The sequence below is a fragment of the Winogradskyella sp. genome, from assembly GCF_965228925.1.
GTDB lineage: Bacteria > Bacteroidota > Bacteroidia > Flavobacteriales > Flavobacteriaceae > Winogradskyella.
On record NZ_OZ245845.1, the window covers coordinates 403,701 to 519,043 of the forward strand.

78 protein-coding genes and 1 tRNA gene (2 of these 79 cut by a window edge) are annotated in these 115,343 nt (G+C 41.0%); 41 read left to right on the forward strand and 38 right to left on the reverse strand.

Annotation, left to right across the window (positions count from 1 at the left end; all coding sequences use genetic code 11):
* Nucleotides 1–3, forward strand: the 3' portion of a protein-coding gene (locus tag ACO052_RS01540) for a lipocalin family protein (protein WP_422106252.1). It extends 429 nt beyond the left edge of the window; 3 of the gene's 432 nt are visible here — the last part of the coding sequence; its start codon lies off the left edge, out of view; its stop codon occupies nt 1–3.
* Nucleotides 4–165: 162 nt separating this feature from the next.
* Here ACO052_RS01540 and ACO052_RS01545 read toward each other — a convergent pair whose 3' ends face one another.
* The 17 genes from ACO052_RS01545 to ACO052_RS01625 all read right to left on the reverse strand — a co-directional run bounded on the left by ACO052_RS01545 (nt 166) and on the right by ACO052_RS01625 (nt 44,277).
* Nucleotides 166–1,548 carry a hypothetical protein gene (locus ACO052_RS01545; protein WP_422106253.1) on the reverse strand — a complete coding sequence of 461 codons (1,383 nt, stop codon included), beginning with the start codon at nt 1,546–1,548 and terminating at the stop codon, nt 166–168.
* A gap of 155 nt (nt 1,549–1,703) precedes the next feature.
* A complete protein-coding gene (locus ACO052_RS01550; RefSeq protein ID WP_422106254.1) occupies nt 1,704–2,807 on the reverse strand; it encodes a retropepsin-like aspartic protease in 1,104 nt (367 codons plus the stop codon).
* 1,145 nt (nt 2,808–3,952) lie between these two features.
* The gene (locus ACO052_RS01555) at nt 3,953–4,396 is read right to left on the reverse strand and encodes a nuclear transport factor 2 family protein (RefSeq protein ID WP_422106255.1); all 444 of its coding nucleotides are present in this window, start codon (nt 4,394–4,396) and stop codon (nt 3,953–3,955) included.
* Between the two features lie 148 nt (nt 4,397–4,544).
* The gene (locus ACO052_RS01560; protein ID WP_422106256.1) at nt 4,545–4,709 is read right to left on the reverse strand and encodes a hypothetical protein; all 165 of its coding nucleotides are present in this window, start codon (nt 4,707–4,709) and stop codon (nt 4,545–4,547) included.
* Nucleotides 4,710–4,736: 27 nt separating this feature from the next.
* On the reverse strand, nt 4,737–7,412 hold the full coding sequence (locus ACO052_RS01565; protein WP_422106257.1) for a lamin tail domain-containing protein: 2,676 nt from the start codon (nt 7,410–7,412) through the stop codon (nt 4,737–4,739).
* A gap of 60 nt (nt 7,413–7,472) precedes the next feature.
* The gene (locus ACO052_RS01570; RefSeq protein ID WP_422106258.1) at nt 7,473–24,164 is read right to left on the reverse strand and encodes a BspA family leucine-rich repeat surface protein; all 16,692 of its coding nucleotides are present in this window, start codon (nt 24,162–24,164) and stop codon (nt 7,473–7,475) included.
* A gap of 45 nt (nt 24,165–24,209) precedes the next feature.
* Nucleotides 24,210–24,368: a hypothetical protein gene (locus ACO052_RS01575; RefSeq protein WP_422106259.1), complete on the reverse strand. Its 159-nt coding sequence runs from the start codon at nt 24,366–24,368 to the stop codon at nt 24,210–24,212.
* Between the two features lie 60 nt (nt 24,369–24,428).
* Nucleotides 24,429–30,806, reverse strand: coding sequence for a BspA family leucine-rich repeat surface protein (locus tag ACO052_RS01580; protein WP_422106260.1), 6,378 nt, complete (start codon nt 30,804–30,806; stop codon nt 24,429–24,431).
* Nucleotides 30,807–30,852: 46 nt separating this feature from the next.
* Nucleotides 30,853–31,011: a hypothetical protein gene (locus ACO052_RS01585; RefSeq protein WP_422106261.1), complete on the reverse strand. Its 159-nt coding sequence runs from the start codon at nt 31,009–31,011 to the stop codon at nt 30,853–30,855.
* 60 nt (nt 31,012–31,071) lie between these two features.
* Nucleotides 31,072–35,529 carry a BspA family leucine-rich repeat surface protein gene (locus tag ACO052_RS01590; protein WP_422106262.1) on the reverse strand — a complete coding sequence of 1,486 codons (4,458 nt, stop codon included), beginning with the start codon at nt 35,527–35,529 and terminating at the stop codon, nt 31,072–31,074.
* Between the two features lie 13 nt (nt 35,530–35,542).
* Nucleotides 35,543–37,123 (reverse strand): BspA family leucine-rich repeat surface protein, encoded by a 1,581-nt coding sequence (locus ACO052_RS01595; RefSeq protein WP_422106263.1) that lies wholly within the window; start codon nt 37,121–37,123, stop codon nt 35,543–35,545.
* A 167-nt stretch (nt 37,124–37,290) separates the two neighbouring features.
* Nucleotides 37,291–39,195: a hypothetical protein gene (locus ACO052_RS01600; RefSeq protein ID WP_422106264.1), complete on the reverse strand. Its 1,905-nt coding sequence runs from the start codon at nt 39,193–39,195 to the stop codon at nt 37,291–37,293.
* A 614-nt stretch (nt 39,196–39,809) separates the two neighbouring features.
* Complete coding sequence (locus ACO052_RS01605; RefSeq protein ID WP_422106265.1) at nt 39,810–41,105, reverse strand: TRAP transporter large permease; 1,296 nt, start codon at nt 41,103–41,105, stop codon at nt 39,810–39,812.
* A 4-nt stretch (nt 41,106–41,109) separates the two neighbouring features.
* Nucleotides 41,110–41,574 (reverse strand): TRAP transporter small permease, encoded by a 465-nt coding sequence (locus ACO052_RS01610; protein WP_422106266.1) that lies wholly within the window; start codon nt 41,572–41,574, stop codon nt 41,110–41,112.
* Nucleotides 41,574–42,470, reverse strand: a complete 897-nt coding sequence (locus ACO052_RS01615) for a TRAP transporter substrate-binding protein (protein ID WP_422106267.1) — start codon at nt 42,468–42,470, stop codon at nt 41,574–41,576. The genes ACO052_RS01610 and ACO052_RS01615 overlap by 1 nt, the downstream gene beginning before the upstream one ends.
* An 85-nt stretch (nt 42,471–42,555) precedes the next feature.
* Complete coding sequence (locus tag ACO052_RS01620; RefSeq protein WP_422106268.1) at nt 42,556–43,221, reverse strand: bifunctional 4-hydroxy-2-oxoglutarate aldolase/2-dehydro-3-deoxy-phosphogluconate aldolase; 666 nt, start codon at nt 43,219–43,221, stop codon at nt 42,556–42,558.
* 9 nt (nt 43,222–43,230) lie between these two features.
* Nucleotides 43,231–44,277, reverse strand: coding sequence for a PfkB family carbohydrate kinase (locus ACO052_RS01625; protein WP_422106269.1), 1,047 nt, complete (start codon nt 44,275–44,277; stop codon nt 43,231–43,233).
* A gap of 206 nt (nt 44,278–44,483) precedes the next feature.
* Between ACO052_RS01625 and ACO052_RS01630 the strand changes: the two genes are divergently transcribed.
* The 10 genes from ACO052_RS01630 to ACO052_RS01675 all read left to right on the forward strand — a co-directional run bounded on the left by ACO052_RS01630 (nt 44,484) and on the right by ACO052_RS01675 (nt 55,595).
* Nucleotides 44,484–46,085: a UxaA family hydrolase gene (locus tag ACO052_RS01630; protein ID WP_422106270.1), complete on the forward strand. Its 1,602-nt coding sequence runs from the start codon at nt 44,484–44,486 to the stop codon at nt 46,083–46,085.
* A 4-nt stretch (nt 46,086–46,089) separates the two neighbouring features.
* Nucleotides 46,090–46,905 carry an SDR family oxidoreductase gene (locus ACO052_RS01635; RefSeq protein WP_422106271.1) on the forward strand — a complete coding sequence of 272 codons (816 nt, stop codon included), beginning with the start codon at nt 46,090–46,092 and terminating at the stop codon, nt 46,903–46,905.
* Nucleotides 46,906–46,992: 87 nt separating this feature from the next.
* Nucleotides 46,993–48,159 (forward strand): mannonate dehydratase, encoded by a 1,167-nt coding sequence (gene uxuA / locus ACO052_RS01640; protein ID WP_422106272.1) that lies wholly within the window; start codon nt 46,993–46,995, stop codon nt 48,157–48,159.
* Nucleotides 48,159–48,725: an SUMF1/EgtB/PvdO family nonheme iron enzyme gene (locus ACO052_RS01645; RefSeq protein WP_422106273.1), complete on the forward strand. Its 567-nt coding sequence runs from the start codon at nt 48,159–48,161 to the stop codon at nt 48,723–48,725. The genes uxuA and ACO052_RS01645 overlap by 1 nt, the downstream gene beginning before the upstream one ends.
* The gene (locus tag ACO052_RS01650) at nt 48,725–50,575 is read left to right on the forward strand and encodes a sulfatase (RefSeq protein ID WP_422106275.1); all 1,851 of its coding nucleotides are present in this window, start codon (nt 48,725–48,727) and stop codon (nt 50,573–50,575) included. Before ACO052_RS01645 ends, ACO052_RS01650 begins: the two co-directional genes overlap by 1 nt.
* A gap of 50 nt (nt 50,576–50,625) precedes the next feature.
* Nucleotides 50,626–51,258 carry a fumarylacetoacetate hydrolase family protein gene (locus ACO052_RS01655; protein ID WP_422106276.1) on the forward strand — a complete coding sequence of 211 codons (633 nt, stop codon included), beginning with the start codon at nt 50,626–50,628 and terminating at the stop codon, nt 51,256–51,258.
* A 2-nt stretch (nt 51,259–51,260) separates the two neighbouring features.
* Nucleotides 51,261–52,487, forward strand: a complete 1,227-nt coding sequence (locus ACO052_RS01660) for a mandelate racemase/muconate lactonizing enzyme family protein (protein ID WP_422106277.1) — start codon at nt 51,261–51,263, stop codon at nt 52,485–52,487.
* Nucleotide 52,488: 1 nt separating this feature from the next.
* The gene (locus ACO052_RS01665) at nt 52,489–53,574 is read left to right on the forward strand and encodes a hypothetical protein (RefSeq protein ID WP_422106278.1); all 1,086 of its coding nucleotides are present in this window, start codon (nt 52,489–52,491) and stop codon (nt 53,572–53,574) included.
* A gap of 178 nt (nt 53,575–53,752) precedes the next feature.
* The gene (locus ACO052_RS01670) at nt 53,753–54,859 is read left to right on the forward strand and encodes a WD40 repeat domain-containing protein (RefSeq protein WP_422106279.1); all 1,107 of its coding nucleotides are present in this window, start codon (nt 53,753–53,755) and stop codon (nt 54,857–54,859) included.
* 4 nt (nt 54,860–54,863) lie between these two features.
* On the forward strand, nt 54,864–55,595 hold the full coding sequence (locus ACO052_RS01675; RefSeq protein WP_422106280.1) for a hypothetical protein: 732 nt from the start codon (nt 54,864–54,866) through the stop codon (nt 55,593–55,595).
* Nucleotides 55,596–55,814: 219 nt separating this feature from the next.
* On the opposite strand, the gene ACO052_RS01680 is transcribed toward ACO052_RS01675, so the two are convergent.
* The 10 genes from ACO052_RS01680 to ACO052_RS01725 all read right to left on the reverse strand — a co-directional run bounded on the left by ACO052_RS01680 (nt 55,815) and on the right by ACO052_RS01725 (nt 71,743).
* Nucleotides 55,815–57,419: an arylsulfatase gene (locus tag ACO052_RS01680; RefSeq protein WP_422106281.1), complete on the reverse strand. Its 1,605-nt coding sequence runs from the start codon at nt 57,417–57,419 to the stop codon at nt 55,815–55,817.
* Nucleotides 57,416–58,558, reverse strand: coding sequence for a glycerate kinase (locus ACO052_RS01685; RefSeq protein ID WP_422106282.1), 1,143 nt, complete (start codon nt 58,556–58,558; stop codon nt 57,416–57,418). Before ACO052_RS01685 ends, ACO052_RS01680 begins: the two co-directional genes overlap by 4 nt.
* Nucleotides 58,555–59,883 (reverse strand): GntP family permease, encoded by a 1,329-nt coding sequence (locus tag ACO052_RS01690; protein ID WP_422106283.1) that lies wholly within the window; start codon nt 59,881–59,883, stop codon nt 58,555–58,557. The genes ACO052_RS01685 and ACO052_RS01690 overlap by 4 nt, the downstream gene beginning before the upstream one ends.
* A gap of 110 nt (nt 59,884–59,993) precedes the next feature.
* Nucleotides 59,994–61,892, reverse strand: coding sequence for a glycoside hydrolase family 2 protein (locus tag ACO052_RS01695; protein WP_422106284.1), 1,899 nt, complete (start codon nt 61,890–61,892; stop codon nt 59,994–59,996).
* A gap of 1 nt (nt 61,893) precedes the next feature.
* Complete coding sequence (locus ACO052_RS01700; protein WP_422106285.1) at nt 61,894–63,189, reverse strand: enolase C-terminal domain-like protein; 1,296 nt, start codon at nt 63,187–63,189, stop codon at nt 61,894–61,896.
* Nucleotides 63,190–63,194: 5 nt separating this feature from the next.
* Nucleotides 63,195–64,607, reverse strand: a complete 1,413-nt coding sequence (locus ACO052_RS01705) for a glycoside hydrolase family 28 protein (protein WP_422106286.1) — start codon at nt 64,605–64,607, stop codon at nt 63,195–63,197.
* A 2-nt stretch (nt 64,608–64,609) separates the two neighbouring features.
* Nucleotides 64,610–65,905, reverse strand: coding sequence for a hypothetical protein (locus ACO052_RS01710; protein ID WP_422106287.1), 1,296 nt, complete (start codon nt 65,903–65,905; stop codon nt 64,610–64,612).
* A gap of 16 nt (nt 65,906–65,921) precedes the next feature.
* Entirely contained in the window at nt 65,922–67,235 is a 1,314-nt protein-coding gene (locus ACO052_RS01715; RefSeq protein ID WP_422106288.1) for a glycoside hydrolase family 28 protein, read from the reverse strand.
* Nucleotides 67,236–67,397: 162 nt separating this feature from the next.
* Nucleotides 67,398–68,918: a hypothetical protein gene (locus ACO052_RS01720; protein ID WP_422106289.1), complete on the reverse strand. Its 1,521-nt coding sequence runs from the start codon at nt 68,916–68,918 to the stop codon at nt 67,398–67,400.
* Between the two features lie 5 nt (nt 68,919–68,923).
* The gene (locus tag ACO052_RS01725) at nt 68,924–71,743 is read right to left on the reverse strand and encodes a TonB-dependent receptor (RefSeq protein WP_422106290.1); all 2,820 of its coding nucleotides are present in this window, start codon (nt 71,741–71,743) and stop codon (nt 68,924–68,926) included.
* A 243-nt stretch (nt 71,744–71,986) separates the two neighbouring features.
* Between ACO052_RS01725 and ACO052_RS01730 the strand changes: the two genes are divergently transcribed.
* From ACO052_RS01730 to ACO052_RS01745, 4 genes are all read left to right on the forward strand, one after another.
* Complete coding sequence (locus tag ACO052_RS01730) at nt 71,987–73,012, forward strand: LacI family DNA-binding transcriptional regulator (RefSeq protein WP_422106291.1); 1,026 nt, start codon at nt 71,987–71,989, stop codon at nt 73,010–73,012.
* A 7-nt stretch (nt 73,013–73,019) separates the two neighbouring features.
* On the forward strand, nt 73,020–74,429 hold the full coding sequence (uxaC, locus tag ACO052_RS01735) for a glucuronate isomerase (RefSeq protein ID WP_422106292.1): 1,410 nt from the start codon (nt 73,020–73,022) through the stop codon (nt 74,427–74,429).
* Between the two features lie 9 nt (nt 74,430–74,438).
* Nucleotides 74,439–75,833 (forward strand): tagaturonate reductase, encoded by a 1,395-nt coding sequence (locus tag ACO052_RS01740; RefSeq protein WP_422106293.1) that lies wholly within the window; start codon nt 74,439–74,441, stop codon nt 75,831–75,833.
* Nucleotides 75,834–75,969: 136 nt separating this feature from the next.
* A complete protein-coding gene (locus ACO052_RS01745) occupies nt 75,970–77,436 on the forward strand; it encodes an SLC13 family permease (RefSeq protein ID WP_422106294.1) in 1,467 nt (488 codons plus the stop codon).
* A gap of 121 nt (nt 77,437–77,557) precedes the next feature.
* Here ACO052_RS01745 and ACO052_RS01750 read toward each other — a convergent pair.
* Both ACO052_RS01750 and ACO052_RS01755 read right to left on the reverse strand, forming a co-directional pair.
* Nucleotides 77,558–77,639: transfer RNA gene (locus ACO052_RS01750), tRNA-Leu, on the reverse strand.
* A gap of 2 nt (nt 77,640–77,641) precedes the next feature.
* Nucleotides 77,642–77,899, reverse strand: a complete 258-nt coding sequence (locus ACO052_RS01755; protein ID WP_422106295.1) for a GIY-YIG nuclease family protein — start codon at nt 77,897–77,899, stop codon at nt 77,642–77,644.
* Between the two features lie 226 nt (nt 77,900–78,125).
* On the opposite strand from ACO052_RS01755, the gene ACO052_RS01760 reads away from it, so the two are divergent.
* From ACO052_RS01760 to pth, 3 genes are all read left to right on the forward strand, one after another.
* Complete coding sequence (locus ACO052_RS01760) at nt 78,126–79,067, forward strand: ribose-phosphate pyrophosphokinase (protein ID WP_422106296.1); 942 nt, start codon at nt 78,126–78,128, stop codon at nt 79,065–79,067.
* Nucleotides 79,068–79,241: 174 nt separating this feature from the next.
* Nucleotides 79,242–79,883, forward strand: a complete 642-nt coding sequence (locus ACO052_RS01765) for a 50S ribosomal protein L25/general stress protein Ctc (protein ID WP_422106297.1) — start codon at nt 79,242–79,244, stop codon at nt 79,881–79,883.
* 140 nt (nt 79,884–80,023) lie between these two features.
* The gene (pth, locus tag ACO052_RS01770) at nt 80,024–80,590 is read left to right on the forward strand and encodes an aminoacyl-tRNA hydrolase (RefSeq protein ID WP_422106298.1); all 567 of its coding nucleotides are present in this window, start codon (nt 80,024–80,026) and stop codon (nt 80,588–80,590) included.
* 48 nt (nt 80,591–80,638) lie between these two features.
* Here the strand turns inward: pth and ACO052_RS01775 are convergent, their stop codons facing one another.
* Nucleotides 80,639–83,962: a reprolysin-like metallopeptidase gene (locus ACO052_RS01775; protein WP_422106299.1), complete on the reverse strand. Its 3,324-nt coding sequence runs from the start codon at nt 83,960–83,962 to the stop codon at nt 80,639–80,641.
* A 102-nt stretch (nt 83,963–84,064) separates the two neighbouring features.
* On the opposite strand from ACO052_RS01775, the gene ACO052_RS01780 reads away from it, so the two are divergent.
* From ACO052_RS01780 to ACO052_RS01850, 15 genes are all read left to right on the forward strand, one after another.
* The gene (locus tag ACO052_RS01780) at nt 84,065–84,964 is read left to right on the forward strand and encodes a bifunctional riboflavin kinase/FAD synthetase (RefSeq protein ID WP_422106300.1); all 900 of its coding nucleotides are present in this window, start codon (nt 84,065–84,067) and stop codon (nt 84,962–84,964) included.
* A complete protein-coding gene (locus tag ACO052_RS01785) occupies nt 84,965–86,272 on the forward strand; it encodes an HTTM domain-containing protein (protein WP_422106301.1) in 1,308 nt (435 codons plus the stop codon).
* A 78-nt stretch (nt 86,273–86,350) separates the two neighbouring features.
* On the forward strand, nt 86,351–87,622 hold the full coding sequence (gene serS / locus ACO052_RS01790) for a serine--tRNA ligase (RefSeq protein WP_422106302.1): 1,272 nt from the start codon (nt 86,351–86,353) through the stop codon (nt 87,620–87,622).
* Nucleotides 87,623–88,007: 385 nt separating this feature from the next.
* Nucleotides 88,008–89,795, forward strand: coding sequence for a hypothetical protein (locus ACO052_RS01795; RefSeq protein ID WP_422106303.1), 1,788 nt, complete (start codon nt 88,008–88,010; stop codon nt 89,793–89,795).
* 89 nt (nt 89,796–89,884) lie between these two features.
* Entirely contained in the window at nt 89,885–90,214 is a 330-nt protein-coding gene (locus ACO052_RS01800; RefSeq protein WP_422106304.1) for a DUF4286 family protein, read from the forward strand.
* Nucleotides 90,215–90,265: 51 nt separating this feature from the next.
* A complete protein-coding gene (gene rsmA / locus ACO052_RS01805; RefSeq protein ID WP_422106305.1) occupies nt 90,266–91,048 on the forward strand; it encodes a 16S rRNA (adenine(1518)-N(6)/adenine(1519)-N(6))-dimethyltransferase RsmA in 783 nt (260 codons plus the stop codon).
* Nucleotides 91,049–91,134: 86 nt separating this feature from the next.
* Entirely contained in the window at nt 91,135–92,526 is a 1,392-nt protein-coding gene (mgtE, locus tag ACO052_RS01810; RefSeq protein WP_422106306.1) for a magnesium transporter, read from the forward strand.
* A gap of 26 nt (nt 92,527–92,552) precedes the next feature.
* Nucleotides 92,553–92,951: a cupin domain-containing protein gene (locus ACO052_RS01815; protein ID WP_422106307.1), complete on the forward strand. Its 399-nt coding sequence runs from the start codon at nt 92,553–92,555 to the stop codon at nt 92,949–92,951.
* A 106-nt stretch (nt 92,952–93,057) separates the two neighbouring features.
* Complete coding sequence (locus ACO052_RS01820) at nt 93,058–94,035, forward strand: 2-hydroxyacid dehydrogenase (protein WP_422106308.1); 978 nt, start codon at nt 93,058–93,060, stop codon at nt 94,033–94,035.
* A 9-nt stretch (nt 94,036–94,044) separates the two neighbouring features.
* On the forward strand, nt 94,045–94,455 hold the full coding sequence (locus ACO052_RS01825) for a response regulator transcription factor (protein ID WP_422106309.1): 411 nt from the start codon (nt 94,045–94,047) through the stop codon (nt 94,453–94,455).
* A 103-nt stretch (nt 94,456–94,558) separates the two neighbouring features.
* Nucleotides 94,559–95,065 carry a DUF4199 domain-containing protein gene (locus ACO052_RS01830; protein ID WP_422106310.1) on the forward strand — a complete coding sequence of 169 codons (507 nt, stop codon included), beginning with the start codon at nt 94,559–94,561 and terminating at the stop codon, nt 95,063–95,065.
* Nucleotides 95,066–95,085: 20 nt separating this feature from the next.
* Entirely contained in the window at nt 95,086–95,541 is a 456-nt protein-coding gene (locus ACO052_RS01835) for a DUF1801 domain-containing protein (RefSeq protein WP_422106311.1), read from the forward strand.
* A gap of 123 nt (nt 95,542–95,664) precedes the next feature.
* A complete protein-coding gene (locus ACO052_RS01840; protein WP_422106312.1) occupies nt 95,665–96,051 on the forward strand; it encodes a VOC family protein in 387 nt (128 codons plus the stop codon).
* A 51-nt stretch (nt 96,052–96,102) separates the two neighbouring features.
* Nucleotides 96,103–96,645, forward strand: a complete 543-nt coding sequence (locus ACO052_RS01845; RefSeq protein WP_422106313.1) for a hypothetical protein — start codon at nt 96,103–96,105, stop codon at nt 96,643–96,645.
* Between the two features lie 45 nt (nt 96,646–96,690).
* Nucleotides 96,691–97,176 (forward strand): hypothetical protein, encoded by a 486-nt coding sequence (locus ACO052_RS01850; RefSeq protein ID WP_422106315.1) that lies wholly within the window; start codon nt 96,691–96,693, stop codon nt 97,174–97,176.
* A 47-nt stretch (nt 97,177–97,223) separates the two neighbouring features.
* On the opposite strand, the gene ACO052_RS01855 is transcribed toward ACO052_RS01850, so the two are convergent.
* Genes ACO052_RS01855 through ACO052_RS01870 form a run of 4 tightly spaced genes read right to left on the reverse strand, consistent with a single transcriptional unit; the run spans nt 97,224 to nt 101,791 of the window.
* The gene (locus ACO052_RS01855) at nt 97,224–98,225 is read right to left on the reverse strand and encodes a carboxypeptidase-like regulatory domain-containing protein (protein WP_422106316.1); all 1,002 of its coding nucleotides are present in this window, start codon (nt 98,223–98,225) and stop codon (nt 97,224–97,226) included.
* Complete coding sequence (locus ACO052_RS01860) at nt 98,215–100,044, reverse strand: GNAT family N-acyltransferase (protein WP_422106318.1); 1,830 nt, start codon at nt 100,042–100,044, stop codon at nt 98,215–98,217. The genes ACO052_RS01855 and ACO052_RS01860 overlap by 11 nt, the downstream gene beginning before the upstream one ends.
* 20 nt (nt 100,045–100,064) lie before the next feature.
* The gene (locus ACO052_RS01865) at nt 100,065–101,315 is read right to left on the reverse strand and encodes an aspartate kinase (RefSeq protein ID WP_422106319.1); all 1,251 of its coding nucleotides are present in this window, start codon (nt 101,313–101,315) and stop codon (nt 100,065–100,067) included.
* The gene (locus tag ACO052_RS01870; RefSeq protein ID WP_422106320.1) at nt 101,315–101,791 is read right to left on the reverse strand and encodes a GNAT family N-acetyltransferase; all 477 of its coding nucleotides are present in this window, start codon (nt 101,789–101,791) and stop codon (nt 101,315–101,317) included. Before ACO052_RS01870 ends, ACO052_RS01865 begins: the two co-directional genes overlap by 1 nt.
* Nucleotides 101,792–102,053: 262 nt before the next feature.
* Between ACO052_RS01870 and fbp the strand changes: the two genes are divergently transcribed.
* Complete coding sequence (gene fbp, locus ACO052_RS01875) at nt 102,054–103,061, forward strand: class 1 fructose-bisphosphatase (RefSeq protein ID WP_422106321.1); 1,008 nt, start codon at nt 102,054–102,056, stop codon at nt 103,059–103,061.
* 46 nt (nt 103,062–103,107) lie between these two features.
* Here the strand turns inward: fbp and ACO052_RS01880 are convergent, their stop codons facing one another.
* Both ACO052_RS01880 and ACO052_RS01885 read right to left on the reverse strand, forming a co-directional pair.
* Nucleotides 103,108–103,539, reverse strand: a complete 432-nt coding sequence (locus ACO052_RS01880; protein ID WP_422106322.1) for a TerB family tellurite resistance protein — start codon at nt 103,537–103,539, stop codon at nt 103,108–103,110.
* Nucleotides 103,540–103,595: 56 nt separating this feature from the next.
* A complete protein-coding gene (locus tag ACO052_RS01885) occupies nt 103,596–104,036 on the reverse strand; it encodes a lipocalin family protein (protein ID WP_422106323.1) in 441 nt (146 codons plus the stop codon).
* Nucleotides 104,037–104,149: 113 nt separating this feature from the next.
* On the opposite strand from ACO052_RS01885, the gene ACO052_RS01890 reads away from it, so the two are divergent.
* The 7 genes from ACO052_RS01890 (at nt 104,150) to ACO052_RS01920 (ending at nt 112,078) form a co-directional block, all read left to right on the forward strand.
* Nucleotides 104,150–105,058: a helix-turn-helix domain-containing protein gene (locus ACO052_RS01890; RefSeq protein ID WP_422106324.1), complete on the forward strand. Its 909-nt coding sequence runs from the start codon at nt 104,150–104,152 to the stop codon at nt 105,056–105,058.
* A 226-nt stretch (nt 105,059–105,284) separates the two neighbouring features.
* Nucleotides 105,285–105,737, forward strand: coding sequence for a nuclear transport factor 2 family protein (locus tag ACO052_RS01895; RefSeq protein WP_422106325.1), 453 nt, complete (start codon nt 105,285–105,287; stop codon nt 105,735–105,737).
* Nucleotide 105,738: 1 nt separating this feature from the next.
* Nucleotides 105,739–106,281 (forward strand): nuclear transport factor 2 family protein, encoded by a 543-nt coding sequence (locus ACO052_RS01900; RefSeq protein ID WP_422106326.1) that lies wholly within the window; start codon nt 105,739–105,741, stop codon nt 106,279–106,281.
* A gap of 1 nt (nt 106,282) precedes the next feature.
* The gene (locus tag ACO052_RS01905; protein WP_422106327.1) at nt 106,283–107,332 is read left to right on the forward strand and encodes an alpha/beta hydrolase; all 1,050 of its coding nucleotides are present in this window, start codon (nt 106,283–106,285) and stop codon (nt 107,330–107,332) included.
* Nucleotide 107,333: 1 nt separating this feature from the next.
* Nucleotides 107,334–108,041: an SDR family oxidoreductase gene (locus tag ACO052_RS01910; protein WP_422106328.1), complete on the forward strand. Its 708-nt coding sequence runs from the start codon at nt 107,334–107,336 to the stop codon at nt 108,039–108,041.
* A 37-nt stretch (nt 108,042–108,078) separates the two neighbouring features.
* Nucleotides 108,079–109,146 carry an L-dopachrome tautomerase-related protein gene (locus ACO052_RS01915; protein ID WP_422106329.1) on the forward strand — a complete coding sequence of 356 codons (1,068 nt, stop codon included), beginning with the start codon at nt 108,079–108,081 and terminating at the stop codon, nt 109,144–109,146.
* A gap of 217 nt (nt 109,147–109,363) precedes the next feature.
* Nucleotides 109,364–112,078, forward strand: a complete 2,715-nt coding sequence (locus ACO052_RS01920) for a phosphoenolpyruvate carboxylase (protein ID WP_422106330.1) — start codon at nt 109,364–109,366, stop codon at nt 112,076–112,078.
* Between the two features lie 68 nt (nt 112,079–112,146).
* Here ACO052_RS01920 and ACO052_RS01925 read toward each other — a convergent pair whose 3' ends face one another.
* Both ACO052_RS01925 and ACO052_RS01930 read right to left on the reverse strand, forming a co-directional pair.
* The gene (locus ACO052_RS01925) at nt 112,147–114,342 is read right to left on the reverse strand and encodes an amino acid permease (protein WP_422106331.1); all 2,196 of its coding nucleotides are present in this window, start codon (nt 114,340–114,342) and stop codon (nt 112,147–112,149) included.
* Nucleotides 114,343–114,457: 115 nt separating this feature from the next.
* Nucleotides 114,458–115,343: the 3' portion of a helix-turn-helix domain-containing protein gene (locus ACO052_RS01930; protein WP_422106332.1), read on the reverse strand. The gene runs 44 nt beyond the window's last position; 886 of the gene's 930 nt are visible here — the last part of the coding sequence; its start codon lies beyond the right edge, outside the window — the gene reads right to left on this strand; the stop codon is at nt 114,458–114,460.

Consider the following 115,343-nt stretch of genomic DNA (forward strand, 5'->3'; position numbering starts at 1 on the left):
TAAACAACTATGTTTCCAATAGTTATCCTTGTTTGTAACTCGGATTCTTTTAAACTAAAGTTCGTTTTTATGTATTGCTCTATGGCTTAAAAAATTTACAAGTTTTTCTGATCTACTAATAAAAACTAATAAAATAGATTCTCAAAGTGAGGGCTATGGTCTCAATCAAGGTTTAGGCACAACAACCGATCTATTAATCCAGCACTTAATCTGTATGGTTTTTCCCCCTAAACCTTTGAGAAACACCTCTTCTTTAGTCGGAGCTTTTGCTATATAACTAGCGACATATTGATTAACTAGTTTTTGTAGTGTAGGGTCAATACGCGATGCTTTTTTTACCTCCTCAGCCGCTAACCAATAAACCGCTCTTTGATAAAAATTATCCTTGCCACAGTTTTTATTCTTTGCGCTCTCAGCGTACATATGCGCAATTACTGAATGTGGTTTTCCATTAGACGGATTGAGCTTTAAAGCGTCTACCAAATAATTCCGAGCCTTTACATACTGATTTTTATTCATTAGTATAACTCCAATCCGATACGCTATCTTCGATTTTTTATAAGGTCTGGTTTCTAACCGAAAAGCCTCTTCTAAATATTGATTCGCTTCTTCATCTTTTCCTTTTTTGAGCAAGACCGTAGCGACATACAGTTTAGTATCCGCTGATGGAGCTACCTTATCATATTGCTTTACCAATTTTTCATAAAGCTCATCATCAGTACATTGCTTATGATACATTCTGCTTACGGAACGTTTTAACCAAATGGAATCATTTTGATGGTTTTCAAAATCTCTTAAATACAAGGGTATTAAATTCTCACATTTCGCTTTTTTATCCACTATGGCATCAATATTATCTTTAATTAAAGCATAATTTTTAAGATAGCTCTCATAAGCTTTTCTTGTCCTTATTTCTTTGCTAGTAAGTGTTGTCCTGTTCTCGAGTTTTGCTATCAATGCGTTTAATTTCTCGGAATAATTCTGTATTTCGACTTCTATTTTTTCATTGACATCATCATAAATATTGAATAACTCTGCCGCGGACTTTTTCTCATCATCAAACAACTCCACCATTGAGAAAAAATAAGTGTATAGGCTCTTGGGGTGTGTAAACGTTGTCCTATCTGCCTTAAAAGCCCGATCAAAACAATCAAAGAGTTCATTATTGTTTTTTCCTAACTCCTCTTTATGGTCATATTGCAACTGACAAGATTTAGCGGCAAATTCTCCTTTAGGTGTTCTACTTTCAAAATACTGCTTTCGATCGTTCCATAACGCAATCAAATCGGCAATAAAACCTTTCTTTTCGACACCTTCTGTATGTTTAATCTTATGCTCCAGAATTTTTTCACCATCCGAATAGATGGCTAAACTCAAGCTTGGACAATTTGATTTCACATACAACCAGTCATCATAGGCCTCATCGTATTTTTTCACTTTTACTTTTTCGTGAAAATAGGAAAGCTTGGTTTGGCATTCTATCTCTTTTTGAGCATGCGCAATACCAAAGCATAAAAGGGCGCAAAAGACAATTGATATTCTGACCATAATGTATTTGATTTGTAGTTAGTTATACATTAAAAGCCACAAAAAACATACCAAAGCCTTTGAAGTAGAAACGCGAGCATTAGGCTTTGCCAATAGCCATTCATATATAGAAAAGTGCGAGTATTGCTTAGAGCTATACCCTGTACCATTTAATATCAATTATCGGAGACAGCGCTACGTTCAGATTCTAAAGTACTTTTTTGAGCAATGGTTACTGTTTCACCACTTTTTAATTGAATTGTGAATGGTTCTCCTGATGCAATCAGTTGGCGTTGGTATTGGTCTAGCGTACAAAAATCAGAGAACTGTTTTTCGTTATAACGAAGGACTTCGTCCCCCTGCCTAACCCCAAGATTCCAGACCTCACTTCCTTTTACAATACTCATAATGCGCATCGCCCCATTGTAATAAGACACGTAACAAGGATGGTAGTTATAATCTTGTTTGATTTGGGAAGACGACACATAAAGCTTATCCTTTTGTAAACTTAAGAAGAGTGACAGGTCCGCCCATAAATAATTGCCAATTTTTGTGGACTTTAAATTATTGTAATAAATGACTGGAGCTAACGTCACGTTTTTTGATGTACTCTCAGGAAACTGAAACACCTTTGGAGTAGTCGTCGTAAATACACCATTGACATCAAAATTACCTGAATTTACTTCTATTTGCGGAAACTCATCAATGTTGGTCAACTTATAATCTTGCTGTGATATGTTGGACGATTTGCCTGCACCCGTATCTAACAAAAACCTAAAGCGACTGTTTTTACGCTGTAGATACACATAAGGATGGTTATCTGTAAATTCAAAGCTCAATTGGTGCATCGTATTAACCTCACTAGGCACATAATTTGAAGGATACATAATAAGGAGCTTACGCTTAAAATCGATATGCCAATTGAGTTCCTTAATAATATCCACACCCAGAATGCCATCTACCTGATGGCAAGAAAAAATAGCATTCTTAGCCGTGTTTAAAATGCGATGCCCCGTAATTTTCCGGCTTCCTAGGGTAATATCACCGCTCTTGTAGAAACGCATTTTGCTTCGCAAACCACTAGAAGATACTACGGTAAGGGATTTTTTGGTGCTTTTGAGTTCATCTTTTGCCCAATCATAAGCCACTGAATATTCCGCGCCCGTATCAAAAGCAAATTGTTTCTCAACACCATTAAATGACACTGGAATAATGATTAAACCCAAATCATTTCGAAAGGGAATCGTATCCTGAAACTTTTGAGCAAACAGGCCCTGCATGCATAACAGGATTATAAAAAACAAAAATCGGGCTCTCATTGTTGTAATCGATTGTGTGCACAATATACTAAACTAGAGGATTCTGAGGATAGGTTTATGTTTTAAACGGAAGAAAATTTATAACATAACATTAGCTTATGCTCTTACCAAGCACTTAAATTGACAGAAAATCTAATCATACGTAAAAGCGTAGTTTAGAATCTAAGGAAAACAGTGATCGTTGATGATACTAAAAAAACGAAGGTATTTATACCTTGATAATCGGCTTCCATGTTCCAAAAAAAACCTCCTTAATTGCTTAAGGAGGTTATCGCTCGATACCATAGACTAGAACCTTACCCCTTATTTCTAACTATTGGTCTCGTGCGTTTGCTATTAATCTATCTCACATTATGAGGGGGTTGCATTACCTTTAAAAAACCTCCTTAATTGCTTAAGGAGGTTATCACACGATTCCATAGACTAGAACCTTACCCCTTTTTTCTAGCTATTGGTCTCGTGCGTTTGCTATTAATCTATCTCATATTATGAGGGGGTTGCATTACCTTTAAAAAACCTCCCTAATTGCTTAAGGAGGTTATCACACGATTCCATAGACTAGAACCTTACCCCTTTTTTCTAGCTATTGGTCTCGTGTGTTTGCTATTAATCTATCTCATATTATGAGGAGGTTGCATTACCTCTAAAAAACCTCCCTAATTGCTTAAGGAGGTTATCACACGATTCCATAGACTAGAACCTTACCCCTTTTTTCTAACTATTAGTCTCGTGCGTTTGCTATTAATCTATCTCATATTATGAGAAGGTTGCATTACCTTTAAAAAACCCCCTTAATTGCTTAAGGAGGTTATCACACGATTCCATAGACTAGAACCTTACCCCTTTTTTCTAACTATTAGTCTCGTGTGTTTGCTATTAATCTAACGATCTTAGGAGTTTTGTATTGGTCAGTCTAAAGGCATGATAGGGGATTATTTGCTATTAATCTATCTCACATTATGAGGAGGTTACCATGCCTTTTTAGACCAACCAGTGTTTTAGTTCGGTGGTGATGTCTATTGTGCTTCAATAAACACGTCAATATTATTTAAAACATCACCCTACTAAGACAACTCAAATACGTTTTTATTTTTTCATAAGCGTTTTTAATTTTGATTTTTCACAGATTGCCAAGCTACCAAAAGCCAGACGCCTTCTACTTCGCGTTGCACCTCTAAAAACCTAAGTGTGAACGCCATTTTTTTCTCATTATACACCAGTTTAACATCTACAAGACCTGTTAAAACCGCTATGTTTTCGTACATACGAACATCAATGTCTTTTGGAACCAACGATACATACTCAACTCTTTTAGAGCTAATCGTCTCAAGGTATTCTGATTTTGATTCCTTTAAGCCTGTAGCATGCGAATAGCTAAGTTCGTCAGCCAGCAAACTTTTAAGTTGCTCAACATTGGCTTCTGTTATTGCAGAAAACCTCGCAGATTGTGCATTAAGGACTTGTTTTACAACATCCATAGTTTCATTCTGTGCCATTGTAATTTGACAAGACATGAAGACTAACAATCCAAATAATTTCAATAATTTCATAATTAATATTAAACGTATTTAATGCTTTGCTGTAGCTTTTAACTTAGGTTGTCCAACCTAATGTAATTTTTTATCTATTAAAAGTTATAGGCTCAGTACCATCCAATGTTATAGCATCCTCTTACGACATCGTACTTTTTCAAATAGGTTAATCCAAAGGGTTACTACCAGGATCCGGTGGTGAAGATGCCTGTGCCTCTAGCGGGCTTAATATTAAAAAGGTACCCAACGCCGTTAGTGCCGTATATTTACTCAGTTTAGTCAATGCCTCTTTTCTAGTGATTTGATTATTCTTTGCTTCTTTTGTTTTCATAAATCGCTCTGGGGTTTTTAATTCAAACTAATTGATTATAATTTTAAATGATTCTTGTTCCTTAGTATTTCCGATTTTCAATACATACACTCCGCTTCCTAAACCGTAAGTCGACAGGGTATTTCTATAACTACTTGTATCTAAATCTGCCTGCAGGACCATTCTTCCATTGATGTCGTATAAACTTGCTTGTGTCTTATCTGTTAATTGGCCATTGATGGCTATGACATGATCTCTTTTCAGAACATAAACACCTAGCTTGTTCAATTCAGATGCTGTTGCTGATAATGTGGAATTTGTAAAGCCTATAAAAAAACGTCCTATTCCATTGAGGTCTTCTGCACTTGTAAATACATAATCGCCGGTGTTTAACTGTGTCGATGTATTTTCTAAAGTATCTACTAGAAATATATCTACGCCATCAGGAAGACTTGAGCTGCTAAGGCTAAGTGTCAACTGTTCGCCCTGATTCGCATTGAGTCCCAACGGAATGATGTTATCTGGCACAAAAAAATCTGTAGGCAATGATTGGATCGCAAAGTCAGTACCGTCAATATGGTTGTCTACCAAATGAGAATATACAGCAAAGGCGCCTGCAACACCCCCAAATACTGCAGCATCATATCCAAGATCTAAGCCATGTGTTGAATTAGCATTGAAATAAAAATCCGTGTTATAGGTCTGACTGCTATTGCTAAGTTCTAAGCTAAAATGATAATTATCACTGCTGGAGTCACGTCCCGCTATAAAATCATCGGTATTACCATGGCTTCTCATTGCAGGCGTAAAGGTCATAGAACCATTAGTACTTACGGCCACAAAAAAGCCTTGTCCAGGGGCAATACCTGTGCTGGCGTCTGTTGTATTAAGGTTATAAATGGTCCATCCGTCCGAAGCATCGCCATCGTAGCCGTAAATGGCTATATTGGTTGCATCCATCAAACTGGTGTTATTGGTATTGTTGAGGAAGTCCTGAACGTTTAGGTAAGAAGGATAAGGATTGCCTATGAGGTTCCACTCACTATAGAACGGTCCTGAATTGGAAACTGCCGTATTGACTGTTCCTTGATTTATGGTCCCTTCAAAACTCAGCACACTGTTATCCGTGGTCGCAGCACGATAGCCAACTCCAGCATCTAAAGTTGCACTTTCTGTTGAAGCATATATGGCATAATCACCCGTGGTTTTATCAAAATGTCCGAAAAGAAATAATGAACTGTCCGCATTGGAAACTATATTATTATTCTTTGAAATAAAATCGGTAAATGTTTGGCCAGACACGGGTGGTGTGATTAAATCATTTCCTCCAGTGGTGGCTGTTTGATTAACATGGCGTTGGTATTCAACAGTCCCTGTTATAGTACCATCAGCTATTAAACTCGAAAATTGAGTGGATGAGGATTCCATAACAAGAGTCGGAACAGTCAATGTTACCCCAGAATTAAGCGTTACATCGGCATCTGTTTCAATAACTAAACTATTTAAATCAATATCTGCATCAACGGTTAAGGCCTGTGCTGTCTTTATCAGAGCATTTTTAGCACCTGTATCGACGGATGGGGCTTCATTCCATGTGCCGTCATAGACCAACCAGTTTACAATTTGATCTGTACCATTAGTCCCTGGAGAACCTAGACCTGATGTTATACCTTCTGCCTGCGTTGCAACTTGCCATAAACTACCGTCGTTATTATCCTCAATATTGCTCCCCGTGTAAATCATGGCTGCCCCATTTGGATTGGGCCAGTTGGTTCCTCCATCATATGCCACACGGTCGATTTCAGTTGACGAGCCATCAGTTAAGATTATAGCGTCAGCACCATCGGACAAATCAATCCCTACGTACACATAATCCAAACTAACCTCCCCATTGGTCGGCGAGTATCCATTATTTCCTAAAACCATAAAGCTCTCCGCCTCTATAATAAGGTTGGTAGAAATTGTGTGTGTGTCTGACCCACCATCCGAAATCGTCCAACCGTTAAGATTAACAGGCTCAGTCTCATTGTTATACAGCTCAAAATACTCCCCTTGATTGTCGGCTACAACAGGATTTTGCATCACTTCTGTTATGGTTAAGTTTCCTGTAGCTGCTGTCGTGGCACAACCAAAGTCCCCATAGCTAATATTTGCAAACTGAACCCCAGGGTAATTAGCACAGTCGGCTGTTGTTCCACCACCACAAGCCGAGTAGATCTCGGTCTGGGCGGCACCCTCTGCAGATAAGCAGATCTCGGGGGCTTCATTAAAATCTAAGTAACGTATCTTAATATGTCCTAAGACTTTTGGTGTAGCAGTCACCTGTAGTATGTCTGGTTCTGTCTCAAAGCCTTCCAAGGCAATGTTCTGTCGAAAAAGTAAAATTACTCTAGAGCTGGTATTGTCTATAACACCAAAACCTATATAGGCTGGTGCGAACAAACCAAAACTATGACCCAATATAGAACCATCAGGCTGACTAAACTCAATATTACTATTATTAGCCACATTCTCTCCAAAGGCTGCTGTGTTGTAATTAAAATAGATGATCCCATTACCAACATATGCGTCAGTAGCGGCTGTGACCGTAACATCAGCCTCGTAATAATCATCAACCCCGTCGTTGGTGTTCTGCACATTGGCCAATGCCAATGTAAGGTCCTGGGCATAAAGTGTATGTATGCCCAAAAAACATAGGAGCATTATAAAAGTAAATCGTTTCATTTTTTTGTTTTTAACTAGGTTTGCTTGTAAAATTCTTAACATAATATTTGGGTATTGCTATTAGTTTTTGATGAGTCGTTTGAAGATTGAACCTGATGCCGTAACTAATTCAATAAAGTACAGTCCATTATCATAGGGCCTCATATCTACGGCATTATCTGTAACATCCTCTAAGCTTAGAATACGTCTTCCCTTTAGATCATAGACATTGACGGTATAAGACCCTTCAATACCTTCGATGTAAAAATGTTCCCGTGTCGGGTTGGGATAGAGCGCAACCGACGCTTCGTTGTAAACTGTTGTGCCGAGTCTGCTTACCACTGCCCCAGAGCAATCATAGCTATCGTCAATTATTTTTACGCCTGGAGCATAAATACAATCTGCTATGGTCCCTCCGCCACAGGCTGTATAGAACTGATCTTGGAATAGGCCGTCACTAAAGAAACAGACATCGGCATCGGCATTGACATCCGCGTAGCGCAGCTTAATATGCATTAACAGCTTTGGCGTGGCGGTGATCTGTAGCTCGGACACCGTCTCTAGGCCTTCCAAAGCGATGTTCTGTTGAAAGGACAGTGCTACTCTGGAACCCGTGTTGTCGTTCTTTATAAAGTACTTGTACGCTGGTGTGGATGCACCAAACGAATACCCTAATATGGAACCTTCGGGTTGGCTGTACTCTATATGACCATTGGCCTGCACATGTTCGCCAAAGGCGGCGGTATTGTAATCTAAATACAGCAGACCTGAGCCCACATAGAAGTCTTCATCGCTTTCTATCATGATATCGGCCTCGTAATAATAATCCGTATCATCACTGGTCATACGTGCATTGGCAAAGGATAGGGTGATACTTGGAGATAAGGGGTTGTGATCTGGGTTAGAGGAACCTCTATATTGTTGGCCTCGACCGAGATTTGGAAAGATTACGTCAAAGACATCCGATAACTGAACCTCAGAGTTAATATTTGTGTCCGCATCATTATAACCCGAAATTCCCAAGGATTCATAAACATATTCGGCATCCGAAAATAGTATCTGTGTATTATTATCAGAGTCCCCCGCATACATCCCATAGCGCCCATTGGGCAATAGAACCACGCCATTAAGAGCACCTGCTATCAAATTAGGATCTGTGGACAGATCTAATGTTGTTGTACTTATGCTGTGTGTAGACGCTGTCATAATACCCACGTGATTGCGGTGGTTCACGGCGACATAATAACGGTCAGGTACTACATTAAACACCAAAGGGGAACTGCCATCTACAGCAACCACATCACCATCGCGTTGTAATAGTGCGGATCGGGAGCCGACAATTACTCTGCTATCGTCCTTATCTCGAAGTTCTACCCAAACCCAGTCTACAATAGCATTAGCATTTGCTCCTGCAACTGCGCTAAAGGTCTCTGCCCCTCCTACTTCTAATCCATCAGCGTAAGGCGATATTAGCGGCATAAAATTCGAGCCCCAGACTCTTAGCTCATCATGCATAAGGTCTTCCTCACCAGATATAGGAGTTAAACTGGCACCTTGTAAATATACTTTAGGACTTAAGGTCACATAGGAAGCGCAAGATGATGATAGTCCACCATCGGGTATGATCCAGCCGTAATTGTCTATCAAGTTTTGACGAGCAGCCTCCCCTAAACAATACTGGCTATTCCCGCCAGAGAAGGTGGTGATATTTTCAGGAATCTGTGTTTCACCAGGATCTAGGGTACTCCAACCCAGGAGCAAGGCATCGTAATTATCAACAGATAGGGTGGCACCATCGAACATATCCTTCATATATTCAGCCGAACTCACGTCCCAACTTCCGATATCCTGATTGAAGGCTGAAGCATTTTGAAACATATAGCTCATATGGGCCACTGAACTTACGTCCCAATTCCCGATATCCTGGTTGAACGCTGAAGAGCCATTAAACATAGAGTGCAATACGGTCACTGAACTCACGTCCCAATCCCCGATATCCTGATTGAAAGCAGAGGTATAATAAAACATAGCGCCCATATTTGTTACAGAACTCACGTTCCAATCCCCGATATCCTGATTGAAGACAGCGGTATGATAAAACATAGCACTAATATTAGTCACAGCGCTTACATCCCAATTTCCAATGTCTTGATTGAAAGTGTCAGCATCTTGAAACATCCTACGCATAGAATTTACAGCGCTTACATTCCAACTTCCGATATCTTGATTAAATACTAAAGCACCTCTAAACATCCAACTCATATCAGTCACAGCGCTCACGTCCCAACCCCCGATGTCTTGATTAAAAGATGAGGCTAGTGAGAACATAGCATTCATATTGGTTACAGCACTTACGTTCCAATTCCCGATATCCTGGTTGAAGGCTGAAGCACCACTAAACATATTACTCATGTCGGTCACAGTACTCACATCCCAATGCCCAATAGCGCCATTCATAGAGGATCCATAATAGAACATATAAGACAGATCTGTAAGCCCTGAGAGGTCAGGCGCATCGGTCGCCGATACATTGAGATTAGTGCAACCCCGAAACGCACTTTCCATAGAGGTCCATGGATTGGTACCCCATCGAAGGATATCGATGATTTTGTCTCTATCGTCAGCGTTTAGAAAATAGATACGTGGGAAGGTCCCACTAATGCGTACCGTATGGGTGTCAGCAGTGGTATAGGTGTGTGTGGCATTTCCTGTGAGCCCGGTATCAATCGTACCATCCCCCCAGTCTACCGTATAGTCATAGGTCTCCCCCGAAAAGGTGGGGATGGTGATACTCTCATCGTCTGAGCTAGTTCGCCATGTGGTGACAAATGCTTCGCAGGATGGGGCATAACCACCATCGGAGATGGTCCAGCCGTAATTGTTTATCAAGTTTTGACGGGCGGTATCCCCTAAACAATACTCGCTATTTCCAGCATCGAAGTTAAGGTTCGTAGAAACCTGTGTTTCACCAGTATCTAGGGTACTCCAACCTAGGAGCAAGGCATCGTAATTATCAACAGATAGGGTGACACCTTCAAACATTTGAGACATTTGAGACACAGCACTTACATCCCAACTTCCGATATTCTGGTTGAAGGCTGAAGCATCAGTGAACATACCAAGCATATTGGTCACAGCACTTACATCCCAATTTCCAATAGCTTGATTAAATGTTGAAGCACTATCGAACATATGGCTCATGTCAGTCACAGCGCTCACATTCCAAGCTCCGATATCTTGATTAAAAGCTGAGGCCGTTCGAAACATATAGCTCATCTCAGTCGTAGCGCTTACATTCCAACTTCCGATGTATCGATTAAAGGCAGAGGCTCCATAGAACATACCAGACATATTAGTCACGGCACTTACGTTCCAATTCCCAATATCTTGATTAAATACTGATGCGTTATGAAACATATTTAACATATTGGTCACAGTACTCATATTCCAATGGCCAATGCTGGCATTCAGGGAAGAGGCACCGTCGAACATATAGGATAGATCCGTAACCTCAGAGAGGTCCGGGGTATCTGAGGCCGAGATATTGAGGTTACTACAGCCGTAGAAGGCATTTCCCATGGAGCTCCAGACGTTGTCCCCCCATTGGCTGATGTCCACGATATTGTTTTTGTCACCGCTATTGTTGAAATAGATCCTTGGGAAATTACCTCTGATGCTTACTGTATAGGTCCCTGCTGTGTCGTAGTCGTGGGTAGCATCTCCGGTCTGATTCAGGCTATATTCACCATCACCCCAATCGACCGAATAGGAATAGATCTCTTCAGGGAAGGTTGGGATTGTGATGTGCTCTCCGGCAGATATGGTCTGCCATTGTGTAACAAATGGTGCACAGAACGGGGCTTCTCCTAGATCCGTGATGGTCCAGCCGTAATTGTTTATCAAGTTTTGACGGGCAGCCTCCCCAAAACAATACTGGCTATTTTCAACACGGAAGTTAATATTCGTAGGGATCTGTGTTTCACCAGGATCTAGGGTACTCCAACCCAGGAGCAAGGCATCGTAATTATCAACAGATAGGGTGACACCGTCAAACATTTCAGACATATGAGACACAGCACTTATATCCCAACTTCCGATATCTTGATTAAAAGCTGAGGCCGATCGAAACATATAGCTCATACTAGTCGCAGCGCTTACATTCCAACTTCCGATGTATCGATTAAAGGCAGAGGCTCCATAGAACATACCAGACATATCAGTCACAGCACTTACATCCCAAGCGCCGATATCCTTATTGAAAGCTATAGCACTGAAGAACATCCCATGCATATTAGTTACAGCACTTACGTTCCAACTCCCAATATTCTGGTTGAAAGCTAAAGCATGAGAGAACATAGACTCCATATTGGTCACAGTACTCATATCCCAATGGTCAATAGCGCTATTCATAGCGTTAGCATTCCTAAACATATGAGACAAATCAGTGACTCCCGAGAGGTCTGGTGCATCGCTAGCCGATATATTGAGATTAATGCAGCCCTGAAAAGCACGTTCCATAGAGGTCCAGGTATTGTCCCCCCATTGGGTGATGTCGATTATTTTTTCCTTATCGTCAGCGTTATTAAAATAGATCCGTGGAAAGGTCCCTCTAATACTTACTGTATAGGTATCGGCAGCAGTATAGGTATGTGTGGCATCTCCTGTGAGCCCCGTATCAATCGTGCCGTCCCCCCAATATACGGTATAGTCATAGGTCTCACCCGAGAAGGTCGGAATCGTAATGCTTTCATTATCAGTGGTAGTCTGCCAGAGGGTTATAAAAGGTGTGCTGCAGGAGGTATCCCCATCAGTGATGGTCCAGTTGTAATTGTCTATGAGGTTTTGACGAGCGATATCCCCTAAACAATACTGGCTATTTCCAGCATCGAAGTTAAGGTTTGTAGGGACCTGTGTTTCCCCAGAATCTAAGGTACTCCAACCTATCAGTAAGGCATCGTAATGCTCCGTAGATAAAGTAGCACCGTCAAGCATAGCGCCCATATCGGTCACAAAACTCACATCCCAACTTCCGATATCCTGGTTGAAGGCTGAAGCATTGGTGAACATACCAGACATATTGGTCACAGCGCTTACATCCCAATTTCCAATATCCTGATTGAAAGCTATAGCATTGGAAAACATTGACTCCATATTGGTCACACTACCCACATCCCAATGGCCTATAGCGTCATTCATAGCGGAAGCTCCTTCAAACATATAAGACAGATCCGTGAGCACTGAGAGGTCTGGTGCATCGGTCGCCGATATATTAAGATTAGTGCAGCCCATAAAAGCACGTTCCATAGAGGTCCAGGGATTGGCGCCCCATTGGGTGATGTCGATGATTTTGTCACTATCGCCAGCATTATTAAAATATATCCGTGGAAAGGTACCTCTAATGCTTACCGTATAGGTATCGGCAGCAGTGTATGTATGTGTGGCATTTCCTGCGAGTCCGGTATCAACCGTACCATCTCCCCAGTCTACCCTATAGTTATAGATGTCTCCCGAAAAGGTCGGGATGGTGATGCTCTCATTGTCAGCGTCAGTCTGCCAGAGGGTTATAAAAGATAAGCAGGAGGTATCGCCATCGGTGATGGTCCAGCCGTAATTGTCTATCAGGTTTTGACGGGCGATATCCCCTAAACAATACTGGCTATTTCCAGCATGGAAGTTAAGGTTCGTAGGAACCTGTGTTTCCCCAGAGTCTAAGGTACTCCAACCTATCAGTAAGGCATCGTAATGCGCTGTAGATAAGGTGGCACCGTCAAGCATAGAACTCATATCAGTCGCAGAACTCACGTCCCAACTTCCGATGTCCTGGTTAAAAGCTGAAGCACCATTGAACATAAAACTCATATTAGTAACAGCGCTCACATCCCAATTTCCAATATCTTGATTAAATCTTGAAGCACCACTAAACATATTATTCATATCAGTCACAGTGCTCACATTCCAATTTCCAATATCTTGATTGAAAGCTATAGCATTGGAAAACATAGACTCCATATTGGTCACAGCACTTACATTCCAATGGCCTATAGCGCCATTCATAGCGGAAGCTCCTTCAAACATATAAGACAGATCCGTGACCCCTGAGAGGTCTGGTGCATCGGTGGCCGATATATGAAGATTAGTGCAGCCCATAAAAGCACGTTCCATAGAGGTCCAGGGATTGGCGCCCCATTGGAGGATATCGATGATGTTGTCACTATCGCCAGTGTTATTAAAATAGATCCGTGGAAAGGTCCCGCTAATGCGCACTGTATAGGTGTCAGCAGTCGTATAGGTATGCATGGCATTTCCTGTGAGCCCACTATCGATCGTGCCATCCCCCCAGTCTACCCTATAGTTATAGATGTCTCCCGAAAAGGTCGGAATCGTAATGCTTTCATTATCAGTGGTGGTCTGCCAGAGGGTTGTAAAAGGTATGCTACAGGAGGTATCGCCATCGGTGATGGTCCAGTTGTAATTGTCTATCAGGTTTTGACGGGCGATATCCCCTAAACAATACTGGCTATTTCCAGCATCGAAGTTAAGGTTCGTAGGGACCTGTGTTTCCCCAGAGTCTAAGGTACTCCAACCTATCAGTAAGGCATCGTAATACTCCGTAGATAGGATGGCACCGTCAAGCATAGAACTCATATCGGTCACAGAACTCACGTCCCAACCTCCGATATCCTGGTTGAAGGCTGAAGCATTGGTGAACATACCAGACATGTTGGTTACAGTGCTCACATCCCAATCCCCGATGTCTTGATTAAATGTTGAAGCACTATCGAACATATTGCTCATACCAGTCACAGCACTTACATCCCAAGCGCCGATATCCTGATTGAAAGCTAAAGCATTGGCAAACATACCAGACATATCGGTCACAGCACTTACGTTCCAATTCCCAATATCCTGGTTGAAGGCTGAAGCACCATTGAACACATTAACCATGGAGCTTACAGTGCTCACATTCCAATTTCCAATGTCTTGATTAAATGTTGAAGCACTCTCAAACATCTTATTCATATCAGTCACAGCGCTCACATCCCAAGCGCCGATATCTTGATTGAAATCTGAGGCGATTCGAAACATAGAGTCCATATTAGTCACAGCGCTTACATTCCAACTTCCGATGTCTTGATTAAAGGCAGAGGCTCCATAGAACATATAGTTCATCTCAGTCACAGCGCTTACATTCCAACTTCCAATATCTTGATTAAAGGCAGCGACTTCATAGAACATAGCATGCATACTAGTCACAGCACTTACATCCCAAGCGCTGATATCCTGATTGAAAGCTCTAGCTCTTAAGAACATAGCGGTCATATTAGTCACAGAACTCACGTCCCAATGGCCAATATCAGCATTCATAGAGGTAGCACCTAAGAACATATGAGACATATCGGTGACCCCTGAAAGGTCTGGGGCGTCGGTGGCTGATATATTGAGATTAGTGCAGCCCAAAAAAGCACTTTCCATAGAGGTCCAGGCATTGTCGCCCCATTGGGTGATGTCGATTATTTTGTTTTCATTGTTGTTATTACTGCCACTGAAATAGATACGCGGAAAGGTACCGATGATCGCTACTTCATATACTCCTGGTGTACTATAGGTATGCCATGCTGCTCCAGTATGGCCCCTGGAGATGGTTCCGTCCCCCCAGTTCACATCGTAATCATAGAGATTTTCCACACCGTAGTGGGTCGGAATTCTGATGCCCTCGCCAGCATTAGTGATTTGCCATTTGGTGACAAAGGACGAGCAAGATAGACCGCCGTCCGTGATGGCCCAATTATAGGGTTGGCCCATCAGTTTCTGCCGTGACATTTCCCCTAGACAGTACTGGCTGTTGCCACCGTGAAATGTAATACCTATAGGTATTTGCGTTTCCCCAGCGTTTTCATCCAAAGTGCTCCAACCATTCAATATAGCTTCGTAATTGTCTGTGGAAAGGGTGACTCCATCGAACATATCGTCCATGCTCGTCATACTGCTGATGTCCCAATTACCAATATTCTGGTCAAAGGAGGACGCTCCGTTGAACATATGATGCATGTCGTTAACATTGCTCACGTTCCAATCTCCGATGTCCTGGTTGAAGGACGTGGCATTGGCGAACATTCCACGTGCATTGATGACATTGCTTAGGTCCCAACTCCCAATATTTTGATTGAAGGAAACGGCTGATTCGAACATACTTTCCATAGTGGCTACACTACTCACATCCCAAAGGCCTATAGCGCCATTCATAGAGGAAGCTCCTTCAAACATATAAGACAGATCAGTGACCCCTGAGAGGTCTGGGGCGTCGGTAGCCGATATATTGAGATTAGTGCAACCCTCAAAAGCACGTTCCATAGAGGTCCAAGGATTGGCGCCCCATTGGCTGATATCGATGATTTTGTCTCTATCGCCAGTGTTATTAAAATAGATCCGTGGAAAGGTACCGCTCATGCGTACTTTATAGGTGCCAGCAGTACTATAGGTATGTGTGGCATTTCCTGTGAGCCCAGTATCAATCGTACCATCCCCCCAGTCTACCCAATAGTTATAGCTGTCTCCCGAGAAGGTCGGGATAGTAATACTCTCATTATCTGAACTAGTTTGCCATGTGGTGACAAATGATGAACAGGACGAGGCTTCTCCTAAATCCGTGATGGTCCAGTTGTAATTGCCTGTCAGGTTTTGACGGACGGTATACCCTAAACAATACTGGCTATTTCCAGCATGGAAGTTGAGGTTCGTAGGGACCTGTGTTTCCCCAGAGTCTAAGGTACTCCAGCCTATCAGTAAGGTATCGTAATGTTCTGTAGATAGGGTGACACCGTCAAGCATAGCTCCCATATCGGTCACAGAACTCACGTCCCAACTTCCGATATCTTGATTGAATGTTGAAGCACTATCGAACATATTGCTCATATCAGTCACAGCGCTTACATCCCAAGCGCCGATATCCTGATTGAAGGCTAAAGCATTGTAGAACATACCATGCATATTAGTCACAGCACTTACGTTCCAATTCCCAATATCCTGGTTGAAAGCTAAAGCATTGGAGAACATAGAATCCATATTGGTCACACTACCCACATCCCAATGCCCTACAGCGCCATTCATAGAGGAAGCTCCTTCAAACATATAAGACAGATCGGTGACTCCCGATAGGTTTGGTGCATCGGTCGCCGATATGTTGAGATTAGTGCAACCCTCAAAAGCACGTTCCATAGAGGTCCAAGGATTGGCGGCCCATTGGCTGATGTCGATTATTTTGTCTCTATCGCCAGTGTTATTAAAATAGATCCGTGGAAAGGTGCCAGTAATGTTTACCGTATAGGTGCCAGCAACACTATAGGTGTGTGTGGCATTCCCAGTATGATCGGTTGTAATGGTGCCATCTCCCCAGTCTACCGTAAAAGAATAGTCCTCTCCCGTATAGGTAGGAATGGTAATACTCTCTTGCGCCGCAGTGGTTACCCATTCAGTGATAAAGGGGTCGCAAGATTCTCCTCCATCTGAGATCGTCCAGCCATACTGATCAATTAGGTTCTGTCGTGCCGCACCACCTCCATGACAAAACTGACTGTTTCCAGCATTGAAGCTACGGTTCGTAGGGATCTGTGTTTCCCCAGCGTCCGTGTCCAAGGTGCTCCAACCTATCAATAAAGCGTCGTAGTTGGCCGTGGAAAGCGTGGCATTGCTGAACATGCCTACCATAGTTGTTACACTACCGATGTCCCAACCACCAAGGTCTTTGTCAAAAGAAGTGGCTCTATTGAACATCCACCTCATTTTGGTCACCGAACTTACATCCCAACGGCCGATGTCCTGATTGAACGAAGAGGCTTTGTCAAACATATTTGACAAATCTATTACCGATCCTAGATTCCAATCACCAATATCCTGATTAAAAGAAGTGGCGCTATCGAACATCTTACCCATAGTGGTCACATTGCTCACATCCCAACGGCCAATGTCCTGATTGAAAGATGAAGCGCCATTAAACATGCCAAACATGTTTGTTACATTGCTTACATTCCAACTCCCAATATCTTGATTGAAAGATGAAGCGCCATTGAACATCCACATCATTTTGGTCACCGAACTTACATCCAAACGGCCGATGTCCTGATTGAACGAAGAAGCTCCGTCAAACATATTTGACAAATCTGTTGCCGATCCTATGTTCCAATCACCAATATCTTGATCAAAAGAGTAGGCATGGTAGAACATTGCTATTATCTCAACCACCGAACTTACGTCCCAACTCCCGATGCTTTGATTGAAAGCACTAGCATTGGCAAACATACTTTTCATATCGGTGACGGCACTTACATTCCAATTTCCAATGTCCTGATTGAAATCGGAGGCATATGCGAACATTATTCTCATATCGTTTACACTGCTCACATCCCAATTGCCAATATCCTGATTGAAAGAGGAGGCGCCATTGAACATGCCTTCCATAGTTGTCACGTTGCTCACATCCCAATGGCCAATGGCCCCATTCATTGAGGTGGCGTCCGCGAACATCAATGAGAGGTCTGTAGCACCAGAAAGGTCTGGGGCGTCCGTAGCGGATATGTTCAAATTGCTACAGCCATGGAATGCTCCTGCCATGGAACTCCAAACAATTTCCCCCCATTGCGCAATGTCGATGATCTTGTCCTTGTCTCCTTCATTATTGAAATAGATGCGTGGAAACCTACCGCTGATGCTAATTGTATAGGTCCCAGGATCGGCGTATATATGTGTGGCATTTCCAGTATGATCTGTCGTAATGGTGCCATCTCCCCAGTCTACATTAAAAAGATAGTCCTCTCCTGTATACATAGGAATTGTAATACTTTCGTTGGCCGAAGTGATCTGCCAAAGGGTGATAAAAGGTGGACAGTCTGTAATCCCTCCATCTGAGATCGTCCAGCCATACTGATCAATTAAGTTCTGCCGTGCCAGATCACCTGTACAATACTTGCTATCGCCACCATGGAATTCGACGCCTTCTGGAACCCGCGTCTCTCTAGCATCCAAAGTGTTCCATTTAATTAGCAGTTTGTCGTAGTTGGCCGTGGAAAGTGCGACACCCTCGAACATATGCGCCATAGTAGTGACACTACTGATATCCCAATAACTAATATCTGCATTCATGGAAGAGGCATTGTTGAACATATACGATAGGTCAGTCACACCCGAGAGTTCTGGAGCATCCGTGGCCGAGATGTTCAGATTGCTACAGCCATAAAAGGCACTTCCCATCGAGGTCCATGGGTTGTTCCCCCATTGGGTGATATCGAGAATCTTGTCCTTGTCACCGCTATTGTTGAAATAGATCCTTGGGAAGGTACCACTTATACCGATCTCGTGGGTCCCAGGATTGGCGTATGTATGCGTGGCATTCCCAGTATGATTTGTCGTAATGGTGCCATCTCCCCAGTCTACAGTAAAAGAATAGTCCTCTCCCGTATAGGTAGGAATGGTAATACTCTCTTGCGCCGCAGTGGTTACCCATTCGGTGATAAAGGGGTCGCAAGATTCTCCTCCATCTGAGATCGTCCAGCCATACTGATCAATTAGGTTCTGTCGTGCAGCACCACCTCCATGACAAAACTGACTGTTTCCAGCATTGAAGCTACGGTTCGTAGGGATCTGTGTTTCCCCAGCGTCCGTGTCCAAGGTGCTCCAACCTATCAATAAAGCGTCGTAGTTGGCTGTGGAAAGCGTGGCATTGCTGAACATGCCTACCATAGTTGTTACACTACCGATGTCCCAACCACTAAGGTCTTTGTTAAAAGAAGTGGCTCTATTGAACATCCACCTCATTTTGGTCACCGAACTTACATCCCAACGGCCGATGTCCTGATTGAACGAAGAGGCTTCGTCAAACATATTTGACAAATCTATTACCGATCCTAGATTCCAATCACCAATATCCTGATTAAAAGATGCAGCTTTCTTGAACATATTACCCATAGTGGTCACATTGCTCACATCCCAACGGCCAATGTCCTGATTGAAAGAGGATGCGCCATTGAACATGCCAAACATGTTTGTTACATTGCTTACATTCCAACTCCCAATATCTTGATTGAAAGATAAAGCGCCATTGAACATGCCTGCCATACTTGTCACGTTGCTCACACCCCAACGGCCGATGTCCTGATTGAACGAAGAGGCTGCTTCAAACATATTTGACAAATCTGTTGCCGGTCCTATGTTCCAATCACCAATATCTTGATCAAAAGAGTAGGCATGGTAGAACATTGCTCTTATCTCAATCACCGAACTTATGTCCCAAGCTCCGATGTCTTGATTAAAATCTTTAGCATTGGCGAACATACTTTTCATATTGGTGACGGCACTTACATTCCAATTTCCAATGTCCTGATTGAAATCGGAGGCATATGCGAACATTATTCTCATATCGTTTACACTGCTCACATCCCAATTGCCAATATCCTGATTGAAAGAGGAGGCGCCATTGAACATGCCTTCCATAGTTTTCACGTTGCTAACATCCCAATGGCCAATGGCCCCATTCATTGAGGTGGCGTCCGCGAACATCAATGAGAGGTCTGTAACACCAGAAAGGTCTGGGGCGTTCGTAGCGGATATGTTCAAATTGCTACAGCCACGGAACGCTTCTGCCATGGAACTCCAAACATTTTCCCCCCATTGCGCAATGTCGATAATCTTGTCCTTGTCACTACTATCCTTGAAATAGATACGTGGAAACCTACCGCTGATGCTTATTGTATAGGTCCCAGGATCGGCGTATATATGTGTGGCATTTCCAGTATGATCTGTCGTAATGGTGCCATCTCCCCAGTCTACATTAAAAAGATAGTCCTCTCCTGTATACATAGGAATTGTAATACTTTCGTTGGCCGAAGTGATCTGCCAAAGGGTGATAAAAGGTGGACAGTCTGTAATCCCTCCATCTGAGATCGTCCAGCCATACTGATCAATTAAGTTCTGCCGTGCCAGATCACCTGTACAATACTTGCTATCGCCACCATGGAATTCGACGCCTTCTGGAACCCGCGTCTCTCTAGCATCCAAAGTGTTCCATTCAATTAGCAGTTTGTCGTAGTTGGCCGTGGAAAGTGCGACACCCTCGAACATATGCGCCATAGTAGTGACACTACTGATATCCCAATAACCAATATCTGCATTCATGGAAGAGGCATTGTTGAACATATACGATAGGTCTGTCACACCCGAGAGTTCTGGAGCATCCGTGGCCGAGATGTTCAGATTGCTACAGCCATAAAGGGCACTTCCCATCGAGGTCCATGGGTTGTTCCCCCATTGGGTGATATCGAGGATCTTGTCCTTGTCACCGCTATTGTTGAAATAGATCCTTGGGAAGGTACCACTTATACTGATCTCGTGGGTCCCAGGATTGGCGTATGTATGCGTGGCATTCCCAGTATGATCGGTTGTAATGGTGCCATCTCCCCAGTCTACAGTAAAAGAATAGTCCTCTCCTGTATAGGTAGGAATGGTAATACTCTCTTGCGCCGCAGTGGTTACCCATTCGGTGATAAAGGGGTTGCAAGATTCTCCTCCATCTGAGATCGTCCAGCCATATTGATCAATTAAGTTCTGTCGCGCAGCACCACCTCCATGACAAAACTGACTGTTTCCAGCATTGAAGCTACGGTTCGTAGGGATCTGTGTTTCCCCAGCGTCCGTATCCAAGGTGCTCCAACCTATCAATAAGGCGTCGTAGTTGGCCGTGGAAAGCGTGATCTCATCGAACATGCCTACCATAGTTGTTATACTACCGATGTCCCAACCACCAAGGTCTTGGTCAAAAGAAGTAGCTTTATGGAACATCCACCTCATTTTGGTCACCGAACTTACATTCCAACGGCCGATGTCCTGATTGAACGAAGAGGCTTCGTCAAACATATTTGACAAATCTATTACCGATCCTGTATCCCAATCACCAATATCCTGATTAAAAGATGAAGCTCTCTTGAACATCTTGCCCATAGTGGTCACATTGCTCACATTCCAACGGCCAATGTCCTGATTGAAAGAGGATGCAATAAAGAACATCTCAAACATGTTTGTTACATTGCTTACATTCCAACTCCCAATATCTTGATTGAAAGATGAAGCGCCATCGAACATGCCTTTCATAGTTGTCACGTTGCTCACATCCCAACGGCCGATGTCCTGATTGAACGAAGAGGCTGCTTCAAACATATTTGACAAATCTGTTGCCGATCCTATGTTCCAATCACCAATATCTTGATCAAAAGAGTAGGCATGGTAGAACATTGCTCTTATCTCAATCACCGAACTTACGTCCCAACTCCCGATGCTTTGATTGAAAGCACTAGCATTGGCAAACATACTTTTCATATCGGTGACGGCACTTACATTCCAATTTCCAATGTCCTGATTGAAATCGGAGGCATATGCGAACATTATTCTCATATCGTTTACACTGCTCACATCCCAATTGCCAATATCCTGATTGAAAGAGGAGGCGCCATTGAACATGCCTTCCATAGTTGTCACGTTGCTCACATCCCAATGGCCAATGGCCCCATTCATTGCGGCGGCGTCCGCGAACATCAATGAGAGGTCTGTAGTACCAGAAAGGTCTGGGGCGTCCGTAGCGGATATGTTCAAATTGCTACAGCCACGGAACGCTTCTGCCATGGAACTCCAAACATTTTCCCCCCATTGCGCAATGTCGATAATCTTGTCCTTGTCACTACTATCCTTGAAATAGATACGCGGGAAACTACCGCTGATGCTTACTGTATAGGTCCCAGGACCGGCGTACATATGTGTGGCATCGCCCGAATGGCGTGTGATAAGGCTCCCGTCTCCCCAATCGACCCAATAGTCATAGACCAATCCGGTATTGCCATCGGAGAAGATCGGAATCGTGATGCTTTCATTCGCTGTAGTGGTTTGCCAAGTGGTTACAAATGAGTCAGCAAAGCATTCATTAGTCTCGTCCAGCACATTGATCTCCATAGAGAATGCCTGGGTCTCGTTTCCACTTGCATCAGAAATCGTGGCATCAATTGAAATAGTGCTTCCGACATCCAAACAACTGATTTCCGTTCCAATGATCGCTGCGTTCAGTATAAGACCCTGTGTATCCGTACAATTGTCCTGAAAGGCATTTATGGTATCAGCGAAAAGGTCCTCGGTTATGGTCAAAAGACCCCCTTGAGGAATTTCAATATCATAGCGCTGGGGGAGCTCAAAGGTATGTGGAGCGGTCAATATTGGGGGGATTCCATCTACTACGGTGACGTCGGTCACACAGTAGCTCCCTTGATTGTTATAGTCGAATACGGCCAAGGCCACCGTCTTGTCCCCAAGATCTTCGCAGGTAAGGGTGTACTCTTCGAACGTTACGATTTGCAAAGGCCCTGTAAACTCCATAAAGTCATAGTCGTATATGCCGCAATTATCGGTACTTCCTCCATCGATTTCTTCGGGCTGTATTGTGTACTGGCCGGTTTCATCGAGGTATACGGTGATCTCCTGGCATACCGGGCTTGGAAGTTCATCATCCGTCCCGTTGCTGATGGAAAAGAATTCGTGGTCCGTAGTGGTGTCGCCCTTATTGACGAGTACCAGATAGTCTCCAATAGAGAGGTCATCAAAGAATCCTGTGCCATTTATTCGCATGAACCCGTCGTCATCGCTTCTGAGTAGGATATATTTTACCTCGTAGGTCCCGCAGCCGGCCGTCTGTCCTGTAGTCACTTTGACACTGGCCGGTTGTGTACAGTCCGCCGTGTCCACGATATCGAGGGATGTAATGATAGGATTGCAGTCATTCCTGTTCACAAAGCGATATTTTATGAAACCGTCCTCCCTGTCCGAGTCCTCTGGTATTTGAATGATATTGCCATATAGACCAGGTAGGGTATAGCTTCCGCCACCGCCTCCTGATCTGAAGCTTTCAGAACCGCCACCGCCGCCAGAATATCCGCCGCCACCGCCAGCGCCGCCTCTATCATTCCCAGAACCGGAACCACCACCACCAAAGCCCCATCCGCCGTCTGGAAAGCTCCATCCTTCTACTGTAAAATCGATCCCGCCACCAACACCACCCTGCCATGTGCCCATCTCGCCTTCTCTCCCCTCATATGGTCCACCAGTATCTATAGATGGGGAAAATGCACCGCCTCCTCCGCCTGCGGGAAAAATATAATCATCAAACATTCCATTATTTTCAATAATATAACTTAGGGTTTCCCCACCCATACCATTGACACCACCATGCCCACCGGAGTCTATCCCATCTTCCGTCAAAGAGGCATCTTTCCCTTCATGATCTATACAGCTAAAAAAAGGTGTAAGTACATAGCCGCCACCACCAGCTCCGGCTACGGCCAGTATTCGATAGTTCTCTGGGGTCATGTCCAAAACCGCTGTTCCACCCCCACCAGCACCGCCACCATTAGCTTCTCTATTAGCACCTTTACCCCCTACTATAAAACGTATCGGGGTACCTAGTTGTAATTCGTTCGAAGCGCCGCCGATGGTGAATGTTGCGATAACTTCGGCTCCCTGGCCTCCCTCACCTATGCAGCTAGCACTATATCGTGCATCTCCACCATCGCCGCCCATCAATTGGAACTCAACGTGTGTATAGTCCGTACTGCTTGGCATCACGAAGTCCTCTGCACTTCCGGTGTAGTATACGGTATGCCAACTGCCATCGGCATTGAGGGTCGACTGAGCTGTGGACATGGCAAATCCCAGTAAAAGCAACATGGAAAACACTAATATTCTTTTCATTGTAACAAGGGTTTTGAATTTTCTCTTTTAAGATATAATTGACTTTTACAGCAATGAGACCAGCGTCATACCTTCTGCCTCGTAATAATCATCAATCCCGTCGTTGGTGTTCTGCACATTGGCCAATGCCAAAGTAAGGTCCTGGGCATAAAGTGTATGTATGCCCAAAAAACATAGGGGTATTATAACTATAAATCGTTTCATTTTTTTGTTTTTAAGTAGGTCTGCTTGTAAAATTCTTAGCATCATATTTGGGTATTGCGATTAGTTTTTGATGAGTCGTTTGAAGATTGAACCTGATGCCGTAACCACTTCAATCAAGTACAGTCCATTATCATAGGGCCTCATATCTACGGCATTATCTGTAACATCCTCTAAGCTTAGTATGCGTCTCCCCTTTAGATCATAGACATTGACGGTATAAGACCCTTCAATACCTTCGATGTAAAAATGGTCCCGTGTCGGGTTGGGATAGAGCCCAACCGACGCCTCGTTGTAAACTGTTGTGCCGAGTCTGCTTACCACTGCCCCGGAGCAATCATAGCTATCGTCAATTATTTTTACGCCTGGAGCATAAATACAATCTGCTATGGTCCCTCCGCCACAGGCTGTATAGAACTGATCTTGGAATAGGCCGTCGCTAAAGAAACAGACATCGGCATCGGCATTGACATCCGCGTAGCGCAGCTTAATATGCATTAACAGCTTTGGCGTGGCGGTGATCTGTAGCTCGGACACCGTCTCTAGGCCTTCCAAAGCGATGTTCTGTTGAAAGGACAGCGCTACTCTCGAACCCGTGTTGTCGTTCTTTATAAAGTACTTGTACGCTGGTGTGGATGCACCAAACGAATACCCTAATATGGAACCTTCGGGTTGGCTGTACTCTATATGACCATTGGCCAGCACATGCTCGCCAAAGGCGGCGGTATTGTAATCTAAATACAGTAGACCTGAGCCCACATAAAAGTCTTCATCGCTTTCTATCATGATATCGGCCTCGTAATAATAATCCGTATCATCGCTGGTCATACGTGCATTGGCAAAGGATAGGGTGATACTTGGAGATAAGGGATTGTGATCTGGGTTAGAGGAACCTCTATATTGTTCGCCTTGACCGAGATTTGGAAAGATTACGTCAAAGACATCCGATAACTGAACCTGAGAATTAATATTTGCGTCCGCATCGTTATAACCCGAAGTTCCCAAGGATCCATAAACATAATCGGTATCCGAAAATGTTACCTGTGTATTACTATCACAGTCCCCCGCATACATCCCATAGCGCCCATTGGGCAATAGGACCACTCCATTATCAGCACCGCCTGCTACCAAACCGGGATTGGATAGATCTAGTATTGTTGTTGCTGCACTTATGCTGTGTGTTGAAGTTGTTATAATACCCAGGTGATTACGGTGATTCACGGCGACATAATAACGGTCAGGTTTTACATTAAACACCAAAGGGGAACTGCCATCTACGGCAACCACATCGCCATCGCGTTGTAATAGTGCGGATCGGGAGCCGACAACTAAATTGCTATTATCTCGAAGTTCTACCCAAACCCAGTCTACAATGGCATCTGCTCCTGCAACTGCGCTAAAGGTCTCTGGCCCTCCTACTTCTAATCCATCACCGTAGGGCGATATTAGCGGTATAAAATTCGAGCCCGAGACTCTTAGCTCATCATGCATAAGGTCTTCTTCACCAGATATAGGATTTAAACTGGCGCCTTGTAAATATGCTTTAGGGCTTAGGGTTACAAAGGCACATGCCGGTGACCATCCACCGTCAGTAATTCCCCAATTAAACGGTGGTTGTATCAAAATGTCGCGTGACTCATAGCTTGAACAATACTCGCTGTTACCGGATGAGAAGCTTAAGCCTGTTGGAATATGTGCTTCACCAGGATCTAGGGTACTCCACCCCAGAAGTAAGGCATCATAGTTAGCTATGGAGAGGGTTACCCCATCAAACATAGATTGCATCTCGGTTACTGCGCTGATATCCCACTGACCAAGATTTTGATCAAAGGATAAGGCATTTCGAAACATATAGCCCATATAAGTCACAGAACTCACATCCCAACTTCCGATATCCTGATTGAAGGCAGAGTTATTAGAAAACATATGAGACATATCAATCACAGAACTCACATCCCAATTTCCAATATCTTGATTAAATATTGAAGCACTATCAAACATACTACTCATATGAATCACAGCGCTTACATCCCAAGCTCCAATGTCCTGATTGAAAGCTTCGGCCCCTGCAAACATAAAACTCATATTGGTCACATTGCCCACATTCCATTGGTCGATGGCCCCATCCATAGAAGACGCCTTAATAAACATACCATACATATTAGTCACAGTGCTTACGTCCCAATGATTGATGGAAGCATCTATAGAGGAGGCAAAGGCCAGCATGGCCGATAGGCTTGTTACCCCTGACAGGTCTGGAGCATCTATGGCCGAAATATTTAGGTTACTACAACCATAAAAAGCTTTTTCCATCGAAGTCCAAGGGTTATCCCCCCATTGGACGATATCGATGATCTTATCCTTGTCACCGCTATTGTTGAAATAGATCCGTGGGAAGGTACCACTGATTCGTACCTCATAGGTTCCAGCATAAACATAGGTATGCGTGGCATCGCTTGTACGCCCACTGGTAATAGTCCCATCTCCCCAGTCTACCTTATAGTTATAGGTGTCTCCCGAGAAGGTCGGGATGGTGATACTCTCATTGTCTGAGGTCGTTTGCCATTTGGTGATAAATGCTTCACAGAATGGGGCATAACCGCCATCGGAGATGGTCCAGCCGTAGTTGTCTATCAAGTTTTGACGAGCAGCCTCCCCTAAACAATACTCGCTATTCCCACCAGAGAAGGTGGTGATATTTTCAGGAATCTGTGTTTCACCAATATCTAGGGTACTCCAACCCAGGAGTAAGGCATCGTAATGCTCTGTAGATAAGGTCATATGGTGAAACATATTGTTCATATCAGTCACTGCGCTTACATCCCAACTCCCAATGTCTTGATTAAATGCAGATGCTCCCGCAAACATACCATCCATGCGAGTTACAGCGCTCACGTCCCAATCTCCGATGTCTTGGTTGAAGGCAGATGCTACTATGAACATATTGGTCATAGTGGTTACCGAACTTACGTCCCAATTTCCGATATCTTGATTGAAAGCTGAAGCACTATAAAACATAAAGCCCATATCAGTCACTGAACTTACATCCCAATTTCCGATATCTTGATTAAATCTTTCAGCTATATAGAACATACCAGACATATCGGTCACGGCGCTTACATCCCAATTTCCGATATCTTGATTGAAGGCAGAGGCATCAAAAAACATGAACCTCATATTGGTCACAGCGCTTACATTCCAATGGCCAATAGCAGCATTCATAGAGGAAGCCTCACTGAACATATAAGACAAATTTGTGACTCCCGATAGGTTAGGTGCATCGGTTGCCGATATATTGAGATTGGAGCAGCCATGAAAAGCACGTGCCATAGAGGTCCAGGGATTGTCTCCCCATTGAGTGATGTCGATGATTTTGTTCCTATCACCCGTGTTGTTAAAATAGATACGCGAAAAGGCGCCAATGATACGAACTGTATAGGTACCGGCAGAAGTATAGCTATGTGTGGCATTTCCTGTAAGCCCGCTATCGATCGTACCATCACCCCAGTCTACCGTATAGTTATAGGTATCTCCCGAAAAGGTAGGAATGGTGATACTCTCATTGTCAGCGTCAGTCTGCCAGAGGGTTGTAAAAGGCATGCAGGAGGTATCACCATCGGTGATGGCCCAGCCGTAATTATCCATCAAGTTTTGACGGGCAGCATCCCCTAAACAATACTGGCTATTTCCAGCATGGAATTCGACGCCTTCTGGAACCCGTGCCTCTCCAGCATCCAAAGTGTTCCATCCATTCAGCAGTTTGTCGTAGTTGGCCGTGGAAAGCGTAACACCCTCGAACATATGCGCCATAAAAATGACATTGCTGATATCCCAACCGCCAATATCCTGATTAAAGGATACCGCTCCTTTGAGCATATTACTCATACCGGTGACCGATCTTACATCCCAACTTCCTAGGTCCTGATCGAAAGATGAAGCGTTCTCGAACATGCTAGTCATGTTGGCAACATGGCTTACATCCCAGTCTCCAATATCATGGTTGAAGGCTATGGCCTCTGTGAACATTCCGCTCATATCAGTCACAGAACTCACATCCCAGCTCCCGATATTCTGATCAAACGCAGTGGCATTGTAAAACATTGCGTACATATTGGTCACATTCTCCACGTTCCATCCTCCGATGTCCTGATTGAAGGAAGTGGCATCAAAGAACATCCCATACATATAGGTCACATTGCTCACGTTCCAATGTCCGATAGCGGCATTCATGGAGGAGGCACCATTGAACATATGGGACAGGCTCGTGACCCCTGAGAGGTCCGGTGCATCGGTTGCCGATATATTGAGATTGGAACAACCCTCAAAAGCATGTTCCATAGAGGTCCATGGATTGACGCCCCATTGGGAGATGTCGATGATCTTGTCCTTGTCACCACCATAGTTGAAATAGATCCGTGGAAAGGTCCCGTTAATTCGTACCGTATAGGTGCCAGTAGTAGTGTATGTATGTGTGGCATCTCCAGTGAGCCCGGTTTCAACCATACCATCTCCCCAGTCTACCGTATAGTTATAGATGTCTCCCGAAAAGGTCGGAATCGTAATGCTTTCATTATCTGTGGTGGTCTGCCATGTGGTGATAAAGGGATAGCAAGACCCTCCTCTATCTACCACATTGATCTCGATGGGAAATGTCTGGGTCTCGTTTCCATTTGCATCAGAGATCGTGGCATCAACTAAGATAGTGCTTCCGACATCCGAACAACTGAATTCGGTCCCAATGATCGTTGTGTTCAATACAAGGTTCTGTGTATCCGTACAATTGTCCTGGAAGGCATTTATGGTATCAGCGAAAAAATCTTCGGTTATGGTCACAAGGCCACCTTGAGGAATTTCAACATCATATCGCTGGGGGAACTCAAAGGTATCTGGATCGATCAATGTTGGGGGACTTCCATCTACTACGGTAACGTCGGTCACACAGTAGCTCCCTTGATGGTTATAGTCGAATACGGCCAAGGCCACCGTCTTGACCCCAAGATCCTCGCAGGTAAGGGTGTACTCTTCGAACGTTACGATTTGTAAAGGCCCTGTAAACTCCATAAAGTCATAGTCGTATATGCCACAGTTATCGGTACTTCCTCCATCGATCTCTACAGGCTGTATTGTGTACTGGCCGTTTTCATCGAGATATACGGTGATCTCCTGGCATACCGGGCTTGGAAGTTCATCATCCGTCCCGTTGCTGATGGAAAAGAATTGGTGGTCTGTGGTGGTGTCGCCCTTTTTGACGAGTACCAGATAGTCTCCAATAGAGAGGTCATCAAAGAATCCTGTGCCATTTATTCGCATGAACCCGTCGTCATCGCTCCTGAGTAGGATATATTTTACCTGGTAGGTCCCGCAGCCGGCCGTCTGTCCTGTATTCACTCTGGCACTGGCCGGTTGTGTACAGTCCTCAGTGTCCACGATATCGAGGGATGTAATGATAGGGTCGCAGTCATTCCTGTTCACAAAGCGATATTGTATGGCACCGTCATGCCTGTCCGAGGTGTCTTGTATTTGAATGATATTGGCATATAGACCGGGCGCTACATAGCTTCCGCCACCGCCGCCTGATCTGAAGTCGCTAGAACCGCCACCGCCGCCAGAATATCCGCCGCCGCCGCCGCCACCGCTGCCGAATTCCGCTTCAGCTTCAGCACCGGAACCGCCACCACCAAAGCCCCATCCGCCGTTTGGAAAGCTATTACTATCTATTGTAATATTTCCACCACCGGCACCACCCTGCCATGTACCCTGCTCGCCAGCTCTCTCTTCATATTGTCCATCAGGAACTGTAGATGGGGAAAATGCACCGCCTCCGCCGCCTGCGGGATAAGCTGCTTGACCACCAAAAGAACCTAGATCATTAACATTTAGGGTTCCCCCACCCATACCATTGACCCCACCATGCCCAGCGGAGTCTATCCCATCTTCCGTCAAAGAGGCATCCTTCCCATCATGACGATGACAGCCAAAATTCGATTTTATATAGGCGCCACCACCAGCTCCCGCTACGGCCAGTATTCGATAGTTCTCTGGGGTCATATCCAAGACCGCCGTTCCACCCCCACCAGCACCACCGCCAAAAGCGCTACCTGTGAAATTAGCTCCTTTACCACCAACAATAAATCTTATAGGGGCATCTAATGGTATTTCATTCGAAGCATTACCGATCGTGAATGTTGCGATAATTTCGGCTCCCTGACCTCCATTTGCCTGACAAGTCCCCAAAAAAGTAAACTTGGCATCTCCACCGTCAGCGCCCAACAAATGGAACTCAACGTGTGTATAGTCCGTACTGCTCGGCATCACGAAGTTCTTTGCACTTCCGGTGTAGTATACGGTATGCCAATCGCCATCGGCATTGAGGGTCGACTGAGCTGTGGATATGGCAAATCCCAGTAGAAGCAACATGGAAAACACTAATATTCTTTTCATCGTAACAAGGGGTTTTGAATTTTCTCTTTTAAGATATAATTGACTTTTATAGCAATGAGACCGACGTCATGCCTTCTGCCTCGTAATAATCATCAACCCCGTCGTTGGTGTTCTGAACATTGGCCAATGCCAAAGTAAGGTCCTGGGCATAAAGTGTATGTATGCCAAAAAAACATAGGAGCATTGTAAATGTAAATCGTTTCATTTTTTTGTTTTTAAGTAGGTTTGCTTGTAAAATTCTTAGCATCATATTTGGGTATTGCTATTAGTTTTTGATGAGTCGTTTGAAGATTGCACCTGATGCCGTAACTAATTCAATAAAGTATAATCCATTATCATAGGGCCTCATATCTACGGCATTATCTGTAACATCCTCTAAGCTTAGAATACGTCTTCCCTTTAGATCATAGACATTGACGGTATAAGACCCTTCAATACCTTCGATGTAAAAATGGTCCCGTGTCGGGTTGGGATAGAGCCCAACCGACGCCTCGTTGTAAACTGTTGTGCCGAGTCTGCTTACCACTGCCCCGGAGCAATCATAGCTATCGTCAATTATTTTTACGCCTGGAGCATAAATACAATCTGCTATGGTCCCTCCGCCACAGGCTGTATAGAACTGATCTTGGAATAGGCCGTCGCTAAAGAAACAGACATTGGCATCGGCATTGACATCCGCGTAGCGCAGCTTAATATGCATTAACAGCTTTGGCGTGGCGGTGATCTGTAGCTCGGACACCGTCTCTAGGCCTTCCAAAGCGATGTTCTGTTGAAAGGACAGCGCTACTCTCGAACCCGTGTTGTCGTTCTTTATAAAGTACTTGTACGCTGGTGTGGATGCACCAAACGAATACCCTAATATGGAACCTTCTGGTTGGCTGTACTCTATATGACCATTGGCCTGCACATGCTCGCCAAAGGCGGCGGTATTGTAATCTAAATACAGCAGACCTGAGCCCACATAGAAGTCTTCATCGCTTTCTATCATGATATCGGCCTCGTAATAATAGTCCGTATCATCACTGGTCATACGTGCATTGGCAAAGGATAGGGTGATACTTGGAGGTAAGGGGTTGTGATCTGGGTCAGGTGCACCTCTATATTGTCGGCCTTGACCGAGATTTGGATAGATTACGTCAAAGACATCCGATAACTGAACCTGAGAGTTAATATTTGCGTCCGCATCGTTATACCCCTCAGTTCCCAAGGATCCATAAACATAATCGGTATCCGAAAATGATACCTGTGCATTATTATCACAGTCCCCCGCATACATCCCATAGCGCCCATTGGGCAATAGCGCCACTCCATTAAGAGCACCTGCTATCAAATTAGGATCTGTGGATAGATCTAGTATTGTCGTTGCTGCACCTATGCTGTGTGTTGAAGCTGTTATAATACCCAGGTGATTACGGTGATTCACGGTGACATAATAATGGTCAGGTTGTACATTAAACACCAAAGGGGAACTGCCATCTACGGCAACCACATCGCCATCGCGTTGTAATAGTGCGGATCGGGAGCCGACAACTAAATTGCTATTATCTCGAAGTTCTACCCAAACCCAGTCTACAATGGCATCTGCTCCTGCAACTGCGCTAAAGGTCGATGCCCCTCCTACTTCTAATCCATCACCGTAAGGCGATATTAGCGGCATAGACTCCCAGTCCGAAACTCTTAGCTCATCATGCATAAGGTCCTCTTCACCAGATATAGGAGTTAAACTGGCGCCTTGTAAATATGCTTTAGGGCTTAAGGTTACAAAGGCACATGCCGTTGACCATCCACCGTCAGTAATTCCCCAATTATACGGTGGTTGTACCAAAATGTCGTATGCCTCATAGCTTGAACAATACTCGCTGTTACCGGATGAGAAACTTAAGCCTGTTGGAATCTGTGCCTCACCAAGGTCTAGGGTACTCCACCCCAGGAGCAAGGCATCATAGTTAGCTATGGAGAGGGTTACCCCATCAAACATAGATTGCATCTCGGTTACTGCGCTTATATCCCACTGACCAAGATTCTGATCAAAGGATAAGGCATTTTGAAACATATAGTCCATAACAGTCACAGAACTCACATCCCAAATCCCAAGATCCTGGTTGAACGTAGCAGCTTCGGCAAACATTCCGCTCATAGCCATGACATTACTTATGTTCCAATTCCCGATGTTTTGATTGAAGGATGTGGCCTCAAAGAACATTCCTCTCATATCGGTTACATTGCTCACATTCCAGATCCCGAGGTCTTGATCAAAGGACGAGGCTCCTGAAAACATAGACTCCATATTGGTCACACTACCCACATCCCAATGGCCTATAACGCCATTCATAGAAGAAGCTCCTTCAAACATATAAGACAGATCCGTGACCCCTGAGAGGTCTGGTGCATCGGTAGCTGATATATTAAGATTGGAACAACCCTGAAAAGCACGTTCCATAGAGGTCCAGATATTGTCTCCCCACTGGGTGATGTCGATGATTTTGTCACTATCGCCAGCGTTTAGAAAATAGATACGTGGGAAGTCCCCAATAATACGCACGGTGTAGGTATCAGCAGTAGTGTAGCTATGTGTGGCATCTCCAGTGAGCCCGGTATCAGTCGTACCGTCCCCCCAGTCTACCGTATAGTTATAGCTGATTCCCGAAAAGGTTGGGACGGTGATACTCTCATTGTCCGAGCTCGTTTGCCATTTGGTGATAAATGCTGTACAGAATGAATCATAACCGCCATCGTTGATGTTCCAGCCGTGATTGCTTATCAAGTTTTGACGAGCAGCCTGCCCTTTACAATGCAGGCTATTTCCAGCATGGAAGTTAAGGTTCGTAGGGACCTGTGCCTCACCAGGATCTAAGGTACTCCAACCCAGAAGCAAAGCGTCATAATTATCGACAGACAAGGTGACACCTCTAAACATATCATTCATCCATTGAACCGAACTCATATCCCAACTCCCGAGGTCCTGATCGAAGGCTGGAGTAGACCTGAACATAAAACTCATACTAGCCACAGCGCTCACATCCCAATTTCCGATATCCTGATTGAAGATTGTATTGTAGAACAAACCCGTCATACTGGTCACGGAACTCACGTTCCAAGCTCCAATATCTTGATTAAAGGCCGTCGTATCAGAAAACATATGACCCATGTTGGTCACAGAACTCACATCCCAAGCTCCTATATCTTGATTAAATGGAGTTCCTGTGAACATAGCATACATATTGGTCACAGCGCTCACGTTCCAGGCCCCAATGTCTTGATTAAAAGACGTAAAATAGAACATATAGCCCATATCAGTCACAGCACTTACATTCCAACTCCCGAGGTCCTGATTAAAGTCTGAAGCACCATCAAACATATAGCGCATATTAGTCACAGCACTTACATCCCAATTCCCGATATCTTGATTAAAGACAGATGCTTCATAAAACATACCAGACATATCAGTCACAGTGCTTACATCCCAATGGCCAATATCAGCATTCATGGAGTAAGCTTCAAAGAACATAGAAGATAGGTTGGTGACGCCGGATAGATCGGGTGCATCGGTAGCCGATATGTTGAGGTTGGTACAACCTTCAAAAGCACGATCCATAGACGTCCAGGGATTATCGCCCCATTGAGCGATGTCGAATAATCTGTCCCCACTGTTAGCGCCAGTGAAATAGATACGCGGGAAGGTCCCAATAATACGCACCGTATAGGTAGCGACATCAGTATAGGTGTGTGTGGCATTTCCGGTGAGCCCGGTATCAGTGGTACCATCCCCCCAGTCTACGGTATAGTCATAAGTTTCCCCGGCGAAGGTCGGGATGGTGATCGTCTTATTGTTTGATCTTGTTCGCCATTTGATGACAAATGCTTTACAGTAGGGGTCATAACCGTCATCTAATATGGTCCAGCCGTAATTATCTATCAAGTTTTGACGGGCTTCCTCGCCTGAACAATATTGGCTAGCACCTCCAGTGAAATTAACATTGGGCGTTAAGTTTAATGTGCTCCACCCCAGGAGCAAGGCATCGTAATTAGCAACAGACAGGGTAACATCATCAAACATACTGTCCATATCTTGGACTGAACTCACATTCCAACTCCCAATATCCTGATTAAAAACTGATGCGGAATCGAACATATGATTCATATCTGTTACAGAACTCACGTCCCATCCTCCTATGTCCTGGTTAAAAGCAAAAGCAGCTGTGAACATATAATCCATATTGGTCACAGTACTCACATCCCAATGCCCAATAGCGCTATTCATAGTGGTAGCATATTGAAACATATGAGATAGGTGGGTCACCCCTGAAAGGTCTGGTGCATCGCTAGCTGATATATTGAGATTAGCGCAGCCCCGAAAAGCACTTTCCATAGAGGTCCATGGATTGTCGCCCCACTGTGTGATGTCGATTATTTTGTCTCTATCACTAGAATTATAAAAATAGATCCGTGGAAAGGTCCCGCTGATGCTTACCGTATAGGTGCCAGCAGCACTATAGGTATGCATGGCGTCTCCGGTGAGTCCGGTTTCAACCGTACCATCCCCCCAGTCTACCGTATAATTATAGGTATCGCCCGAAAAGGTCGGGATGGTAATACTTTCATTATTGGAAGTGGTTTCCCACTCCGTAATAAAATCCGTGGTATTCTGTCCTTGTAACCGAACGCCAATGAGAAGCATTATGATTATGCTCGCTATTTGCAATGTTGTTTTAGATACTTTCATGACACAATTGGTTCTAATTCTTGATCAACTTAAATGTCTGACTTGCCTGTCTTGTGCGCAATCTTACAAGGTAGACGCCATTTACATAGTGGCTTATATCTATTGTTTCCAAATCTGTTGTAGTAGTCATGATGAGCTGTCCAGTAATGTCGAAGACTTCTATACGCTCTAAGCTATCGCCCACCCCTTTGATGGTAATCCTGTCTTTTGTTGGATTTGGATGGATCGACCAGGTTGTTAGTTCGGTCTCTGAAGTACTTAGGGTGCTGCAACTACTGTCGATACCACCATCTATAATGGTCCAATCGTAATTGTCTATCAAGTTTTGACGGGCAGCCTCCCCTGAACAATACTGGCTATTTCCAGCATCGAAGTCTCTATGTTGAACAATATACACTTCTCCGGGGTCTAAGGTACTCCAGCCTAGGAGTAAAGCATCATAATTCGCGGTAGATAGAGCTGCTTCCTTAAACATATAGTCCATATCTAGGACTGAAGTAGTATCCCAACTTCCGATATTCTGGTCGAAGGCTAAAGTATAACTGAACATACCACCCATGTCTTCGACCGAACTTACATCCCAACTTCCAATATCTTGATTGAAGGCATAGGCATAAGTGAACATAGCACTCATATCAGTCACAGCACTTACATTCCAACTCCCAATATCCTGATTAAAATCTAATGTATTAGCAAACATTAGCTTTAGGTTAGTCACAGCACTTACATCCCAACTTCCGATATCTTGATTAAATACTGAAGCACCACTAAACATATTCCTCATATTAGTCACAGCACTTACATCCCAAGCTCCGATGTCGCTATTAAAGACAGATGCTCTGAAAAACATATAGCTCATATCAGTGACAGCGCTTACATCCCAACTCCCAATATCTTGATTAAAAGCTGTAGCATAATAAAACATATGGCTCATAGTAGTCACCGTGCTTACATCCCAATGACCAATAGCACCATTCATAGCGTCAGTAAAATAGAACATATAAGACAGGTCTGTAACCCCCGAGAGGTCTGGTGCATCAGTAGCCGATATATTAAGATTAACACAGCCTAAAAAAGCCCGTTCCATAGAGGTCCATGGATTGTCGCCCCATTGGGTGATGTCAATTATTTTGCGACTATTGTTATTGATAGTGAAATAAATACGTGGAAAGGTCCCACTAATGCTTACTGTATAAGTACCAGCAACAGCATAGGTATGTATGGCATTTCCTGTGAACCCAGTATCAATGGTACCATCCCCCCAGTCTACTGTATAGTTATAAGTTTCCCCCGAAAAGGTCGGGACGGTAATACTTTCATTATTAGTGGTGGTTTCCCACTTCGTAATAAAAGGAATCGTAATGTTGTTAACCGGTAAGGAGGTCGCATTTTCATTATATATTGAAGCATTTAAATTTGCAAATACCTGCGACATATATGAAAACCCATGCTGATTGGAATCCTGAGGTTTCAATGCCCCAGTGTAGTCACTGGGATTGATTAAATTGTATGTATTAGCAGTAAATCCCTTAAATGGAATTGCGATGTAGCATAATAGCAAAAGTAATGCTAGGTAAGGAGGGTAATTTTTCATTTGACTCTTTTTATTACACCCGTAGGTTGTTGTGAGAGCAAATGTATTTTTACATACTTCTACGAGCCCTATAATTGCAAGGACAATAGGGGGACAGACTTAAGACAATAGGGGGACAAAAATTGAATTAAGATGTAAACCCCTAATAATCAAATGGGTTATAGAGATTAAAAATTTCGAAGAAAAGCGTCTAAATCATCTTCAGGATCAAGTCTAAGCTTTTTTCGCAGTCTATATATCCCTTTTTTAACAGATGAAATATCAATATTTTGCAATGTTGCAATGGCTTTATTGTCTAAACTCATCTTTACAAGGGTACATAAGCGAACTTCATTTTTTGTTAAATCTGGGTATTTTTCATTCAATTCCACATAAAAACCACTACTTACTTGTTCAATGTGTTCGTGAAATGGTTCGGTGCTTTCATCAATACGAATCTTCTTTTTAATCTCTGATTCTAAGGCTTCAATTTCCTTTTCCCGATCTTCACCTTTCGTTCCAATTATACGTTCCATTTTTTCTTCCAAAATTCTCGACCATGCGATGTTCTCCGAAATATTAAATGCAAACCGCGTAAGATCCTTCTTTTTATATTCAATTTCCTTATTTAGCATCTCATTGGTCATGTCGGCCAGAGCCTTCTTATTTTTAGCTATTTCCGTTTTCTGTTTGTTTTTTTCACTATTAAAATAGAAGAGTAGTCCAACGGCCAACAGTATCAACGACAAAATGCCCATCCAAAGGAATTGCGCCTTCTTTTCAGAATCCAATAGTACCAATTCATCGTTCTGCTTCTGGATGAGTGCGTCCCTTTTTGAGGTCTCGTACAAGGTTTGATAGTATGCTAGGGCTCTAGCTTGATCAATTTCCTGGATAGAATCTTTGATTCGACTATAGTTTTGAAGATGATAATATGCTTTTGCAGGCTGGTTTAAAGCACTATAAATCTCCGCTAACAACTTACGGGCATGGTTAGAAAATTGATGATTCTTGGACGTCTCAACTACAGAAAGTAGTTTTAGCCCACTTACCTCAGCCTGCTCTAATTTGCCCTCGGCAAGTAGTATTCTAGTCTCGCATTCCAAATAGTCATTATTCATGACGAAGTTATTATCCGATTTCTGAAGCAAAGCTTCTAGTTGTTTAAAATAAACTTTCGCCACTTTAAGACTATCTAGATCCAAATAACTATTGACTAAGGCTTTAACTGCAGGGGTACGGGTATGCTCAAATTCTGGATGCTTTTCAATAAGTCTTAGTTTTTCTTTGCTCAGACGAATACAACCTATATAATCTTCACTTCTATAAAGATTTGTAGCTCGATTTCCCAGATTATAAATAGTAATCCCCGGATCATCCATCAATAGAGACAATTTATGAATCGCATCAAATTCCTTCTCAGCTTCTTCATAGAACTTATTCTGACCATATAATATAGACAAGCCCATTCTTACCCTTAAGATCCTTGCAGAATCCTTTTTGCGTAAAAATGCCTCGAGTGCTCTTTGGTATTCTTGAGAGGCCGTAGCAAACTTCCCCATCTCTGAGAGCGCAAATGCCTTATATGCTTTGATCTCGAATGACTGAATCGTATCTTTATCAGCTAGGTATAACTGTTCCGATCGCTCATAACAGTCCACTGCTTCTTGCTCAAATCCAGAACTAAAATAGCTAAACCCCCCAGCTGCATAAAGCGTAGCTAATGCTGAACTATCTGTTACCTTCCAATTCTTTTGTAATGTAGCCTTAAACATATCCAAACCTTTTTCAGCATTTTGGTTTTTGTTTGATATAAAGACGATAAGGTCTCCCGTCCTTCTGGTCGCAATATTGTAATCCTTTAGCTGTAAAGCCAGTTGAATCGTTTCATTAGCAATGGAGTCAAATTTGAACGCCCTACGGTATTTGGTTATCCCTGTCAAGCTATCGAGCAGTATGAGTTTGTCCTTTCCTTTGGCACTTTCTATTTTAGATGTCAAGGCATCTACCATAGATGGAAGATCTCTTTCTTGAGAATGGCCAAGTAGCGCCATTCCAAGCATTAGGCTAATAAATACTTGCTTATACATCATCGATATTTTTATGATTAAAGATAGAAATTAAAAACACATGTTCTGTATTAAACTTAACGCAAAAGCGGTGCTAGATAAGTAGGGTGATTTTTCATGTGGCTCTTCTTTATGGCACCCGTAGACTTGGGTTGTGACGGGCAAATGTATTTTTACATGCTTCCACAAGACCCATAATTGCAAGGACAAAAGGGGGACAGATTTAAGACAAAAGGGGGACAAAAATCTTATTTGGGCGTAAAAACCCAATAATCAGGTATATTATATAAATTAAAAATTCCGAAGAAAAGCATCTAAATCATCTCTGGATCAAGTTCAAGCTTTTCTCAGTCTATATATTGTAGAAGAGCTTATTTTGAAAAACACCTTCAGAAATGCGTGGTCTTATTCCAAAAAACAAGTGAGTTTCTTTTTTGAAACTCGCTCGCATTTCACCTCAACAGTGTTTTGTTTGTACTCAATAGGAATCCTCTTTGACAATTACTGTAAAGCATCGTTTTGTCTATTTGACAAATAATACCTTAACGTTTATAAGGTCTTGACTAAAGAAATATTCTTATCAACATAGCAAACTTTAGGTCCATACTTGATAAATTAATTGGCTTATCTATGACATACTAAAACCCAAATATACGAGGCAACCATAAGCTCAATTCCGGGACATAAGTAATAATGATTAAAACGGCAATCATAATCAAAAACAAGGGCAACAATGGTCTAACCACCTTCTGAATGCTTAGGTTGGCTACGCCACATCCCACGAACAATACCGAACCCACCGGTGGTGTACAGAGCCCAATACACAAATTCATAATCATAATGACTCCAAAATGAATGGGATCAATGCCGATATCAGTGACAATAGGCAAAAATATAGGTGTAAAAATCAGTACTGCTGGTGTCATATCCATAAAAACGCCAACAAACAGTAAAATAAGGTTAATGATAATCAGAATGACTACAGGATTATCACTAATGGCCAATAATCCCGTACTAATTTCTTGCGGAATACTTTCGTAGGACATCACCCAGGACATCGCCACAGAAGTAGCGATAAGCAACATGACGATGGCATTGGTTTTGACGGTTTCCAACAAAATAGAAGGCACATCGTTAAGCGTTATTTCCTTGTAAGCAAAAGCTAGTGCGAAAGTATAAATCACCGCAATGGCCGAAGCCTCTGTTGCCGTAAATATTCCTGCAACAATACCACCGATAACAATGACCAATAAAAGTAAACTCGGAAGGGCAGCTATAAAGCGCTTAAAGAATATTTTGATACCCACACTTTTTTCGGTAGGATATTTTTTAATGTAGGCATAAATAGCTGCGACCATCATCAGCGCCAAACCTATGAGGATTCCTGGGACATAACCAGCCAAAAACAATGCGGCTATGGAAACACCTCCACTAGCCAGTGAATAAATAATAAGAATATTACTCGGTGGTATAATGAGACCAGTGGTTGCACTAGTAATATTTACTGCAGCGCTAAAGGATTTATCGTAGCCTTCCTTTTCCATCATAGGGTTCATAAAGCCCCCAATGGCGGAAGCGGCTGCCACCGCAGAACCCGAAATGGCACCGAACAACATACAAGCCATAATATTTACAAATGCCAGTCCGCCAGGTAGCGGCCCAACAATAGCCTTAGCAAAATCGATTAACCGCGTGGCAATACCACCACGATTCATAATTTGACCAGCTAATATAAAAAATGGGATGGCCAACAAGGCAAAACTATCTAAAGACGTGGCCATACGCTGTGCCAAAGTGGTCAAAGCAGGCAGTAATGGTAGAGATACAACCAGTGTAAATAATGCTGCTAAGCCAATACTATAAGCAATAGGTACGCGCAAGGATAGAAAAACAATAAAACTTATTACAAGTATGAGCACCTGAGTATAATCCATAGTATTACATCATTTTAGTCTTTTGTCGATAGGAATCAAAGCTATAATACACCATTAAAATACCACTGACGGGAAGAACGAGATAGACAAAAGCCAAAGGTATTTTTAAGACTGCTGATTTTTGATCAAGTACCCATGTCAACCAACAAAGTCTTATACCACCAACGACCATAACCAAAACAGCAAATACAATGACAGAAACGGTCACAAATCCGAGAAAGAATCGTGGTGATTTTGCAAGGGTGCTCTTAGGAATAAGGTCGATAGCAAGATGTAACTCTTTTCCCGTAGCATAGGCGGCACCAAACAAACCCAACCATATTAAGGCATAACTAGCTATCTCATCGGTAAAGGTACTAGGTGCGCCCAATACATAGCGCGAAATCACCTGCCAAGCCACTGCCATTAACATCACTAGGATGACTAAAATCAACAACCGTTCTAGAAAAGCGTCTATAGATTTTCTCATTAGTTCATACTTTTGATATTTCTGATTAATTTTTGAGCTATCGAATCCCCTTTGAACATATTCATGATGGCTCTTGTTTTTTCGGAAAAGGGATGCTTATCGGGATAGTTCACTTTAACACCTGCCTTTTTTATGGTTTTAAGTGCTTCCTCCTCTGCTTTTCTCCATAATTCCCGTTGAATGATAGCCGATTCGTCTGCTGCCTCTTGAAGCCACTGGCGTTCTCGTTCATTAAGTCTACTCCAACGTTCAGTGCCGATAAGCAGAATATCAGGAACTGCAGTATGCTCATCAAAACTGTAATATTTACAAACTTCATAATGCTTAGAAGTAAAAAAACTTGGTAAATTATTTTCCGCCCCATCAACAACGCCCTGTTGCAATGCCGTGTACAATTCACCCCAAGAAATCGGTGTTGGGGCACCACCGAGTTGATTGACCATCGCTACCGCCATATGACTCTTTTGGACCCTAATTTTTAAACCCTCTAAATCGTCTGGACTGCCAATAGCTTTGGTCTTGGTATAAAAGCTTCGACTTCCAGCATCGTAATAGCAAAGCCCCATGAGTCTATAGTCACCCCCTTTATGCAACAAATCCTTACCAATAGTACTATCATAAAAATCATAAGAATGCTGCCTATCCCTAAAAAGATATGGAATACTCAATACTTTATAATCAGAAACAAAATTTTCCAAAACCGCTGCAGACACCTTTGTAATATCCAAACTACCTATTTGAAGCAACTCCAAACACTCACGTTCTGCACCCAATTGACCACTTGGATAGAGTTTTACAATAAGTTGGCCGTTGGATTTTTCTTCAAGCCTCTTACCCAATTCAACCATGGCCTTATGAACAGGATGATTGATATCCAATCCATGAGCAAGTCGCAAAACTTTCGTGTTTTGCTTTTCGGCACAACCAAAAAAAATCAATCCGACTGATAAAACTAATATAGCTGCTAATCTATTTATCATTTTAATTTCTAATCGTCTTTATGAGCATCAAGGTATCTTGAATCTTATTTGTTAGACCTGTAAAGGTATCACCTTCAAAATCCGATGCCTTAAACAATTGTGAACCCATCCCGACACAACAGACACCGGCGTTAAACCATGCCGAAAGATTCTCTTGTGTAGGCGCTACACCACCCGTTGGCATTAGCTTAATTTGAGGCAACACCGCTTTAGTAGCCTTGACAAATGCCGGCCCTAATACATTTCCAGGAAACACTTTAATGACCTTACATCCCAATTGCGTCGCCGTATATACTTCTGTTACCGAACCACAGCCGGGAATATACATGCTATTGTTGGTTTTGGTGTACTCCACAATTTTAGGAATTAATGCAGGGGAGACGATAAACTGTGCACCGGCTTCATAAAAAGCTTTTGCACTAGCAGTATCAAAAATAGTCCCTATTCCTAAAACCAAGTCCTTGTATTGCTCAGCATATTTATTGAGTTCGGCAAATACCGCTAAGGCATTAGCACCTCTATTGGTAAATTCAAATACACGGATACCCGCTTCATAACTGGCATCAAGCACCTTTTTTGCAATGGAAATATCGGTATGGTTAAAAACTGGAATCATACCCGTTTCTTCCATAGCAACTACAATTTCTTCTTTTGAAAAACGACTCATAATTCTGATTTATCTCGCTACACGACCCGAAGCGTCACCACCCATTAATTTTTCCACTTCTTCTACGGTGACTTGATTGGCATCTCCCTTAATCGTATGCTTTAAGCAGGATGCCGCTACGGCAAAATCCAAGGCTTTTTGGTCATCGCCAGAATACGTGATAAGGCCATAAATCAAGCCTCCCATAAATGAATCGCCACCGCCAACGCGATCAACAATATCTGTAATCTGATATTGACGTGTATCATATAGCTTATGGCCATCATAAAGTACGCCTGCCCAAGTATTATGGGAAGCAGAAATGGAACCTCTTAATGTTGTAATGACTTTTTTTGCTCTAGGGAATTTTGACATCATCTGTTGGCAAACAGATAAAAATGCCTCAGCCTTAACATCGTGCCCGTGCTTGTGCACGTCTAAACCTTCGGGATGAATACCAAAATGTTTCTCGGCATCTTCTTCATTGCCTAAAATAATATCGCAATAAGCGGTGAGCTCTGTCATGATGTTTTCACGATGCGCATCATCACAATAGGTCCATAGTTTAGCCCGATAATTCAAATCTGTAGAAATAGTGATCCCCTTTTCACTGGCTATTTTGCAAGCTTCAAGACAAGCATCCGCAGCACCTTGTGATATAGCAGGCGTAATTCCGGTCCAATGAAACCATTGACAATCTTTAAACACCTCGTCCCAATCCACCATTCCTTTTTGTATGGTTGCCATACCAGAATGCGCACGGTCATAGACAACCTTACTTCCCCTTGCCACAGCACCCGTCTCCAAAAAATAAATCCCCAATCGCTCACCACCCCAAATGATTTGGTCAATAGTTACGCCTCGTTTTCGTAATTCCATCATCGCACATTTTCCTAAATCATTATTGGGTAAGCGTGATACAAAACTGACGGGGATACCATAGTTTGCCAATGAAACAGCAACATTAGATTCGCCACCTCCGTAGATGACGTCAAATGTGTTTGTTTGTGAGAACCTTAAGAATCCAGGCGGTGCCAACCGTAACATAATTTCACCAAAAGTCACTACGTTTTTCATTGTTAATATGGAATTGCTGTCTTTTAAGTTTACTATATTTAATTACAAGTTTATTTTTTAGAACGCGCTTTTTTAAGAAAAAAGCAATTAATCATCCAAATTTTAGTGATTTTTCAAAAAAAATACATTGATAACGAGGTCAAATCTACAATTTTTGTTTACTTTGTGCAAACGATTGCGCATATATTTAAAAACTAATTTTCGCTTTGAAAACCCTAAAGTTGCATAACGCCGATAATTGTGCTGTAGCCTTGAAAGCTCTTGCTACTGGTGCTATTGAAACTATTGACGGAAGGGTTTTAAAAATCAAGGAAAACATTAAACCCAAGCATAGGTTTACTCTTACGGATATTCCAAAAAATAGCGCCATTATTATGTATGGAATAAAAGTTGGTAAGGCCATCACCCCTATTGAGACTGGACAACTTTTGTCTATAAAAAACGTAACACATGATACCGAAGACTATTTGAACGACGTCGCCTCCATTGAAAATAAAACCATTGAAACTCGTGCTTTTAAGAATGTATCATTCAATGGGTACTACCGGAAAGATGGTCTTGTTGGGACTCAAAATATCTGGTTAGTGCTACCCTTAGTGTTCTGCGAAAACCGCAATATTAAAATCATGGAGGACGCCTTTCTCGAAGAGTTAGGCTTCAAACGGCCCAACAGTTACAAAGCTCTAGTCCGTTCATTAATGAACAAAGAAAATACCGAACAGACTACAGTTCAAAATCGTTATTTCAAAAATATCGACGGTATCAAATTCTTAACGCACCATTCAGGCTGTGGCGGTACACGCGAGGATGCTCAGCTCTTGTGCCAGCTCATTGCTGGTTATATCGCAAATCCTAACGTAGCGGGCGCAACGATACTAAGTTTGGGCTGCCAAAATGCACAAACCAGCCTATTGAATGAAGCACTTGAAAAATTACATCCTGCCACAGAAAAGCCTTTACATATTTTTGAGCAGCAACACTTGGGAAGTGAGGAAACTTTATTGACTGAAGCCATTACAGCTACGTTTAAAAGTTTGACAGAAATTAATACAATTGAACGACAAGCTGCCCCATTGTCAAAATTAGTGATTGGTCTAGAATGTGGCGGTAGTGATGGGTTTTCAGGGATTTCGGCAAATCCTGTCGTAGGACATTTAAGTGATATTATTGTAAGTCTAGGCGGTTCTAGCCTTTTAGCTGAGTTTCCAGAGCTATGTGGTGTCGAACCTCAACTCAAATCACGGATGAAAAACCCCAATGACGTTAAAAAATTTGATGATCTAATGACGACATACGCAGCTCGTGCTGAAGCCGTAGGCAGTGGTTTTGATATGAATCCGTCGCCAGGAAATATTAAAGATGGACTCATCACCGATGCTATGAAAAGCGCAGGTGCTGCCAAAAAAGGGGGTAGCATGCCCATATCAGGCGTTCTGGATTACACCGAACAAATCAAAGCGCCAGGTCTCAACTTGCTATGTACACCAGGCAACGATGTGGAAAGCACTACTGGACTTGCTGGTAGTGGCGCAAATATCATTCTATTTACCACAGGATTAGGAACACCTACAGGTAACCCCATAACCCCTGTAATTAAAATTAGCAGTAATAATGAGCTGGCAGAACGCATGCCAGATATCATTGATTATAGTGCGGGGGATATCATTACCGGCGAAAAAACGATAGCAGCCTGCGCTCACGAACTGCTCGACATCATAATCGCTATTGCCAGTGGCAACAAACAAAGCAAAGCACAACAATTAGAACAAAACGACTTCATCCCTTGGAAACGAGGAATTTCATTATAATTATATGGATCAATTATTTAGTTTAAAAGGAAAAACAATTGTCATCACAGGCGGCACAGGCGTTTTAGGAAGTGAATGGGCCGGTTATCTATCTAAAAACAGCGCCAATGTGATTGTCTTAGGACGCACTCAAGAAGAAGCAGAAACAGCTAAGTCACAATTGGCCGAAAAAGGGCTTTCTGTAGAAGCTTATCCCTGTGATGTCACCAACGAAGCGGCATGCAACAATATAGCGCAACAAATCAAAGCCAAATATGGTAATATCGATGTGCTGATTAATGCTGCTGGTGGCAATATGAAAGGGGCCACTATCGCAGCAGACCAAAGTTTACTCGATAGCGATACCGATGCCTTGCGTACCATTATTAATTTGAATTATATTGGAACGTATTTGGCAATTAAAGCCTTTTTACCACAATTTATAGAGGCCAAAAAAGGTACTATTATCAATATTTCTAGCATGAGCGCCGAAAAACCGCTTACACGCGTCATGGGCTATAGTTCTTCCAAAGCAGCGATTAATAACCTAACACAGTGGTTGGCCGTAGAATTCGCACAAAAATATGGTTCGGGCATTCGCGTCAATGCCATTGCACCAGGATTTTTCCTAACGGCACAAAACAAAGAACTACTGACTAATACTGATGGTACTTATACAGAAAGAGCCCATCTCATCATTGACAATACACCTATGAACCGATTTGGTGAACCAAGCGATCTTTTAGGCGCCATGCACTTTTTATGTAGCGACGCCTCACAATTTGTAACGGGAACAATACTACCAGTAGATGGTGGGTTTAGTGCATTCTCTGGTGTATGATTTTGTTTAAAAACAAGAGAATAGAAATAAGACGAAAGACGTAAAAAACAGAATGCGGGAAAAGATTTCCGCTTTCGCGAAAATAGAATGAAAAGACTAGAACAAACTATGCGTTGGTATGGCCCTAAAGACCCTGTAGTACTTTCCGACATTAGACAGGCCGGAGCTACCGGCGTAGTTTCGGCACTACATCATATACCTAACGGCGAATTATGGACACTTAAAGATATTGACAATCGTAAGTCCGAAATTGAAAATGCAGGACTGACATGGAGCGTTGTGGAAAGTATCCCTGTGCATGAGGATATTAAAACCCGGAGCGGGAATTATGCTACATACATTGAAGTCTACAAAAACTGTATTCGGAATCTAGCAAAAGCCGGAATCCATACAGTGTGCTACAACTTCATGCCTATCCTCGACTGGACACGTACCGATTTGGCTTATGAATTAACCAACGGCGCTAAAGCCTTGCGTTTCGAAATGGCAGCTTTAGTGGCCTTTGATGTTTATATCCTTCAGCGCCCTTATGCTGAAAAGGACTATACACAGGCACAACTGAAAACTGGAAAGAACAGATTTAATGGAATGACATCATCAGAAAAAGACGAACTTACCAAAACTATTATCGCAGGCTTGCCGGGAGCAGAGGAAGGCTATACTTTAGAGCAATTTCAAACGCAACTGGACAAATACAAGACGATTGACCATAAAAAACTTGCTTTGCACCTTAAGCTGTTTCTGGATGAAATTATTCCTGTTTGTGAGGAAGTCGGTGTAAACATGTGTATCCATCCAGACGACCCCCCATTTGATATTTTTGGCTTACCGAGAGTGGTAAGCACAGCATCGGACATTGAACGTATTTTTAGTGAAACGGAGAGCCCCAACAATGGCCTGACCTTTTGTACGGGTTCCTTTGGCGTTCGTGCTGATAATCATTTACCCGAAATGGTGCGCCAATTTAAAGACCGTATCCATTTTATTCATTTACGGGCTACCCAACGCGATACGCACGGTAACTTCCAAGAGGCAGATCATCTAGACGGTGATGTGCCCATGGTTGAAGTCATGAAAGCGCTCATTGCTATGCAACAAGAAAAGGACCAAGCCGTACCTATGCGACCTGATCACGGCCATCAGATGCTGGACGATTTGCATAAACAAACCAATCCAGGCTACACGGGAATTGGCCGTCTAAAAGGACTAGCGGAATTAAGAGGTTTGGAATTGGGATTACACCACACGTTTTAATGAGGTGGTTTTGTTACATATCACTTTTGCTAATTCTGGCTTCCTGTTCAAAGGAACAAAAGCTTGAAACCGTCACCGTTGCCCAATTTTCAGCATTTGTTGACGCCACCGGCTATGTGACCGATGCCGAAAAGTTCGGTTGGAGTATCGTACAACAAACCGTGTATGATTTTAAAACACAGCCAGGCGCTACTTGGCAGAAACCAGATGGTATTACTCTAGCGCAACCACAGTTTCCAGTTACGCAGGTAAGTTATAACGACGCTAAAGCCTATGCCAAATGGGCCAACGTTCAACTACCAAATTATCAAAAGTTTTGGGAACACGCTTGGCAGGACAAACGCAAAATAAACACTAACAATAAGGCTATCAAACCTGTTGCCAACAGCAACCTTATAGGTAATGTTTGGGACATTACAGAACCCATAAAAGGAGAACAAATCAGACTGGCTGGCGGCAGCTACCTCTGTGATGAAAGCACTTGTAACGGCCGTGACCCATACAGAGAATTGTATGTTGATAAAATGACGGGAAATACCCATATAGGATTTTCAGTATTGAAATAATGATGAGAATAGGTTTCAAAATAATAGGATTGCTTTTTGTATTCGCTTTGGCAAAAGGGTGTAAACAACTGCCAAAAGAAGACCATAAAACAGTCATAGAAAAACCAAATATCCTTTGGATTGTTTCCGAAGATAACAGCCCTTGGATTGGTGCCTATGGCGATGCCTTAGCCAATACCCCAAACTTGGATAAGCTGGCCAAAAATGGCATTCTATTTACAAGCGTCTACAGCAATGCCCCAGTTTGTGCCCCATCACGAAGTACGCTCATTACGGGCATGTATGCTAATGGGTTGGGTACACAACATATGCGCAGCACCTATAGTATTCCTGATAGTATACGCTTTTATCCTGAATTTTTACGGGAAGCAGGATACTACACCACTAACAACGTTAAAAAAGATTACAACACCTTAGACCGTGAACAGGCTTGGGACGAGAGCAGTAAAACCGCTACCTATAAAAACAGACAAGAAGGTCAGCCGTTTTTTCATATCCAAAATTTGACTATATCTCATGAAAGCCGACTACACCGTGATAGCATTCCAAAAACAGATGTGAATGCCATAAAGCTCTATCCCTATCATCCAAATACACCCGAATTGCGTAAAGACTATGCCGTGTATTACGACCGTATGCACGATTTGGACACTCAAATTGGAGACATCTTAACCGAGCTTAAAAACGAAGGACTAGCAGATGACACCATTATTTTTTACTATGCTGACCACGGTGGTCCAGTGGCGGGCACCAAGCGTTTTGCCACCCAACAAGGCTTAAATGTGCCACTTATTGTTTATGTGCCAGAAAAGTACCAGCACTTAACGACGTTTATCAACGGCTCTACTGTTGACCATACCATCGGGTTTATTGATTTCCCACCAACTTTGATGCAGCTAACGGGTATAGACATCCCAAAACAATTTCAGGGCAAACCCTTCTTAAACCATGAAAGTGACAAAAATTTGGTTTTCGGCTTTGCCGATCGTATGGATGAAAGTACTAATATGACACGTACAGTAACCGATGGCGACTATCGCTACACGCGTAACTATTTTCCGCAGCAACCTTACGGCACACATATTCAAACACTATGGAAAGCCCCAGGTATGCGCAGTTGGCATCAGGAGTTTCTTGATGGACGAACCAATGAAGTACAGTCGGCTTTTTTTCAGCCGAGACCCTTTGAAGAGTTGTATGACATCAAAAACGACCCATTTCAAACAAAAAATTTAGCTTCGGACCCAGGGTTATCTCATGTAAAAAAACGACTTTCGAAGGCATTGCACCAATGGCAAATCGACATTAAAGACACTGGCTTTATCCCTGAAGTCATGCTTCAGAATTTAGATGAAGACGGCCACGCATTTACTTATACGCAGTCTGCAGACTACCCGATTGGGGCCATTATAGCACTGGTCGAAAATGTGAACAAGGCCCCAGACAAACACCGAAAAGATTTTCTGGAGGTCGTAGTATCATCAGAGAACACCGTGATACAATTCTGGGCGGCCCAAGGCTTATTGAGGGTGGATGGGCTTAGGACTAAAGAACTCTTGACATTACAGAAGTCGATACACCGTGTACAACCTGAAATAGGGATTGTATTTGCCGAAACGCTTTTCCAAAACGATGAAAAAGAGGAAGCCGTAGAATTTCTATCGAAAATGCTGAACAGCCCTAAGTTGATGCATCGGGTACAAGCCTTGAATGTGCTGGCAAGAATGAAAACTTTACCAACAACTTTCAATGCTAGATTAGAAGAAATAGGTGCAAAACGGGAAGGAGGCAAGCATGCGTATGACATGCGAATTGCGAATTATTTGTTGCATAAAAACAAACTGAGGTAGACGGGATAGGATCCTCTCCTAAACAGGAACAAAACCAAAGCGTTGGCAGGATGATATCCTTGCTTTCAAAGGAATTTATGAAAATACTAGGTATAGCCGCAAACTTTTTAAAACCAGGCGAAGAGCGACCTCCCATTTCACAATGGCAGAACCTTTTCATCAAGGCCAGTTCGTCACTGCATAGTGGTGAGACCTTTAGCTATCCTAAATTCTCAAAAAATGTATGGCACGAAATGGAGCTCGTTATAAAGCTTTCGCGAAAGCTTAAAAATGCCTCTTTAGAGGACACTGAGTCAGCCTACGACGAAATTGCTTTAGGCATGGACTGGACGGCAAAAGATATACAAAATGCTTACAAAGCAAAAGGCTGGCCTTGGGCCATCTCTAAAGGTTTTGATCAGGCTACCATGGTGTCTGAGTTTTATCCAAGAAACCATTTTGGCAACCCAGAGCATTTGAATTTACGATTTGAGGTCAATGGTAAAGTTGCCGAAGAAGGAAACACCAAAGACCTCAAAATACCGATTGCTCATATCATCAAGTTTGCCTCACAATGCATGACCTTGTATCCTGGCGATTTAATCATGACAGGTGCACCACCCAGTCCTGGGCCTATTGACATTGATGACGTTTGCAAGGGTTATATCAACAACCAGTGTTTACTGGATTTTAAAGTGATTTAAGTATGAATAAACGAAGACATTTTTTAAAGAACAGCTTAATGGTCGCTGGAGCATTATCCGCAGCACCTGCTTTTGCCAGTGAGCAGATGCTCAACCAGGTGCAGCCAAAACTACAATCTAGCGTTAAGGACGCCTTGCAATACATCAACATCAAGGACATCGAAATCATCAAGCTTAAGGGCGATAAAAAAACGCCTAAAACTTGGAATGCGATTAAAACGTCGGGCGGTAAAGAGCCCACGGCTACCTATCTAAAAATTACTACAGATCAAGGCATCACCGGATACACCATGACCAAGGGCAACAAGGACGATATTGTGAAGTACGCCAAAAAAATAAAAGGCCTCAATCTGTTACATACCGAAAAAGTGTGGCACCACATGTTTTTTCATAACCGAAAACCTGTAGCTAAAGGTAAGGAAATTCATGCCATAGGTTCGGTAGATTTGTGTGTTTGGGATATTGTGGGCAAGGCTTTGGGACTTCCTGTGCATACCGTTTTGGGGACACATAAAGAACAAGTACTCGCCTATGCAGCTGGAGGCTACTATGCCGAAGGCAAAACGGCCAGCGATTTGGCAAAAGAGATGGAAAGCTATGTCAAGGAAGGCTTTAAATATGTAAAAATCAAGGTAGGCTTTTTGGATGCTAGAGAAGATGCAGAGCGTATTAGAACAGTGGCCAAAGCTATAGGAACCGATGCCCGCATTATGGTCGATGCCAATAACGGCTATAAAACAGCAGCTGATGCCATCCGTTTTGGGCGTATGGTAGAAGATTTGGACTTATACTGGTTTGAAGAGCCTGTAGCACCAGACGATTGGCGTGGCAATGCTGAAGTACGCGAAGCTTTGGACATTCCCATCGTAGCAGGTGAAAATGAATATACGCGTTGGGGTGCTAGGGATTTAGTGGAAAACCATAGTTGTGATATCGTAAACATCGATACCATAAAAGGTGGCGGGCTCACTGAAATGAAAAAAATCGCAGCGCTTTGCAGTGCCTATCACGTGGGCATTGCGCCGCATGGGTATGCACACATGAACATCCATGCCGTGGCAAGTATTCCCAATGCCATGATATTGGAAACCTATCCAGCCAAGTCGAGGGATTTTAATCCCTTTTTAGAACCATTTCCCGTTAAGAATGGTTATGTCGATGTGCCCACACAACCGGGTTTGGGCATGGATATCGCCCCAGAAATTCTAAAAAAATACCGTGTAGGATAAGATGAAGCGTCGGGAATTTACAAAATTGAGTTTAACAGGATTAGCTGCTGCTGGGATTTTAGGTGCGCCCTACGCCTGTGCTAATTCGCATGAGAAACGCAAAAAACCCAGCCTGATTAACACTTTATATTACCGTGCCAATACTTATCATTACAATCCGGCACATATTGCTACCGATATGCAATGGATGGCAAACCATGGCAGTCACGCACTAACTATCGCTTTAAGCGAAGTCGATTTTGAAAAGGCGCATCGCAATATTGAGACCATCGTTACTGAAGCCCATAAACGCAATTTGAAGGTGTTTTTCGTGACTAGCCGTTGGGCAGGGGTTTTTGCAGGTGCCCCCAAGATGCCAAGTCTATTTGCAGCTAAAAATCCACATACCTGGAGTCTTAATGCTGAGGGTAAGCCTTATTTCCATTCTTCCGGCCCAATTTGCAGTATTTACTATCCCGAAGTCGAGCAGTTTTTTATGGCGTATTTAGATAAGGCGTTTAACAATTTTGGCTTTGACGGTGTGGTGTGGGATGAACCCAAGGCCTATCAGATGGATTATTCATCTAAAGGCAAAGCGACACTAAAGGCTATTTCGGGTTATGCTGATGGTAGCGGTGAGGCCTTAATTGTGCACGAAGGTCGTTACTGTGATTTCATTTCCAAGCTCAACGACCACATCAAGACGAAACATGGTGATAAGGTCATCAACTTTTTCGCCTATCCTTATTTGACCGAAAGCTGGATTGAGCAAGCCTCAAAAATCAGGCATCTGGATTACTTTGGTGCCGATGGCCGTGCCTATCCCAATACGGAAAGACCCCAAGTATATACTGGTAAGAAATTCTTGCTAGGTGAGGGAAACGTAGGTATGCGCTACGTAAAAAAGGCGGATGAGAAACACCTAAAGAGCATGGTGCTCATTGAAAATTTTAAGACAAAGCCCGATGAATACGAGCTCTTGGACAAGCACCTAGATACCGTCATCACCATGGCCGATCAGTTGGCCTATTACTACTATCCACGCAGTTGTGAAGAACCGAATAAGGCTATGCAAATCATTACTGATAAATTGAAGAAGCATCTATGAAACTCATAAAAAAACAGCTGTCTTTTGCAGTTTTTGTGCTGTTCTTTTCATCTAAGGACCAACCTAAAGCAGCTACGTCTTCTACAGAAAAAAAAACGCGGCACATCTAGAAGTATATAAAGATATCATTAAAGAACATAGAGAAATTTTAGAAGAACACAATAACCCGATTTAGATTATGAAGAAGCTCATTTTTGCGTTGCTTATTTCGGCAGCCACATATTCCCAAGATTTACAAAAAGATTACCAACTGCGCTTAGAACCTGTATGGTCTAGAGTGGCCGATGCCCTAGGTGAACCAGGTTCGGTCGAAAGTGCCGAAATCAGTCCGAATAACCGTCTAGTGGTCAGTGGCACCAAATACGACTATGCTTTGGTGGTATGGCGCATGAGTGATGGCTATGAATTATGGCGTACCTATCATCCGGCAGAAATTGAGCGTGCTGGATTTAGCAGTGACAGCAAATATGTCGCTGCCTGTAGTGAAGACTTTAAGACGACCATCTACGACGCTGAAACTGGCAAAGTAGTAGAGACCATCACTCATAATCAAGGGGTGGATGGCCTGGTCTGGTCCAATACAAGCATGCTGCTGGCCACAGGTGAAGAATATAGCTACGATAAAAAAGGCAACAAACAAGGCTTTATCGATATCTATGATATGGATAAGCGTGAAAACGTAGCGCATATCAATTACGATAGTACCATTAACGAATTATTCTTTACGCAAGACGATGCATATTTGGTAGCGATAGGGCATGCTGGTATTAAGGTGTACGATACCAAAACATGGAAGGTAGAAAAAGAATTCTTTCAAGATGAAGACGTCATTTTTACTGCCGGTGGTTTCTCACCAGATGGCAAGTGGATTATTGCAGCACAGAATAAGCCAAACAAAGGTGATATTCATCTCATCGACTGGAAGAAAGGAAAAATCAAACGGACGTTTAACCACGTGGGCCGTAAAACAGAGACGGTGGCGTTTCATCCTAGTGGGGATTACGTCGCCTTTACAGGACATTCGTCTTTTATTCATATTTACCGACTGGCCGATATTCTAAAATACAAGCAAGACCGTTTGCAACCAGCGGTTAAGATTTGGGCCAGCGACCATGCAGAATATATCAACTTTAACAGAGACGGTAGCTTTATGGTTAGCGCACATCAAAACGGTTTGATTAAGCTTTGGGTCTGGATGGGTGAAGACCCTTTATTAAACGATAAACGCCATAAGGGCATTAAGAAAGATCAGATTTCACCCGAAACATCTAAGGCAAAAGACTAAGGTTTTGGACATCAATTGTTTTTACTTCGGAAAGTACGCCTATACCTTCGTTCCTTGGCAAATTGAAAAGGATATTAGGCGCATTAAAGCAATGGGTGCTACCAGCATTACCCTGAATGTGATTGAGCAAGATTACAAAGCTGCGTTTGAAAATATATCTTTAGTGATTTCGTTGGCGCGAACCTTAGGACTCAAGGTGTACGCCCTGCCCGATGGTTGGGGAAATCTAACAGGAAATATATCCGGTTTTCCCAGTGTGCAAGCGGTAAAAAAGCGCAAGGATTGTCTTGCTGATAACGAGAATAACCTAATTATGACGGACAAAGGTTGGCTACTCAACCCCAACAACAAACAAGTCTTTAAATTCTTCAAAAAGAAGCTCAAAGAGATTTTAGAAAAATTCGATTTTGACGGACTCTTTTGGTATCATCCGGATGACAGGACAGAACTCGTAAAACTCTCGGGACTTTTCAAATTATTACATGGCTACGTCATAGAAAAGTACCCTGATAAAGCGGTATTCTATCACCCTAAGAACAATTCTTTTTTCGACGACATCAACGTAGAACAAACCATGACGTCTTACATATTGCCTAAAACGGAACAAGGGTTGTCCAACTGGACTAAACCTGACAAATTGAACATCATGCTATCCTATTTTGATTACCCACCTAATATCGAGCAGCCTGAGGAATTTATGACATTGATGTCTGCTTGCTTCATGCAATTGAAGTAGATGTTCTCTTTTATCAGTGTTATGCTGCTTGAGCAGTACATCAGATGACACTTTTAAGGTTAAAAAATACTCTGTTTCAACCTTACTATCAAAACTCTTGAATCTGATACATCTCAACTGCCTGTCCGTCGTCCAAGACTTTGGAAGGCGTGGCGCTCGATGTGACAGCCTAGTATTGATTCAAAATATTAAGAATGAAAATACTTTTTTGTGTAATAATCATTTTTTAATCACGCCGACACGTTCCTGCCACGCTTTAAACTGTTTCTGAAGTGCGGAAGCTTTTTCAGGTTCTTGCGCGATGATATTCTTGGTTTCACCAGGGTCGGTGCCGATGTTATACAGTTCCCATGCTTCGCCTTCCCTAACTAGTTTCCAGTCCCCTTCACGTACTGCTGCGCCTTCTTTCCATTGAAAGAATAAGGGTCGCCCTTGCGGTATATCGATTAGCGTAATTCCTGATTCCTGATTTTCATCTACCGTTTCAACCAGCGATATCCCTTCGGCCTCCAGCACACCATCAGGTGTTTCGTAATCATAACCTGCCAATGACAACAGGGTAGGAAACACATCGATAAAGTGCGCGTACAACTTATCGTTAATCTGATTGTTCTCCTTCATTTTTGACCAACTCACAATCGCCGGGGTTTTAATGCCGCCTTCGTAACTGTAATTTTTATACAGGCGATAGGGTGTGTTGTTCACATTGGCCCAGCTGTGTCCTAACATGGTCCAATTGCCCATTGAGCCTACTTGGCCGTCACCTTGCACATTCACTGTTTCGGCACTAGAGCCATTGTCTGACACAAAGAGTACAATGGTATTCTCTAATCGGTTTTGTGTCCTTAAGAGGTTCATTACACGGCCAATTTCAGTATCCATACGGTCAACCATCGCCGAATAAATCGCCATTTTTAAATCTTCGTCATCCTTTTCTTGATCTGTAAGGCTATCCCAATCTTGATACGTGGGAGCTGCCATCTTAAAATCTTCGGGAATGATGCCTAACGCTTTTTGTTTGACAAATCGTCTTTGTCGTTCAACTTCATAGCCATGACGGTATTTCCCTCTGTACTTTTCAATGTCTTCGGGTAGTGCCATCAACGGGTCATGTGGTGCAGTATAACTGAGGTATAGGAAAAATGGATCGGGCTTACTCAGGGAACCTTCTTCTTTGAATGTTGCAAAATCTTTTTCCAACCACTTGAGCGCTGCATTGGTAAACGCAATCGTAGAATAAAAACTGGTGTCTCGTGGTGTGTACGGCTCATAACGTTTGCCGTCAATATACCAGGGACGTACTTTCTTTCTGGCAGGTGCGATTTCACCTATACGTTGATTGCCTGGATTGAAGTGATTGGCTGCACCACTTAGTAAGCCGTAGTAGCGGTCGAAGCCTATAATACTGTCAGTAGGCACATCTACCCCATGGTGTTTGCCACTCATCATAGTGGTATAACCTTTGGCCTTTAATGCTTTGGCAATGGTAGTGCTGTTTTTCCAAGAATGTCGCCAACTGCGTCCCACACCCACCTGATGTGCATACAATCCTGTGAGCAAGGCTGCCCTTGATGGGAAGCATTTTGAAGTATTGTAAAATTGTGTAAACCGAATTCCGGTATCGGCTAAACTATCTAGCACTGGGGTGTCAATGCTGCTACCGTAACAGCCCAAATCACTGAATCCCATATCGTCTGCCAAAATCAAGATGATGTTAGGCGGCTTTGATGCCCCAGCCTGTTCTATGATGGGTTTTGGGGTGTCTTTACAGCTTATCACCAGTCCACAAACCACAAAAATGGTGATGACTAATCGTTTTGTCATGATGCTATTGTCCTTAAAATAGGATCTAAATGTTGTTTTATAATGCCCCTGATATAAGTTTTAGGTTCACGCATCGCTTGGGCTAGGTTTGGCGCTGCATCCAAAACCGAAAAGGTATATTGTAAACCCAGGTACTCTTGCTGTGCAGGAGTTAAATCAACACTTCCTGCAATGGCAACAACAGGGATGCTTTTTCGTCTGGCTTCATTCGCTACACCTTGCACCACTTTACCCGACAAGGTCTGAGCGTCCAGTTTACCTTCACCAGTAATGATCAAATCCACATTGTGCAAAGCTTCTTCAAACTGGGTCAACTGCATCATCGTTTGTGTTCCAGATTGCAGTTGAGCATCCAGAAATGCCATGGTACCGGCACCCATTCCGCCAGCCGCACCAGCGCCTTCAACATGGGCAATATCCTTGTCTAATTTAACTTTTAGCTGTTCTGCGAAATGCTTCAGCCCCATATCGAGTTGAATGACCTCATCTTCCGAAGCGCCTTTTTGTGGGGCATATACATAGGCCGAACCATTTAATCCATACAAGGGATTTTTGACATCACAAAGGGTAGTGACGTTTATTCTTTTTCTGTCTTCTGGCGAAAGGATCCCTGCCACCTTTTGTAGATTTTGCCCTATCGGATTAATCGTTTCACCTGAAGCATCTAAAAACTGATATCCCAACGCTGAAGCCATGCCCATGCCAGCATCGCAGGTGGATGACCCTCCAATGAACAAAAATAAGTTGGTTGTACCATATGTGAGCGCATGCTGAATAAGCTCTCCAAAACCATAGGATGTGGTGTTCATGCAATTGCGTTCTTCGGGCTGTAACAAGGCGATTCCTGACGCAGCGGCCATTTCAATATATGCCGTATCACCCTTCAGTAAATAGGTTGCTTCGATAGGTCGAAATAAGGGGTCGTTGACTTTAACCGTGACCTCTTCAGCATTCAAATGATGTTTCAAAATTTCCAATGAGCCATCCCCACCATCTGCCATAGGGTGCTTTATGAGTTGTATCTCAATGTTCATGTCTTGAAGCGCTTCTTCAACTGCATCGCAAAAGCCTTCCGCAGAAAGCGTCCCCTTAAATTTATCGGGTGCTACAAGAATTGTATAGGGCCTTTTAGCGTTCATGAAACAAAAAGACTTAGGATTAAGGTCAGGATAAGTACGGTTAGGCCTTGCACGACAGTCAATAATGAAAATGACTTACTAGTCGCTTTGGCACTTAATCCGCTAAACTGGCTTACGACCCAGAAATAACTGTCGTTGTAATGCGATACCATCATCGCACCACCACCTATGGCCATAACGGCAAGTGCAAAATCAATAGGGTCTTGCCATCCAAGTACTGGAAGCAACGGCGCGAGCAAAGATGCTGTAATGACCATCGCACTGGTAGATGACCCTTGGGCAGTTTTTAGCACAAGTGCAATGACAAAGCACAGCACTAACACCAGTATGGATGATTCTGAACCTGTTTGCATCCAAGATGCTACTTCATCAGCTAAAGGAGTCGCCTTTAGTATGCCGCCAAAGGCTCCTCCTGCTGCGGTAATTACTAAAATTGGCCCTGCTACTTGTATGGCTTCTTTTACCCAATCGACATTCATGTTTGTTGCCTTTGGTTTCAGCAGTACCATAGCAAGCAATGCGCCTTGAAAAATGGCAATGGTAGGATTAGTCAAGTAAGTAAGCCATGGCGAAGCATATCCTGTAAAGTCCAACCCCGTTCCTAAAGCGATTAACAGAATCGGATAAAAAAGTGGTAGCAACGCACGTGAAAGCGATGGTAAGTTCTGAATACTTTCTTCTTGGGGCTTAATGTCTTCTGTAATGAGTTTATTCCCCATACGCTTGGCCAAAAGCTGAGTGATAAACAACACAGGAATCGTGATGCCAATACCCAATACGATAATCACCCCAAGTGCACTTGACGCTTCCAGAATACTAGCAGCGGCGATAGGTCCTGGTGTGGGCGGTACAAGTGTGTGCGTAGTGTAAAGTCCTGTGGCCAATGCCAAGCTTAAACTGGCTTTTGACGCATTGGACAGTTTGCTCAATTTATCGGTAAGTCCTGACAATAAAATAAACCCGCTATCACAAAATACGGGAATACTAATCACAGCACCGATAACCGACACAGCGGGTAGGGTTTTGTTTTTGCCTACTAAACTCACAATCCATTGGGCAATGCGAAGCGCACCTCCTGAACGTTCTAAATACGTTCCTATAATACTCCCAAAAATGATAATGAGTCCTATGGCACCCAACAATCCTCCAAAACCATTTTTTAGAGCTTCTATAATCGCCAAAGGTTCCATACCGACTGCTTTTCCTAAAAACACACTGACTAAAACAAGCGCCAAAAAGGGGTGCCATTTTAATTTTGCCGTAAGAACAACAATCAGCACAATGGCAAGAAGGATGAGTAGCAATAAAGGGACGCCGGTTACCATAATGTTTGATATTGCTTTAAAAGATTATATCTAATATACTTCCTAAAATCCAGTTATACTAAGCATCCATGAAATATGCAACCTGACAGAGGTTCTAAGATTTGGCATTCTTAGTCTTTGATCTCATAATCATATGTTTTCTCCATCTCATCATAATAGGCCTTAAGTACATAGAAGGCCTTCTTTTTTTCACCGCCATCTGAAATAAGGCCTTTTCGATTCCAGCCATCTTGAATAATGGGCAAGTTACGTCGTGGCGATCGGAAATCGGCCAAAATCCAAGGTGTCATCCCGCGTAGTGTTGGGATTTTTTTGAGCATGGCGATTTGTTCGTTGTATAGATATTCTTGATACTCTTCCGTCCAGCGGGTCAGTTGATCCCCATGATAATTGTAGAGTGCACCACCGCCAAACTCGCTCACAAAAAAAGGTTTATCATCTGGCAAAATCCAAGTGGTTTCAGCGCAACGTTCTGGCAAACCCGAATACCAACCAATGTACTCATTGCAAGCCAACATATCGACTTCTTCAGCAAAGGGGTCTGGAATTTGTACCGCTAGCGCCTTGCTTTTTTCATCGCGCTCTAAGGCCGCACTAATAAATCGGGTATCGTCGATGGCTATGGCTACTGACTTTAACTTCTTTAAAAACGCCAATCGCGATGGTGTGTCTGGTGTTTCGTTAGCTACACTCCACACAATGACACTGGCTCTGTTTTTATCACGATGCACCAAAGTTTTTAATTGGTTTTCAGCTTGGGCGTATGTCAAAGGATTTTCATAATCAATGCCCCAGTACACGGGAATTTCTTCCCAAAGCAAGATCCCCAACTTATCTGCAAGTCGTGTCATACTTTCGTTATGTGGATAATGTGCCAAACGAATAAAATTACAGTTCAATTCTTGAGCCCAGCCCATCAGTACTTTAGCATCTTCTATCGCCCTGGCTCGTCCGCCGCGCATGGGATTCTCTTCGTGCAAACTAATGCCACGCAAAAAGATGGATTGCCCGTTCAATAAAATGTCATCGCCTTTTGCTTCAATAGTTCTAAAGCCTACTTGATCGGTGATTTTATCTGTTACTGTTGAAATTACGACCTCATAAAGCTTAGGCCGTTTAGGATACCAGCGTTTTATTTTTTTCGCTTTAAGCGAAAACAAAAGCTTACCCGTAGCATCTGTTTTACCTTCAACATTGAGGTTCGCTTCAGGGATTACAAGGCTAACATTTTGCCCTGCCGAAGCTTCTGATAACTGCACATAACCTTTAATGTTATCAGGATTGTCCTTATCTAGTTGAATCATATAATCCTGCACGTAAGTGGCAGGCAGTTCGATGAGTTTTACATCCCGCGTAATGCCGCCGTAGTTCCACCAGTCGGTCGTATAGTTAGGTACGCGCCCTTTTTCCCTACGGTTATCAACACGTACAATCAAGGAGTTATCTTCGGACCTAATTTTTCCTGAAATATCAAAATTAAATGGATCAAATCCACCCAGATGCTGGCCAACTTTTTCACCATTCAAATACACATCCGTTTGATAGTTAGCCGCACCAAAATAAAGCAATAGCTTATTACCCGATTTGAGGTTGTAGTTAAATTTAGTGCGGTACCAGATACTGCCTTCGTAATAAAACAGTTTTTCATCTTGGGTATTCCAGTCGCCAGGGACTTTGATTTCATGAGAAGTTTCAAAATCATACTCAATCCTATCCCAACGATTTTCCATTTGTTTGTCAGTGTAATAAGGTTTGGCTGACTTTTTAGTACTTTCCTTTTGGTCGAAAGGTATCCAATTACGGTGGTTGCGATAGCCCGTTTCATAGGGGTCAATGACGTATTTCCAATTGCCGTTGAGCAAAGTTGCTTCCCGGTTATAAGCGTTTTGAAGTAAGGGTGTCGTTTGGGCAATGAGTTCTTTGTTTGTAAGCGTTGTTAAAAACAGAACACCTATCAAAAATAGCCCCCTAAATCCCCCTTTGAAGGGCGAATAAAATCTCTTTTTCATATTAACTGTTTTTTGAAGTCCAGTAAATGCTTTCTTTTTTCCAGATATCATTATCGTATGCTATGCCTAAGCCGGGGGTTTCAAAAATGGTGAGTTTGCCGTCTACGGGAAGAACGGGGCTATGCCATTTTTTCTGCTTTTTTTCGCCACCTACACGGTATTCCTGGTGATGAGACAATACAGGACAGACAGCAAAAACTTGGTTTGGTGCTGCTGCCATTGGACCGGCTTTTGGTGAATGTGGTGTAAAACCAAGTCCATAATAGTCTGCTAAGTGCGAAATCTTTAAGGTTCTTACTATACCGCCGTGGTAATAAACATCGGGTTGTAGCGTATCCATAGCTCCAATTTCGGCCATAAGCTTAAACTGGTCGAAGCTAAAATCTTGCTCACCACCGGCAATTTTGCAGCTTGTTGCTGCTTCTTTTACCAGCTTGTGCGACCATAAATCTTGCCAATAACAGGGTTCTTCAAAAAAGGCAACACCATAGCTTTCAATCATTTTTAAGACTTCAATGGCCTCATCGGCAGTGTATGAGCTGTTTCCGTCAACATACAACGTAATGTTGTCACCTACTTTATCCCTCATGTAGGGCACCCATTTGTTGGTTCGTGTTATATAGGGTTCAACATTTTTCATACGGCCACCAACTTTAAATTTAACAGCTTTTGCGCCTGTAGCTTCAAGGGTCTTTAAAACACGATCCGTTTCGCCTTCAAAGGGGTTTTCGCGTTCTAAACTGGAAATATAAACTGGGTATGCATTGCGTTTCTTTTCACCCAAAAAAGTATATACTGGTCGGTTTGCCAATTTCCCCAATAAATCCCAAAGGGCAATTTCAATGGTACCAATCGCATTCCAATAGGGAAGGCTCACAAACTTGTAGTTGCGCTCCAATTTTAAAATCTCATCTGGTAGTCGTACAATGTTTCGGGCATCCTTTCCGATGAAATTCATCGCAGCCAGCTTTGTAAAAATCGTCTCTGTACTTTGAAAACGACCTTTGTTCATCGCTGCCAGTCCTGTACGGCCATTGGTATCAGTGACGCGACAGAAAAATCGGTTTTTGACATCGACTACCTCTATTTTGTCAATGATTATGGGACTAGGAAAGGCTTTCTTTACCCGTTGGTGAATTTCATTCTCCATGACCTTACCATCAAATGGTGCTTTTTGCATGGCGGCTTTGGTAGGTGCGCTATCTTTAGGTTTATCAGTACAAGCCAAAAGTGGTAGGGCTGCTATTCCCGCTCCCGCTACTGTGGTCGTTTTTAGAAATTTTCGTCTGTTAAACATGGTGATTATTCGTTTGCTTTATCTATAGTTGTGGTAACCTCAGCTTCGGTAATTTGCTTCCCGTTAATCGATACGTTGTTTAAAATCAAGTCCTGGGTATAATTAGCGATAAATGGGGCTGGTGATTCTTTTACCGAAATGTTTTCCAAATACACCCGATGCACATTTTCTTCAGGGCGACCATTGATTTTAATAGAAATGTCGGTGGCTTTGGCCACTTCAATATTCTGAAAATAAAAATCGTTATACTTCACAAAGTATTCGTTACCACGCCAGCCTTTATAGTCTGTGGTGAATTCGAAGGCATAGGCTACAGGTTTGAGCACTTTTATATCTTTCATATACACTTCTTCGATAAAGCCGCCACGGTCTGGATTCGACTTGAACTGAAAAGCGTGCTTATCACTGCCCTGCAAGGTATTATCGTGTACAAAGACATTACGTACACCCCCTGCCATCTCACTTCCGATGCAAAAGCCACTGCCCACTATGTTGTTGAAATCGTTGTTGCGCACAATGATGTTTTCGCTAGGTGGATATTTCCAACCATCTTGATCACGACCTGCTTTTATGGATATGCAATCGTCCCAAGTGCTAAATATTGAGTTTTCAATAAGTACGTTCTTACAGTGCTCTGGGTCAAAGCCATCATCGTTGTGGACGCCCATTTGTACGTTTAGTCGACGTGCCGTAATGTTTTCTGATAGTACAGGATGAATGGTCCAGAATGGGGTGTGGTGAATGGTAAAATCTTCAAACAGAATGTTCTTGCATTTAATGAATTCGATACCCGTAGGACGCAAATAATGCCCTTCGCCGAAGACACGTTCTTCTATTGGGATTCGGTCATTACCCATTTGGCGAATTCGTTTTTTATCAGGTTTCTGGATAGATTTCCATTGTCCCCATGTGTCCTCACAGTTGCCGTCTACTTCACCTTTTCCAGTAATGGCCAGATTTTCTTTTTCATAGGCATATAGCTGTGGAGAATAATTCATGGCAAAGGTCCCTTCCCATCGGCCTTTTACTGTTGGCAGATAGTCTTTCGGCTCATTTGAAAACTCTAGAACAGCACCTTCCGCTAGATTTAAATTAATGTTCGATTCAAACACAATCGGACCATTAACAGGATATTTTCCTGTGGGGATATGTATGACACCACCGCCTTTTTCTGATAAATTTTTCATGGCTATATGTAGGTTTTCGCGAAAGCGCAATGAATCATTAACCACAATTGTATCCGCCCTGAATGTTGGCGGAACGATTTGTTTGAGGATTGCAGGATAAGTGACCTTCCAAGCGGTGTCAATTTTTGCCTTGGCATAAGTAATGTCAAAGCTGGTTTTTGCCTCCTTTTTATTGTCACACGAAGACAGCAATACAACTAATAGACTCAGCAGCAAAAATTTCTTTTTCATCATCATTTTTTAAATGCGCTTTGGTGGATTTGACTTAAAAAACGCATCCCAAATGCAGTGTTGATATCCCTATAATACAGTTGCATTTGCCCGTTCTTCTTACTTCGTTGACGTATACCGTAATAGGCCCCTGCCAGGTTTTTATCGGGATGGTTTTCGTTAAATTGATTAACCAAGGTAAATTCTAGCGCCTCTCTTATGGGTTGTTCAAAACGATCATAGCCCAAGTCCCAAAGGCTTAACCACAACACGCCAGCATAGCTGGTACAACTACCACAAGGGCTGCGCTTATCATGATTACCATCTAAGTAGCTGGCGTACCAAATAACGCCTGTTCTATTATCCTGTACATTTGCTAAGGCATCGGCACATTTCACAGCTGTTTCTAGGTATTTCTTTTCATTGGTAAGTTTGTAGGCTTCGACAAGTGCCTCCGCATTCCAAGTATTGAAACGACCGTGTACACCTCCTTTCTTTGGATCATTAGGTTCGTATTCCATCCAGAACCCACTAGGGCTTTGATCATCTACCAACTTGTCACATATTTCTATAAAAGCTGTTTTGTACCTCTCCTCGCCTGTATAGTAAAACATATCTAGCCACAGATAGCCCTCGGCATTAGGTCTGGCAACGTGCTTGATATTGAATTCCTCACCTTGATGTTGGCTGTGCGGACTTTTGGTTTTCCATATTTCGCCCGTTTGGGAATCGACAAAATTGTAGGAAAGACGTTCTTCGGGAATGTAGAGATTATCTAAAATCCAAGTGCCCGCACTAGTAGCCACATCTGCATATTTTCCATCGCCTGTTACGTCAGTAAGGTTAAACAATCCTGGGGTGCCATCGGCTATGGTAGTCGTATTGATAAGGTGCCCTAGCTTATTATCGTGTTGGGCATTGAGGTAACCTTCTAATTGATGGCCTTTGGGAAATTGAAGACCTACCCACCAATCGCCGGCTTTTACCGCCGCATCTAAGGCACGTTGCTCTTTGGTAACTTCGAAGGCATCCAATAAACCATAGATGGCCTGCCCTGTGTGCCAGGCAGCTTCGTAGGATTCCCATTCGCCTTTTAGCCATCGGTAATTGCCTTTTGATTCACCCTCTTTGGACAACATGGCGTTGATGGTATGACTAGTAGCATGCTTTAAGGAAGTCGTAATTTTTTCGTCATAGCTTTTGTCTAATTGAAACGTACGCTGTTGGGCACAAGAAGTTAGAGAAAGAGAAAAGATGAAAGAAAAGAGAATATAGACTTTTCTAGGATTATAGTCCTTTATGTTGTTAGTTTTATTCATCACTTTATCTTTTAAGTCATTTTTTTGGTTTCTTTTGGTTTGAATTTTTTATGACAATGGCTATTGTATCCACTTTAGCGTCGATGAGCTGAAAATTGGTTTGTACTATACTATCTTGTTTTAATACAACATCATTAAAAGTGACAGCATCTGCATGGGCAATAAGCATATCTGCCTTAGTTTGCACATAGTCTCCTGCTGTCTCCCACCGTTTTATTCTTTTATTGCCTTTTGGTTTTTGCCAAGCACTATTATCTAGTCTATTGGTGAACAAAAAGGTAACATTTTTAAAACTAATGGAATCGATGGTCTGTTGAGGGTGCCCACTGATGTAGACGATACCATTTGTTTTAAATCTGCTATCGTGAAAGCTTATTCCTGAGATGTCTCCCGGATTGCCGTCTTCATTCCGAGTATGAACATCGATAAATATCGGATACTGTTGCTTATGTCTTCCCCCCGTTTCAGCATCAATATTTGAGAAGGTGACATTTTCATATCGTCCGCCATCCATATTGAACAACGCTATAGCATAACGTGTATGTTTAATTTTGATGCTGTCAAATGTGATATTACGCGTGAGATACCCACTGCCTGTACCTAGCTTCAATGCCGCATCGTCACTTTCCAGATAACAGTTGGTTACGTTAACATCCTGAGTTATTTGAGATCGTTTTTCACCCTTCGTATTGGTTAAGCTTGCTATTGAACGTCCATTTTTTATACAAATGGCATCATCACCAGTGCGTATATCGCATGCTGAAATTTTGACGTTTACGGAATTACGAATATCAATCCCGTCCGTGTTTGGGGATTTCGGGTCGTTTTTGATGCTGATACCCTTTACCTCAACACCATCACAATAACTAAAGCTAAGTGTATGGGATGGACTATTTGTTAGCGTTATACCTTCTACAGTGACATTTTTGGCATCTTTAATATCAATCCATGGTTGTGGTCGCTCGGTAAAGTTCCAGTTGTCATCAAAAAAGCTCAATCCGTTACCGTTTATTGTACCTTTTCCCTTTATCATCAGGTTATGGGCATAAGGTGCAAGAATAAACTCGTTTTGGGTATAATCTGATATGTTATTACTGGCCAGTAAAGTTGCATCTTCTTCAAAAACTATGGTAATATCGGGACCCAGTGTTAAGGACCCCGAATAAAACGTGCCTTTTGAGAAAACAACGGTTCCTTTTACGGCGATAGCTTTATCAATTGCCTCTTGAATGGATTGTGTTGATAGGGTTTTTCCATCTGGAATAGCACCAAAGTCCGTAACTAGAAATATGTCATCCTTGCAACTCAAAAAGCAAAGTGCAAAGGACACTAACAAAACATTTATTATCGATATTTCTGTTTTAAAAAACCTCAATTGTAATGCTATAAAATATGCAAGTGGCAACCTTTTAAGCTAGATTGCCACTCTTCCAATTAACTAAACTCTCTAAAATTCATTCCTATATTCAAGGAAACCAACCTTAGAATCATTTTAATTTCTTAATGTACCATCAATGTTAACGCACCAACCTACAGTCCAATCGTTACCAACTTCTACTGCTCCAATATAATTGACATCCGCGAAGAAGGGATTTAGTATCCCTGCGGGAGTTGAGTTGGATGTATCTGTTCCGACGTAAGAGTCGGTAATAGTAAATGGTGTAACTGAGTTATTAAAGGAAGGGATGTAATCCCCATCTGTTGGATTGAAAAAATCAGCCGTGCTATGGAAACCAGTACCATCATCTTCATCGTTGCCAAAACTTGCGCTATTGGCAAAGAAACTTGTTCCATCTTGGACCGTAGCCTCGCTACCATTGCTGAATCTCAAACTGCGATCTACACCAGTTACTACGGTATTATAAATTTGGGAAGCTGCACCATTACGAATTCTAAAACCACCACCATTGGGGTCTTCGCTTGTATCGTTAAAACCGATTCCTGTAATAGTAACATTACTTATTAATAAATTAGCATTATCCCTTGCTTCTACGTGATTATCTGTACCTGTTGAATTGATTACCAAGAATTGACATGCTCCTATCCATCCATCGTCGACTCTGAGACCAGAATCTTCACCGTCTGTTGCTACTAAATATCTAAGATTGATGGTGCCTTCATTGATCCTAAAGCCATTGTCAGGTGATCTATATACCTGGATATATTCAAAAACCGTTCCCGAACCAACGTTAGTCAACTGTATAGCGTCATCATTGCTGCCAGGATACATAACCCTTACATAACGCATCGTGCCAGAGCTGTCAGTACCACCAGAGCCCGTTAGACCTATACCACTCCATTGTCCGGCCGAGGTATCGCCACTTTGCCCCGGCGCATTGGCCAAGGAATTGAACACAACAGGATTCGTAGAGGTCCCCTGGGCATCTAAAAAGGCTAATTGGTCTATGAGCAAACGCGTTTCTGACGTTTCTGCATAAATCTGAGTCCCTTCTAAAATTGTCAATGTGGTCTGTTGCGATACATTAACTTCTCCTGAGATTATCCATAAATTATTTGCATCTAAGGTTTCATTAAAATTAATGGTCCCTGTTATCCTTTTAAAGGGTTGACCATTTAGCGTTATGTCCTCAATTGTATATTGTGGTGTAATGTCTGAAACATTTACTGTTATAGAGATTTGACCTGTATTGTTTTGTGTATCAGTAGCTGTAAAGTTGACCACGCGGGACGTATCAAACCAGTCTTGAGGGATTTGGTAAGAGAACGACGTATTTATTAGTCCTGAGGTCCCATCAAATTGTTGCACATCTAAAACATTTCCATTTTCTGAAACCCTGATACTCGTGATACCAACGGCACCTTCAACACTGAGATTAGGGATATTTACGAACTGTGAAACTCCTAAATTAAGTTCGGTTACACCACCAACTTCCACAATGGGGTCAGGATAAGTTGGATCAGGAAAGTTTTCATCGTCATTGAGTTCACATGACACCAAGGATATCATTAATGCCATTGAGAAAAGCGTTCTTAAAAGCTTAATATTTTCCATTTCTTTTAAAAATTAAAGTTTAAACCGAATCGAGCGACTATACCATAAATTTCATGGTTGGTTACCCGGTCTCTAAATTGATTGAATTCTATAACAGGATTGTTCAACAAGTTTTGTGCCTCTACAAAAACGGATAATCTATCATTTATCCTGTAAGAGGCGTTGGCATCCAATTGATAGCGTTCCTCGAGTATAAAATCGTTTATTGGGTCAATATCAAAGCTAAGAAGCGACTGTGCGTTATAATTAACTGAGCCTCTGACACTGAACTTCCCTTTGTCGTAATAGAGTGCGGCATTCCAAGTATGATCTGCCTGCCCTACAAGAGGGACATCATCTCGTCTCAATATTGTACCGTCTTCATCTACTAATGTAAAAGAACTACTGCTATTCACATAGGTGTAATTGGCATAGACACCAAATCCATTAAGCCATCCTGGAAGAAACGTAAACTTTTTGGCAAAATTCACCTCAACACCCAAAACATCAGCGACCTCACCATTTACGGGCTGTATAAGTTCAAAGCCTTCTATAATTGGGTCATCGAGAACTACCGACTGTTGCGTAAATATAAAATCGTCTATGCGCTTGTAGAAAACTCCTAAACTAATGGTCCCATCGTCCTTAAAATAATGTTCAGCCAAGACATCTATGTTTTGGGAGAATGCTGGGGTAAGATCTGGATTCCCTCTTCTTATTTCATTATCTGCAAAATTTCTGTTTTCGGCAGGAACCAAATCTATAAGATCTGGCCTAGCAAAGGATTCAAAATAGGAGGCTCTTAAATTGGTGCGATTGTTTAAGCGATATGTTAAGTGTAAGCTCGGGAGTAAAAAGTCATAATCTGGCCCTCCTTCCGCTCTCACTATTTCTGGATCTCCCACAACTTGTTCAACGACATTGGCTTCATAACCCGTTGTAGTCGCCTCGTATCTTGCGCCAAACACGGCTGTTAATTTACCGGATCTCAACTTTCCTTGACCGAACCAAGCGTAGATATTTTCCTCAACGTCAAAACTGTTTGAGGCCGTATTAAATATACTGTTTAGAGGATCAAAAGTATATAAGTCGAAATTGGCATTAAAATGTCGCGCAGATCGCGATGGAGATGGAAATGCTCCCATATCATATCTACCTTCAAAAATAGAGCCTTGATCATTCCCTACTACCTGATCTAAGGTATAAAACCCTTGATAGCCGCCCCACTGCATATTGTCTCGTCTTCTTGAGTTCTCCTGGAGTCTAATTTTACCACCTGTTTTAAACTCACCTGTAACTTTTGACCCAAATCGCAAAGGAATTGTCGCGTTTAAGTAAGCCGTCTGATTAAAGCCATTAACACTACTTGGGTTATCCACTTGATAACCACTGAATTCGAACTGACTGTAATCCGTACCATCAAAACCTTGAGGGATAAATTGCGGGAAATCACGATCGCTTCTATCAATTAAGAAATTGACGCCTGATGCTCTAAAAACAGTTCTAAATGAGGTTTCTTCTCGTTCTGACCTAGACAAGGTATATCCATAATCGATTTTACCCCAAGAGCCTAGAGCGTGCCGACCACCAACTGTAAATGTTACATTTTCGCGGCGCTCATCTTCATCGGACATGTCCCTTCTAAAACGCGCCGTACTTTCCTCCCCACTCCCGACAATGTTGATATTATTTGGATCTGGAAAATCACCCATTGACCGAAATCTAATGCGGTAGCGTTCATTCTGATCGCGTAATGAATTAAAGGAGAAGGACGTAAAAACAGCACTTTGTTCACTGAACTTGTAGTCTAGCGTCATATTAGCACCAGCACGTGTTCTTAAGTTTAATAATGGCCTAAGGGCCAATTCATCTAAAACATATAGGCGCTCTTCATCGGGCCCAACTTCTCTGAATCTATAGTTAGTCTCTAAGCGCTCCTCTCCATTCACAGTATTATAATAACTCCCGCCTATGATGATACCGAACTTATCATCTTTGGTACGCTTGTCGTATCGCAACTTACCCCTAAAACTTCCTCGTTCAAAAATATCGGCATAACCTCCGGCGATTGTTCCTTTAATACGACCCTCACTACTTCTTGCCGTAGGGGTGATGAGATTAACCGTACCACCAATTGCATCACCGTCGTTTTCAGGAAGCAAGGCTTTACTTATTTCCATTGACGCAAGAAGTTCCGCGGGAATCAAATCTAGTGACTCCGTACGATCCCCACCAAAATCAGTTGTTGGTAATTGAGCTCCATCTATGGTGACAGTAGTATAACTTCTGGGTGTTCCACGCAATCTTATATTCGCACCCTCACCATTGTTCCTTTCGATATTCACACCTGCTACCCTTTGCAAAGCCTCACTCACATTAATATCAGGAAACTGATTTACCAAGTCAGCAGACACAATCGTTTTAATATTGTCCGCATTCTTTTGTTGGTTATAGGCTTTTTGCTGCCCTTCGATTGAAGCCGATATAATCACTTCACCAAGTTCATTAATTGAGGGATCAAGCAAAATGCGACCTAAATCTAAATTCTCATTAGCTTTTACCACGATTTCAAGTGTTTTTGTTGCGTAACCCAAATAAGAAACTTGTAGTTGATGATTGCCTGCTGGTACTGCTGTTAATGCAAACCTACCATCAAAGTCTGTCGCGGCGCCAAGGTTAATGGCCTCAATTACCAGGGCGGCTCCTGGCAGAACACCACTTTCATCACTACCTGCCACGACGCCAGAAATGGATCCTTTAGCGTTATCATTCTGTGCGAAAGTGACAAATGAACATAATACAACCCATAAGAAAGAAATCTTATTTCGCATGATTAAATGTCTCATAAAATATAGTTAGATTAGTTTTACTTTTGCTCTTTTGTGCAATCGTTTGCATATTACGACATATTTGATAATTTACCAAATTTAGCATCAAAAAAATCCTTTTTCAGCAAAAAAGGAGCGTTTTCGTTGAGGTTTTTGGAATATGAAACCCAGTATTCTTTTTAAAATCATATATTTATGTATATTTGCGCATACGATTACGCAAATAATTGCACAACACCATATATATAAGATTATTAAGAATTGAACAAAAAAACGACCATACAGGATATTGCACGAGAATTGAAAGTTACACCTTCAACCGTTTCAAGAGCGTTGAATGATCACCCAAGAATAAGCCGTGATACCAAAGAAGCCGTACAACGCGTCGCAACTAAACTCAACTACAGTCCTAATTATGTAGCTAGTGCATTACGTAAAGGCACGACACAACTTTTGGGTCTTGTTGTACCTAGGATAAATCGTGCTTTTTTTTCAAGCGTCGTTAGGGGTGTTGAGGAGATTGCCTTGAATAAGGGTTACAGTGTTATTGTTGCGCAATCTAATGAAGACTTAAACCGTGAACGCGATGTAATTAAAGCCTTCCTGAATGCACGAGTCGCTGGGATTTTTTCATCCTTGGGCAAAAACACCACACAATTTGACCATTATCTTGAAGCTCAAAAACGTGGTGTACCTATCGTCTTGTTTGACCGTACCACTACTGCCATAGATGCCAGTAAGGCCGTAATCGATGATTATATGGGTGGGTATATGGCCACGGAACACCTCATAAATCAAGGCTGTCAGCGGATTGTGCACTTTACAAGCCATCAGGCCAGCAACATCTACAAAGAACGATTAAGAGGTTACTTAGATGCCTTAAAAGACCACAATATTGATTTAGATGAAGGCTTGGTCATCCCCTGTGACCTTCAACTTGAAGATGGTATTGATGCCGTTAATAACGTTCTTTCTAAAAAGAAGTATGATGGTATTTTTAGTACATCCGACTATACGGCCCTAGGTGCGATTAAGGCCTTAAAGGCTAAAGGAAAATCCATTCCTGAAGAAGTGTGTGTTATTGGCTTTTCTAACGAACCGTTTACAGAATTTGTTGAACCTCCTTTAAGTACAGTTGACCAGTTCCCTGAGGACATGGGTAAAGCGGCCGCCGAATTATTCTTTAAACAAATAGAATCAGACTCGGATCTTTCCACAACTTATAAAACGATGCTTCAGCCCCAACTCATCATCAGAAAGAGCTCGAACAGGCTCGACTTAAAATAACCAAAACATGAAGACATTTATAACGGATAATTTTTTATTACGGAACAATTATGCCCAAAGGTTATTTCACAGTTACGTAGAATCATTACCCATTATAGACTATCACAATCATCTTATTCCTAAAGAACTCGCTGATAATAAGCTATTCCCTAATATCACGCAAGTGTGGCTCTATGGCGACCACTACAAATGGCGCGCTATGCGTACTTTAGGTATAGATGAGCATTATATTGCAGGGCAAGCCCCAGATAAGGACAAATTTGAAAAATGGGCCAACTGTGTACCCTACACCATGCGCAATCCGCTTTACCATTGGACACACTTAGAATTGTTGCGGTATTTCAACATTGACACCTTACTGGATGCCAACTCAGCAAGTGATATCTATGCTCAAACCAGCCATATGCTGGCATCAGAAGACTATTCAGCAATGGGCTTATTACGACAGATGAATGTGGAATCCCTTTGCACAACGGACGACCCTACAGATTCACTAGAATACCATCAAACACTTGCGAAAGCTAATAACGATATCAGTGTTTTACCAACCTTTCGCCCTGATAAGGTTTATAACTTATCAGATTCAGAACAGTATAAGTCCTACATTAAAAAGCTAGAATTGGCCTGTGGGTTTGCCATTATGGATTACGAAAGTCTATTAAATGCCTTATCCAATAGGATTGATTTTTTTCATTACCATGGTTGTCGCTTGGCAGACCATGGTCTTGAAACTTTGATTTATGTTGAGAATCAAAAATTTAACGAGGCTAAAATCTTTTCAAAAGCATTAGCTGGTGAACATATAAGTTTGCAAGAACAGCAGTTCTTTACATTTAAAATACTAGTGTTCTTATGCAAGGTTTATAATGACCGTGGATGGGTTCAGCAATTTCACTTGGGAGGACTCAGAAATACTAACAATCGCTTGTTGGGCAAATTGGGGCCAGATAGTGGTTTTGACTCTATTGGCGACTTTAGTCAAGCTAAAATGATGGCTCAGTTCTTTGACCATTTGGAATCTACAAATGAACTTACAAAAACCATTATTTACAACCTGAACCCCGCAGACAATGAGGTTTTTGTAACTATGGCTGGTAATTTTAATGATGGAAGCATCAAAGGTAAGGTGCAATTCGGAAGTGCTTGGTGGTTCTTAGACCAAAAGGACGGTATCGAAAAACAACTTAACACACTATCTAATTTAGGATTACTGAGCTGTTTTATTGGGATGCTTACGGATTCTCGAAGCCTATTGAGTTTTCCGAGACACGAATATTTTCGAAGAATCCTATGTAATTTGATAGGGGAAGATGTTAAAAATGGCCTTTTGCCCTGGGATGAAAAATGGCTTGGCAAACTGGTAAGTGACATCTGTTACTACAATGCTAAGAACTATTTTGATTTCTCAATTCAATAAAGCACCCCAATGACCAACACCGAACTTCCTACAAAAATCATTCAATTTGGTAAAGGTAATTTTTTAAGAGGCTTTTCCACTTGGATGACTGAAGTTTTAAATAAGGAGACCGATTTTAATGGGGGTGTTGAAATCGTTGAGACTTTTAAAACAAAAAGATCAAAACAGCTTATTGAACAAGATTTTAAGTATCATGTTATCGAAAGAGGTATCGAAAATGAGATTGTTATCGACAGAATTACAAGGGTCAATGCCATAAAGGGTCTTACCAATGTGGTCACGGCTTACGATAAATTCTTAAAACTGGCTCTAGAGCCCGAATTGAAATTTATTATTTCAAATACCACCGAGACTGGTATCACTTTTAAAACTGAAGACACCGATATTAGATCGCCACAGACCTTTCCTGGACGACTAACAGCTTTGCTATTTTATAGGTTTCAGCATTTATCGCATCCTGAAGAAACTATTTTTGTGTTGCCCTGCGAGTTGATTGATGACAATGCCGATACATTGCGAAGCTGTATTTTCAACTACTGTGAGTTGTGGAAGCTCCCTTTAGAATTCGTTGCATGGTTGAACAAAACTATAGTGTTCTGTAACACCCTAGTGGACCGCATTGTATCGGGTTACCCAAAAGCACCCGAAGTTTTTAGGGAACGATTGAGCTTTCGTGATGAACTCATGGTAGTGTGCGAACCCTATCATTTTTGGGCTATTGAGGACAAAGCAGAAATCAGTAGCGCTCTTCCTATTCACAAGACCAATCTTAATGTTCAGTTTGTAAAAGACATTAAACCCTATAAGAAAATTAAGGTACGTGTCTTAAATGGCGCCCATACCGCCATGGTGGCCTTGGGTATGTTAGAAGGTATTAAAACGGTCGATGAATTTATGTCCAACAGCGCGCTCAGAATACTTCTAGACCATATGCTGAATGACGACATATTACCAACCTTATCCCAATACAAAAGTGAATCAAATGATTTTAAAAACAGAGTTTTCGACCGATTTCAAAACCCGTTTACAAAACATCGTCTGAGCACCATTCAATTGAATTCCATTTCTAAATTCAGAACACGACTGCTTCCGTCATTAAAAGATTATGTGGCTTTGAAAGGTAGTCTTCCAAATCATGTTCCAGAAGTACTGGCACATTTACTTTGGCTTTACATAAATAGTGTTTCCTCATCAGGAATTGAACTTATAGATGAACCTCGGGTATTGGATATTTTCAAAATGGCTTGGTCTCAAAACGACCTTGAGAAAACCGTAGTTGCGTTGCTACAGAATAAAGAGCTTTGGGACGAAGATCTTGTTTTAATTGAAGGTTTAAAGGCCACTTTGATGACCTCTTTAAACCGATTGAACATGGCCAAAGACCCCGGCGCTTTTATAAATTGAGAAAGGCTAATCACCGACCTGACATTATGAAGCTAATATATTTTCGATAGTGAAGATAGGCGACTTTTGGTAGCCAAAGTAATAAGGACTATTGAAATGATTAATTAAAAACTAGCTGTGATAAACGTTTAAACAGATGAATAGAATTCAATTTTTGGGTGTGTTTACCGGGCCACTATTTTTTACATTGATTTTATTGTTTTTTGAGCCAGAGGGTTTATCTCAGGCCGGTATCGCCACGTTGGCCAGTGCGGTATGGATATCCATTTGGTGGATTACGGAGGCTATTCCTATTTCTGCCACCGCACTTTTACCTCTAGTGCTCTTCCCTTTAACCGGTATCATGTCCATTGATTCGGCTGGCACTTCCTTTTCCAATAAGATGATATTTCTTTTTCTTGGCGGTTTTATTATTGCAGCGGCGATTGAAAAAACAAATCTTCACAAGCGTATTGCCCTGAATATAATCAATAAAGTCGGTACGGACTGGAATAAAGTCATTTTAGGTTTTATGATTGCCACAGCATTCTTAAGTATGTGGATATCCAATACGGCGACGGCTGTTATGGTGCTTCCAATAGGGTTATCGGTAATAAGCCAGTTAAATATTGAAGGTATATCTCACGCTAAAATGAGTCGTTCATTAATGTTAGCTATCGCCTATGGTTGTTCAGTAGGTGGTATCGCAACCCTTATCGGTACACCTACAAATCCTATTTTTGCGGGGTATATTGAACAGAACTTTGGCGTGACCATTACCTTTACACAGTGGATGTCCGTCGGTTTGCCTTTTTCAATATGCATGCTTGTTATTGGCTGGTTGTATCTCACTAAGGTGGCTTATAAAACCAATGTTGCAAGTATTAGCGGGGGAGCAGCTACTATAAAAAAACAGTTGGAAGAACTTGGGCAAATGTCATATCAAGAACGCATGGTCCTTATTGTTTTTGTGAGCACGGCATTTTTATGGATAACGAGAAAGTACCTTATCGAGCCATTCATGGGAGGTACAAGCGATGCGCTCATAGCTGTTTTAGGTGCAATAGTCCTTTTTGTTATACCCTCTGGAAACAAATCCCACCGGATAGGCCTCATTGACTGGCGTACCGCAGAAACTATTCCTTGGGGTATATTATTACTCTTTGGTGGCGGATTGGCCTTGGCATCAGGATTTCAATCGAGTGGGTTGGCCAATTGGATCGGAGAACAATTAAACACGTTTGGTGCTTTACCGACCATTTTATTGATACTTGCCATTATCAGTGTGGTTAATTTTTTAACTGAAATTACAAGTAACGTAGCCACCGCAGCAATGTTAATGCCCGTATTGGGAGCACTGGCCTTATCTATCGATGTTCACCCTTATATATTGATGGTATCAGCAACTATTGCTGCCTCATGCGCTTTTATGCTCCCTGTAGCTACACCTCCTAATGCCGTTGTATTCAGTTCCGGTTTTTTAAGTATTCCACAAATGATACGTGTAGGATTTTGGATGAATATCATTTCCATAATTGTCGCCACATTACTCATTTATGTACTCTTACCCTTCCTATGGGATATTGAAATTGGTGTTTTTCCTTCTGACTTTATCAAGACTTAGACTACGACGAGGTATAATCAGTTCTTAATTTAGATATTCAATTTGTTCATTTTACAACGTCTCCAATTGAAAAAAACAAAAAAGCAAGCTTTATGTTTCTGCTTGCTTTTCGATTTATCCGTACTCAAGGTGGGAATCGAACCCACACTCCCGAAGGAACTGGATTTTGAATCCAGCGCGTCTACCAATTCCGCCACTTGAGCTATTATTTTGGTAAATTATTATCTCTAATCTGTCGTAGTTTTTCTCTACCAACTCCAGATTTCCAATATTTTTCTCTCTTTCTAGCATCAACCCTTTCAACGTCTAGCTTTTCAAAATAGATCAATTTAAAGGGTCTATAAGCCTTCGTTGTTCTTTCTCTACCTAGATTATGCCTTTCAATTCTAGAATCTAAATCCTGTGTCATTCCAACATAGATGTAGTTCCTTTCTAAACTTGAAATCGCGTAAATGTAAAACATTTTAAGAACTTATTGTATCCGACGTGCCTGCCTGTCGGCAGACAGGTCTACCAATTCCACCACTTTGGCTTAAATTAGTTCCGATAATAAACGGGAAGCAAAAATAAAAAATATTTTTCGCTGAGCAACTAAAAATAGAAGGGATTATCCTTTAATGCGCAAATAATTTTCCTAAATTTGGCCTAGCTAATAACACAACTAACAAGACTCTTAATTACTGACTCAAATGTCTAACAACACTACTGAAGCCAAGGTTTTCACCTGTTCACAAAGTAAAGATTTAGCCCAGGAAATTGCTGCTGCCTATGGCGTAAAATTGGGCAACGTTATTACCTCGACGTACAGCGACGGTGAATTTCAGCCTTCCTATGAAGAATCCATAAGAGGGACACGTATTTTCATCATCGGCTCGACACATCCTGGCCCAAAGAATTTAATGGAAATGCTGTTAATGATCGATGCTGCCAAACGTGCATCGGCTAGGCATATTACGGCCGTAATGCCTTATTTTGGCTGGGCTAGACAGGACCGAAAAGATAAGCCCAGAGTGCCAATCGCGGCTAAGCTTGTTGCTAAAATGCTAGAAGCTGCAGGGGCTACACGTATCATTACCATGGACTTGCACGCGGACCAAATACAGGGATTCTTCGAAAAGCCTGTAGATCACTTATTCGCATCGACCATATTTCTACCCTATCTCAAAAGCTTAAATCTTGACAATTTGACCATTGCCTCACCAGATATGGGAGGATCCAAACGCGCCTATGCTTACTCTAAAGCTTTAATGAGTGACGTTGTTATTTGTTATAAGCAACGTGCAAAAGCCAATGTGATTTCTCACATGGAACTTATTGGCGATGTTACCGGGAAGAATGTCGTTTTAGTAGATGATATGGTTGATACCGCAGGTACTTTAACAAAAGCTGCGGATTTAATGATGGAACGTGGAGCTATTAGCGTCAGGGCTATCTGTACACATCCGATTTTATCTGGTAGCGCCTATGAGCGTTTGGAGGAATCTAGACTTGAAGAATTAATCGTGACCAACTCCATTCCCTTAAAACAAAAAAGTAATAAGCTACGCGTTTTGAGCTGTGCGGATTTATTTGCTGAAGTGATGTATAATGTACATCACAACCAGTCCATTAGCAATAAATTTATAATGTAAGCATCGGTTTTCTTTGGTTTATTCGTTATACAATGGCCTTAATTCTAAAAAATAGTACAAAAAGGCTAGTATTTCTCTATTATATGTTTAAATTTGCAGCCCTTTTAAGCAGAACCTGCTACGGAGGACAAAGCCTCAAAATGAGGTCATTAAAAAAATAATAAACAAAAACACATGAAATCAATTACAATCAACGGATCTCAAAGAGAAAGCGTGGGCAAATCGTCAACAAAAGCCTTACGTAATGCTGGTCAGATTCCTTGCGTATTATACGGAGGGGACAAGCCAATGCATTTCTCTGCACCAGAATTGGCATTCTCTAAACTTGTATACACTCCAAATGCGCATACAGTTGTGATTGCCTTAGATAACGGAGAAACTTACAATGCGATTATGCAAGACATTCAGTTTCATCCTGTAACCGATAAAATTTTACATATCGATTTCTATCAAATCTTCGAAAGCAAAGAAATCACAATGGAAATTCCGGTTCAAGTTGTTGGAACGTCTAAAGGTGTTCTCAATGGTGGTGTCTTAAGAAGACCTTACCGTAAACTTAGAGTTAAAGCTATTCCTTCTAAATTACCTGATTTTATTGAGGTAGACATTACACCGCTTAAAATAGGTAGCAAGCTTTACATTACAGAATTAGAGAACGAGGATTATAAATTCTTACATCCAGACAATACGGTAGTATGCCAGGTAAGACGATCTAGAGCTTCGATGTCTGTTGAAGATGAGGAAGAAGATGAAGATGATGCAACTACTGAAGGAGCAGATGCACCTGCACCTGCGGCTGAAGCAGCACAAGAATAACGAATTCGTATTCTAAATATTCAAAAGCATTCTTTAACAGAATGCTTTTTTTATTTTTACGCAAAGTGCATCGCATGTTTAAACTCATAAAAAAATGGCTTGGTTTTGGCATTAGGACTAAACAAAATGAAGACGATCTTATGAAAAAATTCTTAATTGTCGGTTTGGGTAATATTGGTGAGAAATATGAGAATACCAGACATAACATAGGTTTTAAGGTATTGGATAATCTGGCTGAGAAAGCGTCCGTTACTTTTGAAACGGTGAAGTTAGGAGATAGGGGCGCGCTAAAAATCAAAGGGCGAACCCTAGTTCTTCTGAAACCTAGCACCTATATGAACCTTAGCGGTAAAGCTGTAAAATATTGGCTGGATAAGGAAAAAGTACCCTTAGAAAACCTACTTGTCATTACCGATGACCTCAACTTACCTTTTGGAACGATTCGTTTAAAGACCAAAGGCAGTGACGGAGGCCACAATGGTTTGAAAGATATTCAAGATAAATTACAAACCACCAAGTATAATCGCTTTAGGTTTGGAATTAGCGATACGTTTAGCAAAGGAAGACAGATTGATTATGTATTGGGAGAATGGAATGACGAAGAAAAGGCCAAGCTTAAGGAGCGCTTAGACCTATCGACCGAATTAATCACGTCCTTTGTCTTAGCTGGTGTTCACAACACCATGAATCAGTTTAATGGAAAATAAAAGCGAACACCTTAGCGTTCGCTTTTTAACTGAATATATTAAAGTGATTTAGTTAATAATCATTTTTCGTATCATTTCATGAGGCCCATCTTTCACCTTTATTAAATAAACTCCAGACTGCACACGATCTAATTGGACCAAGGCACTAAAATCGTTTGTGGAATTATAGGTTTTCGCATAAATTTTTCTGCCGTTAATGTCATAAAGTTCGATAGCTATGGCATCTGACAAGGGGTGCGTTAACCGTACAGTGAATTCACCATTATTGGGATTTGGGTAAATTCCGAAAACTGCACCGTCGGTTTCAAGCTCATCGACAGATAATATCTCTTGTGTACACAATTCTAATGTAAATTCAACGATTTGACCTCCATCGGAGAAAGCGAAGTCATCATCTACAGAAAGTGTCCAATCCCCTGCAGACATCTCACCGTAAATCGTTGAAAGATCTCCTTCGGGTATAAATGTACCAGTAAATGGAGACGTACCAGCTGTGATCGAAGTTGTAGCTTCCTGGTCAAAAACCGTATCGGTATAATTGTCATCATCATCAGCTCCATTGTCGGTAGAGAGCTCAATCGACGTCCCGGATGGGCTGATTAAGAAAATATCCAAATCGTTATTCCAGCTGTGTGAAATATTAATAGTGACGTTAACATCAGTAATAATGGCGTCATTAGCTACATTGATCACTGAGGTGTAATTATCCGTTCCATTAAAGGTCTCCAAGATATCAATGGGGAGATCTGTAGCACTGTAAGAATTACATGTAATATTAGCCGTTGTAAAACTGGCCTGTGAATAAGGACCAGAGCCACAATCATTGACACCTCTTACTCTCCAAAAATACAAGGTAGAGATATTTAAAGTCGTCACCGTTAACGTGGGATCATTTGGAACGCCTCCCGCAACGATATTCGTAAAGGCAGCATCAGTAGCCACATCAATCTCGTAGGCTGTCGCATTACTATCTGTATCCCATGTAAATACGGCATTAGTGGCGTTAATATCATCAGCTCCATCAGTAGGTGTAACTAAATTTGGAGCTGCAATAGTGGCATCAAAAACGTTAAATTCCACATCCGCAGTACTCGTAATACCTCCTGAGGTTCCCACTAAAGTAAAGGGATAATTGCCTGTAGCCAAACTACCCGTTCCGGATATGGTCACAGTCACATTGGTACCATCGGCAGTAGCACTTGTAGGCGAAAAAATGGCCGATGCCCCTACGGGTAAACCTGTAGCGCTAAATGTGGTTTCATTAGTAAATCCTAAAAATGTGTTGTAGGTAAAACTATAGACCACATTATTTGGTGCACAGACATCTATTGAACTATCCGCCACATTCAAAACAAATTCTGAGGCCTGAATAGAAAAATTAATCGAATTAATGGCATAAAAAATATTATTATTCCCTTCGACTTTCACTCGTGCCGTGGAGGTATCTCCTCCTATATTCGGCACCATCACATCGTGAGAGCCGTCGTTAAGAACATTCGAAGCCAATACAAAAGGATAGGTAAACCCACCATCTGTGGATAACAATATGTTTACAGTGGGCGTATTTACGGCACCCGCATCCGTCCCCGCAACATTCCAGGTCACAGTTTGAGTAGATCCAGCATCCCAAGTTTCATTGGTCGTTTGTGAGGTGACCACAAAAGGTCCTGATGACCCATCGACGTTAACGGTCATGGCATCAAAGCTGCTTTGAGGTGTTTGACCTACACCATTGGCCTCGCTTCTATCCCTTACGATCAATGCAAAGTTTAAGCTTCGCGTTACATCGGATACGGTTTCCCATGATGAATTATCGACCGTTTCCACGGGATTGGATTCCGTTAACTGTCCTGTGATAACGCGTTCTATAATAGGCATATAACGGTCTGGTGAGGTACTTGGAGGTCTAGATCTCCAGACCGCCCCTGTCGCTTTATTTGGTCCAAAACTTCCGGTGGTGGTTACACCATTATCGATTTGTTCCCAGTTGTAGGTAAGAATATCCCCTCCATCAGCATCGGTTGCCGCACCGTTAAGTACAAAAGCCGTTCCACCAGGAATGGTATAATCTATACCTGCATCTGCCACTGGAGGATTATTGGAAATAGCACTTCCGGTCCAACAGGTTCTACCTATTAAATTATCTAAAATTTGTGTAATACTGTAGTAGTGAAAGTAGGGATCGGAATGATCTTGCACGTCATCTCCACCGGTGATTCCAGCATATCCCATAATGGTCGTTCCACTTCCAGGTTCGGCATTAACGCCCGTGCCTTCGCTGCTAAAAGACCAAGTGTGGTTAGCCCCCATTTGATGTCCTATTTCGTGTGGTACATAATCAATATCAAAAAAGTCTGACATGTAAGGACCCCCATCATTATCTAAAAAAGAATGGGACGAGAAACCACTTCCCTTCTGATTATTTACACATACGCAACCTATACAACCCGCATTCCCATTATTCCCTCCAAAATGGAACAAATGGCCAATATCGTAATTGGCTTCCCCTACGTTGGTTGTTAAGGTACTCTGCAATTGCGAATTAAACGCTCCTGTATAAGGGTCAGTTGCCGCATTGGAATATATAATTTCCGTGCCCGTAACCAAGGTAAAAGTCACAGCCATATCAACCTCAAATACCTCGTTATTTCGGTTCAATGTTGAAACGACTTGAGCCAATGCGTCTTCCTGTGCATTACCATTTCCGGCATTACCGTCATCCCAAAAGTTGGTATACTCCGCTGTAGTAGAAATAGCAATCCTAAAGGTTCTGAGTATCTGGTCGTTCGCATCCCTATTAGTAGTTTCAGCAGTATTTGCAGAACGTAATTCGTCACTTGCTAAACAATCAAAATCCTTTAGACCTGCTTTTCTTGCCGCTCTACTGTAGGTAATATAAGAGGTATTATCCGTCCGACTTAAGGGTACCGTAAAATTAATGGGGCCATCAGGGTAAGTCGTCATGGTCTGTAATCCCTGTGGAGTAACACTAAATCTCGCTCTGGTTCCCGGATTTTCAGAACTATATCCTATATAGGTTTTAATCTCGGGATATAATTGCGATAATTCCTCGGAAAGTACTGGTGCTTCAACCACCATAAATTCTTCAAGTTCTCCTTTTATATTTGGAAGGTAAACTTTAGTATCGGATACGCTCGTTGATACAGAACGTATGGGCGCGTTTCTCAATTGTGCTTTAAACGCTTCAAAATCCAAATTGTAGGTCTGGTAAAACTTTTTGTTCACTAAGGTCTTTTCGCCATTACCACTTAATTCTTTTTCTGTTTTTTGCCAATAATTTTGTTGGGCAACCACAGAAAATACACATAAAAACATGGATAATGACAAAACAAAATGTAGCTTTGCTTTCATAGGTTTTGGGTAAAAGAATTAAAATTTCACGAATTTAGGATTTTTTTAACAAAAGCGCATCCGATTATTGAAAAAATAATAAAATCACATAGTTTAGAGCCCTTGATTGAGAATTCTGCAAAAATCATTACAGTAGGAACCTTTGACGGTGTCCATATCGGACATAAAAAAATATTGAATCGTGTTGTGAATCTTGCTACTGCATATAATTACACCCCAACCGTATTGACCTTATTCCCGCATCCAAGAATGGTGCTTCAAAAAGCCGACGATATTAAATTGCTAAATACGATTGATGAGCGTATCGAAATTTTAAAGGCTTGTGGTATTAAAGATGTCATTGTAAAGAAATTCGATACAGTCTTTGCCAATCTTTCGGCAGAAGCTTATGTCAAGCAAATTTTAGTCGATGAGCTCAACACTAAACAAATTGTCATTGGTTATGATCATCATTTTGGTAAAAACCGGAGTGCTAATATTGACGATTTAAAACGATTTGCGGATGTCTATAACTTTAAAGTCGAGGAAATCTCAGCACAGGATATTGAAGATGTCACGGTAAGTTCTACTAAAATTAGAAATGCCTTAAATACCGGAAAGATGGCTATCGCCAATTCTTTTTTAGGCTATAATTATTTTATTACGGGTGAAGTTGTTAAAGGCAAAGGCTTGGGCAGAACTCTAGATTTCCCTACGGCTAATATCTTCATCAAAGAACACTATAAATTAATTCCATGCGATGGCGTTTATGTAGTGAAATCAAAGATTGAAGCGACCACTGTTTACGGCATGATGAATATAGGCACCAACCCAACCGTTGATGGAAAATCCCGTTCTATTGAGGTCCATTTTTTTAATTTTGATAAGGATATCTACGGAAAAGTGTTAAGCATCGAGTTTCTTCATCGGTTGAGAAGTGAGCAAAAATTTGAAAGTCTAGAAGCCTTAAAAAAGCAGCTTCATAGCGATAGAACTAATGCTTTAGACTATATTAAACGCTAAATGAATACATTTTTATTTAAACATATCGACAATTCTGGGCTCATTGTTTTTAGAATTGTCTTTGGATTGCTTTGTTTCTTAGAATCGGTGGGCGCTGTCTTTACAGGCTGGGTAAGACGCACCTTGGTTGAGCCAGAGTTTACGTTTTCATTTATCGGGTTTGAGTGGTTACAACCCTTACCTGGCCAGTGGATGTACGTTTATTATGTCGTTATGGGAATTTTTGGCTTGCTCATTATGGTAGGCTACAAGTACAGATTGAGTATGTTTATGTTTGCCACGATGTGGACTGCTACCTATTTGATGCAAAAATCATCATACAACAACCATTATTACCTACTGTTTATTTTGAGTTATCTCATGGTATTCTTACCTGCAAATAGATATGCATCCTTAGACGTAAAACTCAAGCCTTCTTTAAAGCGTATATCGATGCCTAGTTGGTGTAAATGGATTTTTGTCATTCAGTTATTTATACTTTACAGCTATGCTTCTATAGCAAAGCTTTATCCCGATTGGCTAGACACTTCTGTTGTCGCCTTACTCATGAAAAACAAAGCTAACTACCCTATCATTGGTGATCTGCTACAACACGAATGGATACATTATTTTATTGCCTATGGCGGTATTTTGTTCGATGGCCTTATTATTCCATTATTATTGTTTAGGCCTACAAGAAAGTATGCTTTTTTTGCCTCAATATTTTTTCACCTGTTTAATTCCATTGTGTTTCAAATAGGTATTTTTCCTTATCTATCCTTAGCCTTTAGTTTATTCTTTTTCGACCCTAAAACCATCAAGGATTTATTCCTAAAGAAAAAAGAGTTTTATACCTCAAACGAGGTTATCGTCCCAAGCTATAAAGGGCTATTGATAGGTGTTTTTTCAATTTACTTTTTAATCCATATTGCACTACCATTACGCATCCATTTTTTTGAGGACAATGTCTTATGGACCGAAGAAGGGCATCGCTTATCGTGGAGAATGATGTTACGTGCTAAAAGTGGCACCGCTATTTATACGGTAATCGATGAAGCTACCAACAACGCCATTCCTATTAAACTCGATGATTATCTCACTAAAAAACAGCAACGTGGTGTAAGTACCAAACCCGATTTTATCTGGCAGTTTGCCCAACATCTAAAACAAGATTTTGCCGAACAGGGAAAATCGGTCAAAGTCTATGTTAAGGCCTATGTCAGTGTTAATGGCAAACGTTCGAAACAGCTTATAGACCCTAAAGTGGATTTGGCTAAGGAAGAATGGCATCATTTTAAGCACCACGACTGGATATTGCCTTCAAAATAGTTTTTATCTGCTTAAATTCTTTTTACTTTTGTCCCCTATTTTTCTTATACCTATTGGTGTAAATTCAAAATTTTAGACATGTTACAAGTTGCATTTATAAGAGATCATAAAGATGCCGTTATCAAGGGCCTAGCAAAACGCAATATCGATGCTGCCGAAATGATTAATGAAGCTATTGCTCTGGATGAAGAACGCAGGAGTCTTCAAACTAAATTAGATAATACCAAGGCAGAATCTAATACCTTGTCTAAAGAAATAGGCCATTTGTTTAAATCTGGTGAAGCTCAAAAAGCCAATGAACTCAAAGCGAAGACTACAACATTAAAGGAAACCGTTAAGACCTTGGAGGAAGCGCTTAATGAAAAGGCAGATGCTCTTAAGGAATTACTTTATAAAATTCCAAATGTACCACATACTTCGGTGCCTGAAGGTAACTCAGACGAAGACAATGAGGAAATTTTTAGAGCTGGAGACATCCCTCAATTATTTGACGGTGCACTACCACATTGGGAACTCGCAAAGAAATACGACATTATTGATTTTGAACTTGGCAATAAAGTCACTGGAGCTGGTTTTCCGGTCTATAAGGGAAAAGGGGCTAAATTACAACGGGCTTTAATCACTTATTTTTTAGATAAAAATACCAAAGCTGGTTATACGGAATATCAGCTACCGCATTTAGTCAATGAAGCTTCTGGCATCGGAACGGGACAATTACCTGACAAAGAAGGGCAAATGTATCATGTGACCGCAGATAATTTATATCTCATCCCAACGGCTGAAGTTCCCGGCACCAATTTATTTAGGGATACCCTTTTAAACGAAAGCGATCTGCCTATTGGCATTACAGGCTACACACCTTGTTTTCGACGAGAAGCAGGAAGCTATGGGGCACATGTTAGAGGCTTAAACCGTTTGCATCAATTTGATAAGGTCGAAATCATTAGGGTAGAACACCCCCAGAAGTCTTATGATGCCTTTGAGGGGATGATTGCGCATGTCAAGGACATTCTTAACGAACTGAAATTGCCATATCGCATTCTAAAGTTATGTGGCGGCGATGTCACCTTTGCATCAGCATTGACATACGATTTCGAAGTGTTCTCTACGGCTCAAGATCGTTGGTTAGAAATTTCTTCAGTCTCTAATTTTGAAACTTTTCAGGCCAATCGTTTAAAATTGCGTTTCAAAAATAGCGATGGTAAAAATGAATTGTGCCATACCTTAAACGGCAGTTCATTGGCTTTACCTAGGGTATTAGCTGGAATTTTAGAAAACTATCAAACTGAAGACGGTATTCGAATTCCCGAAGTATTAGTGCCTTACACAGGTTTTGATATGATTTCGTAATCGCTGAATACTAACGGGCAATACTTTATTTGTTAAAAAAAGATGTTTTTTGTCGATTTTTAATGTATTTCTTCGATTTTTTTAATTATTTTTACGATGTTAGTGGTCCCAATCCAAGAACCTAACCTAATTATGAAAAACATAAAACGCATTGTACTTCTTGTTGCATTAGTTGTTATGGTAAGCAAAGTGTTTTTTTAACTTTAATTAGTAAAATAGTAAAACGCCACGACAAAGTAATTGAATCATATTTATAACAAATAATGGTTAATAGCACATTTATTTTGCTGGTCAAAATGCCTAAGCGTACCGTTTAGGCATTTTTTTATAAAAACATTTACAATAACTAGATATTGCATTTGTTATATTTACAAAAAATGCTCTGGTGAAAACATCACTTTTAATTTTAGGTTTTTTGTTAGGTCTCCATTTTGGTTTTGGTCAAAATAGTGAGGTCCTCGCTGATAGTTATTATAAAAAAGGGGAGTTTAAAAAAGCCCTGTTGATCTATGAGAATCTTAACAAGGAAAAACCTTATAGTTATAAATACCTTTACAAGCTTGTAGACACACATCAGCAACTGGAACAGTTAGACGAGGCAGAACACATACTTGTGCAACGCTTGGCAAAACGCAAAAATCCGAGTTTAATCGTTGAGCTGGGTTACAATTTTCAACTTAAGGATAGTCTAGACAGGGCAAATCTGCTGTATGAGGAAGCTATTGCTTATATCGATGAAAACCCTAACTATATTTACAGTGTCGCCAAAAAATTTGAAGACCGTTCCCTATTAGATCAAGCCATTAAAGTGTATGACAAAGGCAAAATCTTAACTCCAGATAAAAATTATAGTATCCAGTTGGCTCGAATTTACGGTGACCAGGGCAATATCGAAAAGATGTTTGAGAACTATATGGATTATGTGGCCTACAGGCCCAATTATCTCAATAACATTAAACGTGCCGTGAGTGACTTCATCTCCGAGAATAAGACTAATGAAAACAATGTCTATTTGAGGCGTTTGTTGCTTAAAAAGATTCAACAAGAGCCAAGTCCGTATTGGTACGAATTATTGAGTTGGTTATACGTGCAAGAGAAGGCTTATAACAAATCTTTTATCCAGGAAAAAGCACTTTACAAGCGTAATCCCGAAAGTTTGGATCGTATTATTGAATTGGCCATTACAGCATTAAATGATAATGATGACGAGACGTCAAAGGCTATTTTTAATTATGTTTTAGAGACAACACAGGATGCGAGTACGGCATTGACGGCCCATCAGTATATTCTTGAAATTGATTCTCAAAATGCGACCTCTGAAAAAGAACTCAACCGTATTGACGCCGCTTATAATGCCTTATTTGATGAGTTTGGGAAGTCAGAACTCAGCTTATCACTTCAACTAGCCTATGGCGAATTTTTGGCCTTCTATCGACAGGATACGGAGAGCGCCACGGCTTTTTTAAGACAAAGCATGACACTGAATATTTCGGAATTTCAGGAAGCCAAAGTGAAGTTGCTACTGGCGGATATTTTGGTGCTTCAAGAACGCTTTAATGAAGCATTGATTTTCTACTCCCAAATTCAACTGAGCTTAAAAAACAGTACCATTTCCCAAGAAGCGCGATTTAAAGTCGCTAAGACCAGTTACTATAAAGGGGATTTCGACTGGGCCGAATCGCAATTAAAGATTTTGAAGTCTTCGACATCGCAACTCATCGCCAATGACGCTTTAGATTTAAAACTCTTGATTTCTGATAATAAATACGAAGACAGTACGCAAACCGCCTTAAAGCATTATGCAAAAGCAGATTTATTTGCCTTTCAAAATAGAACGGATGAAGCCATTGTGCTTTTAGATAAAATTTTAGAAGAACACAAAGGCGAAAGCATTACGGACCAAACCTTGTTTCAACAAGCAAAGTTATTTGAAAAGAAAAAGCAGTATGATAAGGCTGAAGCCAACTACCTCAAGATCATCGCGGACTGGAAAGAAGATATTTTAGCGGACGATGCACATTACCATTTAGCGGAACTTTACAATACCCATTTAGCGAAACCCGAAGAGGCCAAACAACTCTATGAGAAAATCATTTTTGATTTTGAAGACAGCATCTACTTTATCGATGCCCGGAAGAAGTTTAGGATGTTGAGAGGTGATAGTATCAACTAGCTTATAGGTCTGGTGACTGAGGCTCTCGAAGTCACCATTAGCAAATAAAAGCGGCTTCGAGAGCCTCAGCCGCCAAGAATTAACTAAAGTTGAATCCAATAATATACAACGTCACAGTCAATATCGATGATTCAGTTCACGACGAATGGCTCGCTTGGATCAAAGCGCATATTCCAGAAGTCTTGGCCACAGGTAAATTTATAGAGGCGAAGCTCACCAAAGTCTTGGTAAAAGAAGACATGGGCGGCACCACCTACTCTATTCAATACAAGGCGCATTCTAGGGAAGCCTTAGACGCTTATTATGCCCAAGATGCCGAGCGTCTTAGAGGTGATGGTTTAAAACGCTTTGCCGATAAAATGCTAGCTTTTAGAACAGAATTAGAGGTTATTGATGAGTATTCGGTTAATTTCAACTAAGTTTGTGTTACACTGAGTAAGTGCCATCGAAGAATCTTTCGTATTATTCTTATGTCAAACCAAGTCAAAGCTAAAAAACACTTAGGACAACATTTTCTTAGGGACGAAAATATTGCTAAAAAAATAGCAGATACCTTATCGTTAGAAGGCTATGATGATGTTTTGGAAATCGGTCCTGGCATGGGGGTATTGACCAAGTATTTGCTCAAAAAAGAGATCACCACACATGTTATAGAAATCGATACCGAATCCGTCCAATATCTTAAGAATAACTACCTTAATCTCGCTGATAGAATCTACGAAAAAGACTTTCTAAAATACAATTTGACCGAAATCTTTCAAGAAAAACCTTTTGCTATTATTGGCAATTTCCCTTACAACATATCGTCACAGATTATTTTTAAAACCTTAGAAATGCGACAGCAGATCCCTGAGTTTTCTGGTATGTTTCAAAAAGAAGTGGCACAACGTATCTGTTCTAAGGAAGGCTCTAAAGTTTACGGTATTCTTTCGGTATTAACACAGGTATTTTATGAAGCCGAATATTTATTTACCGTGCCACCATCTGTGTTTAATCCTCCTCCAAAAGTAGATTCAGGTGTATTATTGCTTAGGCGAAAACCCAACTATAAGTTACCTTGTGACGAATCACTATTCTTTAAAGTGGTTAAGACGGGTTTTCAGCAACGCCGAAAAACACTGCGCAATAGTTTAAAAGCATTTAATCTTTCCGATAATTTAAAAGCAAATGCTATCTTTGGGCGGCGACCAGAACAATTAAGCGTTTCACAATTTATTGAGCTGACGTCATTGATTGAAAAAGACGAAAACTAAACCCTTTGTCATTGCGAGGACGAAGGACGTGGCAATCTCAACTAATCCTTACTTTTAGTTAAGCAGACTGCTTCTCTACCTTCGCAATGACAGCATTAAATCACGTGGAAGAACTTCAAGACAACATACAATTTCAGCTGACCGATGAGCTTATTGAAAAGGTGGAAATCCTTGTTGAGGATCAAAACGACAAGGAACTCAAAACACTTCTCAGTGAGTTTCACTATGCTGATATTGCTGAAATTCTCGATGAACTCGATCTTGATGACGCCATTTATGTGATTAAGCTTCTAGATTCTGAGACTACATCAGATGTACTTACAGAGCTCGACGAGGACAACCGTGAAAAAATACTTAAAAACCTGTCTGCCAAAGAAATCGCGGAAGAGGTTGAAGAATTAGATACAGATGACGCTGCTGACATTATCGCAGAACTTCCCGAAGAACGCCAAGAGGCGGTCATCTCGCAAATTGAAGATGAGGAACACAAAGCCGAGATCCAAGAATTATTAACCTACGATGATAATTCTGCTGGTGGGTTGATGGCTAAAGAGCTCGTTAAAGTCTATGAGACTTGGACTGTTGCAGGTTGTTTACGACGCATTAGAGGGCAGGCCAAAGAAGTGAGGCGCGTACATTCCATATATGTCGTCGATAAAGCGGAGAAATTAATCGGAAGACTATCGCTCAAAGATTTAATTGTAGCACGCAGTGATCAGAAAATTGCTGAAATCTCCAAAGACAATGTCGACTATGTCAATGTTAATGATGATGCCGAGGATGTGGCAAAGGTCATGGCTAAGTACGATTTGGAAGCCATCCCAGTTGTGGATGATAGCCAAACCTTATTAGGCAGAATTACTATTGATGATATTGTCGATGTCTTAAAGGAAGAAGCCGATAAAGACTATCAGTTAGCAGCTGGTATCACGCAAGATGTCGACTCTGACGATAGCATTATAGAACTCACAAGGGCACGATTACCTTGGTTATTCTTGGGCCTAGTTGGTGGTGTTGGTGCTTTTATCATTATGTATTATTTTGAAGGCTTTCTACCCGAGCAAGCCGTCATTTTGTTTTTATTCACACCGCTAATTGCCGCTATGGCCGGTAATGTTGGTGTACAATCGAGTGCGATTATTGTGCAAGGTTTGGCCAATGATGATGTTAAAGGCAGTATTAATAACCGTTTGATTAAGGAGATGCTCCTCGCCGCCCTTAATGGAGTCATTCTATCCTTGTTCCTTTTTCTGTTTGTTTGGATCTGGACCCAAAAATTTGATTTGGCACTCGCCATTTCCATATCCTTGATTGTCGTAATTGTTGTCGCTGGTTTAATCGGCACTTTTGTACCGCTTTTTTTAGATAAGCGTGGTATAGATCCTGCCATCGCTACGGGTCCATTTATCACTACCAGCAATGATATTTTTGGTATTGTGATTTATTTGTTAATCGCCAAATTAATTCTTGGTATTTAATAGAAATCCTTTTGTAACTTTATTGCATGAAGGCAATAAACATTAAAGACAAGCACGCCATGTTTTCAAAACAGTGGCATCCACATCGTATAGCAACAGTCGATGATATGCAAGTGATCCTTGCGAAAATTAAAGGTGAATTCGTATGGCATAGTCATGAAAATGAAGATGAGTTGTTTCAGGTCGTTAAGGGTACACTCTATATGCAATTTAGGGAGGCGTCCGACGAAGCTGGAAGCGAAGGCGGAATCAGAACTGAAGTGGTTAAAGAAGGTGAAATCATTGTAGTACCAAAAGGTGTTGAACACAATCCATCCACAAAAAATGATGAAGAAGTACATCTTTTACTCTTTGAAAAGCTAAACACCGCTCATACAGGAAATGTCAAACACGAAAGGACCCAAACCGAATATCCTAAGATTTAATTGTTTTATTTGTCATGCTGTCCCGATAGCTATCGGGACAGCATCTCAATAATGTTTAAAAAGGATTCTGAAACATCCCGATAGCTATCGGGACAGAATGACAATTATGAAAATATTACACCTAGATAGCAACCATCCGCTACTGATAAATCAGCTCAATGATCTGGGCTTTACCAATCATGAGGATTACAGCTCGTCAAAATCGGATATTGAAGCGAAAATTTCGGATTATGACGGCATTGTTATCCGAAGTCGTTTTACCATAGACGCATCCTTTTTAGATGCAGCATCAAAACTAAAGTTCATAGGTCGTGTTGGCGCCGGTTTAGAAAATATAGATTGTACTTATGCGGAAGAAAAGGGCGTTCACCTTATCTCAGCACCAGAAGGGAATAGAAATGCGGTCGGCGAACATAGCTTGGCTATGCTCTTATCGCTTTTTAATAAGCTCAATAAGGCAGACCGAGAAGTGAGACAGGGCAAATGGCTGCGCGAAGCTAATCGCGGCTTGGAACTCGATGGAAAAACCATAGGACTCCTCGGTTATGGCAACATGGGAAAAGCTTTTGCAAAAAAACTTAGGGGTTTTGATGTAGAAGTGCTATGCTATGATATCAAAGCCAATGTTGGTGATGCACACTGCAGACAAGTGACTCTAAAAGAACTTCAAGAAAAAACCGATGTGCTGAGCTTACATACACCGCAAACCCCTTTGACCATAAATATGGTCGATTCAAAGTTTATCGATGCTTTTAAGAAATCCTTTTGGTTGATTAATACCGCTCGCGGTAAAAGTGTGGTTACGGAAGATTTGGTAGATGCTTTGGAATCTGGAAAAATTCTCGGTGCTGGATTAGATGTTTTGGAATATGAGAAAGCCTCGTTCGAAAATCTATTTAAAGTGGAAGATTCTAAATTTAGATGGATGCGAAAAGGAAAAAAGACCAATCTGCCTGAAGCCTTTCAATACCTTATTAACGCCGATAATGTATTATTGACGCCACATGTTGCTGGTTGGACGGTTGAAAGCAATATTAAATTAGCCCAAACTATAGTCGACAAAATCAAAGCAAAATTTTGCTAATTTTAAGGCATGAAGAAAACCATTCTTGTTTTTGGATTGCTTATTCTAGCATTATTATTGCTTTTTCAGTTTAGTAAGTACACCATTACTTCAGGTGATCTGAGCACTGAAGTCGTAGTTTCGGTCATTGCCATTATATTTTTCTTTGTGGGTATTTATATCAATAAAAAAACATTGCATTCACATAAAACAGATACCACTGAAATTGATCATGATAAAATAAAAGATTTGGAGATCACCACAAGGGAATATGAAGTTTTACAATGTATTTCTGAGGGTTTGTCTAATAAAGAAATTGGGGAACGCTTATTCCTGTCCGAAAGCACTATTAAAACCCATGTTTCAAATTTGCTTCTCAAGCTGAATGCCAAGCGTAGGACCCAGGCACTTCAAATTGCTAAAAGTCTAAAAATCATTTAAAATCAATACTTTTAGACTAAAGTACCAATGCATTGGTACTTTAGTATGAGCCTCAAAACACCACCTAAAACTACTTTTGCTGTGAACTAAAAATTAAAACATTATGAAAAACACAGTACTTAAATTTGGTAGCTATGGCTTGATATTAGGAGCCCTTATTTTTGGATTAGCACTGACATTTGGAAATGGGCTCAGCTACACCGCTCAAGAAATCATCGGATATGGTTCGATGATTGCTTCTTTATCTTTTGTCTTTTTTGGCATTAAACATTACAGGGATAAAGTCAATGATGGTAAAGTATCTTTTGGGAAAGCCCTAGTATTGGGCCTCTTAATTTCTGCTTTTGTTGGCTTGGGTGTCGGATTGATGGACTATTTGTACACCACAGTTATTAATCCAGATTTTGCGGATGAGTATTTGGTTAAAACATTAGAAAGTTATGATACCTTGTATTCTGGTGAAGAATTAGCCGCCAAAAAGGCTGAATTAACCAAGCAAATGGAAGATTATGGCGGTTCAGGATTTATGGCGGCACTGATGTTTATGACCGTGGTCCTGATTGGATTAATAATTTCTATAATTTCCGCATTGATATTACAACGAAAATAAACACTAAATACACCTCAATTATGCAATATAAAGCTGATTCTCCAGAAGACTACATCAGTCAACTCCCCGAAGAGCGCAAAGCGCCAATGACTAAACTTCATCAACTCATAAAGGATCATATGCCTAAAGGCTTAGAATCTGGTATGGGTTATGGTATGCCTGCGTATTTTGTGCCTAAATCTATTTATCCACCTGGGTATCACTGCGCACCATTTCCGCCTTTACCATTTATAAATATAGCATCGCAAAAGAACTTTATTGCGCTTTATCACTCGGGGTTATATGCCAAAAAAGAGCTTTACGATTGGTTTGTAGCTGAATATCCAAAACATTCTAAATACAAGCTAGATATGGGTAAAAGTTGCGTGCGCTTTAAGAAGGTAGAGGATATCCCTTATGATTTAATCAAAGAACTTCTAGGGAAAATGTCTGTTGAAGAATGGATAGAGATTTATGAAACCGCCTTAAAGAAGTAATGCAATAGTCATTTCGAGTCAAAACGAGAAATCTTAAAATATAATTTAAAAATGATTCCCAGTTTTCATGGGAACAAAAATCAGGATGTCAATTAATAAGATCCCGAAATAAATTCAAGAAATATGAAAAAAAGAGTTACAGGAATCGGCGGTTTATTTTTTAAGACCAAAGATCCGCAAGCATCAAAAGATTGGTATAAAAAACACTTAGGTTTTAACACAGATGCCTATGGTTGCACGTTTTGGTGGAAAGACCAAGACGGAAACGATTGTTCTACACAATGGAGTCCCTTTGCAGAAGACACCAACTACTACGAACCCTCTAAAAAAGACTTTATGTTTAATTATAGGGTAGACAACTTAAAAGCCTTATTGGCGACGTTAAAAGAAGAAGGGGTCACGATTGTAGGGGATATGGAAGAATATGATTATGGAAAATTTGGTTGGATACTGGATAACGACGGGAATAAAATAGAGCTCTGGGAGCCTGTTGACCAAGCTTTTAAATAATTCGTAACTATTTTGTCGTTTCTTCTACTTATATATAAACACTAATTTAAAATGACAGAAGACGATAAAAACTTAGACGATCAAATAAACGACTCAACAGAACCTATTGAAGACACGACGAATACCGTTGATGATACTACTGGAGATAAATCCGCTACTTTAAAAGACAACGCTAAAGAAGCATTTGATGTCGCCAAAGAAAAAGCTGCAGAACTTGCTGAAGAAGCCAAAGAGGTTTTTGACCATGTAAAAGATAAAACGACGGAATTTATTAATGAAGATGCTAAAGAGCTTTTGGGCAGTGCTAAAGAAAAAGCTACCGTATTTGCTAATGAAGCCGGAGAGAAATTAGAGGCCTTTGCTGATACCGCAAAAGAAAAAGCAGCAGACTTTGCAGAAGATGCTAAAGAAACTTATGAAGAAGCAAAAGTAAAAGCTAAAGCGATGGCCAGTGAAGCTGGTGAAAAACTAAGTGAATTTACAGATGTTGCAGAAGAGAAATTGGAGGACTTGGCAGAAGATGCGAAAGAGACCTTCACCGAAACCAAAGAAAAAACTAAAGGATTCTTTAGCAGACTATTCGGTAAAAAATAAGCACATTTTTAGTAACTTTATAATCTAACCAAAACTAATAAAACAATGTCAGACGATAACAAAGATTTAGGCGACGAGCTTAACGATATGATTGGTGATGCTAAGGATAGTGTCAAAAAAGCCGGAGAAAAGATTAGTCAAAAAACGAGCGAATTTGCAGACGATGCCAAAGAATTTGCTGAAGATGCTAAAGAAAAAGCCTCTGAGTTTGCAGATGATGCTAAAGAGGCTGCAGGTGATTTCGCTACTGGTGCTAAAGAAGTTATGAACAACAAGAAATTACTAGCAGGAATATTAGGTATTCTACTGGGAGGCTTGGGTATTCATAAGTTTATCCTTGGCTACAATAAAGAAGGCGGGATCTTATTAGGATTATGGATAATTGGTGCTATTTTAACTTGTGTTGGAATTGGCGTTTTCCTTATTTGGATTCTTGGTCTTATAGGGCTTATTGAGGGAATCATATACCTGACCAAATCTGATGAAGAGTTCTACAACACTTATCAGGTTGGAAAAAAACCTTGGTTTTAAAAGATGTCTTAGAATATTGAAGCCCTAGAATCGCATTCTGGGGTTTTTTATAACCCATAGTTAGCGGGCAAGGTATCTCCCACACGTTGATCGCCCATAGTTCCACCAAAATACACTCCAATTATGGGTGAGTAATTCCCATAAATGTCCACGTAGAATTTATCGACTTCCAATTGTATTTCAGATTGCTGATTTTTATCAAACAATATGGAAACTCTATTCTTTAAAGTGACTTCCTTAAAGTTTGAATCATCCACCGCATTCACGCTAAAATGAGACCATTCATCAACTCTAAACTTTTTATAGAAAATCCAATAGCCTTCCTCTTTTAGATTCTCATTATAAAGCGCGCGCATAAAATGCTGCACAGAACCCTTATAGGCCTTAGCTCTATTCTTTTGAGTTTTCTTTTTTTCACTTCCCTCAAGATCTTTGTAAAACGTGGTTCCTAAAAAGGTCAGTGTTTTCACCACAAATTCGTTCCCAATAGGGTCAACATAACTGAAACTTGCCGTAAAATCTATGAGATCGTATTCAATTTCGTATTTCAACGCCTTGTTCTCAACCCTAATTGGTGCTTTTGCATCGGCATATAAGGCTCTTTTCCTTTTATCATAACGCAAAATAACATCATCTTCATTTAAGATTTTACATGATTTTCCAAACCTCGACGTCCCTAAAAATTCCTTTCGGAACAAACGCAGTTTCTGTTTTCGGGTTAGTCCGTCGTCATATTCCAAATGCACTTCATCCAATGCTACCGAACTAGGCTTTAATGCAATACGCAGTGTGGTTTGATTTCTATAATCGTTAATAATGACTTTCTCATAGCCCAAATAAGATATGACCAAGCTCGATTGAATAGCATCTGAATAACTAATTGAAAATGCACCGCTGTCATCCGTGGTTGTTCCAACGGTCGTATTGTCAAAGTAAATAGAAACGGTTTCTAAAGGCTGATTGGTGCTCGCATCCACAACCGTTCCCGTTAAGGTCTGAGACCAACAAAACACAGGACATAATAAAAAAAACCATAGTTTACTTGTCATGATTATCTGTGAATTTACGCTCTAGCTCGGCCTGGAATTCTTCCATTACAGGCCTAACCGTACTTTCTGGCAAATCGGCTATTTTAATGTACATTAATCCATCCACCGCATTATTAAATAAGGGGTCTACATTAAATGCCACAAGCTTGGCATTTTGTTTAATGTACTTTTTGAGCAATACAGGTAATCTTAAAGCGCCAGGTTCTACTTCATCAATGATCTTATCGAATTTATTTAAATCCGCTTCGGTAGCATCAAAAACAAAATCCTTATCGGCATCTTTTAATTTTACTTTAAACTCTTTTTTAGGGTGCACATACTGCGCCACATACGGATCATAGTAGTGTGATTTCATAAACTCAATCATCAAACTCTTAGAAAAGTTAGAGAATTGGTTACTAATACTAACACCACCTATTAAATATTGATGTTCTGGATAACGCAATGTGGTATGCACGATTCCCTTCCAGAGTAAAAAAAGCGGCATTGGCTTTTGTTGATATTCCTTAATAATAAAGGCACGTCCCATTTCAATGGACTGACTCATCATTTTATAAAGTTCTGGCTCAAATCGGAATAAATCCTGAAGATAAAAACCATTGATACCAAAACGCGCAAATATTTGAGAACCCAATCCCATTCTATAAGCTCCGGCGATTACGTTTTTGTCCGTGTCCCACAAAAACATGTGATGGTAGTAGGTGTCAAACGTATCTAAGTCTATAGCTTCGTTGGTTCCTTCTCCGACTTCTCTAAAGGTAATTTCCCGTAGGCGTCCCAATTCCCTTAAAATATTTGGCATGTTCTTAGCTGACGCCAAATACACTTCATAATTTTTACTTACTAATAACCTGCAATCTTTTTTTCTCAAGCCTTCAACCTCAGACATCATCACCTTAGTATCGATTGGAGTTACGATGCGCTTGGCCTGTTTTGGAACCTTTACCGTAGATTTAAGATTGTCTAATATCTTTGATTTATCCTCAAAACTCTTAGAGAGCATATAGGTCTTTCGTCTTAGAAAATCTGAAAAATCTGGCAAGGCCTCGTGCTCTTTTTGATCCTTAACATTAATTGGTCGCCCTATCCTTACCTTAATGGTTCGTCGCTTTTGCGTTAGTAATTCTGAAGGCAATTTTGCTGTTCTTAGCGTATCGCTGATTTTAGATAAGCGGTAAAACAATCTGCTATTTTTAGCATGGAAATAAATAGGAACTACCGGGACTTCTGCCTTTTTTATGAGCTTCATAGCCGCTTCTTCCCATGGTTTATCCACCACTAGTTTTCCATCTTTATACGTAGAGACTTCACCAGCGGGGAAGACGCCTAACGGATGCCCTTCCTTTAAATGCATAATGGCATTTTTAAAACCTGTTATGCTGCTTTTTACATCCTTTCGGTCTTCAAAAGGATTCACCGGCATAACATAAGGTTTTAGAGGTTCTATTCTGTGCAATAGAAAATTAGCGATAATCTTAAAGTCCTGACGTTGCTCCAACATCAACTTTAGTAAGAGAATCCCATCAATACCTCCTAGTGGGTGATTAGAAATTGTAATATAGGCACCATCTTTAGGCAGACGTTTTAAATCTTCTTGTGGAATTTCGAATTTTATCTGAAAATCATCCAATAAGGCGTTTAGAAAATCAAGATCCGAGAGGTGTTTGTTGCGTTTATAAATCTTGTTAATAGTAGAAATTTTAAGGACTTTCATTAATATCCAGCCAAAAAATGTCCCCAAAAAACCATACTTGTCTGCATGAATAGCCTTCGCAACCTCCTTTGCTGTGACTAACCCTGTATCAGACGATTTCCCCATAAAACAAATGTAGTAAAATGTTATTTAGTTACGATTTGAACCGTTTCTCGTGTTAATTGCTTCAGTAATACCGTTTTATCTTTTTCAAGCGCTTTGATCGCAGCAGTATCGTAATGTCTAATGGTATATAGACTCACATTATCATGACATGTTACATTAAACTTTGCTTTGAGATGCTGCAGTAACTTATCGCGATTGTTATAAATATTATCTATACAGACCGAAAAACTTATAGCTGAATTCTGAATCACATCAACCTTCATCTTGTAGAGATGTAATAGGCTAAAAATATCACTGATATTTTCTTCGACGATATATGAAAAATCTAAGGAAGACAATGAGATCAAAATCTGATTTTTCTTCACTATAAAACAGGGAACTTCTGGCGCTATAGCCTTTCCTTTACTTACACAGGTCCCTTCGGTTGTTGGATTCAAAAAGGATTTTACATAAAGTGGAATTTCCTTTTGCTGTAAGGGCTGCAGTGTTTTGGGATGAATAACAGACGCTCCGTAAAAAGCAAGCTCTATGGCCTCCCTGTAGGAGATTTGGTGAAGTAACTGTGCATTCTCAAAATAACGTGGATCTGCATTTAAGACTCCTGGTACATCTTTCCAGATAGTTACACTTTCGGCATTTAAACAATAGGCAAAAATAGCGGCTGTATAGTCACTACCCTCCCTGCCTAAAGTCGTCGTAAAATTATTGGCGTCACTCCCCAAAAACCCTTGAGTAATGTTGAGGATGGACCTATTTAAGTTCGACGAAATTCTATCCTGGGTTTGTTCCCAATTGACATTGGCCCTTCTGTAATACGTATCGGTTTTAATATAATCTCGGACATCCAACCAATTATTTTTTAAGCCTATTTCGTTGAGATAATGACTGATAATGGTCGTTGATATCAATTCCCCAAAACCTATGGTCTGATCGTAGACATAGTTATAGTCTGGGGATTTATTACGCTTAAAAAAAAGCGCCAATTCGTCAAAAAGTGCTTTTACGGACGCAAATACCTGATGACGCTCATTATCGAACAAATCGAGAAGAATCTCATTATGGTACTTAATGACATCGTGAATGGAACTTTGCAGGGCATCTTTGTTTTCAAAGTAATTCTTAATCACGACTTCCATAGCATTGGTCGTTTTCCCCATAGCCGAGACCACTACCAATGTGTTTTCATAGCCCGTTGTTTTTAAAACCGTAGCTAAATTTTTCACCCCTTTGGCATCTTTTACCGAAGCACCACCAAACTTATAAACACGCATTATAGTTCCTTTAGATAGTTTTCAATTCCTTTTTCATCGAGCTGTACCACATCCCAATCGCGCATAACATTTGCCCCTTTCTTTTCATAAAATCTTATGGCAGGTTCATTCCAATCCAGTACTTCCCAACAAATTCGTTTTACGCCTAACGACTGACCGTATCTGACGACTTCATCCAAGAGCTTGGTCCCTAAGTTTTTCCCTCTTTGCGATTGACTCACTATTAAATCTTCGAGATGCAAAACTTCTCCTTTCCATGTGGAGTATCGCATATAGACTAAGGCAATGCCTTCTACCTTACCCTCAACATCAATAACAAAGCATGTGAATTTAGGATGCACCCCAAAACCGTCGGACTCTAGCATATCTAGAGTGACCTCAACAGCATCGGGTTCTTTTTCAAATACAGCCAATTCCTTAATGAGTTCTAAAACTCTTGGCATATCTTCTTTTGTGGCAAGTCTCGGTTGGTTCATCTTTCTTTGTTAAAAAAGAACTCAAAAATACATGATTTTTTTCGTTTGGAAATGAACAAAACCTAAGGAAAAACAATTCAATGTAGTAAAGCAGTAGTTACAGATGTAAAACTAAAATTTGTAGCTTTTTAGACAAGCTTTAGTTTTTTATAGAAGACCTATAATTCAAACTCACATTAGATAATAATTTATTTAAATTACGAAAACGTTGTAGTTATCTAAAAAATGCGATATTTGTGCCAATTAATCAATAATACACTTCATGTCTCAACGTAATCAAACGCTCGGTGAGTTTATCATTGAAAATCAAGCGTCTTTTAAATATACCTCTGGCGAACTTTCAAGACTTATTAATTCTATTCGATTAGCGGCAAAGGTGGTCAATCACGAAGTTAATAAAGCAGGATTGGTAGATATTCTCGGTGCAGCAGGCGACACTAATGTACAAGGGGAAGATCAACAAAAGTTAGATGTCTATGCTAATGAAAAGTTTATACAAACCATGACCAATAGAAATATTGTTTGTGGTATTGCAAGCGAAGAGGAAGACGACTTTATTACGATTAATAGTCAAGATGAAAATCATCAAAATAAATATGTGGTTTTAATAGACCCCTTAGACGGGTCCTCTAATATAGACGTTAATGTATCGGTAGGAACCATATTCTCTGTATTTCGAAGAGTAACGCCAGTTGGGACTCCAGTTCAATTAGAAGATTTTCTTCAGAAAGGCACTAATCAAGTCGCAGCTGGATATATTATTTACGGAACCTCGACAATGCTTGTTTACACTACCGGTGATGGTGTAAACGGCTTTACCCTAAACCCAGCTATTGGTTCCTATTATTTATCCCATCCCAATATGCAATTTCCTGAGGATGGACGCATCTATTCCGTTAATGAAGGTAACTATATCCATTTTCCGCAAGGCATTAAGGATTATATTAAATATTGTCAGAAGGAAGAAGGAGACCGTCCTTATACCTCGAGATATATTGGCTCTTTAGTTTCAGATTTTCATCGAAATATGATTAAGGGTGGTATTTATATGTATCCTAAAAGTTCTAAAGCCAGTAATGGGAAATTGCGTTTGCTATACGAGTGTAATCCCATGGCTTTTTTGGCCGAGCAAGCCAATGGAAAAGCCAGTGATGGTTTTAGGCGTATTATGGAGATTGAACCTACCGAGCTTCATCAACGGGTCCCTTTTATCTGTGGCAGCAAGAATATGGTGGAAAAGGCTGAAGAATTTATGCAAAAGACGACATAAAAAAAAGCGAACACATGGTTCGCTTTTCTATAAGTTTTAGCCTCTGCTACTGATTCATTTTTTTCATCTTCTCGGTAAACTCATTTAAGTCTACCTCATAGTAGACCAAGCTTAAAGCCTTGTCTGCAATATATTTCACATTTTCAGGATTAAATCCTAAACCAATACATAGCTTTTCTAAAAGCCTCACTTGATTTTCTCCTTCAATGTGGTCTGCCCAAACCATGCGTGCCAAATCGTATAAGCGCTCTAAACGTTTGTCATAAGAATGTGGTGCATTAATAGGATGGCTTTTATAATCCTTTAAAATGGCTTTGTATTCGAGTTCTGTGACATCTAAACGAACGGCTAAACGATCCAAAAATTCTTTTTCAGCATCATTGATAATTCCATCACTCATGGCCACTCTAACAATAGCAGCAAAATGGTCTTCGTTTCGCTTCTTAAATCCACTTTCGAATAAATCTGAAATTGACATATATTGTATTTTAATTTTGGGTGCAAATATATGTTAATCCGATTTTAAAAATGAGGTCAATCGACTATTTTTTCGCAGGTATATAATCTAGTATCAGGAAATTCAACATCGAAAATTTTTTCTTCATAGATGAACGTGTTTTCGTTTAAAGTGTGTATGGTGTATTCAAAATCAATATCCCCCATGGCCGAATTCAAAAACACTTTATTCCCTGAGACTTCGTAAAGACCTGTTCCTCCTATACCTCCACATATGCCCATATCGCCCGGACCAGAACCAAAAGTACCATCATTATAATAAGAAAAGCGCCAATCCAAGACACAAGGGCCTTCCTCTTGTACACCATCCAATAATACGGATGTAGGTCGCCAATCGCCTAAAATGAGTTCTGCATAATTCGTATTATCTGGTGTTCCGTCATTGCTGTCATCGTTATTACTACAACTAGAGCATAGTAATAATACAAATCCTATAAAAGTGAGTTTTAATTGTTTCATATCATATGTGTTTTAGTTATTCTTTCATTCTCATCGAAGAAATCAAAAAATGTCATCGCCTTATTTTCTCAGCATAGTTCTCTAAAATCGTAAAGAAGCCCTAAATTTGAGATGTGCAACACTTCAAAACCATAGCAAATTATTGTAAGGCTATTAATATCCCTCAGCCAAAGCAACCGTATTTTGACGTCCGGAGTTTTGAAGAAAATATGCCCACAGTAGTCCCTAAAATGCCACCTTTTAAACATGAGTTTTATGCCATTGCCATGAAAGTGGAAGGTTCTGGAAAAGCCATTACTGGTCACCATTCTAATTTTCCTGAAGGCGCAACCGTATTTTTCAATACTCCTTTTCAAATCGTTTCTTGGGACATTCTCCCAGATTGGCAAGGGTATTATTTAATGTTCTCTAAGGAATTTGTTACGGGCTCTAAGCACATGCAACAACTACTAGAAGAGTTCCCCTTTTTAAAGATCGACCAATCTATTCCATTTAAGGTAGCTCCCCATGAGGTGTCTAAATTGTTATCCATTTATGAATCCATTTATGAGGAACAACAGCAGTTAAAAGAGGATTCTTTAGCCATCATCGAAGCACAAATCTTGGTATTGCTCAACTTTGTAAAACGTTATTTCAATGTCCAAGTCAAAAAGGAAGAGGCCGAAATAGCGTTTAGGAAGGCTGATATTCACTTACTGTCCCGTTTTCAGACACTAATCGAAACTAGCTTTTATGAAAACATACTAACCAACAAAAAAACACATTCTCCCAGTTTTTATGCCGAGCAACTGGCCGTGCACCCAAACCATTTAAATGCCACGGTAAAGCAAATTACGGGGCACACCGCTAAGAATCATATTCAAAATCACATTCTGCGATTGGCCAAATCACATCTACTTCAAACCCAAATGAGCATTAAGGAAATTGCTTATAACTTGCATTTTGATGCGCCCAATAACTTTAATAGTTTTTTTAAGAAACTCACGGGCCAAACTCCAAATTCGTTTAGGAAGACTAATTAGTTTTAAAATAAGAGTTCTCGATACATTTTCACTTCGTGAAAACACTCGAACTGACCGTTCAGAAGTGAAAATTCAATAGTCTTTGATTTTTATACTTCTCAATTTGATTCCATAAACTTTTCCTGAGAAAGCTGACGGATCTTTGTACTATCAAAATATTATAACGATGAGGACATTATTTATAACCTTATTAATGACAACTTCATTAATCTCGAACACACAAAACATGAAAAACAAGATCAATATTCAAGAAACCATTTCCAAAATGTTTGTCAATTCCGACAACAGGAATTGGACTAAAGTAGAGGCGCAATTCGCTCCAAAAGTGACTTTGAATTATGCTTCAATGACGGGAAATCCTGCTGTCGAAGTTTCACCAAAAGACATCACTTCTGGCTGGAAAACCGTATTACCCGGCTTCACATTTACGCATCATCAAATCGGAAATTTCATCACTGAAGTCAATGGTGACAAAGCGCATAGTTACTGCTATGGTACCGCAACACATTATTTAGATGATGACAATGGCAACGTTTGGACCGTCATTGGAAGCTATGATTTTGATCTAGAAAAAATTGACGGCAACTGGAGGATAACTGCGATGACCTTCAATTACAAGTACCAGGATGGTAACACCAAACTTATTGAAAAAGCTATAGAAAATGCCAAACAAGACTAAAATGAAACAACTAATTATACTTTCAATTACAGGAGTGTTACTGTCGTGTTCTAATTCAGAACAAACCAAAACATTAGAAAACGAAATCAAGGAATTAAAAACACAACAAACCAAAACTATGGATAGAGCAAAACAAAATAAGGCATCGGTTAAAGCATTTTTTAAAGCCTTGGAGGCAGAAGACGTCAATGCCATAGTCGATTTATTTGCGCATAATGCAAAGCATACCAATCCCTATCATTCTGGTTTGTTTCCGAAAGGGGCCAATGGCAAAGAAGAAATCAGAGACTACTGGACACCTGTCTTCCCCAATTTTGACGGCATGACATTTCCTATTGATGAAATCTATGCCATGGAAGATCCAAACATCGTCTTTGTGAAATACACCGGACACATCAAACTAAAGCATAATGCCGGCGTGTATAGTAACGATTATTATTCAACTTTTAAGTTTGATAATGATGGAAAAATAACAGAATACGTAGAAATTTTCAATCCTATTGTAGCTGCTCGCGGCTTTGGGTTGATAGATAAAATCAAATAACATGAAAAAACTAATTATCCTCTCTGCAATCGTACTGCTTAGTGCTTGCAGAAATTCAGAAAAAAAGAAAGACGAACAAACAACAGAAATTAATAATAAGACTCTGGACTTGATTCAGGGTGACAAAAACACAGCAATAACTATGAAAACCGTAAATTTTAAAAGTGAAGGCTTAAACCTAGTAGGTCATTTATACTATCCTCCAAATTTCGAAGAAGGGAAAACCTATCCCACCATTGTTAGTTCTGGTAGCTGGACTACCGTAAAAGAACAAATGGCGGGCTTATATGCCAAACGATTTGCAGAAAATGGATTTATCACCTTGGCGTTCGATTTTAGAAATTATGGCGAAAGCGAAGGCGTACCGCGATCTTGGGAAAATCCAGCCATGAAAATTCAGGACATCAAAAATGCAGTGGCCTATTTAAAAACACGTCCTGAAGTTGATGGTGATCATATTGGAGCTTTTGGAGTCTGCGCAGGTTCCATGTATACCCTAATGGCGGCATCTGAAGATGACAATATCAAAGCTGTTGCCACAACAGCGTCTTGGCTGCACGATGATGAAGCCGTAAAACTTTTTTATGGTGGTGAAGAAGGTGTACAACAGCGTAAAGCTGCCGCCCAAGCCGCTAAAAAGACCTATGCCAAAACGGGAGAATTCACTTATATCAAAACCATTTCAACCACCGATTCTACAGCGGCTATGTTTGGTGAGTTCGATTATTACTTAAATCCTGAGCGTGGCGCCATTCCACAATGGAGTGCTGATCAATTTGCCGTGGCCACTTGGGAAGATTGGTTAACTCTGGATCCGTTCCCATCGGCTGCTCAATTAAATAAGCCACTATTTATGGTACATTCTGATGGTTGTGTATTGCCAGATTACACCAAAAAGTATTTCGAAGCCGTACCTTCTAAAAATAAGGAATTGGTATGGGTAGACACTGATCTAGGGTCGCCAATGCACCAATTTGCATTCTACGACCAAAAAGAAGAAGTCGATTTAGCGGTTGAAAAAACAAGCGCGTTTTTCCATAAATTCCTTTAAAATGAAACATTTAAATAAAATAGCCTTAGTAACCGGTGCCAATAGAGGTATCGGTTTTGCTATTGCTAAAGGTTTACTTCAAAAGGGACTAACGGTCATAGCCACAAGTCGTTCTGAAGCCAATGGTAAAACCAGCATTGAGCAACTCTCATCATATGGAGACCTTAGATACTGTCAATTAGATGTTACCCGTTTAGAAAGTATCCACGCCTGTGTTGATTTCGTAGACACCGAATTCGGTAGACTTGACGCCCTCATCAACAACGCGGGTATTAATTATGACACATGGCATAATGCCCTTAATGCCAATTTAGAAGAAGTTCGTACCACTTTTGAGACCAATATGTATGGCCCTTGGCAGTTGATTCAAGCTCTGTTACCGCTCTTACAAAAAAGCGATCATGGAGCTAATATCGTCAATGTAAGTAGCGGCGCTGGAGCTCTGGATGCTCAAACCGGAGGCACACCAGGTTATAGCTTATCTAAATTAGCCTTGAATGGATTAACCTTACAATTGGCAAATCAACTACAGTCCTATAACATTCGTGTAAATGCGGTATGCCCGGGTTGGGTACGTACGGATATGGGAGGAAGTAGCGCGACCAAAAGTCCTGAAGAAGGCGCAGACACTATTATTTGGGCTGCTTTGTCTGATAGTCATGGCCCAACAGGAAAATTTTTTAGAAACAGAACTGAAATAGCCTATTAATTGCCTAATTTCAAAGTGTTTTTTAACTTTTACAAAAATGAAGCAAATTGTAACGCTTATCCTTTTTTCAATGCTTCTGCTTGCTTGTAAGGATGATACAAAAACTCAAGCAAAAGAAGACAAAGCACCGAAGGCTAAAATCACGGAAATCACTTCTATCACAGGACAACAACTTACTGGGGTGACTGTAAGTAACCATCGTGTATTCGTCAACTTTCCAAGGTGGCGAAAAGACATCAGATATTCTGTAGCAGAAGTTGGGGAAAATGACAACTTTAGGGCCTACCCCAATGAACAATGGAACAGTTGGGAGCTTGGACAACCTGTAACGGATTCTACCTTTGTATGTGTACAATCTGTGGTGGCATCCAACAACCTGATGTATGTCATTGACACCCGAAACCCTCTATTTCAAGGAGTAATCGAGCAGCCTGTCATTTTTGTTTTTGATTTAAACACCAATCAGTTAGTCAAGACCTATAAGTTACCAAAAGAAGCCTATCACAAGGATTCCTATATCAACGATATTCGTATTGACAACCAAAGCAGCTATGTCTATTGTACCGATTCAGGCAATTCAGGTTTGTTAGTACTTAGTTTAAAAACGGGTGAAGCAAAACGTGTGTTGGATGATCATCCCTCTACAAGTAGTGAGCAATCGTTTTTAACTATTGATGGTAAGACTTGGAATAATAGTGTCCATTCAGATGGTATTGCTTTTGATGCCACAACGGGCACGCTATATTATCATGCCTTGACAGGTTACAATCTATATGCTATTCCGGTAGATACTTTAATCAATGGCGACCAACAAAACATTGAAAACTCGGTTGAGCTGGTTGCTAAAACTGCTGCCCCCGACGGCATGATTGTCCATAAAGGCATGTTGTACTATGCCGATTTGGAACAACATAAAATCTTGCAGATGGATTTAAAATCCAAAGTGGTTTCTACACTACTCGAAGGCGACAGCATAAAATGGGCTGATACGTTTAGTGTTGAGGATGATGATCTTTACTATACGAATTCAAGAATTCATGAAGCCGCTGGAGATATTTCCAATTTGGTGTTTACTGTAAATAAAATCCACTTGACTGAGGAGTAGACCCTAGTAATAGTCAATAATTAAAAGGCAGTTGTTACTATGAGCTTGGGTTTTATAGTCCCATAGAGAGACGCTTCCCCGCAAAGTGACTTTTTCATTATTTCTTAACCTAAGGGAGTTTATTTTTCGCTCTTATTTTTTTATTTTCATCAGTCAAATTTTAAATAGGCATTTCTGTTAGAAATGCAGTTAAATTCCTTTAAATAATAGAAAAGATATGACGTTAGAATTGCTTAAAAAGCAGGGTATTGAAAAAATTCATTCCGACTTTGAAGACCTCGTTACATTGTTCAAGGAAATGCTGATCTCCATAGGCGAAAAAGATTTGGCGGAAAGTCTTCCTTTTGGAACATCCAAAACAACACAGATAAAACACCACTCCGATGAAAAGTTTATTCAGGCGACAGGCATTTGTTTTGAGCTATTGAATTTGGTTGAAGAAAATTCAGCCACTCAATACAGGCGACAAGCGGAAACCCAACTTGGTATAGCATCCACTAGAGGGTCGTGGGGCGAAGCCATAAGCCAGTGGAAAGAAAAGGGGCTTAGCCAAGAGACTATAGCCAAAACATTGCAGAACATGAGTGTTATGCCGGTGCTAACAGCGCATCCAACGGAAGCGAAACGACTTACGGTACTCAACATTCACAGGGAGTTCTATCTCTTGCTCGTCAAAAAAGAAAACCCAAAATGGTCCAATGCTGAACAAGAAAGTCTGAAACAGGAGATTATTAGTTTGATGGAGCGTTGGTGGCGTACAGGTGAAATATATTTGGAAAAGCCACGACTTCAGGACGAACGCAATAACCTGATGCATTATTTTGTAAATGTCTTTCCCGAGGCCGTAAACCTCGCTGATGACCGTCTAAAAGAAGCATGGAGATCCTTCGGTTTTTCAAAGGAGTTATTGGAATGGCCAGAGCATTTCCCCTTAGTACATTTTGGAAGTTGGGTTGGAGGTGATAGAGATGGTCATCCTTATGTCACCCCAGAGTTTACTGAGTCCACACTTGAGTTACACCGAAAGGCTGCACTTGGTATGATCCGCAACCAACTCATAGAACTAACCGTAAAACTTAGTTTCTCGGAGTATCGTGTTCCCTTCCCTGAAACCTTTTTAAAAGAGATTGAGGATCAAGGACATTTCTTCGGAGTCCCAGGTCAAAAAGCATTGGATAGAAATCCATCAGAACCATTGCGTCAATATGTTAATCTACTTCTGGTAAAATTGGATCATACCATAGAAGAAACATACGATCTTGGTGAAGGCAGCTACTTTAAGAATGCCAATGATTTGGCTAAGGAGCTTAGGAAGTTAAGACAGCTGCTCGTCGATTTAGGGGCCGAACGAATTGCCAAACAAACGCTTTTTCCTGTTGAACGCTTAGTGCGTTGCTTCGGATTCCACTTAGCGAAATTAGATATAAGAAATAATAGCACCTATCATGAAAAGGCCATCACTCAAATATTGGTCAAGGCAGGCTTTGAAGATTCGGATTATGCATCATGGGATGAAGAAAAGCGGCTGGCGTTTTTAAACCAAGAATTGGAGAGTCATCGCCCTTTTCTAGTTTCAGGCACTTCATGCGGAATAGAGGCTAATAATGTATTAGGCTACTTAAGTGCTGTGAAACATTATATTGATAAATACGGTACTGACGGTATTGGCTCTATTATTGTAAGTATGACACGTAGCCTAAGCGATTTACTATTAGTATTTGTACTTCTAAGGGAAGTCGGCTTACAGGATGTTCGTCTCCCTGTAGTACCCTTGTTAGAGACCATCGAAGATTTAATTGCTGGACCTGACATCTTATCTGATTATTTAAGCCATCCCGTACTGCAAAAACAGATTAAAGCCTCATCAACATTTACCCAAGAAATTATGCTAGGGTATAGTGACAGTAATAAAGATGGAGGCATCTTAACAAGTCGCTGGAATATCTACAAGGCAGAGGAAAACCTCACAAAGGTAGGAGATCAATTTGGTGTGGATTTATGTTTTTTCCATGGTCGTGGAGGAACAACAAGTCGTGGTGGTGGAAAAATTCATCGTTTCTTAGATAGTATGCCAGCTACTGCCATGAGCGGAAAAATAAAAATGACCGTTCAAGGCGAAACCATTGCCAATCAGTTTGCCAATCGTCTTACGGCCACCTATAATTTGGAGATGTTTACTGCGGGAACTGCAAGACAAGCTCTAATTAAAAGTGACGGCCATCAAGATGCTGAACTTTATGATATCATGAACACGATGGTGGACTTGGCCAGAAAAAAATACAGAACGCTCATTGACCATGCTAACTTTATTCCCTTTTATTCTAAGGTGACACCTATTGATGTCTTGGAGCAAAGTAAAATCGGTTCAAGGCCAGCGCGACGCACAGGTCAGCGAAGTCTAGACGATCTCCGATCTATTCCATGGGTATTTAGCTGGAGCCAATCCAGATTCAATCTCACCGGTTGGTTTGGTATGGGAGAAGCGTTCGAAACCTTTAGAAAGCAAAATCCCAAAGATTATAGTAGACTGCAAAAACTAGCAAAGGAGTGGCCTTTCTTTAAGTACTTATTAATTCAGGTTGAGACCAACTTATTGAATGTCGATACAGAAATAATGCACCTTTTTTCTGAAATGGTCGAGGACAAAAGTACTAAAGAAGCACTGATGCAATTAGTGCTTGAGGACTTTGAGAAGTGTCTCGAGATTATTCAAGATATTATGGGAGAGTCCTCTGATACAAGAAGGGTCGCCGCAACAGAAAATAAAAAGTTAAGGGATGCGTCTTTAAAAGCACTGCACAGCATTCAGCTGGATTATATTAAGAAATGGCGCGAACTGAGAGCCGTTGATTCCCCAGAAAGTGAACCTTATTTATTACAACTTTTACTTTTGGTCAACGCACTTTCAGGCGGATTAAAAAGTACAGGGTGATCGCATGCAAATGCCTAATCTAACAAAAAAGCGGGAACTCAGGATTCTCGCTTTTTGGACGAATACCGTTATGCCAATATACTTTCATGACCAGAATCTCGTACAAATAAGCAAGTGCTATTGGTTTTAGAGGTCATGTCTTTAATAAACTCGTAGGGCAACGTGTCCTGCATTCCAAAAATATTAATATCCGCCGAAGGTGCGTTGGCTACCACATGATTAAATGTATCAACGTAAACTTCGGTAAGTGTATCAGGTAATCGTGCTAAGCTTATCAGGGTATTCAGGAATTGTTTGGCATTGGCTTTTTCATTTTCATCATCGATAACGGTAATTAAACGAATACGAGCTTGCCAATTTATTTTTAATTTATAGGCTATCAATATGGATAGATCTAAGTTGCCAATATCCCAACCTTCCAATTGCCAATTTCCTTTTCTATTGCTTACCCATACGTTTATCGTATTTCGTCGTCCTAGTAAGGTCGAGTGATTTAAACTGAACAATAGAATCCCAACTTCTAAGCGTATGGATTCCTTCATAACAGGCTTTAATTCATTTTCGTAATCATCATGATTCTGTAAGTTCAAGAACAGTATGTTTGGTCTAAAGAACGCACCTTTTAATGCCTGACTTCCGTAATTAATCCCATTGGCAAATTGATCAGCATGTATAACCGTCGATGAGGAAAATACGCCTTTTTCCCTAAAGGAAGCCGAAATATCCTCTAGCTGCGTCTCTAGGGTATTGTCTTCAGAAAAGGGTGCAATACCCAATAGTTTTATAGACCCTTTGGGTTTGGCAATATTTCTTAAGAATTCAAATATCCCTTTTAGACCATTGACATCCCTTACAGGTACCATTAAGTTGGCTTTCCAAGCGCGTTGTTGCATTTTTTTCATGCCCCAAGTGTGCTTTGCCGCCCATTCGGCAAAAGAAACAAATAAACCAGAACGCACATCTTCGAAAGGCGTTTCTAGGTTTTGGCGCGACAAGTACCAATACACCATTAATACAATGGCGAAGGAAATTAAACTTACCGAAGGGTTAATAATAAACATGGCAAAAATAGAAGATACCAAACCAAACCAAGGCACCCACTTATGGATTTTAAATATGGGTCGGTAACTAATCAGTCCAAGTCGTTGTTCTATAATCACCACAATATTTATCATGGCATAGGTGATTAAGAAGAACAAGGTCACTAAAGGAGCAACAGCATTAAGATTACGCAACAAAAGTGTTAGAAAAATTAATAGTCCAGTGACCATCATAGCATTACGCGGTTGACCATTATGACTTGTTCCTGCGAGTAATTTGGAATAGGGTAAAACCTTATGCTCTCCCATAGCATACAATATGCGGGATGACCCTACAATAGATGCTAATGCTGATGAAAATGTAGCGCCTAATATTCCGGCAATAATAAGCGGCCCAAAATAGGCCTTATCCACCATTACATAATAATTAGTTAGAAGCTCGCTTTCACTAGCGCTTCTAGAAATCCAAAAGGCTAAGAGCATATAAATAACAAAGCTTACACCAATGGCCCAAAGCGTCCCTGTCGGGATACTTTTTTTGGGGTTTTTTAATTCCCCCGACATGTTAGCACCGGCCATGATTCCTGTTGCGGCAGGAAAAAATACAGCAAAAACAAGCCAAAAATTGCTTCCGCTAAAACCATTTTCGACCGAACCTTTAAATGATCCCCAACTAAGGGAATCGCTCAAGGGTTGCACCATAGAGCCATTATAAGCCGCAACGATAATAGAAATTAATGAAAGGAAAATAATGGCCATAATGATAAACTGGGTTTTAATAGCCAGATTGGCACTGATATAGGCAATGCTAAATAGGGATGCAAAAACAATAACATCTACTAAAAACGCATTGTGGTCTGGGAAAATCCCGAGCCATCCTTCCCTAAAACCAAAAATGTACATGGTCACCGCTAAACCCTGAGAAATATATCTGGGAATGCCTAGGCTTCCTCCAACCTCTAAGCCTAGAGCTTGAGAAACAATAGCATAAGCACCACCGGCGCCAATACGAATGTTAGTGGTAATAGCCGACATGGATAGTGCCGTGCATAAGGTGATGATAAAAGAGATTATAATAATTAGCCAAGCTCCTAATAATCCGGCATTACCCACGACCCATCCTAATCGTAAATACATAATGACCCCAAGAATGGTGAGTAAGGTCGGTGTGAAAACGCCACCAAAAGTGCCAAATTTTTTAATCGTTTTTTGTTGGTTAGCCATAAAACTATTTTAGCGAACTTGAAGATACTAATAAAATAGAAAGCAAAAAAAGAACAAAAATCAAAAAGGCGAGCATGGTTGATGCTCACCTTTTTTACTTTTATCTGTTTTACGATTAATTCAATGAATTCATTTGAATATAGGCTTTAGGGCTCATCCCAACTTTCTTTTTAAATACTCTTGTAAAGTATTGTGGATATTCAAATCCCAGTTTATAAGCTGTTTCAGATATTGAATTATTTGGATTTAACAGCATATTTTTGGCTTCTTCAACTAAAAAAAGAATAATTAATTCTTTCGCACTTTTGCCAGTTTCAGCTTTGATAGTTTCATTCATATATCTGTAACTAACATTTAGTTGTTGAGACATCCAATCTACGGAAGGGATTCCGCTTGGCTCCAATAAGTCTTCATCAAGACGAGAGTTGAGAACATTATTGAATTTAGAAACAAGGTCTTTGTTAATATCCGTTCTATTCATGAATTGTCTTTGATAAAATCTATCTGCATATTTCAGTAAAGCTTCTAATAATGAAATAATAATTTCTTTGCTAAATGTGTCTTGATTATTTTGATATTCAATTTCGATATTTTTAAAAATGTCTTTTATGATTAGCTCTTCTTTTGGGGTTAGATGTAGGGCTTCGTTTATATTATAATTGAAAAAGCTATAGCTCTTAATCTTTTTGTAAATGTCCAGATTACGAATATAATCTTCATGAAATGCTATTTGGTAAGCTTCAGAACTAAACACCATTTTGTTTAAAATCATGGTTTGGTCTGGTGCTGAAAAAAATAAAGTGCCATCAGTACAATCGTATTTAGTCCTTCCGTAAACTATATCGCCAGAAACAATATTTTTTAAACTAATAGTATAAAAACGATTGGTTATACTTACAACATCAGGTAGGTCCTTATTTTTACAACTACTGGTTTCTCCTTCCTTCAATTTATAGTGCATTACACTAAACAAAGGGCTTTCTGGAGGTGGAAAATTTAAA

What these genes read in the sequence shown, in the direction of transcription:
- ACO052_RS01545 (WP_422106253.1), bottom strand. Translation starts at nt 1,548, where the DNA reads ATGGTCAGAATATCAATTGTCTTTTGCGCCCTTTTATGCTTTGGTATT.
- ACO052_RS01550 (WP_422106254.1), bottom strand. Translation starts at nt 2,807, where the DNA reads ATGCAGGGCCTGTTTGCTCAAAAGTTTCAGGATACGATTCCCTTTCGA.
- ACO052_RS01555 (WP_422106255.1), bottom strand. Translation starts at nt 4,396, where the DNA reads ATGAAATTATTGAAATTATTTGGATTGTTAGTCTTCATGTCTTGTCAA.
- ACO052_RS01560 (WP_422106256.1), bottom strand. Translation starts at nt 4,709, where the DNA reads ATGAAAACAAAAGAAGCAAAGAATAATCAAATCACTAGAAAAGAGGCA.
- ACO052_RS01565 (WP_422106257.1), bottom strand. Translation starts at nt 7,412, where the DNA reads ATGAAACGATTTACTTTTATAATGCTCCTATGTTTTTTGGGCATACAT.
- ACO052_RS01570 (WP_422106258.1), bottom strand. Translation starts at nt 24,164, where the DNA reads ATGAAAAGAATATTAGTGTTTTCCATGTTGCTTTTACTGGGATTTGCC.
- ACO052_RS01575 (WP_422106259.1), bottom strand. Translation starts at nt 24,368, where the DNA reads ATGAAACGATTTATAGTTATAATACCCCTATGTTTTTTGGGCATACAT.
- ACO052_RS01580 (WP_422106260.1), bottom strand. Translation starts at nt 30,806, where the DNA reads ATGAAAAGAATATTAGTGTTTTCCATGTTGCTTCTACTGGGATTTGCC.
- ACO052_RS01585 (WP_422106261.1), bottom strand. Translation starts at nt 31,011, where the DNA reads ATGAAACGATTTACATTTACAATGCTCCTATGTTTTTTTGGCATACAT.
- ACO052_RS01590 (WP_422106262.1), bottom strand. Translation starts at nt 35,529, where the DNA reads ATGAAAGTATCTAAAACAACATTGCAAATAGCGAGCATAATCATAATG.
- ACO052_RS01595 (WP_422106263.1), bottom strand. Translation starts at nt 37,123, where the DNA reads ATGAAAAATTACCCTCCTTACCTAGCATTACTTTTGCTATTATGCTAC.
- ACO052_RS01600 (WP_422106264.1), bottom strand. Translation starts at nt 39,195, where the DNA reads ATGATGTATAAGCAAGTATTTATTAGCCTAATGCTTGGAATGGCGCTA.
- ACO052_RS01605 (WP_422106265.1), bottom strand. Translation starts at nt 41,105, where the DNA reads ATGGATTATACTCAGGTGCTCATACTTGTAATAAGTTTTATTGTTTTT.
- ACO052_RS01610 (WP_422106266.1), bottom strand. Translation starts at nt 41,574, where the DNA reads ATGAGAAAATCTATAGACGCTTTTCTAGAACGGTTGTTGATTTTAGTC.
- ACO052_RS01620 (WP_422106268.1), bottom strand. Translation starts at nt 43,221, where the DNA reads ATGAGTCGTTTTTCAAAAGAAGAAATTGTAGTTGCTATGGAAGAAACG.
- ACO052_RS01625 (WP_422106269.1), bottom strand. Translation starts at nt 44,277, where the DNA reads ATGAAAAACGTAGTGACTTTTGGTGAAATTATGTTACGGTTGGCACCG.
- ACO052_RS01635 (WP_422106271.1), top strand. Translation starts at nt 46,090, where the DNA reads ATGGATCAATTATTTAGTTTAAAAGGAAAAACAATTGTCATCACAGGC.
- uxuA (WP_422106272.1), top strand. Translation starts at nt 46,993, where the DNA reads ATGAAAAGACTAGAACAAACTATGCGTTGGTATGGCCCTAAAGACCCT.
- ACO052_RS01645 (WP_422106273.1), top strand. Translation starts at nt 48,159, where the DNA reads ATGAGGTGGTTTTGTTACATATCACTTTTGCTAATTCTGGCTTCCTGT.
- ACO052_RS01650 (WP_422106275.1), top strand. Translation starts at nt 48,725, where the DNA reads ATGATGAGAATAGGTTTCAAAATAATAGGATTGCTTTTTGTATTCGCT.
- ACO052_RS01655 (WP_422106276.1), top strand. Translation starts at nt 50,626, where the DNA reads ATGATATCCTTGCTTTCAAAGGAATTTATGAAAATACTAGGTATAGCC.
- ACO052_RS01660 (WP_422106277.1), top strand. Translation starts at nt 51,261, where the DNA reads ATGAATAAACGAAGACATTTTTTAAAGAACAGCTTAATGGTCGCTGGA.
- ACO052_RS01665 (WP_422106278.1), top strand. Translation starts at nt 52,489, where the DNA reads ATGAAGCGTCGGGAATTTACAAAATTGAGTTTAACAGGATTAGCTGCT.
- ACO052_RS01670 (WP_422106279.1), top strand. Translation starts at nt 53,753, where the DNA reads ATGAAGAAGCTCATTTTTGCGTTGCTTATTTCGGCAGCCACATATTCC.
- ACO052_RS01680 (WP_422106281.1), bottom strand. Translation starts at nt 57,419, where the DNA reads ATGACAAAACGATTAGTCATCACCATTTTTGTGGTTTGTGGACTGGTG.
- ACO052_RS01685 (WP_422106282.1), bottom strand. Translation starts at nt 58,558, where the DNA reads ATGAACGCTAAAAGGCCCTATACAATTCTTGTAGCACCCGATAAATTT.
- ACO052_RS01690 (WP_422106283.1), bottom strand. Translation starts at nt 59,883, where the DNA reads ATGGTAACCGGCGTCCCTTTATTGCTACTCATCCTTCTTGCCATTGTG.
- ACO052_RS01695 (WP_422106284.1), bottom strand. Translation starts at nt 61,892, where the DNA reads ATGAAAAAGAGATTTTATTCGCCCTTCAAAGGGGGATTTAGGGGGCTA.
- ACO052_RS01700 (WP_422106285.1), bottom strand. Translation starts at nt 63,189, where the DNA reads ATGTTTAACAGACGAAAATTTCTAAAAACGACCACAGTAGCGGGAGCG.
- ACO052_RS01705 (WP_422106286.1), bottom strand. Translation starts at nt 64,607, where the DNA reads ATGAAAAAGAAATTTTTGCTGCTGAGTCTATTAGTTGTATTGCTGTCT.
- ACO052_RS01710 (WP_422106287.1), bottom strand. Translation starts at nt 65,905, where the DNA reads ATGAATAAAACTAACAACATAAAGGACTATAATCCTAGAAAAGTCTAT.
- ACO052_RS01720 (WP_422106289.1), bottom strand. Translation starts at nt 68,918, where the DNA reads ATGGAAAATATTAAGCTTTTAAGAACGCTTTTCTCAATGGCATTAATG.
- ACO052_RS01725 (WP_422106290.1), bottom strand. Translation starts at nt 71,743, where the DNA reads ATGAGACATTTAATCATGCGAAATAAGATTTCTTTCTTATGGGTTGTA.
- uxaC (WP_422106292.1), top strand. Translation starts at nt 73,020, where the DNA reads ATGAAGACATTTATAACGGATAATTTTTTATTACGGAACAATTATGCC.
- ACO052_RS01740 (WP_422106293.1), top strand. Translation starts at nt 74,439, where the DNA reads ATGACCAACACCGAACTTCCTACAAAAATCATTCAATTTGGTAAAGGT.
- ACO052_RS01745 (WP_422106294.1), top strand. Translation starts at nt 75,970, where the DNA reads ATGAATAGAATTCAATTTTTGGGTGTGTTTACCGGGCCACTATTTTTT.
- ACO052_RS01755 (WP_422106295.1), bottom strand. Translation starts at nt 77,899, where the DNA reads ATGTTTTACATTTACGCGATTTCAAGTTTAGAAAGGAACTACATCTAT.
- ACO052_RS01760 (WP_422106296.1), top strand. Translation starts at nt 78,126, where the DNA reads ATGTCTAACAACACTACTGAAGCCAAGGTTTTCACCTGTTCACAAAGT.
- ACO052_RS01765 (WP_422106297.1), top strand. Translation starts at nt 79,242, where the DNA reads ATGAAATCAATTACAATCAACGGATCTCAAAGAGAAAGCGTGGGCAAA.
- pth (WP_422106298.1), top strand. Translation starts at nt 80,024, where the DNA reads ATGAAAAAATTCTTAATTGTCGGTTTGGGTAATATTGGTGAGAAATAT.
- ACO052_RS01775 (WP_422106299.1), bottom strand. Translation starts at nt 83,962, where the DNA reads ATGAAAGCAAAGCTACATTTTGTTTTGTCATTATCCATGTTTTTATGT.
- ACO052_RS01785 (WP_422106301.1), top strand. Translation starts at nt 84,965, where the DNA reads ATGAATACATTTTTATTTAAACATATCGACAATTCTGGGCTCATTGTT.
- serS (WP_422106302.1), top strand. Translation starts at nt 86,351, where the DNA reads ATGTTACAAGTTGCATTTATAAGAGATCATAAAGATGCCGTTATCAAG.
- rsmA (WP_422106305.1), top strand. Translation starts at nt 90,266, where the DNA reads ATGTCAAACCAAGTCAAAGCTAAAAAACACTTAGGACAACATTTTCTT.
- mgtE (WP_422106306.1), top strand. Translation starts at nt 91,135, where the DNA reads ATGACAGCATTAAATCACGTGGAAGAACTTCAAGACAACATACAATTT.
- ACO052_RS01815 (WP_422106307.1), top strand. Translation starts at nt 92,553, where the DNA reads ATGAAGGCAATAAACATTAAAGACAAGCACGCCATGTTTTCAAAACAG.
- ACO052_RS01820 (WP_422106308.1), top strand. Translation starts at nt 93,058, where the DNA reads ATGAAAATATTACACCTAGATAGCAACCATCCGCTACTGATAAATCAG.
- ACO052_RS01825 (WP_422106309.1), top strand. Translation starts at nt 94,045, where the DNA reads ATGAAGAAAACCATTCTTGTTTTTGGATTGCTTATTCTAGCATTATTA.
- ACO052_RS01830 (WP_422106310.1), top strand. Translation starts at nt 94,559, where the DNA reads ATGAAAAACACAGTACTTAAATTTGGTAGCTATGGCTTGATATTAGGA.
- ACO052_RS01835 (WP_422106311.1), top strand. Translation starts at nt 95,086, where the DNA reads ATGCAATATAAAGCTGATTCTCCAGAAGACTACATCAGTCAACTCCCC.
- ACO052_RS01840 (WP_422106312.1), top strand. Translation starts at nt 95,665, where the DNA reads ATGAAAAAAAGAGTTACAGGAATCGGCGGTTTATTTTTTAAGACCAAA.
- ACO052_RS01845 (WP_422106313.1), top strand. Translation starts at nt 96,103, where the DNA reads ATGACAGAAGACGATAAAAACTTAGACGATCAAATAAACGACTCAACA.
- ACO052_RS01850 (WP_422106315.1), top strand. Translation starts at nt 96,691, where the DNA reads ATGTCAGACGATAACAAAGATTTAGGCGACGAGCTTAACGATATGATT.
- ACO052_RS01855 (WP_422106316.1), bottom strand. Translation starts at nt 98,225, where the DNA reads ATGACAAGTAAACTATGGTTTTTTTTATTATGTCCTGTGTTTTGTTGG.
- ACO052_RS01860 (WP_422106318.1), bottom strand. Translation starts at nt 100,044, where the DNA reads ATGGGGAAATCGTCTGATACAGGGTTAGTCACAGCAAAGGAGGTTGCG.
- ACO052_RS01865 (WP_422106319.1), bottom strand. Translation starts at nt 101,315, where the DNA reads ATGCGTGTTTATAAGTTTGGTGGTGCTTCGGTAAAAGATGCCAAAGGG.
- ACO052_RS01870 (WP_422106320.1), bottom strand. Translation starts at nt 101,791, where the DNA reads ATGAACCAACCGAGACTTGCCACAAAAGAAGATATGCCAAGAGTTTTA.
- fbp (WP_422106321.1), top strand. Translation starts at nt 102,054, where the DNA reads ATGTCTCAACGTAATCAAACGCTCGGTGAGTTTATCATTGAAAATCAA.
- ACO052_RS01880 (WP_422106322.1), bottom strand. Translation starts at nt 103,539, where the DNA reads ATGTCAATTTCAGATTTATTCGAAAGTGGATTTAAGAAGCGAAACGAA.
- ACO052_RS01885 (WP_422106323.1), bottom strand. Translation starts at nt 104,036, where the DNA reads ATGAAACAATTAAAACTCACTTTTATAGGATTTGTATTATTACTATGC.
- ACO052_RS01895 (WP_422106325.1), top strand. Translation starts at nt 105,285, where the DNA reads ATGAAAAACAAGATCAATATTCAAGAAACCATTTCCAAAATGTTTGTC.
- ACO052_RS01900 (WP_422106326.1), top strand. Translation starts at nt 105,739, where the DNA reads ATGAAACAACTAATTATACTTTCAATTACAGGAGTGTTACTGTCGTGT.
- ACO052_RS01905 (WP_422106327.1), top strand. Translation starts at nt 106,283, where the DNA reads ATGAAAAAACTAATTATCCTCTCTGCAATCGTACTGCTTAGTGCTTGC.
- ACO052_RS01910 (WP_422106328.1), top strand. Translation starts at nt 107,334, where the DNA reads ATGAAACATTTAAATAAAATAGCCTTAGTAACCGGTGCCAATAGAGGT.
- ACO052_RS01915 (WP_422106329.1), top strand. Translation starts at nt 108,079, where the DNA reads ATGAAGCAAATTGTAACGCTTATCCTTTTTTCAATGCTTCTGCTTGCT.
- ACO052_RS01920 (WP_422106330.1), top strand. Translation starts at nt 109,364, where the DNA reads ATGACGTTAGAATTGCTTAAAAAGCAGGGTATTGAAAAAATTCATTCC.
- ACO052_RS01925 (WP_422106331.1), bottom strand. Translation starts at nt 114,342, where the DNA reads ATGGCTAACCAACAAAAAACGATTAAAAAATTTGGCACTTTTGGTGGC.